Raw genomic sequence first — 94589 nt, forward strand, 5'->3', positions numbered from 1 at the left:
TGTTGCTCCTTATTTCTTGTGCGGCTACCGGTAGCCCTATTTCCGGAGGCGAAGGGGAACTTCCCATTCCTCAGATAGGTCCTGCCCTTTCTGAACCAGAGCAGATGGATATGAATCGTTCTGCCCTGGCATATGTTTCAGCCCTTCATATAGGCTGGAATCTGGGGAATAGCCTGGATGCTTATACCAATGGGGTTGCCTCCGAAACTGCCTGGGGGAATCCCCGGACTACACCTCAACTGTTTAAAGGGGTTGCTCAGGCAGGTTTTGATGTGGTTCGGATCCCCGTAACCTGGCTTGGTCACATTGGTTCTGCCAGTTCGGGGTATAAAATCGATGAGGCCTGGTTGCGCCGGGTAGCGGAAGTAGTGGGCTATGCCCGGGATGCGGGTTTAAAAGTGATTATTAATATTCATCACGATGGGGCCGATAGTCAGCACTGGCTCAGTATCCGAGAAGCTTCCGCTTCAGAGGCAAAGCGAATCCAAATCACTCGCCAACTTGTAGCAGTGTGGACCCAGATTGCCAGTTATTTTAAGAATCATGGGGACTACCTCCTCTTTGAGACGATGAATGAAATTCATGACGGTGGATGGGGGTGGGGGGATAATCGCAAAGACAATGGAAAACAGTATGCCATTTTGAACGAGTGGAACCAGGCGGTGGTAGAAGCAATTCGAAGTACCGGCGGAAATAATAGGTATCGGTATATTGTTATTCCCGGCTATGTTACTAACCCCGATTTAACCGTGGAACATCTGCGGTTACCCCGGGATCCAACGCCGGGAAAACTTATTGTGACGGTTCACTTTTATGATCCTGCGGATTTTGCTATCTTTGCTACCGTTTCCCAATGGGGAGCCGGAGCTCGTTCTCTTGGAAATACTTCGTGGGCCCAGGAAGCTCACGTGAAAAATACCTTTGCAAAACTTAAGGTTACCTTTATTGATTCGGGGGTTCCCGTATATCTTGGCGAATATGGGGCGGTTAGACAAAAGGAAACAGAAGCTTTTCGTTCATATTATATGGAATATGTTACGTTGGCTGCCCGAACGTATGGAATACTTCCTATTTACTGGGATAATGGGGCCACGGGGGTCGGGAAAGAGCAGTTTGGAATTATTGATCGACAAACAGGAAGTATTCAGCCCTATGCAAAAGATATGGTGCAACGGATAGTCAAAGCCAGTCGCTGGCATGGAGAGCCCTCTTATACCCTGGAACTCCTGGAAAAACAGGCCCCTACCCCGTAGGTAGAGAGGATAAGGGAACATGAAGAAACTACACTTTTCCCTTCCCGCCCGGGACTGGAACGAAGCCTTGCCTATCGGGAATGGCCGCCTCGGAGCCATGGTGTTTGGGGGTATCGCCCGGGATCGGATTCAGCTCAATGAAGAGTCCATCTGGTCTGGCTGTTGGCGGAATCGGAACAACCCATCTGCATTCGACAACCTTGAGTATCTGCGTCGCCTTGTAGAAAAAGGCCAATTCCATGACGCTGAAACGATAAGCCTCGAGGCCTTTTCCGGCATTCCTCCGAGCCAACGGGTGTATCAGACCGCGGGGGACCTGGTCATTGATTTTGGGCCTCCCCTGGCGGAGGGCCCCTATGCTATGTGGGGGGAACCCCAGCCCGCATCAGTACAGGCCTACCGCAGAGAACTGGATCTGGAAACCGCCACGGTCCGAACAATGGTCCGGCTAGGAGAACGTTTAAGCTGCCGGGGGGCGCCCCCTGGCAGCCAGGCCACCACCCGAACGACGGTCCGGCTGGGAGAAGGGGAATATGGCCGGGAGTATTTTGTTTCGGCCCCAGAGGATGTTCTGGTAATCCGCCTGTGGGCCAGTCAGGAAGGGGCCCTTTCGTTCCGGGCTTTTCTGGATCGGGGGGTCTTTGTCGATCGAATGGCTGCCGAAGGTTCTGATACCATTGCCCTGTATCATGGCGAAGAAATTGCCTTCGCCGTCAAAGTTCGGGCCTATGCGCCGGGGGCACGGGTGTATACCCGCGGAGCCTTTCTGGTGGTGGAAGGGGCCACGGAAGCCCTGCTCCTTGTGGATATTCGGACCTCTTTTCGTTCTCAGGATTATGGGGCCCTCTGTGATAGGTCCCTACGGCAGGGACTTGCCATGGGGTATTCCGTCCTGTATGCAAACCATGTGAAGGACTATCAATCCTACTGGAATCGGGCATCCCTTTCGCTCAACGGCAGTGAACACAGGGACCTCGCGATCCCTGCCGAATGGAAAAGTGGCGAGCCCCTTCCCCGTATCCAGTCTGGGCCAGCCGAAAATCCCTTGTCACATAAAGAAGCTGCGCGAGAGGAACCCCCTTCTGGGTCCCGGGTTGAGGACTCCCCAGAACAAGGATCCCCCCTGCATGCGGTAAAAGGGAAACCGCTGCACGCCGGGGCTTCTGGCGGAGATACAAGCCCTGCTATTGATCTGACCCACCTTGTCCTTACCCTCTGGGACTTTGGGCGCTACCTTCTCATTAGTTCCAGTCGCCCGGGGACACTTCCCGCAACGCTCCAGGGGCTGTGGAACCCCTTTATGGATCCTCCCTGGGGGTCAAAGTACACCATCAATATCAATACCGAAATGAATTACTGGCCCGCATGTATGGTGGGTCTTGCGGAGTGTGAAACACCTCTCTTTGATCTGTTGCATCGGGCCCATCCCCATGGGGCAGAGACAGCCCGTACCATGTACCGTTGCCGGGGAATTGTGGCCCATAGCTATATGGATCTATGGGGCGATACGGCGCCCCAGGATCATTGGCTCCCTGGCACAAGTTGGGTTCTGGGCTTTGCCTGGCTTGCAACCCATATCATCGAACACTATCGGTATACCCTGGACAGGGAATTCCTGGCCCGACATTTTTTCATTTTGAAGGATGCTTGCCTTTTTTTTGTGGATTACCTTGTGGAGGCGCCGGCGCCTTTTTTAAACCCTGGGGCCCCCGAGCCTGCCGATCGTACAAAACCTCCCCTCATTGTGCATCCTTCCCTTTCGCCGGAAAATCGTTTCCGCCATCCCCTCTCCGGGGAAGTGGGCTCCCTCTGTGCGGGTTGTACCATGGATAGCCAGATTCTCCGGCATCTTTTTGAAGGAACCCTGGAGGCTTTGGACCTGTTGGGAAGCGATGCCTCGAGAATGGCTCCCCTTTCAGAACGGGGGGAGCCCCCCGAAAACGGCGAACGGGAAGAAACCTCGATGGCCGGGCAAGATACAAAAACAAGGGGAGCGGAGGGCCTCTCCAGTTTTCGCCAAAGCCTGGAAGAGGTGCTTCAGCGACTTCCACCGACGATGCTCCATTCCAATGGAACCATTCGGGAATGGAACGAAGAATACGAAGAGGTTGAACCCGGCCATCGGCATATCTCTCACCTCTATGGGCTGTTCCCGGGCCATGAGATTCATCCCCTGAGGACGCCCGAACTGGCGGAGGGGGCCCGGAAAACCCTGGAGCGGCGCCTTTCCTATGGGGGTGGTCACACCAGTTGGAGCCGGGCCTGGATCATCAACTTTTATGCCTCCCTGTTTGATGGAGCGGCGGCCTACGAGCATCTGGTGGCCTTTATGGAGAAATCCCTGTACCCCAACCTTTTTTCTGCCCATCCACCTTTTCAGATCGATGGCAATTTTGGGGTTCTGGCAGGCATTACCCGCATGCTGATGCAGAGTGAACTCCGCCGGGATGGTTCGGTGGGCCTGTATCTGTTACCGGCCCTGCCTGCTGCCTGGCCGAATGGTTCCATCCGGGGCCTGCGCGCCCAGGGCGCCCTGGAAGTGGATCTTACCTGGCAGGAAGGAAGGGTGCAACACCTGGTGCTGTACCGTCGGCCAAAAGGATCGATCCCTTCAGAGGGATTCCCGGGGAGAAAAGATTCTCAGCCCCTCCAGGTTCATCTATACGAAGGTAACCAGTTCCGTACCACCCTATCCTTAGAAAAGGAACTGGTTGTGCGGTGGTAAAAAAAAAAAGGGCTGCCCCGAGGCTACGAGAAGGGGCGGCTTGCAGCAACCGTGGTTGTGTGGTGGTAAAAAAAGGGGCTGCCCCTTACGAGGCAGCCCTTGCTTACAAACTAAGGGGAGAAACTTTTATGGTTTTTTACTCCACATCTCCACTTTTTCTTTGATAAGCCGGGACACTACCTTGTTAGCCTCTTCGATACCCATGGCTTTAAGATCGCTTACGATTTTTGCCCAGGATTTATCAAAGTCTTCCGGCTTACCCATGATGATGCGAACCAGGGCATTCTTTATGTATTCATCTGCCTCGGCCACTTTGGCGTTGGTCTCTGGCGGTAAGGCATACTGCCAGACCTGCCCATGACGGGATATCCCCAGTTCTTCCGGTTTGGGGAAGAAATCAATCCACATCTTCTTGCCATAGGCCGCAAGGGTCTCTTTTTCAACGGGGAGGTAGTTCTTTATAATGGTCTCCGGGCTGGTACGGGTAATGTAGTTTCCGGTGGAGTCGATATATGCGGTCCCCCGCTGCGGGAAGGGATAGACCCAACGACCCACGCCGGTCTTCTTGGAGTAGTCCGGGTCCGTATCGGCCCACTTCTGTTCTTTTTCGGGAACCACCCGTTTGCCGTTCTGGATCACATAGTTCACATCCTTAAGTCCCCAGTTGACGAGAATCTGGGCTTCTTCGGAGCAGTACCAATCGAGGAATTCAAAGGCCCGTTCCGGGTCCTTACAGGACTTGGAAATAGCAATACCCCAGCCACCAGAGAATCCGTAATCCTTGAGCATCGGGGACTTATACTTCTTGTCTGCCACGATGGGAAGGTACGCATAGGTCCGCTCGGGCATCCCCTGTTGAATAAGGGATGTCCGGGCATCTCCATATCCCCAACGGGGATAGGCAATCCCTAAGACCCGACCGCTCGCGATCTTGGCCTTCCAGACATCCTCTTTCTGGGTAAAGGATTCGGGATCCAACAGACCTTCGTGATAGAGCTGGTTGAGCCACTTATAGTACCGGTACATTTCGGGGTGAAGGAACTTGTACTGGGCATCCAGGGTTTTCTGGTCCACGATCCACTGACCGTCATCGGGGAAGCCAATCACATAGTTACCCGGATTGGAAAGATCGATGTACCACTGCCAGGTGTCGATAAGCAGGGATAGGCCGATGGTCTTCTGCCCGTTGATGGTGGGGTACTTCTTCATGTAAGCCCGCAGGGCATTGGCATAATCGTCCAGGGTTTCGATCTTGGGATAGCCCAGTTCTTTTAGTACCGCATGTTGAATCTGCATACACCCATCGGTGTCCCAGATACCATTCTTCACGCCGTAGGTTCCCACCGTGTAAATGTGGGGATCCTTTACGGAGTTGCGGAGCCGCACAATCTGATCCCCGTAGAGTTCCTTGATGTACTTGCCCCGTTTAGCGATAAGATCGTCCAGGGGGATCACCGCACCGGCCTCGATCAAAAGGGTTAGGTCTCCCTTTGCGTAGATCAGGTCGGGGTACTGACCGCTGGCAATCATGAGGGGAATCGCCTGCTGGTCCCCCGCCACCGGTCGATCTACCTTCAGGGTAACGCCGGTAAGCTCGGTGATTTTCTTTGCCACCGGATCCGTAAAGGGCATGTCCTCGGTCGCATCCACCGTAAAGAAGGTAAAGGTAATGGGAGTCTTGGTCCCCGCCGTCGTTTTACTACTGGTGGCGGCTTTTTGGTCTTTCTGTCCCTCTGCAAAACCAGAGAGGGTCACTGCTGTGGCCAGAAGTACGAACAGCATTTTTCGTACCACGTTCATCGTTGCCTCCTTTCACTCAAAAATATATTCACCGGGGGTTATTCCTTAATGGCCCCCAGGGTGATTCCGGTGACAAAGTAGCGCTGGAGAAATGGGTACACCAAGACGATAGGCAGGGTTGCCACCATGGTGATGGCCATCTTGATGGCCTCGGGATTTTTTCGCGCCATTTTGATCGATTCGGAGTAGATATCTACCCGGCTTGAAGTCTGGGCACTATCTAACACTTTCATGAGTTCGTACTGCAGGGTGGTAAGGTTTTCGTTTCCCCGGGCGTAGAGGTACGTGTCGAACCAACTGTTCCATTGCCCCACGGCAATGAAAAGACCAATCGTTGCAAGAACGGGGGTACACAGGGGGAGGATGATCTTAAAGAAGATGGTGATATCATTGGCCCCATCGATCCGGGCCGATTCCTGCAGGGATGGCGGAATCGTATCGATGTAGGAACGGATCACAATCACATTAAAGGCGTTGATGAGGCCCGGGATGATATACACCCAAAAACTGTTGATAAGCCCCAGACTGCGGATTAAGAGATAGCCGGGAATGAGTCCACCACTCACATACATGGTGATGACCAGGAGGGTGGAGAAACTCTTTTTAAAGACAAAATCATCCCGGCTTAAGGGATAGGCAAACATGGCGCAGCTTAACACGCCGAGAAGGGCTCCAATAACCGTCCGGAGTACCGATACCTGAAAGGCCCGGGGAAGGCGGCTCCCCCCTTCAAAAAGCACCCGGTAATTATCCAGCGTAAACACCCGGGGAAAGATGGTAATTCCCCCCTTTACGGTATCGATGGGATCGTTCAATGACTTTGCGAGGATATTGAGAAAGGGATACAGGGTGATAACCACCACAAAGAACATAAAAACATTCAAAACCACATCAAAAAGGGAAAAATAGACCCTTCGATGGCTGATTAATCGTCGTTCTAGCATATCGATACCTTTTACTCCCTAAAAAATCTTCCGTTCCCCAAAGCGATGGGCCAGTTGATTCGCAATGACCAGCATCACAATGCTTACCCCGGATTTAAAAATTCCAATGGCCGTTCCATAGGAGTAACGGAATAGGCCAATCCCAAAATCCAGGGCATACTTATCCAGAACCAACGCCTTTGGGGCTACCACGGCATTCCCTAACAAGTATTGCCGCTCAAAACCGATGTTGATGATATTTCCGATGCTCAGGATGAGAAGGGTAATCACCGTATACCGGATCCCGGGGAGGGTGATGTACCAGATTCGCTGGAGGCGGTTGGCTCCGTCGACCAGGGCGGCCTCGTACAGTTGGGGATCGATGGCGCTCATGGCGGCCAGGTAAATGATGGCGTTCCACCCCGTTTCCTTCCACATATCCGCAAAAACCACGATCCACCAGAAGAGATCCGGCTGGGTCATAAAATCAAAGGGTTTTTTCAGGATCCCCCAATCCACAAGCCATTCGTTGATAGGCCCGCTTAAGGAAAGCATAGAGGTGATGATGCTGGCCACGATAACCCAGGAAACGAAGTGGGGTAGATAAGAAACGGTCTGCACGAATTTTTTGAATTTCAAGCTGGTAAGTTCGTTAAGAAGAAGGGCAAACCCGATAGAAGAGGTAAAACCAAACACCAGGAGCAGGACACTCATCCCCAGGGTGTTCCACAGGGCCTGATAAAACATGGGGGCCTTAAAAAGGGCTTCAAAATGTTTTAGCCCAACCCACTCTTGATTAAAGAAGCCCAGGTGGGGTTTGTAGTCCTGAAATGCAATGACCCAGCCTACCAGGGGAATGTAACAAAAGATGATAAGCCAGATCACAAAGGGCACCGACAGGGCAAGTAAGAAGCGCTGGTGCCAGAGTTTTTGGAGGAAAGCATTCCGCCGGGGCGCTGTTGAGGTTGCTGTCTTCATATAGAAGGTATTATAGAGGAAGAGAAGAGGGGGAAAAACCCAAATTTTTAAGCAAAAACATGAGAATTCTAGTACTTTGCCCGATACATGCGGGGGGTCATGTGTTCGTATTTTCGAAACTTGGTAAAGAAATAGTCCACGCTGGAGTAACCGACCATCTCCGAAATCTGGTATATCTTGAGGTCCGTTGTCTTAAGGAGTTTTTTGGCCGCCTCGATGCGGAGTCGGTCCAGGTAGGAATTAAAGGATTCACCGGTCTGTTCCTTAAAGCGCTTACCAAGGTAGGCACTGTTACAGTTAAAGATCTGACCCAGGGTTTCGAGTTTGAGGTCCTTATTGTAGTTGTTGCGTACATACTGGATAATTTTGAGGATGTTGTTTGCCGGAACTTCACTTACCAGAATATCCGCGAGGCCATTTACGTACGCATGCAGGGCATCGAGTACTTCGTCAAGGTAGCGGCTCCCAATAATCACGTTAATGACATCGGAAGCGGGGTTAAAAGAAAGTTCCTTCTCTGGATGGCGGGTAAATACGAGGCTCCGTAATTCCATGAGAAAGGTAATACAGAACTTTTTTACATCCATCTGGTGGAGAAGAGAAGTGTAGAGGGCATCCCGTAATCGAACGAAAAACTTATCGATCTTCGGGGTGTCGTAAATCTCCACAAAGGAAAGGAGTTCGCTTGCTGAAAAGGCGAGGGAATTAAAGTTGCCGGTCAGGGGTGGTGCCTTTTTCAGGGTAAGGCAGGGGATGTCCATTTCAAAAAAAAGCCGGCTGTAGAGGGCCTTTGCCTCTTTGTATGAAGTTTCTAGCCCTGCTAGGCCGTGGTGCCCCTCTCCCAGACTGGCAAAGGCGCCGATGTGGAGCCCCGAATCTTTTCGTTTTTCATGGTAATTCAGTCGTCGGTGAAATTGTTCCATGTAGCGAAGGATAACCTCTTGCCGTTCATCGAAAAATATCATCACCACCATATTGTCCTGAATGAGGGTTTCGTGTTTTAAAAAAGAGAAATAGTCTTGCAAAGCCTTTTCTAAAAAGCGGAGCCTGTCTCCGTAGCCACAGAGTTCTGCGGATATAAGGGCCACCTGGAAATCCCGGTCAAAAGAGGGATCGCTGCGGTACTGCTGATACCGTTCTGGTTCAAGATTGCCCGAAAGGATCTGACTGTACAGGTCCTTTTGGGCGAGTTGGGTGACCACGGCGAGCTGCTGAGAGATTTCCTTTTCTTTTGCAATAAGGACCGTGATATCCTTTATCCGTTCTGCTAATTCTTCTTCGTCTATGGGTTTTACCATGAAGCCTACGGCTCCTAAATTAACCGCATCCCGGGCAAACTCGAAATCCGCATACCCCGTTAAGATAAGAAAACGGGGACGGTTCGCCTCCGATGCGGTTGCCCTGAGAATATCGATGCCACTGAGACCGGGCATCTTGATATCCAGGAGTACCAGATCGGGTTTTAGGGTTCGAATAAGTTCAAGGGCGGTGATCCCGTTGGCCGCTTCTCCACAGATTTCCCATCCAAGGACCTGCCAATCGATAATCGTTTTTAATCCTGACCGAACCACCTCTTCATCATCGCAAATAAGCACTTGGTACATAGAGCCTTCTTCTCCTGGATGTTTTATGGTTCTTTAGTTGGAAGGGGAAGCACTATCGTCACAGTAGTGCCCTCTTCTTCTGTTGAATCGATGGTAATACCATAAGCGTCTCCGTAATACAGGTGAATGCGCTGTTGCACGTTTAAAAGACCTATGGAAGTACAGCGGCCCTCTTTGGGTTTTTGGAGTTGCTCCCGGATTTCCCAAAGACGTTCCTTGCTCATCCCTTTACCATTATCCTTGACCTGTATGGTAAGCAGGCCCTTTTCGCAACTGGTGGTAATGTAAATGAAGCCCCCTTCGATTTTTGATTCCAAGCCATGGGTGAAGGCATTTTCCACGATTGGCTGGAGTAAGAAGGGGAGGATAAGGATATGCTGGGCATCGCAGAGGGTTACGATGTCGTAATGTACCCTATTCCCAAAACGGATCCGCTGGATTTCAAGGTAGGAACTGACGAGTTCCAATTCAGATAAAAGAGTAACCGGTTTCTCTGAGAAGTCAAGACTGCGCCGCAGGATTTTTCCCAAAAGTTTTACCGTGTAGGCTACCTCCCTGTCCTGGTTTGCCAGGGCTTTCATTCGGATGGTTTCCAGAGTGTTGTACAGGAAATGGGGATTAATCTGGTTTACCAGCATCTTAAACTGGATTTCCCGTTGCTGCGAAAGGAGCTGCCCCTGTTCAATCTTTCGGACGTATACTTCCTGAATAAGTTCTTTTATATTTTGAATGGTAAGGAAAATGTCATTGTGAATTTCCGCAAGTTCGTCTTTCCCTCCAATTGAAGGAAGGATAGCAAAGTCCTTTTGGACCACCCGATTCAATTCTTCCCGAATAAGGGTAATACGGTGCCAGAAATATTTTGAAAAAAGCACAATGAAGGATATGGAAAATACGAGCCCCGCACTGAGGATGAGGAGGGAGAAGAGAATCATCGTTACCGTGGGGCGGAGAATGTCCTGCATGGGAATGGTATAGATGAGTTGAAAATCATTTACCGCCCCCCGTTTGGGAGAAAAGGTTTTCGTAATAACCGCATACTTGGTTTTGCCTATTTCCACCTTCAGTTTTCTTACTATTTCGTCTTTCCTGAAAAAATCCTTAGAGAGCCATTCGGGTGTTTTCCCGTACAGGGCGCTATCCTTGTTCCAGACGATCCGGTTGTCCATGGCAAGGTACAGAGAGAAGAAGTCTGCTTCAAACAGCCGATAGAGATAGTCCGGCGAAACCCCGATAGAAAGGACCCCAATACATTGGCCAGTCAGGGGTTTGCGGATAAGGCGAAAGAGAAAAATATACCTGTTTCGGGAAATAACATCCTCTTCCCATCCCCACATGATCCGGCCATTTAGGAGGGTAGCTCGGCGGTACCATTCTCGATTTCGGATGCTATCGGTGGTTTGGATAAAGTAGGAGTTATTAAGGAGGGCCTGGTTCTCCACAAAAAGACGGATGCAGGCCACTTCGGGATGGAGCCGTAAAAAATCATCCAGAAAGGAGAGTTGGGTGTATTCTTCAAAGACTTCGACTACCGAATGGTATTCCCTCAGGACTGCCTGGTGAATCCGATCGTTAGCGTAAAATCGATCCGAAAGATCGACGATCTTTTCGAGGGCCATGCTCAGACTTTTTTCGAGCCGTAGTACGTTTCCCTCCGCTTGCTGAAGATCCTTCTCCAGAAAATTGTTATACAAAAAGAGGGTAAGCATGGTCACAATAATGAACATGGGAAGAAGAAAACTAAATCCATACAATACGAGGAGTTTTTTATCGATAGTCAAATTATTGAGGAATTCTTCTGTAATAGTAGCGATTTTTTTAGAGGGTCCCATCGGTTATACTGCTTCCCACGCACCTATCGTTTCTTGCGATAGTATCACAGCATCATGAGGTTGACAATGGAAACCTATCCTTTTCGCGATCCCACCTTGCCGCTGGAAGAACGTCTTGCGGATCTTATGAAACGGCTCACGATAGAAGAAAAGCTTGCCCTTCTTCCTACCCAGCAGGCTGCCATCGAACGACTGGGTATCCCGGAGTATCACATCGGAGCGGAAGGGGCCCATGGTTTTGTAGATCGAGAAGGGGTTTCCACCACCTTCCCTCAAACCATTGGTCTTGCCTGTAGCTGGGATCGGAGGCTGTTTCGAGAAATCGGAAAGGTTATTGGAGAAGAAGCCCGAGCTTACTTTAAAAAAAGTGGGAAAGGAGGACTTTCCCTCTGGTTCCCCACCATAGATATGGAACGACATCCCCGTTGGGGGCGCACCGAGGAGGGCTACGGGGAAGACCCCTACTTAACCGGAGAACTGGCCGCTGAAATCATCCGGGGTGCCCAGGGGGAAGATCCTTTTTACCTTCAGGTATCCTGTGCGCCTAAGCATTTTTTTGCTAACAATAACGAAAAGAATCGGGGGAGCTGTTCCTGTTCGGTAGATCCCCGCAATATGTATGAGTACTATCTACCTGCCTTTGAGAAGGCCTTTCTCAAAGGGGACGCCTATTCCTTGATGACCGCCTATAACGAGGTGAACGGTATCCCCATGATGATCCATCCCCTGGTGCGAGACCTTGTAAAAAACACCTGGGGACTTGAAGGCAAAGGTCATGTAGTCACCGATGGGGCCGATGTACGCTGTACGGTTCTCCTCCATCATTATTTTGAAACCCACGCACAAACTATTGCGGCGGCCTTAAAAAACGGGGTGGATACTATGACCGATGATCCTGCTCTGGTAATTCCCGCTGCCCGGGAGGCTCTGCAACAGGGATTGATGAGCGAAGCTGAACTGGACCGGGCCGTGGCGGCAAGCCTGCGAGTACGATTCCGTTTCGGCCATTTTGATCCTCCCGGTATCTGTCCCTATGATCAACCTGTTGAAGAGGGCCCTGAAAGCCCTCGGAAAAGGGCTCTTGCCCGGCGGGCTGTGCAGGAATCGGTGGTATTGTTAAAGAACGGTGTACCAGTAGAGGGACCCCAAAGGCCTCTTTTGCCATTAGATCTTTCTTCACCTATCCCATCGGGGAAAGGGGCAAAAATAGCCCTTATCGGGCCCCTTATAGATCACGTATATAGCGATTGGTATAGCGGCAATCCTCCCTATCGGGTGTCGGTGATGGATGCCCTTCGTCCGCTCGTAGAAGATCAGTGGGGAAAAGAGGGGTTTATCTGCGAAAGAGCTTTAGACGAAGTATGCTTTACCACCATGGATGGCCGGCCCCTGGTGATAGATGGGGATGGGAACCTTCGGATTGGAAAGGTTCCCCCGGAGACTCCCGCCGCAGTTTTTGTCCGGGAAGATTGGGGCTGGGGAGCAAATACCCTCTATAGCCCTGAACGACAGCGCTACCTCGAAACAAAGGAGTCCTTTGACGTGTCACGTCAGCCAGCAGAAGGAGAGGACCTTTGGGGTGAAGGAAAAGGCTATGGAGATAGTCCCCTTAAAGTAACTGCTTCTACGACGTTAAATTGGTTTATTACCACCCTCTATAATCTGGTACCCGCACATATTGCTTCAAGGCGAGAAAGAAGTGGTATCGCAGAGCTCACAAAGGACGGCCCTTTTCAGCATGAAGCGATGCAGGAGCCAAAAGATGGGGGGACCGAACAGCAAAGGGCAAGGAAATTTGCTTTCTCCGAATGGAGAAAAACAGATACCATTGTGGGTTCCCCTTTCATCGAGAAAAACTGTGCCCTGTACCGGGAAGGTCCGGCGTTCCTCCGAACCTGGAATAGTAAGACCCTTCGTATTGATAAGGAAGGGAACTTTCACCTTGAACGGTTTTGTACCGAGCCTACGCCACTTATGATGCATCTTCTGCGGGATGGTATTGAAAAGGCGGTTGAAGCGGCAAAAGGGGCTGAAACGGTTATTCTCTGTCTGGGTAATAATCCAGTTATTAATGGAAAAGAAGAGGTCGATCGGCCCAGTTTGCGATTACCACCCTATCAGTCGGCCCTGCTTAAGGCGGTGCTGGCTGCAAATCCTCGGACGGTAGTGGTCCTAATGGCAAGTTATCCCTTTATGCTGGATGAGGAAGAGCGGGCAGCGCCGGCTATCGTGTATCTTGCCCATGGCTTACAGGAACTGGGAAATGGTCTTGTGGATGTGCTCGTGGGAAGGGTGAGCCCCGCGGGTCGGCTCCCCTTAACCTGGTACGAACGGGAAGAGGGGCTACCGGATATCATGGAATATGACATTATCCGTTCGGGCCTTACCTATCAGTATACTCGGCGACCTGTGCTCTTTCCCTTTGGTCATGGCCTTTCCTATAGTCGCTTTACCTATAAGGATCTTCGCTGTTCTTCCCCCCGTCTTGCCCCCGGCGCAGAGGTATCCATTCGTTGTACCGTGGTAAACGAGGGGCCTCTGCCGGCCGACGAGGTAGTTCAATTCTATGTAGCGTTTTATGGTTCGAAGGCCCCCCGTCCTTTGCGAAGCTTGAAGGGTTTTGAACGACTACACCTTAGGGTGGGCGAAGCTCGCCCGGTGGAATTTCGTTTGCGAGCCGAGGACCTGGCCATCTGGGATGTGCGGCAGGGTCGGTTCTGGGTGGAGCCGGGCCGGGCGAGCATCATGATCGGGGCCTCTTCCGAGGATATTCGTCTTTCCACGGAGATTGAAATACTGGGGGAAAGCCTGCCCCCCCGCTGCGCCGACTCTATTGAGGCCTGGAGCTACGACTCTTATCAGTGGTGTTATCTCCATGAAAAGCGGGGTGAACCTATACCGGCGGTGTTTGGAACGACTAAAAGACAAGAGAAACTCCATGGGGGGGCAGCGTATGGTGTTGTAAATGGGGAGCATCCTCAGAAGAGTAAGACCCCTTTCCAGGGACAGGGGCTGCGAGCCCCCGGGGAGGGAAAAAACGATAGGAACGGAAGTGCCCAGGATATTCTTGAATCGGTCCTCTGGGTTCTTTACCGGGAAATAGATTTTGAGGGGGGAAAAACCGTTATTGAGGTTACTGCCGCGGCAGGGCCCGGAACTACTCTCGAACTTTATCTTGATAGTCTGGAAGGGCCTCCCCATGCAGTCCTTCCCCTTCCGACGACTACAGATATCTGTGCGATCCCCGATGCCCCCCAGCGGCCTGATCTTGTGTGGGCTACCCTGGCTTTCCCTATTGCACCGATTGAAGGTATCCACGACCTGTACCTGGTATTTCGGGGGAATCTGGCCCTTCATCGGTTTAGGTTTGGCCCTACAGCTTCGGCGTCGGTTGCAACATAAGCGGGAAGACCTATTTTCTGTGCTCTTTGGGGTAGGAGTTTTCAGGAAGTGGTTCGTAATCCGAAAGGAGGGATCCCTAATTTCTCAAGGAAAAAACTTAAAAAAATGCGGTGGCCCCTTTTTCCCTCTCTTTTTACAATAAATGGTCACAGGGTAATCCGGGGCACGAAGGAAGAAGAATGTCCTGCCTTCCAGGTAGAGGTAGATTTTGTGGATGAAAAGAACCCTTCCTGCCCCGAATCCTCGACGTTTCTTAACCTTTACCAGAGAAGCACAAAGGAGGAGGTGTTTGCTATGAAAAAAAAATTTTCCCTAATAGAAAGGGCTGTCCTTTGTATAGGCATCATAGGGGTTCTTGTAGGTTGCGCTTCGAGTGGAAGTCCCGCCGGTGGATCAAGTTCGGCGGCGGGCCCAAAAATCTGGAAGAATGTTTCCATCGTGGGTGGCGGTTTTGTCACCGGTATTATCTACAACACTAAACAGAAGGGCCTTGTCTATGCCCGTACCGATATTGGGGGAGCTTACCGCTGGGATACCCAAAAAGAAGAGTGGATCCCCCTCACAGACTTTGCGGGAGTGGAAGACTGGGGGCGTCTTGGTATCGCCAGTCTTGCCACGGACCCGGTGGAACCCAATCGGCTTATTTTAGCCACAGGCATGTATACCAATGAGTGGGACCCCACCAATGGGGAAATGTTGATTTCGGAAGATTACGGGAATACCTTTAAGCGGGTTCCCCTCCCGTTTAAGCTGGGGGCCAATATGCCAGGCCGGGGCATTGGGGAACGGCTTGCCATCGATCCAAACAACAACAAAATTGTGTACTTTGGTTCATTCGGTAATGGCTTATGGCGGAGTTCCGATTATGGGTACACCTGGGAAGAGGTTACCTCCTTCCCTACCAGAGGAAATGTGTACGATAAGGACTTTGAGACCTACTGTGGCGGCTTCCGGCATTTTCATGGGATTGGCTGGGTAGTGTTTGACCCCGCATCAGGAAAACCCGGCGAAGGGTCAAAACACATCTATGTGGGAGTGATGGATACGGGTGCTACCATTTACGAATCTACCGATGGAGGAGTCAGCTGGCATCCCCTTGCGGGCCAGCCCTATGCGGAGGCCTACAAGCCGGGCGAAGCTCACGGTCATCTTTCTGAAAATTGTCCTTGCTACAAATACTATCCCATCAAGTGTACCTATTCTCCTGAGGGTGCCATGATTATCTCCTACAACGCCGGATTTGGCCCCTTTAGCTCGAGTTATCAGGGGGGGGCCATCTGGAAATATACCTTTGCCACTAAAACCTGGACCGATATATCCCTGCCTAAGCATGATCACGACCCGAATCGCCGGACCGACGATCGGGGTGTGGGAAGCGTCGCCGTGGATTGGCAAAATCCCCAGGTGCTGGTGGCCTCTACTCTGAACGAATGGTGGCCCGATGAAGTATTGTATCGGAGTACCGATGGAGGAAAAACCTGGAACCCCATCTGGAGGATGACAACCTATCCGAACCGGGAAAACTACTATGAGCTCGACTACCGCCTGAGCCCCTGGATCGATTGGGGTACAGAGAAGGCCCTCCCCGAACAAAACCCCAAACTCGGTTGGATGATCGTCGATATCGAAATCGATCCCTTTGACTCGAACAAGTTGCTCTATGTAACTGGGGCTACCATCTGGGGAAGTAAAAACCTTACCGATTGGGACAAGGGGAAAAAGGTAAAGATAGAAATCATGGCGAAGGGCATCGAAGAAACGGCGGTCCTTGACCTGATAAGTCCCCCAGAAGGGCCTCACCTGGTAAGTGGTATGGGCGATATTGGAGGGTTTGTACACTGGGACCTGGCTAAAGCCCCCAACATGATTGTGGATCCCTACATTAGCGCCGTGAACAGCCTAGATTATGCGGGGCAAAAACCCTGGTTTATGGTGCGCATGGGGGACGGAAAGATGGGAATTAGTGATGATTACGGTCTAACGTGGAAACCGGCCCACAATTATATCGAAGGGGCCGATACGGGCTGGACTGGTTCTGTGGCGGTAGCCGCCGATGCATCGGTAATTCTCTGGGCCCCCGGTGGTAAGGATGTGCCGGTCTCATGGTCCGCCGATCGGGGGAAGACGTGGGTCCCCGCAAAGGGTATCCCTTCTAATGCCCGCCTTGCAGCTGATCGGGTGAATCCTGCCCGTTTCTATGCCTATCATGAGGGGGTTTTTTATGCCAGTACTGATGGGGCAAAGAGTTTTTCCGTGGTAAATACCCAGGTGTTTGCCGCAGGAAAGCGGGATGCGGCGGGGAAACTTCCCAAAAACGAAAAAGGGGAAGAACTCATGTCGGCTTCGGATTTTACTGCCGTTCTTGGACTGGAAGGACACCTGTGGTTTGCCGCAGGAAACCTGGGTCTTTTCCATAGTGTTGATGGAGGTAAAAATTGGGAAAGAATTCCCAATGTGGAAGCTGCTTCGGTAGTAGGTCTGGGTAAAGCAGCCCCCCGGGCTTCCTATCAGGCCCTGTACATTAATGGAAAAATAAAGGGAAAGTGGGGAATATACCAGTCGGACGATAAGGGAAAGAACTGGACTCGAATTAACGATGATCAGCATCAGTTCGGAGTTGCTAACACGGCGATTACCGGGGACCCCCGAATTTATGGGCGGGTATATCTGGCCACCAATGGGCGAGGAATTGTGTATACCGAGGGGGCTTCTACAACCACGGGGGCCGAAACCCTGGCATGGGCGCAGGCAAAGATAGCCGAACGAACAAAGGCAGGGGGTGGTCCTGTTGAAGAACGGCCCGCCACCGATAATGATTGTAATAGCCTCGCAGAAACCCTGGGACCCGTTAAACTGGTTATTGATCGGGACGTATCGATCCCCAGTGAACCCCCTTTAACGGGGGCCACCGCCACTGTAGTAGAGTTCGATGGACAAAAGGCCCTTAAGGTGACGGCTAACTCTAAAGGGGAAGTTCGCTTTGCCTATGTGCTTGAAAAACCCATCACCCTGGAAAACCTGGTGTATCTATCCTGGAAGATTGGCGGTTTTTACGGGGGAGAGGGAAACTATAACTGTGCCCTTATCTATAATGAAGGGGATGCTAAGGGGCGGCTTGTTTCATTCTATCTGGGTAAGATAGATAAAAATAAGTTGGTGGCGGTAAAGAACAACATCCGGGCCCATGAACAGTGGACTAAGAATTTTAAGAAAACCCGGGAGTTGTACGCCATTCAGTTCTGGACCGATAACCCCGCCAAGGTGCTCTATATCACTGACCTTTCGTTAAAGCCTGCTGAGTAAATTAAGCAATTACCCCAGCGCCCCTTTCTCAAAAGAGAAAGGGGCCTTTTATTTTGTTCGAGGGATTTTCTGGGAAGCCGATCCATCCCTGCCTCTGGAAGAACGTCTTGCGGATCTTATGAAATGGCTCACGATAGAAGAAAAACTTGCCCTTCTTCCTACCCAGCAGGTCGCCATCGAACTCCTGGGCATCCCGGAGTATCACATCGGAGCGGAAGAGACCCATGGTTTTGGGGGTACTACCACGAGACCATCACTTTCAGGATAGGCCCGTAATGGTACAGGTACACCGAGGGGGAAGCGTCTACGTAGGCGCTGCTATCCACGGGGCCCCGGGGGGTGATGCAGGTGACGGTTTGCCCTCCAATCTGGAAGCCCAGACCGAGCCCCGCCCGGATCGGTCCGAGATTCCCTACCCATTGGCCTCCCACAATAAGGTTGTAATCCACCAGCATGGCGATCTGGGTGGCGCTCCAGAGCTGAGCTCCCCCATTGGCGGTCGAGACCCAGGTAGCGGCCTCATCGCTGATATACGAAAGCCCAAGCCCAAAGCGATCCTGGGTGGCAAGCCAGATAGCAAAACCCTCAAATCCCGCGAGGATACCCCGTTTAAAGAATACCTGCTGAAGGGTATCAAGCCCGAGGAGCAACGAATAGATATGGAAATCCATGTCGGGTTGATAGGTGGCACTCTGGGGGGCCCACCAGACCGAGTCCAGGGTTTCGTTATAGGTGAGGATGTTTAACTGGACCGGAAGCCGGTAGCTGGAATAGCCAAGGCCAAGATAATCGATTCCCTTATCAAAATAGTATAAGAGGTCCACATTGATAAGGGGATTATCAAAGGCATACTCGGGGGGCATCCCACTGACGGGATTCCCCGTCCAGACGGCGGTCCCCTTAAGGCGGGACTGCTGGTAGCGGAGGGTAAAGCCCTTAAAGCCAATGTATCCCATGAAGCGGTAGAGCTTTCCCACAAAGTTGCTGTCCACATCAATATTGATACCTAGACGGAGTCCCAGTTTCTTGATAAAGAGGTCCCCCTCGTAGGTGGTGGTGGCGGTGGTATCCATGCGGACATACATCTGGCTTGTCCGGGGCGTGGTGTACCCAAAAAACTCGTCCATCAGGGCATCCCAGTCTCCGGACCCCCAGGTATCCCAGGGAACGATGGAAAAACTACCGCTTGCGGAAAGAGCTTCCTGCACATTCCCCAGCGTAGGCAGGGCCCACTGACTCCACAGAAGTTCCGGGGAGCCCAGCCCCAGAAATGCCACGAACAACCCTATGGATAGAGGAAGGGATGCTTTCATTAGTGGTTCCTCCCTCTTTCAGTATACATCACTTTTAACGATTTTGTTTAAAACCATAAAATCTTTGTAAATTACGGGGGAATGCTAGGCCCCGGGGGTTTTGTGTGCTATTATCAAAAAAAGAAGGGTAAGAAGAAACAGGAAGATGCGACGGGCATGACAGGAGTGCCCGGGGAAAAGGCTTCTACTCTGTTCCTGAAGGGGCCCTTCGAAAAGTTATATAGAAGTAAGTAGACTGGTAGATGATGCAAAGGGTGGTGGTGGCATCAAAGGACGTGGTGTGGATAGAAGAATTGCGATAAGAGACGCCCTTCCGTTGCGAAGGGGCCTATTTTTTTTTGTGGCCCTCCTTTTAGGTGTGGCCTTTGGGGATGTGACCCTTCAGGCCCAGGAAACGGCAAAGGAAGGGAGCCCTTCCCCTGTACTTGAAACGGTGGCCTACGCCCTCCAGGGAGGCGGTGGGGTGTGGGCCTCCTGGCAAGAGGACTACGGGGTGCTTCCCCAGGCCCATTCCCAGTTCATGCTGGAGGTAAGTCGGGGAGAGCCCTGGCGAATAGCCCTGAGTATGGGCTTCCTCTTTGCCCAGCCTTCGGCGGTCTCCCCTTTCTGGTACCGTTACCGGGGGTTCTGGGCTACCCAGTTTGGCCTTGGCTACTCCTACAAAGGGAAAATTTTAGGAGAGTGGCCCCTTGCCCTCGGGGTGCGGGGAAGCCTTGCCCTGGCCCAGTATACCTATTCGGATTCCTACTTTTTCTTTCCCCTGGTGGAGGTACAAACGGAATTTCTTACCCTGCCCTTACATCTCCGATGGGAAGCGACCCTTTCGGGGACGCTGTCCTATCTCTTGCGGCGGGACATATACAATGTGGGAGGGGCCCTCATGGTAACCCTCCGCTGGTATCCCTGGAAAAAGGAACAGCCTTCCCTGATGGTGTCTTCCCCTGTTTCTTCTACCCAGGAGAGAGGGGCCTATGAATAACAGAATACTGGTAGACTGTTTCTCCTGGGGGAGACTGCTTTTCATAGTACGAATTATTATGGTTCTGGGTGGGGGCCTTACCCTTGGAGGATGTACTATCCCCGAGGCATCCCAGCGGGTGGCCCTGGTGTACGGCGTGGCCGATTATCCGCCACTTAATGATGCTAATCCTGATGATAACGACCTCAGCGCCCCTACCAACGACGCGGCCAATATGGCGGCCCTCTTTACCCGCCAGGGGTACACGGTTACCCAGCGAACCGATTCGAACGTAACAAAGGCCGCTATCCTCTCGGATATTAAGAATTTGCAGGGTTTTTCGGGGCTTGTGGTCTTGTATTTTTCGGGCCACGGTACGGCGACTAGTGAAGGCAAAGCGGCCATCGTGCCCTACGATGCCCTGCAGGTAAGTGGTCAATCCGTTACGTTGCAAGAACAAAACCTGATTACCGCCGCGGACCTCAAGGCTGCCTTTGACGGGGCGGGCATTACCCATCGGGTGCTCATCCTGGATAGCTGTTATTCTGGTGGCTTCGTGGACGCCGGGGCCACCACCGACGGGATACCCCCCGTGTACGGCTACCTGGATGACGGCACCAGCCGTTATGGCTTCTTCCTCGGGGCCCTGGGCGATGCCATTACCGCCTATGTTTCCTATGAAAGCTCGGACTCCACGGTGGTTCTTGCTGCGGCGGGCATGGGCGAGTATAGCTGGGAATCAGAAACCTCTGGAGGAAGCCCTACGGGGGTCTTTACGTATTATCTTCTTCGAGGGGCCTCCTATGGGGATGCCGATGGGGATAGCTACCTTACTACCACGGAACTCTATGCATATACGGCCTCCCGTATTGCGGCCGACTGGAATGCCTATTACCAGTCCTATCCTGCCGATAGTACCCAGTATGCGGATTTCCATCCCCATGTAAGCGGGAACGCCCGGGAGTATCTCCTCTTTAAAAAGGAGTAGGGGCCTCGCTCCCCTTGACCGGCCGCTCCCGGGCCCTTTACAGTAGGGCCATGAAGATCCTCCACACCGGTGACCTGCACCTGGGGCGGGTATTCCACGAACGGCCCCTTATCGAAGATCAATATCATATCCTGGAAGAACTCCTACGGATCCTGCAGGAGGATCGCTATGATGCCCTGCTGATTGCGGGGGATGTGTACGACCGGTCCATCCCTTCCGCCGAAGCGGTAACCCTGCTGGGCTTTTTCCTTGCCCGATGCCGGGAAGTAAGTCCCCCCACCCGGCTGTGCATCATCAGTGGGAACCATGATTCGGCCCAGCGCCTTGCCTATGGAAAGGAACTCTTCCAGGCCATGGGGATCCACATTGCTACCACCATGGAAGAAAGCCAGAAGCCCCTCATTGTGGAGGATGCGGCGGGAAGACGAACGGCCTTCTTCCTCCTTCCTTTTTTGTATCCCACCCTGGAATGGGCAGAAGAAGAGGTGGACCCGGACCATGGAACCCCGCCACCCCCTGATTCCCAGAGGGAGCTTTCCTTTTCAACTAGTTCCGAACCGATGCTTCTGCGGCGCCAAAAAGAGCGTATGCAGCGGATTGCACGCCGCCTGGAACAGCAGCGAAGCCAGTGCTCTAGAGAGGGGGTAGACCACAGCATCCTGGTGGCCCACCTTTTTGCCCGGGGAGGTGCGGAAAGTGATTCGGAACGCCTGCTTGTGGGAACGGCCGAACAGGTAGATCCGGCCCTTTTTGCCGGTTTTGATTACCTTGCCCTGGGGCATCTCCACCGAAACCAGCAGGTGTCCCCCAATGGCTGGTACAGCGGTAGTCCCCTGGCCTACAGTTTTGATGAGGCGGATCAAACAAAGGTGGTCCTTTCGGTGGAACTCGAGCCAGGCCGGTCCCCCCTGGTTACCCCCATCCCCCTGCATCCCCTCCGGCCGTTGCGACGGCTTTCGGGGCCCTTTGCATCTTTCTTACCCGGCGGCCCCCTCGAAAAAGAAGAGGGGGCCCTCCGTTCCTCGTATTTAGAAATTGAACTTACCGATGAGGCCCTTGTAGAAAATCCCCTGTCGATACTTCGCCAGCGATTTCCCTATCTTTTGTCGGTAAAACAAGACCGGGCCCTGACCCAGCTGAGTGTCCATCAGTTAGAAGTGCGCCGATCCCAGGGCCGGGGAGAAGGGAAAAACCTGGTGGAAGATTTTTCTCTGTTTCTGACGGAATTGTACCAGCAGGCTGATCCGGCGCGGCTAGAATTGTTTAACCGGCTGCTTCTTGAACTGGAACAACAGTACCAGGGAGGAGGTGCCCGGTGAAACCCCTTCAGCTCACGATGTTCAACATTGGCCCCTTTGTGGGGGAGCACCACATCGACTTTACTCGGCTGGCGGACATTTTCCTTATCTGCGGTAAGACCGGGGCAGGGAAAAGTACCATCTTCGATGCCCTCTGTTTTGCCCTCTATGGGGAGCTTGCCGGGAGCAGAACGGGCCTGTACAGTCGTATCAAGAGCGATTTTGCGGCCCTTACCGATGATTGCTGGGTCCGGCTCGATTTTTTCCTGGGCCCTGCCCGGTATCGGGTAGAACGCCATCCCCAGCAGGAACGGCCCAAAACAAGGGGCACCGGCACCACCACGGTGGATGAAACAGCCCTCCTCTTTCTCTGGGATGAAGGAACGGGATGGCAGTCCCTCAGTGGCAAGACCAGCGAAACCAACCGTATCATTCGGGAACTCCTGGGGCTTTCCCGGGAGGAGTTTTCTAAAATTGTCCTTCTCCCGCAGGGAGAATTTGCCCGCTTCCTCAGGTTGAATTCCACCGAACGGCAGCAGGTGCTTCAAAAGCTTTTTCCGGTGGAACAGGCGGTTCGGCTCCGGGAATGGGCCTCCCAGCGGGCCCGGGACCTTGCTTCCCGGCAAGAGGAAGCCCAGCGCCTTTTTCAGGATATCCTTTCCCGCTATGACCCAGAACAGGGAAAGGAACGGAAGGAACAGCTTCGTCAAAGGGTGGATCATCTGGCAGAAAAGAAGGGACTCCTCGTGGAACTCCGCAAACAGCTAGAAACCTACCTTTCCCTGGTGCAACGCTGGGAAACCATGGAAGGGCAGCGGAAAGAGGTGGGGGCGCAAAAAAAAGCCCTCGAGGTGCAGCGTCCTGCTATCCAGAGCCAGGAACACCTGCTTGCCCGAATTCAGGAAAGCCGGGCCCTCTTTCCTCTCTGGGAACAAGTCCAACAGGCCCGGCAGGATGTGGCAGAACGTACCCGAACGAAGGCGGAACGAGAAGCGGCCCTTGCCAGGTCCCGGGAGGAACTGGAACAACAGGAAGAAGAACGGCCCCGCTATGAAAAACTCCGGGAAGAACTGAACCAACTGCGGGAACAACGGGGATTACTCGAACAGGCGGTAAAGGAAGAAGAAACCCTCTGCCAGAATCGGAAACTGCTGCAAGAACTACAACAAAAGAAGAGTCTTCTCGAGGCACGTCTGGGGAAGCTTACGGAGGCACTCCAGAATGAAACCCACCGTTTGGAAGAACTGGAAGGCCTTGCCGCAGCTTTCCCTGAGTATCAGGAAAAAAACTCGACCCTCCAGGACCTGCTGCGCCTGTACCGGGAGCTTCTTCAAAGGCGGGAAAAAATAGATACGTGGGAGGAGCAAGAAGGGCTTCTTCGGCAACAGATAGAGGAAAAAAGGAGAGCCATCCAGGAAAAGGAGAAAACCCTTGCGGCACTTGATGCGGAGCTTCGCCAGACCGAAGGGGCCCTCCTCCGTCAGCGGCAGGAACAGGCGGCGCTCTACCTGGCGGCCACCCTGCAGCCCGGTAGTCCTTGCCCTGTCTGTGGTTCAACCCATCATCCTCATCCTGCCCGGGCCGAGGGGGAATTGACCGATGTGGCGCCCCTTCTTGAAGAACTCCGCCAGAGGCGAGAACAGGTGCAGCAAGTCCTAAAGGATGTTGGCGCTTCCTATGGGGCCGCAGAAAGAGAGGCGGCCCTTATCCGCGAACAAAGGGAAGAGGCCCTGCGGTATTACCCTTCCATTCGGGAAAATTTGATGGCCCTGGAAGGGTCTTTCCCGGAACTGAAGGGCCTTACATCTTCTGACCAGTTCCCCTCGGGGGAGGGTATTCAACGGGCCCTTGCTGGTGCGAGTAGCCTTGCCACTGAAATGGCAGGGCTTTCCCAGAAGGCCAATCGGGCCCGGCAGGAACGGGATGCCCTTTTTGGTCACTATGTCCAGCATCAACAGGAAATGGGAAACGTCCAGGCTGAGCTTGCCCGGCTGGAAGAGCAAATAAAAAACACGGAAACCCTCATTCGTGAACAGGAAGGCCGCCTTGTCCGTTTTACGGAAAAGTGGCAGACCGATTCGGTGGCAACTGCCTTGAGGCTGCTTACCCAACGTCTTTCTGAGGGGGATGCCGCTCTTGCCAGGTACGAGCAGCACCTTCAGGACCTGAAGAATCAAGGGGCTGCTATTCATAGCCAGTGTCAGGCGGCCACGGAACAACTAGAAGAGGCAGAACGTCGGGCTCAGGAACTTGCGGAACGATTTTCCCGGGCCCTGGCGGAAAGTGGCATTGCTACGGTGGCCGAACTGGAAGAACTTAAAAGGGCCCTGGAACAGGAAGAAACGCTCCAGGAAGGGATTAACCGCTTTTATCAGGAACAGCAGGCCCTTGAGGGGCGGCTCCATCAGATAGAACTTGAACAGACCCGCCTGCAGGAAGAACTCGGGGCCCTCAAGAAGAAGATGGTACCCCCGGCGCCGAATGAGGGGGGAACGCCGGTCCAGGCGGAAAGGGCCATTTCTCTTTCCGCGGAACCTGCGGAAATAATGCGGTTTTTCACAGAGGCGGAAATGCCCCTGGCGGAAGAGCTCCAGGATAGGCTTACAGGTCTGCAACAGGAAGAAACCGCCCTTACCCAACAGCGGGAGGACCTGTTACGGGAACTGGTTACGCTGGAAGAAGATGGTCGGCGGTATGAAGAAGCGAAAGGGCGGTACGAAAGCCTTCGGGAGGAATATGGTCGCCTTCGTACCCTGGCGGATGACCTTTCGGGGAATAACCCTAAACGGATTGCCTTTGATGCGTGGCTGCTCCAGCTGTACCTTGCGGAGGTTGCCAGCTATGCCAACGGGCGGCTCCGCAAAATGAGCGAGGGGCGTTATTCCCTTCTTCTGCAGGGGGAACGAAGCGGCGGAAGGGGCCGGGCGGGACTGGACCTGGAAGTGTTTGATGCCTACACCGGCAAGGCCCGTCCCTGTCATACCCTTTCAGGGGGGGAGAGCTTTATGGCTTCCATCAGTCTTGCCCTGGGGCTTGCCGACTCTATCCAGAATCGTTCGGGGGCTATTCGATTGGATGCCATTTTTATTGACGAAGGTTTTGGGAGCCTTGACGAAGCCTCCCTGGAGCTTGCCCTGGCCATCCTGGATGAGATTAGGGAGCACCGCATGGTGGGCCTTATTTCCCACGTCCCCGAAATGAAAAACCGCATCCCCAGCCGAATCGAGGTAGTAAAAAGCATTTCCGGCTCTTCTCTGCGGATAGTGTCCTGACTTCCTGACCCCTTCGTCAGAATGACCGCAGCCGTTCCAGGGAAGGGACCCGCTCCGCTGGGGCCGACAGCGTCCCCTCCGGAGGCGCTCGCTTCCCCATGACCCTTGCTCCGTCGGCGCGACCGACGCCTGTGGAGCAAGGGAACCCACACCATTGTGCCCGCCGGGGGTCGCGGGACTCCGGGAACTGCTTCGCCGTTCCAGGGAAGGGACCCGCTCCGCTGGGGCCGACAGCGTCCCCTTCGGAGATGTGCCCGCTTCCCCAGGACACCGGCACCCTCGGTGCACCTGCGCCAGTACCGGGTCTTTCCCTTGCCGTGATGGAGGGCGAGGGGTATACTGGTGCTATGAGGTCCGCCCTTTTTACTGACTTTTATGAACTCACCATGGCCCAGGGCTATTGGAAAGAGGGGATGAACCGCCCGGCGGTTTTTGATATGTTTTTCCGTCGCCACCCCTTCCAGGGGGGCTTTTCGGTCTTTGCGGGGTTAGAACCCTTTCTTTCGGCTCTGGCGGAACTTCGTTTTAGCCAGGAAGACCTGGCCTATCTTGAATCCCTTGGCCTGTTTGAAGCTTCTTTTCTTCAGTACCTGGAAAATTTTCGCTTTACCGGGTCGGTGTGGGCCATGGACGAAGGCTCCATCGTTTTCCCTAACGAACCCCTCATCCGTATCGAAGCTCCTCTTATCGAAGCCCAAATCATTGAGGGACTCCTCCTCAATACCATCAATTTTCAGAGCCTTATCGCCACTAAAACGGCCCGGGTGTGGCTCGCTGCCCGGGGAGGGGCTATCTTAGAATTCGGGCTTCGCCGTGCCCAGGGGGCCGATGGGGCCCTTTCGGCAAGCCGGGCCGCCTTTATCGGAGGTGCCCGGGCCACTTCCAATGTGCTCGCGGGCAAAAAGTATGGCATCCCCGTCATGGGGACCATGGCCCATTCCTGGGTCATGTCCTTTCTGGATGAGGAGGCCGCCTTTCGGGCCTATGCCTCCCTTTATCCGGAGAGAACCGTTTTTCTCATCGATACCTATGATACCTTGAAAAGCGGCCTTCCCCACGCGATTCGGGTAGGAAGGGACCTGGCCGCGCAGGGAAAGAAGTTTGGGGTTCGCCTTGATTCGGGGGATATCCACTACCTTTCCCGGGAGGTGCGTCGAGAGCTTGATGCGGCGGGACTTTCGAATGCCACCATCACCGTTTCTAACGAACTGGATGAGTATATCATCGAAACCCTTACCCGGGCGGGAGCCCCCATCGATAGCTGGGGTGTGGGTACAAACCTGGTAACCGGCGGCAATGAGGCGGCCTTTACGGGGGTGTACAAACTGGTGGCCCGGCAAAACGCCGATGGAACCTTTGAGCCGGTCATGAAATTTTCCGATAATCCCGAGAAAACCACGACGCCGGGCATAAAACAACTGTGGCGCCTCTACGATGGGGAAGGCCAGGCCGTGGCCGACGTGATGACCCTGGACCAACGCTGGCAGGGCCGGGACCCCGAAACACTTGAGGCTGGGAAGGACTATGCCTTTTACCATCCGGCGGGGGACTATCGACATTTCCATTACCACAATGAAGGAGCGGCAAAACCCTTGTTGCATCTTAAGATGAAAGAGGGCACCCTTCTGGAAGCTCCTCCTTCCCTGCAAGAACTTCAGCGGCGGGTGCAAGGGGGCCTTGAACAATTTGACGAAAGTTACAAACGGCTCCTTAATCCTCATATCTACAAAGTATCGATTACCCCTCTGCTTCGGGAATTAAAACTTTCTCTCATAAAATCATACCTGGGAGAGGATGTATGAGTTCAGTGTGGTCGGGACCTGCAGAACATAGGGGAGAAAAAGCCCCCCTGCGAACCTTCCTTGCCCTGGAACTCCCCTCTGATTTTATCGATGAGATGGAGCGTGGCCTTGCCCCCTTAAAGGCGGCCCATGAAGACTTCCGGTGGACCACCCGAACCAATCTCCACCTGACCCTTGCCTTCCTGGGAAGCACGCCGGTGACGGTGGTGGACCAGCTACGGGAGGTTTTACTGCCCCTCTTGCGTGATGTGGTGCCTATATTGATTGCTGCGGAGGGTCTCCACCTATTTCCGCCCCGGCGGCCCGCCTCCGTGTTAGCCCTCGGCCTCGGTGCCGGTGGAGCCGATATTAGCCGTTTAGCCACGGCTATCGAAGAAGCGCTCCTCCCCCTTGCTCAGACGGTACCGCTTCCCGATTTCAGGCCTTCCCATCGTCCCTTTGTGCCCCATATCACGGTGGCCCGCTCCGGTCGTTTCTATATTGTGCTGAGCCCCGAGGAACGACACCTCAGAATATCAGCCCAGGGTATCGTCACGCGCTGCACCTTCTTTTCCAGTGTATTGCAACGAGGTGGTCCCGTATACACCCCCCTCTGGTGGTGGGATTTTTTAGGGAAACAGTGACGCTCCTCGGTGGCACAATAGTCCTCTTCTCTGTACAAGGGGATTCTTTTCCGGCATACTGGGGGCGCTGTTTTATATAAGGTAAGGAGGAACGATGAAACGGTATGTGGTATGGGGAGCGGTGCTGCTCCTGGCAATGGTAGGTTGTACCAAACAGGAAACCAGTGGGGACCTTTCATTAAAGAAAATAAAAGAGAAAGGTACCCTTGTTCTTGGACTAGATGATGCCTTTCCCCCTATGGGCTATCGAAACGAGCAAAATGAGATTGTCGGGTATGATATCGACCTTGCCCGGGAGGTCGCCAAGCGGCTTGGGGTTCAACTGGTACTCCAACCTATCGACTGGAACGCCAAAGAACAGGAACTTAACACCGGGAAAATCGATTGTATCTGGAATGGTTTTACCATTACCGAAGAACGGGCAAAAAACATCCTGTTTACTAAGCCGTACTTAAAGAATGCCCAGGTGGTGGTGGTTAAGAAGGATGCACCCTATCAGAAGCTAGAAGATTTAACAGGAAAGACCCTGGGCCTCCAGGCCGGGTCTTCCGCGGCGGAAGCATTGAATGCCAGTGGGGACTTTAAAAAAAGTTTGAAACAGGTTGTTGAATTTAAAGATAACCTGACGGCCCTGATGGACCTTGAAATTGGTGGGGTCGATGGGGTGTTGATGGACCGAATTGTGGCAAACGATAATATTCAGCGGTCGGGCAAGGCTTTTCGCATCATTCTTCCCGGTCTTGCAGAAGAAGAATTCGGCATAGGGTTCCGCAAGCAAGATGTAGCCCTGCGAGATGCGGTAGAACAGGCCTTGCTTGCCATGGCAAAGGATGGAAAGCTAGCCGAGATTACCACGGCCTGGTTTGGGGAAGATATTTCGATCCTGGGAAGATAACCCCTTATAAACTGTTTACTTGTTTTCAAATAAGTACTGGGCCCCCTGAAAGGGGGGCCTTGTATCGTGGAGTGAGGTGATTGTGGTTCCCCTACTCAAAACAATGCTCGAAGGCACAGGGATTTCCCTGGCTATTTTTTCTCTTACCCTCCTCTTTTCTATACCCCTTGCTCTGCCGGTGGCCCTTGCTCGCCGTTCTCATACTTTTCTTATTCGAGGTCCGGTAAGTTTCTATGTGCTTATCATGCGAGGGACACCGCTTATATTGCAACTTCTCTTTGTCTATTTTGCGCCCTATTATCTCTTTCGTCTTTCTTATGATCGCTTTATTGCGGTGATTATCGCCTTTTCCATAAATTATGCGGCCTATTTTGCAGAAATTTATCGGGGTGGCATTGATGCCATTCCCCGGGGGCAATGGGAAGCCGCCCGCAGTCTTGGTTTAACGTCGAGCCAGACCTTTTTCAAGGTGATTTTGCCTCAGGTGGTACGTCGTATTCTTCCTGCGATGGGAAATGAAGTTATTACCCTTGTAAAAGACACCGCCCTGGCTCAAACTATTGGGGTAGCCGAATTGTTTCGGGTTGCCCAGAATGCCTCTGCCCGTCAGTTTTCCACGGTTCCTATTTTTATTGCCGGGCTTTTTTATTTTGGGATGAACTGGATTGTCACGGTACTTTTTGAATGGGCTGAAAAGAAATTGGGATACTACAAAATGTGACCCAGAGAAGGGTGAAAAAAGGTAGGAAGGGGCCAGGAAGTTAAGAGGGGGATCTCACTCTTGCGATATTTTTTTCTGTTCCCCATAGCAACAAAGGGGCTGGCATTGTATAGTACTCTAGTAGGGTTAAAGTCATGGCTGACATCATTATTCGGCTGGATGTGATTGTTTTCTCCCTTTTCCTTATGCTTTTTATTTTATTTTCTATGTTCAGAACATTAGGTGCCCGAAATCTCAGGGAAAAACTGTATCTCCTTCTTGTTGTGGCGGTGGCCTGGATGCTTCTTCTGGAAATTCCTTACATTCTTGTAAATGGTAAACCCCACTGGGCCTGGCTCAATATGGTGGATAACACGGTGTATCACATGACCCAGAGTATTCCCCTGGTTCTCTATGTGCTCTTAATGGATTTTTTTGTGTTTCAAGACAAGAAACGTCTGAAAATGCTTCTCGGCTACTGGAGTCCCTTTCTCGTTGTGGTTATGGCCCTTCCGATCATCAATCTTTTTGTTCCCCTCTTTTTCGTTATTGATGAACAGGGCTTCTATCAACGACGGTTGCTGCTTCCTCTCATGTTTGGGCTGAACTATGTGCCCCTGGGGGCGGTGTTTTATTTGCTCTGGGTGCACCGGCATCGTATCGAGCGGCAGTTTTTGTTCGTCCTGTTCCTGGTACCGGTACCGGCCCTCCTGGCCAGCGTGTTTCAGTTTCTGGTGCCGGGCCTTACCCTGACCTGGCCTTTCGTGAGTCTGGGAGTCCTGGGGCTTGGCCTTTCGTTGCAACATAAACGGCTTACGGAGGATTATCTTACGGGGGCCTACAACCGGCAATATCTGGATGAGTACCTTCATGGGAAGGTGCAAAATTGTAAACCCGGGAAAACCTTTTCGGCCTTTCTTATCGATGTGGATAATTTTAAAAAGATAAACGATGAATTTGGTCACAAAATAGGTGATGAGGCCCTTATAGAAAGTGTCCGTATTTTTCGGTCCGCGGTGCGTCAGACCGATATTATTGCCCGCTACGGGGGAGATGAATTTGTTATCGTGTTTGATATATCCGACCCGGTCAGTTTACAGAATCTGGCTGCCCGGATACAGCTTGCGGCGGATCGTTTTAACGCGAGTTCCGGCCATTTTTATAACCTTACGTTTAGTATAGGGATGGGGGTCTTCGATCCCCTGGTGGATAAAAATCTCGATACCTTTATAAAGCGGATCGATCTTGATATGTATACCGTAAAACGACGGAAAAAGACCAGCATGTATATGTTTTAGCCCCTTTGTGATGATACAATGCCTCTTTGACCTTTTTCATTTCCCTCGCTATAATCCCCCTTCTAGGAGTAAACAATGGAAGTACGTGTACGCTATGCCCCTTCTCCTACGGGGCTCCAGCATATTGGAGGGGTGCGGACAGCCCTCTTTAATTACCTTTTTGCCCGTTCACAGGGGGGGAAATTCATCCTTCGTCTGGAAGATACGGACCGCACCCGCTTTGATGAGGCCTTTGTTCAAAATCTCTATGATACCTTTGCCTGGCTTGGGATCCACTGGGATGAAGGTCCCGATGTGGGCGGACCCTTTGGCCCCTATGTGCAATCGGAGCGCTTTGCCCTGTATAAAGAATACGCCGAAGAATTAGTGACCCTGGGCAAGGCCTATTACTGTTTTTGTTCGGAAGAACGGCTTGAGCGAATTCGTAAGGAACGGGAAGAATCCCATTCCAGCGAAAGCGGCTACGATCGGCACTGTCGGTCCCTGGATCCGGCAGAGGCCCAGCGCCGTGCCCGGGCCGGGGAACCCCATGTGATCCGTCTTAAGATTCCCCTGGGAGAGGTTACCCGCTTCCATGACCACCTCTTAGGCGATATCGAGTGGAAAAACGATGATGTAAATCCTGATCCGGTACTCCTCAAATCCGATGGCTTTCCTACCTACCATCTGGCGAATGTGGTAGATGATCACCTCATGGGAATAACCCATGTTTTGCGAGCCCAAGAGTGGATTCCCTCCACCCCCCTCCATGTCATCATGTATCGGGCCTTTGGCTGGGAACATCCTGAATACTGCCATTTACCCATGGTGATGGGCCAGGACGGGAAAAAACTCAGTAAGCGTCATGGGGCTACCAGCATCGACGAATTCCGTCGCCAGGGGTATCTGCCTGAGGCGCTCATCAATTATGTGGCCCTCCTTGGGGCAAGCTATGAAGAAGGAAAGGATCTGTACACCCTGGAGGAACTGGCCCGTTCCTTTAGTCTGGATAAATTGAACAAGGCCCCTGCCACCTTCGACTATAAAAAACTGGAATGGTACAACGGTCAGTATATTCGGATGAAAGGCGATGAAGACCTGGCCCGGGAAAGCCTTCCCTTCGCAAAAGAGAGCGGCCTTTTTGGCAGTCCTGGGAAGGACCCCACCGAGGCCCAATGGCAGCGATACGTGGCCGCTATGCCCCTGGTAAAAGAACGGGCTAATTACCTTCCCGAAATACCCCAGAAATTGGGGTACCTCTTTGCGGAGCCGCCCCTTCCGGCAAAGGAGGAATTTGTTCCTAAAAAAGGGGACCTGGCTACCGCGGTGGTCATGCTGGAACGGCTTCGTTCCCTCTTACCCCAGATGGTGAGCCAGAGCGAGGCCGAATCGGAAGAAATGGTAAAAACCTACTGCGAAAAAGAACAGATCAAAATGGGCGATTTGATGATGCCCCTCCGGGTTGCCATTACGGGAAGCCGGGTAAGCCCGCCCCTCTTTGGGTCCATGCGTCTCCTGGGATTGGAGGTCTGTACCCAACGATTAGAACGCTCCCTTTCGTATCTAAAAGCATAGGATTATGGGGAACTCAAAAGAGGGAGCGGAGAGCCGGAGAACGGTAAGGGCTCAGACGAAAGGATGGCCCAAAAAGGGCCTTATCACGCCTGGGGAAAAGAAAAATGGAAATCCCCAGGGTTTATTTCTGCGATGTTCTCTGTTGCCCCTTGCCGGTGGACCTGTAATCCGACTAAGTGGTGAAGCAAAAGCCCTTGTGCAGCGGTTCCCTATGGTGCTTCTTATGCTGGTAGGTCTGTGTCAGCCCTTGAGGGGGCAGGGCCTTTCGGCGACTCTGGAAGGGGAACTGAGAAAAACCGGGGCCCTTACCCGTTTTATCATGATGCCCCAGGGGCTGAGTCTACTGCCCCCCTTCCCGGATGCCCCGAGCATCGCCCAGGACCACGAAAGACTGAGGGCCCACGCCCGCCAGGAGGCCCTCTTTTACTATCCCCCCGGGACAATGCCTCCTTCTATCACGCCTTCCCAGGCGCTTCTGTTGATGGACCAGGCAGGCAGTCTTTCAAATCTCTCTTACCGGGATGCGAAAAAGGGGATAATCCGCCTCTTCAAAAAAGTGTCGGAGCAACCCTTCCCCGAGAGGTCCAGTTCCTTTGAACGAAAATTCCAGGTGGAAGATGTGGATTTTGGAACGATTCTTTTTCATGCCTCCCTTCGCTTTATGAGCCAGGACGGAATCCACCTTCGGATGGAAAACCTCTCGCCCCTCCGTTTTTTGTGGTTCCCCGCGGTCCCAGAAAGGCAGGCCCTCATCGATTTATTTTATTTGCCCTCTGAAACGGGGGTCTACATTTATACGGTGTGGAGTGTCCGGGCAATCCTTTTTCTGCCCATCGAACACCTTGTGGCGCCACCCCTGTATTATCGGGCGATGGCGCTCAAAGGATGGTTTCAGAAACACATGGAGACTGTAGAACGATGAAGATTCGAGTCATAGAGCTTCCCCTGGATTTTGGGGCAAGTCGTCGGGGCAGTGACATGGGGCCCTCGGCGATTCGCCTCGCCGGTTTACGGCAGGCCATTCAAGAGCTCGGTCATACCTGCGAAGAGGCCTTCCCCGGTATTTCGGTTCCTGCCCAGGAGTTCCTGGAAGTAGGGGATCCCCAGCTTAAATACCTGGCACCCATAGCGGAGGCCTGTGAAGAGCTGGCCCGCCGGGTAGAACAGGCGGTTCTGGAAGGGTATTTCCCCCTTGTACTTGGAGGCGATCATTCGATCGCGATTGGAACCCTGGCGGGGCTGGGAGCGGCGTATCAAAAGCAGGGGCTTCGCTGGGGTACCCTGTGGGTGGATGCCCACGGAGACTTTAACACCCCCGAGACAAGTCCTTCGGGGAACATCCATGGGATGTCCCTGGCCATCGCCTGTGGCTATGGACACCCCGATCTGGTGCATCTTCACGGGGCCTTTCGTAAACTTGATCCGGCTCATGTGGCCCTTGTGGGAGTGCGGGACCTTGATCCGGGCGAAAAACTCAACATGAAAAAGGCGGGGCTTTCTGTGTTCACCATGACCGATGTGGATCGCCTGGGAATGGCCGAAACGGTACGCCGTTTGGTTTCCTTCTTTCGGGAACGGGTGGATCGGCTCCATGTGAGTGTGGACATGGATGTGATGGATCCCATGGTGGCTCCGGGGGTGGGGATTCCCCTGGCGGGGGGCTTTACCTACCGGGAGGTATTGCTCCTGGCGGAGGAACTGGCCGCTTCTGGGCTTCTTGCTTCTGCGGAGTTGGTGGAAGTAAATCCGGTGCTGGATGTCCGAAACCAGACGGCCCATATGGCGGTGGAGATTGCCCGGCGGCTCTTGGGGGGCAGGGTGTATGAATGAAAAAGGCCCTGTTCTCCCGGTTTTGTTACATTAACAAAAGAGCCTTTCCCTGTTGCAATTATCCAAAAAAATTATAATACTGGGGATATCATCGTATGTGGAGGATGTTATGAAGCGAAGTTTCTTAATAGCTCTGGCGGTGCTCATCCTTATGGTAAGCCCTGTCGCACTCTTTGCGGCGGGACCCGGTGGTATGACCGGTCTGGGGGTCTACGGCAGTTTTGGGTCCACCGGCGGTATTTCCAGTGGAGGCGTAGGGCTTTCCCTGAAATTTTCGAGTTTCCCCGTCATAGGTTTAAAGTATGATTTTACCGCAAGCCGCTTTAATACTTCGATCGATTATTACGTGATTGATGCGGAAGGTTTAGGATCCAATTTTAGTTATTTCCTTGGGGTCGGGGGCTATTTTGGCATTGCCGGTGGAAATCAAGCGCAGTTTGATTTTGGACTCCGGATGCCCCTGGGTCTTCAGTTCTGGCCGATTAAAAAGTTTGAAATTTTCCTTTCTCCCCTCTTAGCAGTTCCCCTTTATCCTACGCCGAATGTGGGATTTGGGGTTGAACTGGGTGCCCGTATTCGATTCTAACGTTACCTTTTGTAAGGCATACAAGCTGCAGAAAGGGGGCATCATGGGCTGGCGGAACCTGGAACGGACCTGTTTGCTGGATTGTGGTTTTTTTTCAGTTTTTCAGGTCCTCCGCCAGCGGGAAAATCAGCCGCCAGCCCCCTTTTATCTGCTCGATGCCCCCGATTGGGCAGGGGTTATCCCCGTGGTGACCACCGAAAGGGGGCGGAGCCTGGTGATGGTCCGACAGTTTCGCCATGGTCTGGCAAAACGGTGTATCGAATTCCCGGGGGGTATTATCAGCCCCGGCGAAGATCCGGTAAAGGCCATAACCCGGGAACTCCTGGAAGAAACAGGATACATGCCTGAACTGGTAGTTCCTATTGGGAGTTTATCCCCTAATCCTGCCTTTATGACCAATTCTTTTCATGCCTTTATTGCAGAGGATTGTAAAAAAGTTGCCGAACCACGTCTCGATGAACACGAGGACATTGAAGTAGTCCTGGTTCCCGAAGAAGAGGCTATCAACCTTGTCGGTGGAGAAGATATGGGGCACGCCCTTATGGTGGCGGCCCTTTTTTTGTATTACCGCTATATGGGAAAATGTATGTAATAGAATCCCTAAAAAACTCCATATGGGATTTTTAGGTTTTAATCTCGGGCAAGAACGTTCTAAATTTACCCTCAGAGTATATGTGATGTGGCTAACTAAGGTGTGGCAGCATATTACAAGTATGGGGGTAAGGTATGCGGGCCTCTTATCTAAAAAAGATGATTCTGGGGTATGCCATTTTAATGATGGTTTCCGCTACGGTAGGATCGGATGATTTTGTTGTTTCTGTGACACCCCTTCTTTCAATTCCTGTGGGTCCCTCTATTGAAGGTGAAAATTTACAACTCTTTTCTGTAGGGGGAGGGGTGGGGATAAAGGGAGATTTCATCCCTTCCTTTGCTCCTTTCTTGTATGGGAGACTTTCAGGAGAAATGTGGCTTAGCCCTTTGAATAAGGCAGATAGTAGCCTGACTTTTATTTTTGGAGGGGGCAACGGTGGCCTTTATTATAACATCCTTCCATGGCTTGCAGTAAAAATGGGAGGCGGTGGGGGAATGTACCTTGCCCTTTCTGATTTTGGGATGGTACGGAATCCCTACGCAGAAGGAGGTCTAGAACTTGATTTTCGTTTAGGCCCTGCCCTTACCCTGCGGTTGGGAGGAACGTACAAATATTTGTTTACCCCCACTGTTCCTTTGTACGAAGGTTTTACTGCGCAGGTGGGGATCTCCTATGATTTAAAGGGTTCTAAAAAAGGAAGGGACCTCCAGATAGATCATACCTTAAAACCTGTTTTTCCTCTTTTTTATTCCCATTACGATAAAAACCCTATAGGAGAAATCATCCTCATAAACAAGGAAACGCTTCCCTTGGAAAAAGTAAAAGTCTCCTTTTATGTAAAACAGTACATGGATACCCCTCGTTCGTGTTCAGAGATAAAGATGCTACCGGCGGGAGGAAAGGAAAGGCTACCACTCTTTGCACTCTTTAACGATTCTATTTTTAAGGTTACGGAAGGTACAAAGGTCGCAGGGGAAATCATAGTGGAATACCTGTATATAGGTAGTGAAAGAAAAATAGCTCTTCCTGTGACGGTGCAAATCTATAATCGCAATGCGCTTACCTGGGATGATGACCGAAAGGTGGCTGCGTTTATTACCGCTAAAGATCCCGTGGTGCAACGTTTTGCCAAGAATGTGATTGCCAGTACTCAGAAAGAAGTTTTTCCTATTATCTCTGAAAATTTTAGAAATGCTTTTGCCCTTTTTCAGGCCCTATCGGCCCATAATATGAGTTATTCGGTGGATCCCCAAACACCGTATCATGCCTATTCGAATACCGAAGAAAAAATAGATTACTTGCAATTTCCTGTTCAAACGTTAGCCTATCGGGCAGGCGATTGTGATGATCTCTCGGTATTGTATGCATCGCTTCTTGAATCAGTAGGAATTCCCACCGCCCTTATTACCATTCCAGGTCATATATATGTGGCTTTTGATTGTGGCCTGTCTCCGGAAAAGGCAGAAAAACTTTTTGATATTCAAAATGACGTACTCATTCGTGATAATACGGTATGGATTCCTGTAGAAATCACTCTCATAAAGGAAGGTTTTGTACGTTCCTGGCGCATAGGGCTACAAGAGTGGGCGGAAGCAAAACAAGCGGGTACTGAGGGGTTCTATCTCGTACGGGATGCATGGAAAATATATGAACCGATAGGCTTCTTAGAAGGAAGCACGGCTATTCCCTTCCCTTCCTCCGAGGAGGTTGTAGAAAAATGTAAAAAGGAAGTTTTAAGGTTTTTCGAGATGTACGTAAAAGAAAGGGTCCTTGTTATCCAGAAAGAAGGGGAGCGGTCAAAGCTGCAAGCAGAACAAATTGCTAATCGCAAGGGAATTGTGTATGCCCAATTTGGGTTCCTGGATAAAGCGATAGAACAATTTAAATTAGCATCTCAAAAGGGAAACTATCCGCCGGCTCTGACGAATTTAGGAAATGTTATGTATTTAAAAGGGGATATGGAAGGGGCTTTACAGCAATACCAGGCGGCTCTCAGGGTAATGCCCGATTCTGTTCCTGCCTTGCTGGGGGCTGCTCGGTGTTTTTACAGTTTAGGGGCCCTTTCTCAGACAAATGAAATTATTTCAAAAATAAAAAAAATAAATCCCAATCTATCGCTTTCTGTTGAGTTAGCGGATGCGACGGTACCTAAGATTCGTGCTTCGGAATCTTTTAATGCTATGGAGGGGCAACTATGGGACGAATAAAATATTGGTCCTTGGTGGTTGGTTTGGAAGTATGGGGCGCGCTCATTCTGTTAGGATCCTGTATGGACAGCGCGGTGGATATTGTAAAGGCCGCCACGATAGAGGTGATGAAAGCCCATGATCGGTATCTCAAAGTTTTAAAGATATCTCCTGATGCGAATGAGCAAGGGGTAAATCCGGGATGTCGTATTCGAGTTGTTTTTGATAGACCCCTTGATATGGAATCGGTATCATCTTCTACGGTGGAAGTAACTAAAGGAAATTATGAAGCGGTTATCTGGAGTGGGACCTTCGATGTAAAGACCAATACCCTTGATATTAAGCCCCAGAGTCTTCTGACTGAAGCGTCCTCCTATTATGTAACCCTGAGGGGAATAAAAGGGACCGATGGAAGTTCCTTGCTCAGTGAAATATCCTGGTCTTTTACAACCGGGGTGGGCCCTTCGGGTCAAGTCAAGGTAAAAAGCAGTAACCTAGAGAGCACAGATGGCTTTACGAACACTACGGGAGTGCAGATTACTATTAGTAGCCCAAACAGCCTGGCTCAGGAATTTACGGTAGCGGGGACGGCGGATGCTCTGAGTAATCCTGAAACTAATGCCGCTTCCTGGACATGGAAACAAATAACTGAAACATGGAATTTTACCTTAGCAGGACAGGAAGAAGGGCGCCAGTATGTGTATGTGATCCTGCGACGCCCTGAACCGCTTCAGTATAGTGCAATACTTATTGGAGATATTGTATATGATAAGACAGCGCCTTCAGCGCCCACGGTAAGTGGGATCACGCCGACCAATAATAAGAAGCCTACCTGGACATGGTCGAGCGGTGGGGGAGGGGGCAGTGGAGTATATCGATATCAATTGGACTCCACCAGCGGGAGTTGGACTCAAACAACAGCGCTCTCCTTTAGTCCTAGTACTGATTTGACAGATGGTAGTCATATTCTGTATGTACAAGAACGGGATGCGGCGGGAAACTGGTCGAACAGTGGATCAAAGACCGTAGTGGTGGACACAGTACCGCCCGCAGCGCCCACGGTAAGTGGGACTAGTCCGACCACGAACCGTCGGCCTACCTGGACATGGTCGAGCGGTGGCGGAGGAAATGGCCAGTTCCGGTATTATTTATATGCTCCCCTGACCCCCGAGGGATATTCTGCCTGGAGCAGCGGCACCTCTTATACTCCCTCTACGGATTTAGCGGATGGCACATATACTGTGGGGGTGCAAGAAAAGGATGAGGCGGGGAATTTGTCTTCTATGACTCTTAAGAGTATCAGCGTAAATGGGGTCCCCAATCCGCCAGTATTTACTGGCCCGGACACGGTAACCCTTTCCCAAACCCCCACCTGGTCCTGGCAATCCGGGGGATTCGGAATCGGGGTGTTCCGATACTATTGGAATGGAAGCTGGTCGGCGGATACCACTGCCACCTCGTATACCCCTTCTACTCTGGCGGATGGCACCTATACCTTAGAGGTTAAAGAAAAGGATGCAAACGGGGACTGGTCCAGTACGAGCAGTCGGACGGTTGTGGTGACTTCCGTCATTCCCTATGATGGGCAAACGTACGTGAGTACGTTTAATTTAACCCTTAAATGGCGAGGGATTGCAGTTGGATACACCTATACCATTCAAATATACGATAACAGTAGTAGTAGTTGGATTAGTTTGGGAAGTACCACCAATACGTATTATCCGGTAGACTTTACTTCGAATACTTTGTATTGCTGGAGAGTCAAAGCTACAAAAGTGGGAACCGTCACTTATATTCCAAGTGAGACGGGAGCTAAATTCTGGACTGGTAAATGAAAAAGTTTGCTCGAAAGGAGGCCGGAATGGGAATAAAAAAACTCTTCTTCCTGGTAGGGTTTATGGGTTTCTTCCCCGTGCTCATGTTCCTCACGGCGCAACAAGGGGTGGAGATCGTATGGGTCGAAGGAAAGGTTGAAGAACAGCAACAAGGAAACAAATGGACCTTTATAGAAGAAGGCACCACCGTACTTCCTACGGCGATTCTGAGGCTTTCCAGGGATACCCTGGTGGAACTTCGGTATGGACCTCTTCATATGAGGTTACGAAAACCCGGTGTATATAATCTGGCGGAGATTATTAGTTCCACTCGGGAAGCTCAGAAAAATTCTACGGGCCCTGGGATGATGGTGGAAAAGATTGCTCGACTTGTAGGAAAAGATACGACTTCTCCCGTTATTACTACCACCGCAGGCGCCAGAGGAGCAAGCGCGCAAGATAGTTCTCTCCTTGAAACAATGTGTTGGGATGAAGGAGAAAGAACAGAGGGTATAAAGGAAAAAGAAGATCCTTTCTTGTATATCCTTTCCCTTTATGCAGAAGGGGATTATCCTGCCGTAGTCAAAGGCGCCCAAGCAATAAAACAAAGGGGAACGGTTTCCCCGGAAGAGGTGTTTCGTGCTACCTATTGGGAAGCGGTGGCGTTGTATGCCCAGGATCTCCTTTTGCCGGCCTTGCGGGTATTAGAAAATACGCCGTTTTATTCAAATGTGCCTGAATACGGCCCCGCTGTCTTTTTAAAGGCCCGCTTGTATATGGATATGACTGACTGGTCTCAAGCTTTAGGGTGTTTGCAGCAGTATGAGGGGGTAAATATATCTGTGAGGGATCGACAGGCCGCCTTGTTTTTACAGGCCCTTTGCTATGAAGGATTGGCGAAAAAAGGGGAGGCTAAAAAGGTATTGGAAATAGCCCAGGCCCTCGATCCAAACAGTGATGTGGGGCAGGAGATATCTGCTTATCTAAAGAGGATGTAAAGATCTTCGTTGAGGGGTGGGGCGCCATTCTCAGACGCCCCACAGGCGTTATATCCTTCCCAGGCTTTGTTCAATATCGCCAATAATATCCTCTATCGATTCAAGGCCGATGGAAAGCCGAACCAGATCGGGACTGAGGCCCCCTTCCCGTTGCTGCTCTTCGGTAAGCTGGGAGTGGCTCGTGGACGCGGGATGTAGGGCAAGACTCTTCGCATCCCCCACGTTTGCCAGGTGAGAAAAGAGGCGCAACCCATCGATGAAACGCTCCGCTGCCGCTTTCCCTCCCCTGGGACCGAAGACCACCATTCCCCCAAAACCCCGTTTCAGGTACCGCTGGGCTATGGGATAGGTGGGGTCAGTGGGAAGTCCCGGATAGCGTACCCAGGCTACCTTAGGATGCTTGGCCAGGAACTGGGCTACCTGTAAAGCGTTTTCGCTGTGCCGGCTCATGCGCAGGTGGAGCGTCTCTAAACCCTGGAGAAAGATCCAGGCATTGTCCGGTGAAAGACAGGCCCCCAGATTGCGCAGGGGAACGGTACGGAATCGGAGGGCAAAGGCAATCCGGGCGAGTTCTGGGGGTAAATCCAGGGCCCAGCGCAGGCCATGATAGTTTCGATCTGGCTGGGTAAAAAGGCTAAACCGGGGGTCGGACCAGTCAAAATTGCCCGCATCGGTCATGATGCCTCCAATGGCGGTCCCATGCCCTCCCATCCACTTGGTAAGGGAATTAATGACAATATTTGCCCCATGTTCGATGGTTCTAAGAAGGTAGGGGGTGGTGAAGGTCCCGTCGACGATGAGGGGCAGGTGATGTTTTTTTGCGATGGCCGCCACCGCTTCGATGTCGATCACATCGAGGACAGGGTTCCCGATGGTTTCGATATAAAACGCCCGGGTTTTTTCGGTGACCAGTCGATCGAAGCTTTCGGGGTCCCGGTGGTCCGCAAAACGTACGGTAATCCCCAGGTCCGGCAGAATCGCATCGAACATGGTATAGGTGCCGCCGTACAGGTTGGGGGCAGAGATGATTTCGTCCCCCGCCTTTGCTAAGGTTATAATCGCATAAAAGATGGCGCTGGTCCCTGAAGAAACCGCCACCGATGCGGCTCCCCCTTCAAGAATACTGACCCGCTGTTCCAACACCTCGTTGGTAGGGTTGCCCAGGCGGCTGTAAATATTCCCAAATTCCTTGAGTGCAAAGAGTCGGGCCGCGTGGTCCGCACTTTTAAACACATAACTACTGGTTCGATACACCGGTACCGCCCGGGAAAGGGTGGTGGGATCCGGTTCCTGGCCACCGTGTAAAGTGGCGGTTTCAAAATGTTCGTATTTGTTCATCCTATGCCTCCGTAAAACATACCCCAATGACCCCAATTCTCCTTACGTTGGGGTTCAGGGCCTTTTTCTTTCCCCCAGGAATATTCTATATAAAATGATTTTCTGGGGGCCAGGTCGGCAGAAAGGGTGAAAGGTTTTCCCGTCGCCTTCTCTTCCGGTATCTGCCGTCTTCCTGAAAGAAGGCCAACGGGTGATATGGATGCTCTATGCCCCTAGCGGGGCATCGGACTTGCGGAGGCAAGGCTCGTTTCTACTGGTATATGACCCCGTTCTGCGGGGGTGAGTTCCGCTAAATCGTAGGGGGTTTCCTGATACACGCAATAGTTAAGCCAGTTGGCGTACAAAAGGTGTGCGTGGGCCCGCCAGTTCATAATGGGGGTACGGCCTGGATCGTCGTCAGGGAAATAGTGGCGGGGAATTCTTATGGGGAGCCCCCGTTCCCGGTCCCGGTCGTATTCTGCTTTCAGGGTGAGTCGGTCATATTCGGGGTGGCCGGTAACAAAAATCATCCGGCGGTCCCGGGAACTTATCAGATAGAGTCCCGATTCTTCAGAGGTTGCAAGTATTTTAAGCAGGGGATGTTGTGCCACATCCTCTTCCCGAATTTCGGTATGCCGTGACTGGGGCGCATAGAATTCTTCATCAAAGCCCCGCACTAGTGGTTCGAGGGGTTTCAAAAGGCGATGTTTAAAGATCCCAAAAACCTTTTCGGACACCGGATACTTGGGTATTCCAAAATGATGGTACAACCCTGCCTGGGCTCCCCAGCAGATATGCAGAGTAGACCACACGTTGGTAACGCTCCAGTCCATGATACGGACTAATTCTTCCCAGTAATCGACCTCCTCAAAGGGAAGGGTTTCTACGGGAGCCCCGGTAATCACAAGACCATCGAACCGCTCCCCAAGGATCTCATCGGTGGTTTCGTAAAAAGTCTCCAGGTGTTCCTGGGGAGTGTTTTTTGAATCATGGCTTGCCATCCGAATAAAGCGAACATCCACCTGGAGCGCCGTATTCCCCAGCAGGCGTAACAGTTGGGTTTCGGTAACAATCTTTGTGGGCATGAGGTTAAGCACCGCAATACGCAGAGGTCGGATATCCTGGTGAATCGCCCGCTCATAGGTCATGACAAAGATATTTTCTGTCTCTAAGACCGAACGAGCAGGAAGGTTGTCAGGAATACGTACGGGCATAGGGTGCCTCCTCTTCCCGAAATTCTAGCTTTGAGGAGAATATTACTAAATACGTCAGAAATGTCAAGACTAGTAAAAATGTTTTTAGTAAGCTAGCCAAAAAAGTTTTGAGTATTTTCTTAAGGACGCAAAAAAAGTACTATATTTATACTATGAATGATCGGCCCTATTCGGTAGGGAAAAGGATGCTTCTTTTTACGGGATTCTTTTCCTGTATTCTCATTCTTGCCTTGACCCTGCATTTTTACTATGGTATGTATCCCTATCTTCAGGAAAGTTCAAAAAGCTTTTTACAGGAGAAGAATCGTAGCCTAAATAATTTTATAGAGGCCTATTTTAATGAGATGATTCATACCCTGCAGATGTTAGCTTCTTATCCAGAGTTGTTGTCTTCTTCCCAGGGAGCCAAAGAGCATCAGCAATTAGTGGTGCAATACCTTTCAGCGGTTAAAAAGTTTAATACCCACGTATACCGGGTGTACAGTATATATCGAGATGGGACAATCCTAGCCCCTGATCCGATGCCGAAAAACAATGGGAGCATCCAGAGTTTTTCCTGGTATTTAGAAAGGCTTCCTCAATTACAACAGGAGGATCTCTTTATTGGATTCTTGCAGCAAGACCCCTCTTCTGGGGATGCCCTTTTGTCATTGCTCCATCGCCTTATACATCCTGAATATGGTTTTGTGGGACTTCTTGTTATTGATAGCCGGGTAGAGAATATTGTAGATCAACTAAAATTTCGATCCAGTTTTTATACTTCTTCGTATAGTTTTATTTTGGATAAAAACCTGATATGTCTTGCCCATCCTCGGCAGGAACTCATAGGGGTGCATTTTCTGGATACGGTAAAGCTGCGTAGTGCCTTTGGCAAGTCTCTTTTTTTTAATTATGATTTTGAAGGAATACGAAAGATTGCCTACGCTTCATATCTAGAGAATAGCGGATGGTATCTGGTTACTACCGTTAATGAAGAGGAATTATTTTCTCCCATAATAAAAATTATGTTAGTGTATGTTTTAGAGATAATTGTGTTAGTTCTTATCTTTAGTGTTATTTTTTATTATTTCTGGAACCATGAAATTCTTGAGCCCCTTCGGAGTCTCCGTGAATATGTATATACGGTAATTCATAATGATTCGCTAGTAGAATCAGGGATAACGCTTTCATTGCCAAACCATGAAATAGGGCAAATTGCCCAATACATTGGCAAGTTAACAAGTCAATCGTTGTATCAGAAAAATCAAGAGCTCTTAGAAAAGAATAAGCTTCTAGAATCATTAGCAATCCATGATTTTTTAACGGGTCTCTTTAACAGAAGAAAAATCGAAGAGCTTTTAAAAACAGAGTATGAACGATGTGTCCGCTACAACACTTCCCTGAGCCTTATCCTGTATGATATTGATTTCTTTAAGAACGTAAACGATAGCTATGGGCATCAAGAGGGTGATAGGGTTTTGAAGGAACTTACCTTACTTATTTCTCATAATATCCGTAAAACCGATATGCATGGTCGGTGGGGAGGAGAAGAATTCCTGGTGATCCTGCCTGAAACTCCCATCTCTGTTGTTCAGGAAGTAGCAGAAAAATTACGGAAAGTTGTAGAATCCCACGATTTTGAGCTTCCCCAGCACATAACGATAAGTGCGGGGGTAACCGTTGTACAAACCGATGAAACTCTAGATAAGGTGCTCCAGCGGCTTGACTCGGCGTTATATATGGCTAAGAAGACAGGAAGAAATAGGGTGCACGCGGAATGGCCGGAAAACGGCTACGTTTAAGGGTATCGGTGGTACAAAAAGTTTTTCCACTCATCATACAAAACAGGAAGAGATTTCCCTGTTTCTTCTTCAATTTTACCACTTCTAAGAATCCGTAGTACCGCGCAAATATTTTTACGAAAATTGAAGGGGTGTTTTTCATATCTTATGCTTCGTATCCTTTATATCTTTTTGTCTTTACATAAAAGAAGGGCTATGCGATCTCCATAGTTAAAGGTTTTAGCGGCCCAATCGAAAAAAGCCTTTTTGAGAGGAGAAATACTTCCCCGGGTATGACCACTACCAAAGCGGGTCGTGTGCAGAATACGGATATTCTGTCGTTTTAAGAAATGACGCAACCCCTGGTAGGTGGGAATGTTCAGGTGTTCATCGGCCATGAAAAAACGCCACCCCTCACCCTGGCGTTCGGAGATCCATCCTGCAACGGGTACTTCGAGAACAACAAGGCCCTCCTCTTTTAATACCCGTCGAAGGTGAAAAAAACAGGATTCCATATCGGAGAGGTGCTCAAGAATGTGGAAAAGAAAGAGATTATCTACCGAATCGGAGGGAAGTTGCTCAAGGCCACCCTTGTAGATACGATATCTCCCCGGAGGAATTTGTTCCAGTAAGGGCGTTGATATATCCAGGCCGATGATATCCCGTCCCCCCTTTTCGTAAAGATAGTGGAGAAACATCCCGTTGGCGCAACCCAGCTCGGCGTTCGTATGATTTTTTATTCTCTCCAGGGGAAAACGAAGCTCCTGGAGGGTCATATCCCGTTCTTTTTGGAGGACCGCATATCCCTGGGGATCTAAGTAGCCCGCATTAAGAATTTCTTTAATTTCGGGGTACTGTTGATAATAGGCATCAAGAACATCCTGAGTGGGATAGGGAACCTGTCGGTAGGAACCACAGGCGCTGCATCGATAATAATATATGATTTCACCGGTAAGAAGGGACTTTTTTGTATGCCGTTCTCTCAGAGCGGGCTCCAGGCAGAAGGGGCAGCGCATGTTCATACAAGCAGTGTAAAAAATGAGGAACCCCTTTGGCAAGAGCGGGGCGCGGTTTTCCTTTCAGAATTCGCCGATAAAAGTCCGGTACTCTTCGGGGGATAGGAGGCCGGAAAATTGTTCTGGCTTCTCCCCTTGCAGTTGGAATATCCAGCCCTTTCCGTAACAATCGTGACCTATCCATTCGGGATGTTTCTCCAGGGCCTTATTAACGGCGATCACCGTTCCTGCAAGGGGCATGATAAGATCCTGCGCGGCCTTTGCCGATTCGATTACTCCCCACACCGCTCCTGCTTCGTAATGATGGGCTACCCGGGGAAGTTCGATATACACGATATCCCCGAGGGATCGCAGGGCATGATGGGTAAGCCCCACCACAAAGAGGCTCCCTTCTTTTCGGACCCAGAGGTGTTCCTTGCTGTACCGGGCGCTGGTATCGATATGCATGTGCGGTTCCCTTATCCTCTTCTCTATTCCCTTTCGTGGTCCTCAGCAGGCTTACTATACCGGGGGGTAGAGAAAAAGGCAAGGTTTTACTGTTGAGCTTTTCCGCCCTGGGACCAGAAAAGCTACAACCCAGAGTGAATGGTTGCAAGTAGTTGACAGAAAGAGTTCTGTTTCGTATGGTAATACATAGATTTTCAGGGTCGGGTGAGCCCTGCGATGCAGGGTAATTCCCTACCGGCGGTGATAGCCCGCGACTTGGCCATGGCCAACTGAATCGGTGAAATTCCGATGCCGACGGTATAGTCCGGATGGAAGAAAATCTACCAAATTCTTCAAGCGGCCGTAGAAGAATTTGGTCAGCGATTTTCGATGAAAAGCACCCTGGATATCATCCGGGGTTTTTTTTTGCCCCGGTAATATCCGAGGAAGGAGGATCGATTATGAAGATCCTGAGGGTACCCGAAAAGAGGGGTAGCAAGTTTTTGTTTGTAGGGATTGGTTTTATTCTGTCCGCCGCATTGGCCGTGGCAGGGGGTGTACGCGATAGCCAGGGTTCCGGTGCGAATACAGGAGGAACTCCTAAAAAAGCCTCCATTGCCGTCTTTGTGCCCGGAGTTACCGCCGGAAGCCCCGTTTATGAGATGCTGGTAAAAGGGGTGGAACGGGCAATACAGGAGAATCCGGGGGTGGCCCTTAAAATCCTGGAGGCCGGGTATAACCAGGCCGAATGGGAAACAAAGCTCACAAGCCTTGCCGCCACGGGTCAATATGACCTTATCGTATCGTCTAACCCGGCCCTTCCTGCGCTGTGTGCTCAGGTGGCTAAAAAGTTTCCCCGCCAGAAATTCTTATTACTTGATGGGGAACTCGCGGGTAATCCCCAGATCTATACCCTCCGGTATAACCAGCGAGAACAGGGATATATGGCAGGGTACCTGGCGGCTTTGTATGTTCAGGATCTGGCCCGGCGATCCGGTAATGCCGGAAAAACCGTGAGTAAGCGGCTTGGGCTTCTGGCAGGCCAGGAGTACCCCGCCATGAATGAGATTATCCTGCCCGGTTTTCGGTCAGGGGCCCAGGCGGTGGATCCCGCCTTCGAAGTGGATTTCCGGGTGCTGGGGAACTGGTATGATGCTTCCAAAGCGGGAGAACTGGCCCGCAGCATGATCCGGGGCGGGGCTCAGGTTATTCTCCCCATCGCAGGAGGGGGAAATCAGGGGGTGCTGCAGGCCGCGGAAGAAGCCGCCATTAAGGTCCTCTGGTTTGATGTTAACGGTTATGCCCTAAAGCCTGGCGTGGTGATCGGGAGCTCTATCCTTCGGCAAGACCGGGCGGCCTACGAAAAGGTGACCCTGTATTTGCAGGACAAGCTTCCCTTTGGGAAGGCGGATCTGGTGGGAGTAAGGGAGGGCTATGTGGACTTTGTAGACGATGACCCACTCTATCTCCAGGCAGTGCCTGCGGCGGTCCGCGAATCGATGGGGAACCTCCTTGCCCGCCTGCGAAAGGGAGAACTCATTATTCCGGAACGGGAAAAATAGCTTGTGAAACGGAAAGTTCCGGGGGGCTTCTCCTCTACTCATATCTTGAGGAGAGGAAAAGGGGCCCCTCCCATAAGGGGGTACGGTGATAGAACTAGACCGGGTTTACAAATATTTTCCCAGCAACGGGGTCTTTGCCGTTCAGGATGTGTCGGTGCTCTTTCGCCCCGGGGAAATTCATGCCATGGTGGGAGAAAATGGGGCGGGGAAATCCACGTTGATGCATATCCTGGCGGGGGCCCTGGCTCCCAGTGCGGGGGAAATTCGGCTCGATGGCAAACCCCGGCGTTTCTTCTCGCCGGCGGATGCCCTTGAAGCGGGCATTGGGATGGTGGTGCAACATCCGGTTCTGGTCCCGGAAATTTCTATCTGGGAATACTGTGTCCTCGGGGCTGAGCCTGGCTTCCCCTTATTTCTTGACCGAAAAAAAGGAGCCCAGCAGGTCCAGACTCTTTCGGATCGATGGGGTTTTGGACTGAATGTGCACTGGAACACCGATGGTCTTACGGTCAGTCAGCGCCAGAAAACGGCCCTTCTGGCGTTGCTCTGGCATAGGACGCGGTATCTTATTCTCGATGAACCTACGGCGGTGTTGTCTGCGCAGGAAACAGAGCACCTCTTTGAACTTCTTAGAAAGCTCCGGGATGAAGGAATAGGAATTATTTTTATTTCCCATAAGATTCAAGAGGTGCTCCATCTGGCAGATCGCATAAGCATTCTGCGAAAGGGCCGGCTGGTGGGAACCTATGCGGTTGGTGAGTATGCAGAGAATACCTTGTTTCATCTCATCATGGAAGCAATGTCAGGAAAGGAAGCAAGAAAGGACCTAGCCGCAGCGGCGCGTGAAACAGATTATCCTTCCCTGCAATCTTTACCGGTACAAAATGAGTCCACCGAGGCAATCCTGGAGGTAGCCCATGTGGAAGTCCATGAGGAAGGCTACGCTTCTCTCTGGGACCTTTCGTTTTCCGCCGGCGGTGGAGAAATTCTGGGTATTACGGGGGTTCGGGAAGGAGGTCTTGAAACCCTGGAGCAGGTTCTGGCGGGCTTTATTAGGCCCCGCAGGGGTACAATCCGTTTTGGGGAAGAGGACCTTTTGAATCCCGGCGGCCCCTTACGGGTAAGGGCCCTGGGGGGCGTATATGTGGCCAGTGAACGCTGGGGAGTTGCCATGGCGCCCCAGCTTAGCCTCTGGGAGAGCCTCGTGATCCATGCCCATCGCCGGTATATTCGACCCTTCCTGAGACCGTTGCAAATTCTGGATTTCAAGGCCCTCGAGGAATGGGTACAGCGTATTATGGAGCAGGCCGGGGTAACGGGTTCGCCGTATCAGGGGACCCATTCCTTTTCCGGAGGTCAATTACAGCGCCTCTTGATATATCGAGAGTTGCAGGAACCCTGTCGATGGGCTCTCTTATCGGAACCCTTCCGGGGCCTGGATTTTGAGAATCAGGAGATAATTATTGAACAGTTGCAGAGCCTCGCTCGTCGAGGAATTCTTTTGATTGTGATGAGTACGGACGTGGACCTTCTATTCCGGGTATGCACCCGTATCCTTGTGGTAAGTCACGGCCGTATACGGCTTGATCGGCCATTACCTACCACCGAACCAACCGATTATTCCCCCGCCAATGAGCGGTTGTATCAAGACATCATCTATGCTATGAACGGATGAGAGGCCTATCATGATTCCTTGTAAAATAGGTAACCAGCTTTTAGCAGTCCCCGTATCCATGAGAGGCTAATTATGCTGTTTCGTAAGGGTATCCCCAGAAAAAGTGTTATGTCTGTGAGGGGACTCCTCCTGTCCTGGGGCGGGCTTTTGCTCATCACCCTGGTGGTGATAAGCCTTGCAAGTCCCGACGCTTTTTCCACTGTAAAGGCCTTCTTTATCACTCCCTGGAGTTCTCCCTGGTTCGTGGGGAACCTTCTGGATCTGTTTAGTCTTTACCTGCTTACCTCCTTGGGAATCACGATGGCCTTTGTAGGGGGCACCTTTAACCTTGGCGGAGAAGCCCAGATGTACTGGGGAGGTATAACGGCCTCCCTGGTCTTGCTCCGGCTTCCGGAGGGAAGCTCCCCCTTTCTTTCTCTGTTGTTAGCCTCCCTGGTAGCCGCCGGGACCGGCGCCCTTCTGGGGAGTGTAAGTGGCGTACTTAAGCGTTTCTATGGGGCCGATGAACTTATTACCACCTTTTTGCTGTCCCTCGCGGTGGCCCCCATAGGGGATTACCTCTTATCGGGGCCCCTGCGGGATCCGGCGGGCAATCTGCTGGCCACCCCCCGTTTTGCGCCAGAGCGACGACTTCCGCTGTTGTTGCCCCCTTCCACTTTAAATGGGTCTCTCCTTATCGCCTGTTGTATGCTGGGCATCATCCTTTTCTTTTTGTATCGAACAGGCTGGGGGTACCGCTACCGCATTGGTGGGGCAAGTCCTGCCTTTAGTCGCTACGGAGGCAACAACCCCCTGGCCCTGATAATCCCTTCCCTGACTGTTTCGGGGGCCCTCCATGGGCTCGCTGGTTTTGGTGCGGTGGCAGGAACCGCGGGCCTCTGTCATCAGGGGTTCTCCGGCGGCATAGGATGGACCGCTATTACGGTTGCCCTGGTGGCTCGTACCATCCCTCTTGCGCTTGTTCCATCGGCGCTTCTCTTTGCCTGGCTTAAAACGGGTTCAGAAATTGCTCAACTTCAGGGATCTCTTGATATGGATGCGGCTACCCTTATTCAGGCTCTGGTGCTTCTTCTGGTGACGGTTCAAATACGAGGGGACCTGGCGGAAAGATTGGAAAAATTTCTGAAGGGCTTTCCCTTCGATCGATGGAAGCGTTCCCCCGGAGGTACTACAAAATGATGCAACTCCTTTTAGAACTGGGAATTGCCAGTACCCCTCTGTTTCTAGCTGCCCTGGGGGCCCTGGTAACTGATTGTAGCGGTACCCTGGGAATCTTCCTTGAAGGAAGTGTTACGATGGGGGCCTATCTTTCATATGTGCTGGGGGTGTACAGTGGTTCTTCCTGGGGGGCGATAATAATACCGGCCCTTGCGGGGGGGCTTGTCGGGGGGGCTCTGGGATGGTTTGTTACGGTTACCGGGGCAAATCCCTTTGTGGCTGCCCTGGCAATGAATATGCTGATAGGGGCCTATGTTTCTCATAGTGAGGCCCTTTTGTTTGGAAGCCGCGGGGTCTTACAGGATTCTCGGTTCTCAGTCCTTGCTCTGGTGAGGGACAAGACGCTGTATACCAGCCTAAGTATGGGGTTTGCCCTGCTTACGGCCCTTGTCTTGTGGTATGCCCTCTATAGGACTCCCTGGGGCTTACGGCTCCGGTGCAGCGGCAGAAGCCTTGAAGCGGCGAGGCTCAAGGGTATACGGCCAGAAGGATATCGGATTTCTGCCTGGGCCATAGGGTCTGCCCTGGCGGCGGCTGCCGGAAGCCTTATCACCCTCCGATTAGGGGCCTTTGTACCCGGTAGTACTACCGGGAGGGGCTGGATTGCCCTGGTGCTCATCTTCCTGGGGTTTAAGAAGATTGGAGGAGTTCTGGTAGGAACCTTTCTTTTTTCTCTTCTTGAGCGTATAGGGTTTGCCTCTCAAGCCCGCCTGCATATACCCGCCACAATTCTTCTGGGACTTCCTTTCTTTTTGGCTCTTATGTTATATACTGTAAGCCAGGTAATCCAGAGGAAACAGTGGCGCCACCATGACCGTTCAACATGATATCGATCTTTTTTTTGAAGTCTCTATCGGCTACCTTTCCATTATTACGCGGGAGGGCCATTTCCTTAAGGTCAGTCGCTCCTGGAGTGTTTCTCTGGGGTGGCCGGAACATGAACTCATTGGTCGGCCTATTCAGGATTTTATTCATCCCGAAGACCGAGAACGGGGGCTCCGTTCCTGGAATCTTTTAATCAGTGGTATTCCCCTTAAGGACATCCACCTCCGTTTTAGGCGGGCCGATGGGGCCTGGCTCTGGCTTTCGGTTTCGGCGGTGTTGGTGCCCGACAGTGATGCCATCATCCTTTCTGCCTTTGATATTACCCAGCAACGGGAAATAGAAGAGCATCTCCGGCAGGCCCGCCAGGAGGCGGAACGGGCCAACAAAGCAAAAAGTCAGTTTATCGCCACCATGAGCCATGAGCTACGAACTCCCTTGAATGCGGTGTTGGGGTATGCCCAGCTTCTGGGAACCTATGTATCCAGTGAAGAGGGTAAGCGGTATCTCCAATCGATTGAAAGTTCCGGTAAGGCCCTGCTGGCCCTTATTAACGATATCCTTGATTTGAGCAGGGCCGAGTCGGGACGAATAGAACTGCTTCCCATCCCCTTTGAAATTCGGGGCCTGGTGGAAGAACTGGAGCACATCTTTCGCCTGCAGGCGGAAGAGAAAAATCTCCTGGTGGAGTTTCAAGTTACCCCGGAGGTGCCCCGCACGGTTCTCCTTGATCAGGCTCGTCTTAGGCAAATCCTGGTCAACCTTATCGGGAACGCCCTTAAATTTACCGACGAAGGGTCAGTGCGCCTTCTTTTAGATGCCGTGGCGGAAGAGGGGGCCGAAATGCCTGAACAAAAAAGCTATAAGTCGACCCTCGTTATTAAAGTAATTGATACTGGAATCGGTGTCTCTGAGGAGGCCCGTTCGAAAATATTTGATCCCTTTACCCAACAGGATCCTTCAATTTATAGAAAATATGGGGGGACAGGGCTGGGGCTTGCCATCGTTAAACGTCTGCTGGATCTCATGGGTGGTACCATTTATTGTGAATCGAACGAACCCCGGGGAAGTCGGTTTATTGTTCGGATTCCCCGGGTTTCTTCGGCAGGAAGAGGAGAAGGCCTGCTTATATCCTTTGGGAAAGGTCCTCAGGAGCGAGTTGCGGTCCCCTCAGAACTCCCCTTACCCCAGCCGGTATCGGTTCAAAGGGGTAAGAAAAAGTCTGAATCGCTCCAAGGGAGGAGAAAGTCCTCCCTTGCCCAGCGCTTGTCTGAAAAGGAGAAAGAAACAGAAAATCTCATTGTCCTGGTTACCGATGATGCTGCCTGGGCCCGGTCCATTGAGCAGAAGTTAGAAAAGCTCAAGGCCCGATATTTAGGGGTTCCCTTTGCTTCAATCCACTTTTATCCTATTCAATCGGTACAGGGAATTATAGTGGATTTTCGAGATATGGGATGTTATTCGGGAGACCTCCATCGCCTTTTTAGAAAATGGGTAGAAGGGTATCGGCTTCCCTGTGTGGTCGTCACGATCCCGGCTTATCAGGAACGGTTTATTCACGCCCTCCAGGATGGAAAAATCGATCTGGTTCTGGAACCGGTCCAGGGGGAAGAACTTCTCTTTCGGTTTAAAAATCAGATGGAGCTTAAAATGAACCGTCTCCGTTTAACGGCGGTCCATCGTAGCCTGGCCGAAACCACCGCCCGATTGATGCGGCTTTCTTCGACGGTGGATCTGCTTTCGTCGGTGGATACCCTTACGGGCCTGTGTAATCGGCATTCCCTCTGGGAAAAACTGCTCCTCTCTTTACAAGACGCATCCCAACGGCAGGAACCGGTGGCGGTGTTCTTGTCCGATCTGGAGCATCTTAAAAATATCAACGACCGCCTGGGACAACGGGCAGGAGATCTTGTCCTCAGTGAATGTGGCCGACGACTTTCCGCCCTTCTTCCGCCTCCCGCAATAGTAGGGCGCTGGAGTGGCGAAGAATTCATGGTGATTCTTCCAGGGAAGACTCAAGAGTCTGCCCGGGCTCTTATTCAGGAAGTGGCCCATAAGATCCAGGACCCTCCTGTGTACTTTGATCATGTTCCTTTAGAATTTCATCTTGTGTTTGGTGGGGCGGTGACGATCCCCCAGATGAATGGAAATGAGCAAAGCCCGCAAACCTGGGAAACCCTGGCATCCTTCCTTGTTCGTACCGCCGATGACGCGGTGTTCCGGTCGAAAAATCGCGGCGGTACCACTATCGAATGTATTGAGACAGGCATAAGAGGAGCGTATAGTTAAGGTATGCATGTAGACGATCCAGAAGTAGGAAAAAATATCCGGGAATTAAGCGAAGCCCTTGCTAGGGCAGATGACGGGGCCCTCATCGAAGCTTTTTTGCAGAGCCTGTTAACCCCCGCAGAATTGGCGGATATTGCGGCCCGCTGGGCCCTGGTAAAAGAATTGGACCGTAAAACACCTCAACGAGAAATAGCCCGCAAATTAGGACTATCCCTCTGTAAAATTACCCGCGGGTCCCGGGAGCTTAAAAAGCCAAATAGCCCCTTTCGGGCGATGTTCAACCTTATACAGTCCCCACCTGAAAGGAATGCCGTGCCAGGGCCCGCCGCCCCCGTTCAATCCATACCACGCAAAATGCCAGGAGAAGACGGGGAACCATCACCCAGATAAGGGGAACCCCGAGGGCAACAAAGAGCAGGGTATCCTCCAGAAGGGAATGGCTTATTCCTACATGGTGATTGAAGAGGTCCCCCTCTGAGAGGCTTAGTTTGCCCCGATCTACCTGTTCGATTAAGAGGGCCGAACCATAGGTAAGGCCAATGGCGTTTGCCACGATCCACACAAAACCCGTGTTGGGAGAAAGCCCGAACAATTGCATGAGGGGAGCAAGCAAGCGCCCCAATGCTTCGAGCCAGTGAAAGGCTTCCATGATTTTTTGGAGAACCATCAGAAGAAAAACGATAATCGACATCTTGATGATGAGGCGAAGGTTCTGAAAAAACCAGCCCTTAAGAAGGAGGGGAAGCTGGGACCACGAAAAAGGCCCCTGCGGACTTCCTGTTTCTGCAAAAGGATGAATCTTTGCCATATCAACGGGGAGGATCCAGTGTAGAATCCAGGCAGCAAAAAGGGCCACGCCGATTCTGAGTAGCACCATTTTGGTAATAGAGGAACCCGTTTTTTTCATCACCATGGTTTCTACAATGATGCTGTGGGCAATAAGACACATGACGGCCAGTAAGGTTACTTCCCGTAGGTTTAGATGTAACGTCCCCATGACCGCAATGGCAGAGTAGATGTTCAAGAGAATGGAACTTACGAACACCAGCCCACTTTCTCCGGGCAGTCCCAGGAATTGCATGAGGGGATTGAAAAAAACCGCAATGACCGACAGAATACCGGTTATGTCCAGAATAAAAACCCCAAAAGAAACAGGTACCGTGATGCTTATTAAGAAACGGATAGTACTCAGACTTGGTTTTAGGGCGGCCCTGATGACCCCCGTAATACGGGGGAGTAGTTTTTGGGATATGTTTTTTTGTTCCATGGGCCCTATTTAGACCCCATTGGGGAACTCTTGTCAAGTGAAACAGGGGAACGAATATGAAAGAAGTACACTATTTCCCTATTGATCGCTATGGATACGATTTTATTCCACCCGAATTCGTCCCTGCAGGAAAAGATGAGTACTGGCTCAGGAATAAACAGGTTCAGGCAGAAAATAAACATTGGCGGGGCCTTGAAGCTTCGGAAATAGAAATTCTTGTAAAGAACAATAACTATTGCTCCAATTGGGATAACCTTCTGGTTTCCGATCCCTTTGATGCACGCCTTATCAGGGATTCTCAGTTTTATGGACTCGTTCGTTTGGGTAAGCTGGAACGGCTTCTTATCCAGCATCATGATTTTCGAATCCCTACGGGGATTCGCAATAGTACGATTATTTCCTGCGATATTGGGGATAACTGCGCTATCCAGGATGTCAGGTACCTTTCTCATTACATTATCGGAGACACGGTGATCCTTTCCCGGATCGATGAGATGCAGTGTACCAACCATGCTAAGTTTGGGAATGGGATCCTGACGGACGGAGAAGAGGAATCGGTTCGGATCTGGATCGATGTGATGAACGAAGCCGGGGGGCGCTCCATCCTTCCCTTTGAGGACCTTATCCCCGCCGATGCCTATCTGTGGGCGAGCTACCGGGACGATGCAAGACTGGTCCAGCGTCTTGCAGAAATTACCCAGGCCCAGTATGGGGCCCCCCGGGGGCGGTATGGAATGGTGGGGCCGGCCACGGTTATTAAAAGTTGTAGAATAATCAAGGACGTGTACATTGGTTCCTGCGCCTATATTAAGGGAGCCAATAAACTGAAGAACCTTTCCATCCTTTCCAGCGAGGCAGAGCCCAGCCAGATAGGTGAGGGCGTGGAATTGGTGAACGGTATTGTGGGCTATGGCTGTCGGGTCTTTTATGGGTGCAAGGCGGTCCGTTTCGTGATGGGTCGAAACTCGGCATTGAAATATGGGGCCCGGCTTATCCACTCCGTCCTTGGCGACAATTCTACCGTGTCGTGCTGTGAAATTCTTAATAACCTTATTTTCCCCTTCCATGAGCAGCATCACAATAATTCCTTTTTAATTGCAAGCCTTGTGCAGGGACAATCAAACATTGCGGCGGGGGCCACCATTGGTTCAAACCATAATAGCCGTGCCAACGATGGGGAACTCCGGGCCGGGCGGGGGTTCTGGCCGGGCCTCTGTGTAAGCCTGAAACACCCCAGTCGATTTGCGTCGTTTATCATTATCGCAAAGGGCTCCTATCCCTATGAACTCCATATCCCCTTACCCTTTAGTCTGGTAAACAATAATGTTTTCCGGGATGAGCTTGAGGTAATGCCCGCCTATTACTGGATGTACAACCTCTATGCCCTGGAGCGAAACAGTTGGAAATTTCGGATGCGGGATAAGCGGGTAACCCCGGTGCAACGGATTGAGACTGAGTACCTCGCCCCTGACACGGCCTCTGAAATTCTGAACGCCATGGAGTTATTAGAGCTCTGGGTAGGCCGGGCCTACCGTGCAGCCCAGGGGAAAGACAGTCCCCGTCCTGAAAGGGGAGGGACCGCAAAAGGAGGTTCCCTGTCCACGGACGAAGAACTCCGTGCCCTGGGCCGGCGTCTTTTGCTCGAGGAACCGGCCGTGGTGGATAGTCTCGACGTGTTGGGAGAAGGGCTTGAGCGGAGCAGTCGGCCCTGTCGTATTCTCAAGGTTCGGCAGGCCTATGAAGCCTACCGGGACATGCTCCGGTATTATTGTATAAAAACCCTCGTCCTGTCGGAACCGCCTGCGGTGAAAGAAGCCGCCCGCAGGATCTTCGAGACAAAAAACCTCACTTTGAACAGTGAAAGTGGAGAGACAACGGGGAACAACTTCTTCCTGGTGGCCGCCTTATCGAAGGTTGCCTCAACAGGTGGAGGTGCCTCGGCGGAGCTGTCTTCCCCTGCTGCCTGGGAGAACTTCGGAGGACAGCTGGTACCCGCCTCGCGGGTCGATGCCTTGCGGCAGGCGATTCGCGAAGGCCGGATCTGTTCCTGGGATGAAATCCATGCCACCTACGAAGAATGGTTCCGTCGGTATCCGGAGGATCGTCTATCCCATGCTCAGCAACTGGTATGCATCCTTTTTGAACGAGGTCTTATGGCTTCGTGGATGCAGGAAAGTACCCTTCAGCCAGCGCCGCTTGTGGAGGAACTAAAAAAGGTATACGCCCTTTCCCAGTGGATGGAAAACGAGGTGCGCCACAGCAGGGAAAAGGATTATACCGATCCCTTCCGGGCGATTACCTACCGGAACAAAGAGGAGATGGAGGCGGTGCTGGGGCGACTTGAGGATAATCCTTTTATTGGAGTTTTCCAGGAAGAATGCCGAAAATTTAGAGAAATCTTACAACGATTCATAGAAAAATGGAGTTCTTCCATATGAAAAGTTTGAGCGATTACACCAGTAGTACCGCTGCAACGGAACTGTATGCCTTTCTTGCGGAGCTTGTGGTCAATGAAGAGGTAACCAGTTTTTCCCAACTCATGGAACTGGTGGAAAAACTCCCCCGGGATAACCGTTTTATGGCGGTAATCCCCCGCATTTTTAAGCTTATTCAAAAACTCCAGTGGGGCTTCTTTCGGGATATCGATCCTGAACAGTATCCCAAGATATGGAAAGAGGTGGTGGTTCCCCATCCCGAATTTAAGCAGTGCGGGGACTTAAAACGGAACCTGACTATTTCTGATATCTATGTGGGGATTCTGGATCTCCATGGGTATACACGGTTTTGTGAAAAAAATAAGAATAACCTTTCCATGTTGCAGATGCTGGACGACCTGATTCAGGTAGATCTTTTGAATATTGCCAAAAAGTATAATGTGGTGTTCCAGCGACGCCAGGGGGACGAAATGGTACTGGTGGGGGCTTCCGCGGCGGATGTCCTGGCGGTTACCCTCCTGGTGATTCAAGCCTTTTCTAAGCAGCGAACCATCCATTTTAAGGGTGATGATGCATTGCGGACCGGTAACAGTGTGATCCTGGAAGAAATGCATGTTTCTGCGGGCATTGCGGGGGGTAAGAAATTTACCCCCTTTATTATCACCAAGGATGGGGATCTTTCCGGCGGCGTTATCAATACGGCGGCCCGGCTTCAGGGTCGGGCAAATGAGCTATCCAGTACCCGTTCCTGTATTATTGTGAGTAGAACCGTCTACAGCAGTTTTGTCTCCGAGATGAAAGTTTCCCCCCATCCCTTCTTTTCTAAGGTCGAGGTAAAATTCTTTGACTCCGGCTGGATCAGTTTTAAAGGTATTTCGGTGGCGGTCCACGAGGTGCTGTTTACGAGTCAGGATATGAACCGCCTGCTGTACGAAGAGCAATTCCAGAGCCTGTATAAAGCCATCGACAACGGGGCATGGAAAGATGGGATTTTTATCTCCCTTATGCATCTTTTAATGAAGATCTTTAAGGTTATCCCCAAATTTCGAATTACCGTAAGCCTCCATGGGAAAAACGAGGTGTTAGAAAATGAGGATTGTATCAAACTTGCCCAGGATACGGCGAACCTGTTTCGGATAACCCAGAACTACGGAGCCGCCATTGCTTCCCTGGGGCGCCTTGTGGAATGCATCGAGGCGATCCCTAACTTTGACCGTCTCTGTCTCGAGTATAGCCGCTGTATTTATGCAGCCTACAAAGATGTTCAAGAAGAATTCGAAAAACGGGTGGAAGAAAAAATAGAAGAAAAAATTCCCCAGGTCTTGCCTGCAAAATATAAGGCCGCCTATGAGGAAGGAAAACGGGGCGCAGAGATTTATCAGAAATTAAAGGACCGGGTATTTCAAACCCTCACGCCTCTTGAACTATCTCTTCTCTGGTCCTCCGTGGTTGACGGGACCTTGAAAAACAAGGAAATATCGATTCATTCGGGAAAGAAATAACCCCGGGGGGACCTTTACTGTTTTTTCCTTTCTCGAATTTTCGAAAACCGGTAGAGGGTTCCATTCCTTATGCAATGCTATCTTTTGCTATGTTGAGGATTTTCGTCTCTGCCCCCAGGGCAAGACCCTGGTCTCGCTGCATTGGATTCACAATAAGGATGCTGTCGGATCGATCAAGAGAAAAGAACGGTTTTTCCGCAGGATAGCCTTCCCCTCGTTTTGCGGAAAACGCTACCCGTCCCGAAGGGCCGCAGAGGATAAAGCGGGTTCGGCCTGCCTTGTTAAGCATGGGTTCTGAAACAACGCGGAAGGGTCCCAGCAATGTGGGATCCTTCGTCGTAGTGGGCAAGGGGGGGGCTCCCGGATCAGGGATTTGCGTCGCTTCCTTTCCTGTCGCTCCCTTTTTTATAGCAGTCACCGTATCGGGAAAAAGGTCCTTTCCATCGTCCAATAATAGTTCCTTTTTTTGAAACACAAAGGCCGTGGTTTTAATCAGGTCTTTATTCAGGCCGAGCCGCTGGGCAAGGAGACGGGTAGTGGAGGGGAGAAAACTGCGGAAATGGCTATGGCAGGTCTGGTTGGAACCCGTGAGGGCTGGGCAGGAAGCGGTATAGAAACAGGGGGCCCAAATCTCCAGGGTATCGATGGTAAGGAGCCGGTCTCGCAGAGCAAGGGCTTCCCGGCTACTGGTCATGGTGGCCGGTTCTAGGATGATAAGAAGCCCCCCCCCTCTTAAAAGGGAGAGTACCCCCATAAGAAAGGCGAAGCGACGGTCAATGCGATCTTCCCTATCGGGCCACAGTTCATTGAGGACATGCCCAAGGAAAACGACGTCATACTGTCCCTGAGGAAGAGGGTCCTCTCCTGCTTTCCAGAGGGGAACCCCCTGGTAGGTGTATCCTGCCTGCTGGGCGAGAAAAGCCCCTATCTCTACCGCTTCTGAACTCCGGTCACAGGCGGTAATATGGATAGGGGTGTCACTGCCCCGGCTCCGAAGCCAATCGGCCACGGCAATGCTCCCCGGTGCGGGGCCAGCACCCACATCAAGGATACGGATCGGCTCGGAGGGTACGGTTTTCAGTATGTTCCCGGAGGTAGCTTCGTTTTCCCAGGCCTTTCTGGCTTCTACCATATTGAGCATTCCCTCTACCTGGGCTCGAGAGATAAACCAGTAGAATAAAAGGTAACTTCCCAGTAGGGCCCTTTCCTGCATATATGAGCGACCCACCAGATCTCGGTTTCCCGTGAGACCTCGCTGGAGAGTGAGTAGGTCCTTTTGCACCGCTTCAATTTCTATGGGTGTAAGGGGCCCCTGCCACTGGCGAGAGCGGAGCGTGTTTTGCAGAGAACCTAACCAATCGGCCATATCGTTGTGTGACCGATGCTCCCCTGAGGTGTAGCGGACACGATGGGGCTCCCTCAAGGCTCGCCAGATGGCCCGGCAGAGCCCTTCCCAGCGGCCGGTGGCCCTCTGAAACAAAGGGACATTAGTCTGTTGGGTGTTTTTCCCCATGCAGTGGTCTCCGTTACCCATGGATTTGTGTATGCGGTCGGTCATAGCCAGGGCGGGGCGTTTTTCTCTTTTATTACCCTTTGTGGGGGAATCTTTGGGGTAACCTTTTTACTGAATGGGTTTAGCCGTATATCCCGCATCGGCAATGGTCGAAATGATTTCTTCCGCCGGCGCTTCCGATTCCACTTCTACCCGTTTGCCCGCCACATCGATGGACCATGCCTGAGCCTTGCCCCATTCTTTTAATGATGCTTCGATATGCATCTTGCAGTGATTGCAACTCATATCGGGAACAGAAAAGACATATTTCATAGGATCACTCCTTCTACATACAATATTGTACTGGGCCGAGGGCCCGCTCTTCCCTCTTCTATTTTTTTGCCCACAGTTGCACCAGTTCTATCAGGGTGCGGGTTGCCACGACCATGTCCGAAAGGCTTACCCATTCGGTCCGGCTGTGAAAGTTGTGTCCCCCGGTGTAAATGTTGGGGGTCGGTATGCCCATTTCGGTAAGCCGGGACCCATCGGTTCCACCTCGGATGGGCTTTAAGTAGGGTTCTACGCCGGCCTTTCGGGCTGCTTCCATAAGCAGGGCCAGGACTTCGGGCCGTTCATCAATCTTTTGTTTCATGTTTCGATACTGGAATTGGGGACGAACCTCCACCCGTCCGCCGGGGAATTGGGCTTCCACGGTCTTTGCAAAGCTTTCGAGGGCCCCAAGCCGCCGTTCCATTTCCTTTTCATCAAAGTCTCGAAGGTAAATCTCCAGAGAAGCCTCTTCCAGGTCTCCCTTTATTTCGATGGGGCAATAATACCCGTAGTAGCCATCGGTGGCTTCGGGGCTTTCTGAGCGGGGTAACAGGGTGGCGTAGGTAGCCGCCATGAGGGTGGCATTGGCAAGTTTCCCTCGGGCCTGCCCTATGTGAATCGCCTTGCCGTGAAAGTACACGTCCGCCTTGTAGGCGGTAAAACATTCGGCCTCTATTTCTCCCGCCGGTCCTCCATCGAGGGTGTAAAAGGCAGTGGCCCTCATGTGTTCCCGGGGGAACTCGGGGAGCCCCTTGCCGGTTTCTTCGTCGGGGGAAAACACTATTTCGAGGGGCCCATGGGGCACTTCCGGATGGTTTTTAAGGTACCGGAGAAGGGTCATGATTTCGGCGATTCCTGCCTTGTCATCGGCCCCTAAAAGGGTGGTCCCATCGGTATGGATGATGGTATCCCCGATGCGCTCTGCCAGGGCTTCATCGCTGGTAGGATCCAGAACCACCCCGTCCTGAAGGGTAATTCGCTCGCCCTGATAGTTTTCACAGACGATAGGGTGTACGTCCTTACCGGACACATCGCTTGCCGTGTCCATATGGGCAAGGAACCCAATGGTGGGGGCTCCTTCGTAGCCTTTGCTCGCCGGTAAGCGGCTAATCACATAGCAGTGATCCGTCAGCGTTACTTCGGGAATACCGAGTTCCTGAAGTTCCTTTACCAGCAGTCGGGCCAGATCCCATTGGCCGGGGGTAGAAGGAGTTTCGGCAATATGGCGATCACTGGTGGTCCATATCTGGGCATAGCGAATAAAAGAAGAACGCAGGGATTCTACCAGTTCTGAATCTCCAAGGCGCTCCTTAAAAGTTTTGGGATTCTTCGTTGTTTTCATACATATATAATGCTGAATATTTTGGTCAGGGTAAAGAGGGAGGGGGCTAACTCCCTCTTTTGCCTCCTCCTCAACCTAGGGATTAAAGCGGAACCAGCCGAAGTCAAAGGATGAGCCGGGCAAAAACACGAAGGAAAGGTTTAGCTTTTTCCCCCGAAAACTTGACGGCAGTTCTGCAAGGGGGAAGGTCTCTTCCCCATAGTCTTGGGTATGGGTAAATTCTACCAGTTGAACCGCTGTTTCTAAACCATCGCTGAACCGCAGATGAATGCTGTTTTTATCGGTCCGGGAACGGCCATAGATGGTGATGGACCGGGGAAGGGTTTCCTCAAAAAGAAGCTCCGTAAAGGTGATGGTAACGTTGTTGCCTATTTCTTCGATGCCCTGTTCGGCAAGGCGGAAACTATCTCCGTAGAGTTCGTCGTAGTCCAGAGCGCGTATAGTGGTAAAGGTGCGGTTCTGTTTTTCAAACACGAAGCCCTTGATGTGCATCTTCGCGGTGGTAACAAAATACAGGGATTGGAGTCCCCGAAGGCGTCGCTTTAACCGGTAGGTTTCTTCCTGATACACATTCCAGATGCTCTTTTTCTGGTATACCAGGTCCCCCAATAGGGTGCTCCCCGGTTTTTGTGGGTGTCCATCCCATACTTCAAGATGATAGGCTTCGTCATTCAACGTAAAGATTGGCAACATAATGGTATCTGAACCGTGGGAACCAAAATCAAGGTCCCTGTAGCCGACGATGGTCATGCTGTCCCGGGCGGTGGCAATCCCCTGTTCGTTACCCGGCCCCAGGTCTCCGTTTGAATCATCATAGAGGCCCGCCGAAATGAACTGGTACGGGTCCTTGTGGAGGTTCCCGAATCCCCGGGCGGTAAATTCCAGTTGGGAGATAAGGCGCACCGTGTTAGTCCCGTTGGTGCTCATACATCGAACCCGGAACTCCCCATCTCCCCGGGGACGGACTATGGCCCGGTTCCCCTGGGGGTCTATCTTGGCCAGGGGGGTCTCGATACCGCTTGCGGTAACCACCGACCAGGAAAGGTCCTGGTAACTCGTGTTTGCCGGGTACAGGCGGGCTTCCAGGGTAGCCTCTGGACTCTCAGGTGTGAGATTCTGGTTCCCGTCCAAGAGCAGTAGTTCAATTTTCCTGAGGGGAATTTCCTCTTCATTTCCCGTATGAATGGGCCGGGGGCTGTTCCGTGCTATGACGTTGTAATGACAAAGGTCTTGCTTTTCTGAGGGAACGGCGGTAAGGGTAATAGTGGCCGCCTCTAATCCAGGACTATGCACCCTAATGGTAAGGGGGCCTACTTCCTTGGTGGCTCCCACTAGGGCCATAAGTTTGCCATTAAAAAGACGGCGACTGGTGCCTTTGTAGGAGTCGTAATCGGTGCTGTCCCCATTATCAAGTCCGATGAGTCGACCCGCACCGGTCACTTCCACCATTACCCGGTTGCTGGCATTTTCTACAGGGTTGCCTGCGGCATCTTCCATGCTGATGGTGACAAACAGGAGGTCTCTGCCGTCTGCTTCAAGATACGGTTTAGAAGGAGAAAGGATTATTCGGGCGGGATCCCCAAAGGAACGACGGACGGCCCTTGCGATACATCGACCTGTTTCATCATATGCCAGGGCTACCAGTTCTCCCGGTTCGTAGGGGATTTTCCATGTGGCTACCTGATCCGTTCCCTGGTGGTGGTCTATATCCTTAGTTCCGATACATCGGCCGTTACAATACAGGGCAATCCGGGGCGCATTGGAACAGACCCGGACATCGATGAGTTGTCCCGGATTCCAGTCCCAGTAGGGGAATATGTGGATCATCGGTGCCCTTTTGTAATCGGTCCATGCGGCTTGATAAATATAGTAGGAATCTTTAGGAAAGGCGGCCGTGTCAATCTGCCCAAAGTAGGAATTCTTAGTGTGATAGGGAGTGGGTTCGCCGATATAATCAAAGCCGCTCCAGATAAACATCCCCAGGGAAAAGGGCGTATCCCGGTCAGCGGCGATACAGGCTTCGTGGGAACGGGCTCCCCAACTGGTGGGGCTATTCCCCAGGGCAGAACACTGCTGGTCTACCTCAGCGAGGATGGTGCATTCATAGGGGAAGTGATACACCCCCCTGCTTTGAACCACCGAGGCGGTTTCACTGCCATAGATTACCCAGTGGGGGTACCTGCGGTGGTGTTCCTGGTAGTATTTTTCCGCATAGTTATACCCCGCGTAGGTAAGAATATCCGCACACTTTTGGGCATTTTCCCAGGGCATAAAATTAGAACCAATGGTAACCGGCGCATTCCCTTTGGGATCGTGACGGCGAACCTCCTGTAACAAGAGCCAGGTGAGTTCCTGTCCCCGTTGGTCTGCGTGGGTATCGTAAATTTCATTACCGATACTCCACATCAAAAGACTCGGATGGTTCCGATCCCGGCGAATCCAGCTTGCCACGTCTTTTGCGTACCACTGAGGGAAAAACCGGGCGTAGTCGTAGGAAGTTTTGGGGCGTTCCCACATGTCAAAGGCTTCTGAAAGGATAAAAAAGCCCATTTCATCGGCCAGGTCCATCAGGGCCGGGGCACACATGTTGTGGGCAGTCCGGATGGCGTTTACCCCCATCTTTTTAAGGAGGCCCAGGCGATACCGCATAGCTTCTTTATTAAAGGCTGCCCCCAGAGCGCCCAGGTCATGGTGTTCGCAGGTACCATGGAGTTTTAAGGGAACCCCGTTTACAAAAAGCCCTTTTTCGGGGTCAAAGTTCAAAGTTCGGAAACCGATGGAATTTCGCTGTACTTCGATACACTGGCCGGTACTATCTAATAGGCGCGTTTCCAGGGTATACAGGTGGGGAGTATCGGGGCTCCAGAGAAGGGGATTCTGGACCCGGAATTGTTGGGTATCCCGATTCATCAGGGGCAGGAGGGGCCGTTTGCTGGTAGCAATACACTTTCCCTGATACGAGAGTCGATGTTCCAGTTCCAGGTTTGACTGAGGGGACCCTTCTCTTTCTGCAAAGATGGCGGTTTCTTCCTGTTTTGTTTTTGTTGCTTCCCAGGCAGGATTCCCCTGCACCAGTTCGGTTTCAATTTCTACAAGCCATTCTCCCTGAATCTGGCGTACCGTCACATATATCCCATGGGTGGGAATATAGGCCTGTCCTCGAGTCATGAGGTATACATCCCGGTATATCCCTGCGCCAGAATACCAGCGGCTATTGGGACTTTGATGCACTACCTTAAGGATTACCTCATTGGTTCCTTTTTTAAGGAAGGGAGTAATCTCGTGTTCAAAGGAGGAATACCCGTATTTCCACTGACCTGCCTCAAGGCCATTCACGTAGAGGGTGCTATCCATGTAAACCCCTTCAAAATAAAGGGCCACATGGCTGTTTTCATCGCGATCTAAGGAAAAACGTTTCCGATACCAGCCAATACTGTCTTCGTAAAGTTTTGTGCTATCCTCGATAAGCCAATCGTGGGGAATTTCTACAGGAGAAAAGGGAAGCCCTTCCCAGGAGGTACCCCCCAGGGGCGTTTTTGCAAATTCCCAGCCATCGTTCCAAAGGTATTTCTGATTCATACAAGCTCCTATGAAAAATATGGGTGAATATCTTTTTATCCCGCGGGTCCCGAAAAGGCAGCGGTCATGTCAGTCTTATGTTCTGGAAGCAGGCCACTCCTTATAGCGGATCTTCCCTTCCTGGGCTTCTTCGTACCGGGCCATCATGAAAAGTAAGTCCGAAAGACGGTTCACATACCGCAGGGTTGGGCCGTCCACTGCTTCGGTATGAGACAGGGCAACGATGCGCCGTTCTGCCCGTCGGCAGATGCTGCGGCATATGTCGAGCCGGGCAGAGGCAGGGGTGGCCCCGGGAATCACAAAGCCTTTAAGGGGAATTTCTGCTTCTAATTGGTGAACCAAACTGGTAAGGCGTTCCACATCCTCATCCGTCACGGGGTATATATAGGCTCCTGGCGTGGAGGTTGCCAAAGAGCCGGCCACCCTGAAGAGGTCCTCCTGTATGGTCTCGATAAGACCCTGTATGCGAAGGGTGTGCACCATATGGCGGGCATCTCCCAGAAAGGAATTGAGTTCGTCTATGGTACCGTAACTTTCTACACGAAGGGAATCTTTGGGTACCCGTTCACCCGACCACAGGCTTGTGGTCCCGTTATCGCCGGTTTTGGTGGATATGCTCATGTCGACACCTCGTTAGGGTATTATGAGAACTTCCTGCTCCCTGTACAAGATGTAAAATTACAAGAAAAACCTGTAAAAATTGGTTGACAGGATAAAAGATATGCTAATATACTAGTATCCATGGATGGAACACAACGGACAATTAAATTGAGAAGGCGGGAGCAGTACTGGCGACGGTATTGGTCCCTGTATGCGATGCTGTCGTTGCCATTGGTATATTTTTTCATCTTTCGGTATATACCAATGACCTATATCCAGATTGCCTTTAAAAACTACAGCATCGTGAGGAGTCCCTGGGAGATGCCCTGGGCGGGAAACTATGGGTTTGAATATTTTATTAAGGCCTTTGCAAACCGGGACTTTCTCAATGCCCTGCGGAATACCCTGATGCTCAACTTGCTCGACCTGGTGATGGGCTTCCCCGCTCCTATTATTCTGGCCCTTATTCTGAACGAGCTTCCCTATAAACGGTTTAAGCGGGTAACGCAAACGATTGCGTATATGCCCCACTTCCTCTCCTGGGTTATCATTGCAGGAATGGCCCTTCAGTTGCTTGCTCCCACAAGCGGTCTTATCAATATTTGGTTGCAAAAGATGGGGATTCAGCCTATTCCGTTCCTGAACCAGCCGGGTCACTGGGTGGGAACCTACGTGGTATTGGGAATCTGGCAAAGTGTGGGATGGAATACGATTATATATCTTGCGGCTATTACGAGTATCAATCCGGAACTCTATGAAGCGGCCGCCATCGATGGGGCGGGCCGTCTCCGGCGAATCTGGCATGTAACGTTGCCGGGTATTCGTTCCACTATTATTGTGCTCCTCATTCTTTCGTTAGGAAGGATCCTGGGAAGTGATTTTGATCGGCCCTTTGCCCTCCGGAATCCCCTGGTAAAAGATGTGTCCGATGTAATTTCTATCTTTGTATATAACTATGGGGTACGGGGGCTCCAGTTCTCCCTAACTACGGCGGTAGGATTGTTCCAATCGGTGGTAAGTGTAAGTTTCTTGCTTCTGGCGGATAAGCTCGCCAAAAAGTTTGGCGAACGGGGCATTGTGTAATGGGGGAGTGCCATGGTTAAGTCGAGAGAATCAAAATATTTAGATTACATACTGGTAGCGATTTGTTTAGGGGTTATCGTTGTTTGTATCCTTCCCATGATAAATCTTCTAGCCCGCTCTTTGAGTTCGGCGGAATATCTTATCCGGAATGAGGTAACCCTCTGGCCAAAGGGATTTAATATTGAAGCCTATAAACTGGTGTTGGGAGATAGCAAGTACACCTGGGCCATGGTGTGGACGGCGATTATTACGGTGGCGGGGACCTTCCTTTCGTTGTTCATGACCACCATATGCGCCTACCCCTTAACCTATGATAAGCTGAAGGGGAGGAAATTCTTTAGCACCTATATTCTTTTTACCATGTATTTTAGCGCGGGGACCATTCCGATGTATCTTCTTCTTAAGGATCTGCGCCTCTTAAATCATCCTCTGGTATTGATTGTTCCCTACTGTTTAAGCGTCTTTAACATGATCCTTATGCGGAACTATCTGTATACCATTCCTGATAGTTTAAGAGAATCCGCAGAAATCGATGGGGCAAGCCCTACCAAGATTCTTACCAGTGTGTACCTTCCCCTTTCTACTCCGGTTATTGCGACCCTGGCCCTGTTTTATGCGGTAGGCCGCTGGAACGGGTTTTCCGATGCCCTCATGTTCATGAATAAGCGGGAATACTGGCCGATTCAATTGTTACTGTACAACCTGATTAATGCGGTATCCAGTATCGAAACCTATTCCCAGGAAGGATTTACCCAGCCCGGTCTTAGTGAAACCCTGAAGGCGGCGGCAATTATGATTGCCACGATTCCCATATTGCTCGTGTATCCCTGGTTGCAGCGTTACTTTATCCAGGGAGTTACCCTTGGGGCTATTAAAGAATAATGAGGGTACCCCTAACCTGTGTGTACGGCCCATGCAAAAATTGCGGGTCTTAAGAGGCTCCTTCTCGGGGGGAGAAGGGGAGCGCTTTTTAAGAAGGATCCTAGCCACTCCGTAAGGGGTGGTTATCATAAACAAGGAGGATAAAGCTATGAAGAAGGCTTTATTGGTATTATTGAGTCTCCTCGTGGCGGTTACCCTGGTGGTCGCTGAAGGCCAGGCAGATAAGGGGGCTACTGCAGGTAGTAAAATCCCCGATGACCCCGGCTTTGTGAATGGCCGTTTTACTACCACGCGGACTATTACGGTGGAAGTCTATGATCGAGGTACCGGGGTAGCGCCGGAGAATAACTTCTTTGCCCGGTTTATTCAGGAAGGGGTGCTTCGGGATCATAACATTAAGGTGATCTTTAAGCCCGTACCGCGGTGGACCGAGGTCCAGGTGCTGAACAACCTGCTTGCGGCGGGGGAAGCGCCAGATATTTGTGTTACCTACGACTATCCTACCATTCAGACCTATGCCAACATGGGTGGTGTAATGGACCTTAATCCCTATCTGGAAAAGTATAAACCATATCTCAAAGATCTGTGGGATCTTCTGGGCGATGCAAACATCTACTTTGATCAGGATCCGGTAACCAAGCAATTGTGGGCCATTGAAGCGATCCGCAAGCCCAATACCCGCACCACTACCTTTATTCGGGAAGACTGGCTTAAGAAGCTCAATCTGCCTGAACCCAAAACCCTCGCCGAATTCGAAAAGACCCTGCGGGCCTTCCGGGACAATGCGGAAAAACTTCTGGGGAAAGACAAGGATAAGATGATCCCCTTCTTCCTGACGGTAGATGTGGGGTGGTATATTTCGGCTCTGGCGGACTCTTTCGTTCCCGAAAAAACCACCGATGAAACCCTCTATATTTATGGGTTTGATGATCGCCGCCTCCTGTGGCCTCGCTATAAGGAAGCCGTACGGGTAGTGAACAAGTGGTACAACGAAGGTCTTATCTGGAAAGACTTTGCCCTTTATCCCGTAGGTGATCCTACTGGGGATAACCTGATTAAAGCAGGATATGTAGGCGCCTTTATCCAGAACTGGGATCTTCCTTACCGGGATGGGGAAAAGGGAATCCATGGGAGTCTCCAGAAGCTTGTTGGCCCTGAAGCGGCTTACATTGCGATTGATACCTTCAAGAATGATGCAGGGAAGTATCGCAAGTATCTCGGTCCTGCGGTAGACCGGAAGGTCTTCTTTACCGCTAAGAACAAGGAACCCTTAGCTTCTTTGATTTATTTGAACTGGATTAGTAAATTGGAAAACCGGAAATTCCTAGCTATTGGAGAAAAGGGCGTACACCATGAGGTGCTCCCAGATGGAACAGTAAAACTCTTACCTAACCCAGAGGGGGATAAGAAAGTCAACTCCCTCTATAATATCGACTATACGATCACGCTCAACGGATTTGATTTGGGTGATCCCACTTTAACGGCTAAATCGATGGCCCTTGGGTACGGTGGGGTGGATCCCAAATATATCGAGCGGGCCTACAAAACCCAGATTACAGATGTACGGCTGCTTCCCGTATTCCGGGTTGGCGAAATCAAGTCCGAACAGGGTATGGGACCCGCATTGGCTGAAAAGCGGAATAACCTCCTTGTGCAGTCGGTAGTAGCTAAGGTCAGTGATTTTGATAAGGTCTTTGATGCGGGTATGAAAGATTACCTGAGCTCGGGTGGTCAGGCCATTATCGATGAGCGGAGGGCGAAGCTGGAAGAAATGAAGAAAGCCGCGGCTACAAAGAAGTAACTCGCTGGAATATCAAAACGTGAAACATAAAAATTAAGACGCGTTTTTTAAGAGACCGCTCTTGTGGGGGCGGTCCCTTTTTGTTTTTTTTGTATGAGATATGAGAATAGAAAGTTTTTCTTTTTGAATTTGATAGAAAAAGAGCGAACGTTTTTATTCATTGAGCGTACAGTTTTCCATAGAATGGAACTTTCTATCTTGACAATTTTCAAGGTGTACTAATATACTAGTATCCATGAATATTACCTTCCGTTGGTTTGGCAAAGAATACGATTCGGTAACCCTGGATAAGATTCGACAGCTTCCGCATGTAACCGGCATTATTAGTACCCTCTATGGGAAACCCGCCGGGGAAGAGTGGCATAGGGATGAAATTCGGGCCCTTAAAGAAACCATAGAACGTTCGGGCCTTTCCCTTTTAGGGATAGAAAGTGTCAATGTTCATGAATCTATAAAGGCCGGTTTCCGGGATCGGGACAGGTATATTGAAAACTACCAAAAGACCCTGGTTGCCCTTGGAGAAGAGGGAATACGCCTGGTGGTGTATAACTTTATGCCCGTCTTCGATTGGGTGCGGGCGACCCTGGCAAAACCCCGTCCCGACGGAACGGCGGTGCTTTCCTACGACGATGAGCTTGTAAAAGAACTGGGGCCGGAGAAGTTGTTTGATTGGCTTTCGAAACAGGCGAACGGTTTTATTCTGCCTGGCTGGGAACCGGAACGGCTTGCACGGGTGCGGGAACTCCTGACGTATTATCATGATTGTTCAGAGGAGACCCTTTTTAATAACCTGGTGTACTTTTTAAAAGCGATTACCCCTGTGTGTGAGCGATACGATATAAAACTCGCGGTTCATCCCGATGATCCTCCATGGGGACTTTTTGGGATACCCCGGATTGTCACAAATCTGGCTAACCTGAAGCGGATCCTCGCGGCAGTTCCGAGTCCTTCGAATGGAGTGACGGTGTGTACCGGTTCCCTCGGCGCCAATCCGGCTAACAATGTAATCCAGATTATTCAAGAACTAAAAGACCGGATTCACTTTGTACATGTCCGTAATCTTAAATTTATTGGTCCAGGAAAATTTGACGAGACTTCCCATCTCTCTTGCGATGGGGACCTGGATATGTATCGGATCATGAAAACCCTCTATGACAGCGGTTACGACGGCTGTATGCGACCGGACCATGGCAGGGCTATCTGGGGAGAAATTTCTATGCCGGGGTATGGGCTATACGACCAGGCCCTGGGATCGGCCTACATGTATGGCCTGTGGGAAGCCCTTTCAAAGGAATATCCCCGGAAAAAATGAAAGCCCGCGGAGGATAGCGGTAATAGAATTTTGTTTGCTAAGGTTTATACCTATTCTGTAGGTGAACAGGTGAACAAACCTGGTGGAAGAAGGTTGTGGTAAAATGGGGATCTTTAAGTTAACTGTGTTGGTCCCTACAGGACGTGGAGGAATGAAAGATGAATACCTATTCTCGGTGCTGGCTTGATTATGAAAATCCCTATCTTAAAAAGGGTAGCTATACGATTTTCCGGGAACAAATTCAGAAAGACATAGCCTTTTATGCTATCGATCCTTCGTTGGAAAACACAGAAACAGGCCGGGTGCTGACCAAAGAGGTGGGAAACTTTTTTTCCCGCTTTTTTGAGTATTCCCTTACCAAGGTCCCGAAATCTGGCAATCGGACCCTCTCTCTTGGCCTTTTTTCGTGGCCCGAGGTCCAGAAGCTTTTGGAGGGAGTTCCTCTTCCAAAGTATCCTGAAGCTTTTATGATTAGATATGTCTCCCCGGAGAAGGGCTTGGTCGTTGGGGCTAAGGACCCCAAAGGCCTCGTGTATGGGGTGTTTCGCCTCTTTTCGCTCCTGCAACAGGGGATCTCGTATACTACCCTTACCCTTATCGAAGAACCCCGAAATCCCCTGCGAATACTTAACCACTGGGATAACCTGGATGGTTCTGTAGAACGGGGATATGCGGGGCGTTCTATTTTCTTTGAAAATAACAAGATCACCGATGATACGGATCGATTAACCGACTATGCCCGCCTTCTTGCATCGATAGGAATAAACGGGGTGGTCATCAACAATGTGAATGTAAAAGAGCGGGCGCCCTTTCTGCTCACCGGAGAATACCTGCCGGATCTGGTCCGTTTGGCTCAACTGTTCCGCCCCTATGGGGTGCGGTTGTATCTAAGCGTTAATTTCATGAGCCCCGTCATTGTGGGAGGTCTCGATACGGCGGACCCTCTGGAAGAACGGGTGCAACGATGGTGGCAAGAACGGGCAGCGGTCCTTTATAAAGCTATCCCCGATTTTGGGGGTTTTCTGGTTAAGGCCGACTCGGAGTATAACCCGGGGCCCCACACCTATGGTCGTTCCCAGTCAGAGGGGGCCAATATGCTTGCCCGGGCCCTGCGTCCCCATGGGGGGCTGCTTATTTGGCGGGCCTTTGTGTATAAGCTTCAGGATTGGCGGGATAGAACCATTGATCGGGCCCGGGCGGCCTACGATATTTTTCATCCCCTGGATGGGGATTTTGATGATAATGTAATCCTCCAGATTAAGAATGGTCCCCTGGATTTTCAGGTTCGAGAGCCCGTGGCGCCCCTGTTTGGGACTATGGAAAAAACGAACCAGATCCTCGAACTGCAGATTACCCAGGAATACACGGGGCACCAGATCGATCTCTGTTACCTGGCTCCCCAATGGCAGGAGATACTTTCCTTCGATCCCCATATTGAAGGAAAGCCCGCAACGGTGGCTTCTATTGTCAGTGGTTCTACCTGGGGCCGGCCCCATGGAGGAATGGCGGCGGTGGCAAACATTGGGCGAGATGCTAATTGGACAGGCCACTGGCTTGCCCAGGCCAATTGGTATGCCTTTGGGCGCCTTGCCTGGGATCCTACCCTTTCTGCTCAAACCATTGCCCAGGAGTGGGTACGGCGCACCCTGAGTAATGATGAATCCATGGTGAATCGGGTGGTTGCGATACTCCAGAAATCCTGGCCGGTCTATGAAAAATATACCACCCCCTATGGACTGGGGTGGATGGTAACTCCGGGGACCCATTATGGCCCGAGTCCCGAGGGCTATGAATATTCGATCTGGGGAACCTACCATCGGGCTACCCACACAGAAATTGGGGTTGATAGGACAAGTACCGGTACGGGGTACACAACCCAGTATCGCCCCTACTGGCGGGATAGATATGATAAGCGGGAGACCTGTCCAGAGGAACTTATTTTGTTCTTCCATAGGCTTCCCTATACCTATGTGATGAAAAACGGCAAGACCCTCATTCAAAACTACTACGATGCCCACTTTGAAGGTTATGAGGAAATGCGGGCCCTTCAGGAAGAGTGGAACCGTTTAGAAGGCTCTGTTGATCCGGTTGTCTTTACCGAAGTACAGCAACGTTTTGTGCAGCAGGAGGAAAATGCCCGGCAATGGCGGGATGTGATTAACAGCTTTTTCTACCGAAAAAGTGGCATCCCCGATGAAAAGGGGCGGCCCATTTATTAACAATGACAGAAAGGGTGCGCGACGGAAGGTAATTCGATTCAGCGGGGCCTTTTTAGGTTCCTATCAGAAAAATGTCCGATAGCAAAAAGAAAAATAAAAAACTATGCTAAAAAGGCGCTCCTAAAAATTATCCCCTGAGGGGAAAAAGCCCAAAGAGTGCCCTTCCGCTTTGCGGAAGAAGAGAAGGAGTTATTCCATGACAAAACAGACAGAAGGCTCTCAGAACCATCAAGAACGGATACAGGCGTTGATCCGTGAGATGAGTCTCGAAGAAAAGATGGGGCTCATGATCCACCGAGCGCGGGGGATTCCCCGCCTGGGAATCCCCGATTACAACTGGTGGAACGAGGCTCTCCACGGGGTGGCAAACAACGGGGAGTCCACGGTTTTTCCCCAGGCTATAGCCCTGGGGGCCACCTTTGATCCCGACCTGGTGCATCGGGTGGCCACGGCGATTTCCCTGGAAGCCCGGGCAAAGTTCAACGCCGTGGGAAAACATCAGGCAGATAGATACCATCGGGGACTTACCTTTTGGGCCCCCAACATCAACATCTTTCGGGATCCCCGCTGGGGACGGGGGCAGGAGACCTATGGGGAGGACCCCTACCTGACAAGCCAGTTAGGAACCTCCTTTGTACGGGGTATCCAGGGGGATGATCCCTATTACCTCAGGGCCGCAGCCTGTGCCAAGCACTATGCGGTCCACTCCGGCCCTGAAGGGTTACGGCATACCTTTGACGCCCGGGTAAGCCCAAAGGATCTGGAAGAAACCTACCTCCCCGCCTTTAAAGCCCTGGTCCAAGCAGGGGTGGAAAGCGTCATGGGGGCCTATAACCGGGTGAATGGGGAACCCGCCTGTGGGAGTCCCTTCCTTTTGCAGAAAAAGCTCCGGGGGGAATGGGGATTTACCGGCCACGTCGTATCCGATTGCTGGGCGATTTGTGATTTCCATAAGAACCACAGGGTAACCGCCGATGTGCTTGAATCGATCGCCCTGGCTCTTAAAACCGGCTGTGACCTAAACTGTGGCGATGCCTATCGATCCCTGGCGGAGGCCCTGGAAAAGGGGTATATCAGCGAGGAGGATATTGATCGGGCGGTTGGCCGGCTTCTTACTACCCTTGATAAATTGGGCCTTATCCATGACGATGGACCCTATCAGAAGATTAGCCTTTCCCAGATCGATTGGAATGTCCATGGGAAGCTGGCGTTAGAGGCGGCAGAAAAATCCCTGGTCCTGCTAAAAAATAATGGGATTCTCCCCTTAAAGAAGGAAAACCTCTCATATATCTATGTTACCGGTCCTAATGCCACCAATATCGATGCCCTCCTGGGTAACTATGCGGGGGTTTCCTCAAAGCTCAAGACTGTACTGGAAGGTATTGTGGAAGCGGCGGGCCCTGAAATTACGGTTTGCTACAAGAAGGGGTGTCCCCTGGCGGAAAAACGGATTAACCCCAATGACTGGGCCAGCGGGGTCACCAAGTACGCCGATGTCACCATTGCGGTGATGGGGCGGGATATCAGTGTAGAGGGGGAAGAGGGGGATGCCATCCTTTCGCCCACCTATGGCGATTTTGAAGACCTTAATCTTAGCGAAGAGCAACTCAATTACTTACGGCGCCTGAAAGAAGGGGGAAAACCCCTGGTGGTGGTTCTCCTGGGGGGGGCTCCTATTTGTTCTCCGGAGCTTCACGAACTGGCCGATGCGATTCTTATGGCCTGGTATCCCGGACAGGCGGGGGGCGATGCGGTAGCCCGGGTCCTCTTTGGAAAAACAAACCCTTCTGGCAAGCTTCCCGTAACTTTCCCGCGCTCGGTACATCAGCTTCCCCCCTTTGAAGATTATTCCATGCGGGGCAGAACCTATCGATACATGGAAGAAAGTCCCCTGTATCCCTTTGGCTTTGGGTTAAGTTATACCAGGATGGGTATACAAAAGCTGCAGGCCGCGTGGTCCGGCGATGGCCGAAAAGAACTGGATCTTGCTGTTTCTGTCAAGAATGAAGGGCCCCTGGCGGGGGAGGAGGTGCTCCAGGTGTACTATCACTGGAGTGATGCCCCCTTCCCGGTTCCCCGCTGGTCCCTGGTGGCTTTTAAGCGGTGTACCCTTGCTCAGGGTGAACAAAAAGAGGTGCGGTACCAGATTCCCTTTGAACAGCTTGCCTGTATTGACCCTGAAGGCCATAGGGTGTTGCCAAAGGGAACTATCGAAATTTATGTAGGTTTTGCTTCCCCGGGGAATCGGGCCCAGGAACTCGGAGCCCCTGAAGGGAGGCTCATTCACATACAATGCCCGTAGGAGCCCCTGAAGGGCGGTGCTAAGGGCCAATGTCCCTGAAAACCCAGAGGTGGTCTCAAGGGGAGGGGGACTGCGTTTTTGTCTGCGGTTCCTGTCCGCCGGGAGATGTTGTACACACCAGAGGAGATAGCAGGGAAAGGGAGGAAGTAAGATGAAACTGAGCATCATTGGAGCGGGTAGTGTGCGCTATGCGCTTAAGTTGATTGGAGACCTGGCAAAAACGCCGGAACTCGCCTCGAAAAAGCCTGAGATCTGTCTCATGGACATAAACGAGGCGCGACTTGAGGCGGCCTTTGTTCTGGCCCGGCGCTACTGTGACGAACTGGATGCACCGATCACTATCACTAGGACCCTTTCCTTGGAAGAAGCGGTGGAAGGGGCGTCCTATGTGATAAATACGGTTCTCGCCTATCCCACCACGAAAGAGCATGATGGTTTTACTTCCTGGGAAAAATTAGTGGCGGTGGGGGAAAAACACGGCTACTATCGGGGGGTGGATGCCCAGGAATTCAACATGGTATCCACCTACACCTATGCCCTGTGTAGTTATTACGATCTCAAGGTAGCCCTATCGGTGGCTCGAGCCATGGAGCAAAAAAGCCCCCGGGGCGTTATCCTTCAGACGGGGAACCCCGTTTTTGAGATTACCCAACTGTTGCGCCGCTCTTCGCCGGTGGAAACCATTGGTTTCTGCCATGGTCATGGAGGGGTCCAGGAGGTTTGCCGGGCCCTGGGGCTCCCCTTTGAGGAAGTGGACTGGCAGGTCGCGGGGGTGAATCACGGGATCTGGCTTAATCGTTTCATGTATCAGGGGAAGAATGCCTACCCTCTGCTGGACCGATGGATCCAGGAAAAGCTCCCTTCCTGGCGATCTACCGGTCCCTGGGATATTCAGATGAGTCCCGCCGTGATGGACATGTATCAGTTTTATGGGCTCCTTCCTATCGGGGATACCTGTCGTAATGGAAGCTGGAAGTATAACTATAATCTTAAAACAAAAAAGAAGTGGTTTGGATCTTTTGGAAGCATCGATAATGAGATTGAGCGACCAAAACTTCATCGAGGGCTCCGGGCCGCAAAAGAGCGGTTGCTTCGGATTGCCCAGGAGGTTCGTTCTGATTCCTCTATACGGGTCACGGAACGGTGGCCCGATATCTTCCCCAGGGAAGCCTTAAGTGGCGAGCAGCAAATCCTCTTTATTCTGGGGCGAGAAACGGAAAAAGCCCAGCGGCTTGTCCTCAATCTTCCTAACGAAGGAACCATTCAGGGAATTCCCGATGATGTGGTGGTGGAAATACCGGTGATGGTCGAAAGGTCCGGAATCCACCGCGAACCGATTGAACCGGCCCTTCCTCGTCGTATCATTACCATGTACCTTATGCCCCGCATTCTGCGAATGGAATGGGCCCTGGAAGCCTTTACCACCGGCGATCGACGGGTGCTGGAGGAAATCCTTATTCGAGATCCCCGGACCCGTTCCTATGAACAGGTGCAGAAGGTCTGGGATGCAATCTTTGCGCTTCCCTTCCACGAAGAACTACGGCAACATTTTCACGTTTCCAAAAAATAGGTTTCTCTTTGAAGGGGCGACCTCTGGGTGCCCCTCGCAGAAGAGGGGTGTTGTCTGGCCTCTGGCTGGTGGCCCCCCTCGCAGAAGGGGGAGCCGCCGGAGAATACCCCTTTCCCACATATTCACGCCATAAAAAAGTGAGCTACCTTCTGGTCCTCTGGCCGGCGGTGCCCTTCCGCAGGGAAGGAAGGGTAACGGGTGCGCCCTGCGCCCCATCGATACTCGGCGACACAAAGCCGGACCTATATCGTTCCATCCATCAACATAGGGCACCTTCCTTAAAAAAAGACCCGGCATGTGCCGGGCTCTTTTTTATACCCCCGAATAGGCCATGAACCCCCCATCCACAGGAATCACCGCACCGGTTACAAAACCAGAAGCCCCCTCGTCGCAGAGCCAGAGGGCTGCCCCGATGAGGTCTTCCGGCTTACCAAGGCGTCCCATTGGGGTATGGGTAATGATCTTGCCGGTTCGGGTTGTGGGGCTGCCATCGGGATTCCACAGGAGGTGTTTGTTTTGTTCGGTGGAGAAAAATCCGGGGGCAATGGCGTTTACCCGGATTCCCGCGGGGGCAAAATGAACGGCGAGCCATTGCGTCAGGTTATTGATAGCCGCCTTGGCGGCGCAGTAGGCGAGGCCTTTGGTCATTGGGGCAAAGGCCCCCATGGAGGAAATATTGATAATAGAACAGCCGGCCCTTCCGATCATGTCCCGGGCGAAGACCTGGGTAGGAATAAAGGTACCCATGAAATTAAGCTTGTACACCGCCTCAATCCCTTCGGGATCGAGGGAGAAAAAACTCCCCGCTGCGGCACTGCCATCCTTTTCTAGGTCGCCGGCTTCCCAGGTTTCTCGGGCCGTACTTCCCCGGGGGTCGTTCCCACCCGCCCCATTTATAAGGATATCGCAGGGCCCAAAGGCGTCTATCACTTTTTTTCGGGCCTCTTCACAGTGGGCTTTGGAAAGGACATCACAGGCGATAGGCAGGGCTTGCCCTCCCTGTGCCCGTATCCGATTGGCCACGGCCTCGGCCTTTTCAAAGGTACGGTTTAACAGAGCCACTTGAGCCCCTTCCCGGGCAAGGCCCTCTGCAATGGCGCCGCAGAGGACTCCACCCCCGCCGGTAATCACGATAACCTTGCTAGTAAGTCGTTTCATAGGTACTCCTCGCTGTGTTATGTACTATGTGGGTTTATAGCTCCTGTTTGGGTGCTTGGATGGGGCCGTTCTTTTTCATTGATTTGAAAATCCTTACAAAGCCCCTTCTTGCAGGTGTATCCTTTCTCCTCCTTATCCAGCGCTTATAAAGCTTGACACCAGAGGGTCGGTGGTAAGGGGTTTTGTCTTAAAATAATCGGGAAAGGCCTGCATCAACTCTTTTTCCTGAATCACTATCCGGGTAAAGTGATCGTGTACAAGGGAATAGAGCCGGGAAGAATCCTTTTCTTTGATGGTGCTGTAAATCTGGCGATGCTGTTCAAGAACGGAAGCCCGGATATCCTTATACCACATGGTCATGATACGTACCCGTCGGTAGTGGCCTGAGTTTTTCTGTATCAGGTCCCAGCACATCTGTTTGTTCATGGCGTGGAAAATGCTGCGATGGAATTCATCGTCCCATTCAAGAAAGGTAAGGGCATCCGCATCCTGCAGGGCCGCTTCCTGGTGGAGCAGGGCCTTTTCAAGGTCCGGCAACATGAATTGGAGGGGAGATTCAAGGCACAGTTCGATAACCTTTTCTTCCAGGGTGGAGCGGATGAACTTTTCTTCTTCTACCCGATCGAGATCTATCTTGGAAACACTGGTCCCCACCTGGGGTACCACGTCGATAAGGCCTTCCCGTTCAAGCCTGATCAGGGCTTCTCGAACGGGGGTCCGGCTTACGTGGAGTTTCTCGGTGATCTCCCGGACGTTTAATAGTTCTCCCGGTCGTAAGTGAAGGTTTACAATGTTTTTTCGGAGGGTGTAGTATACATTCTCACTGATAGTAAGTCCGTTTGTTTTAGCAGCCCCTTTTATATCCATACAAAGCCCCCATATCTTAAGAGCGATACAGACCTCAACTCTGCCGGATGCACCGGTTCTTGTATTATACCTTATACTGATATATTAGGGCTAGCTGGTATTCTAATATATATCTATGGGGCTCCTAAAAAACACGGGTGCAGAGAATCCAGAGAATAAAGTCTGAGAGATAAAGTCCCAACCAACTTCTTAGGAGGGGAAGGTCTTTCTTTTGTTTTCCCGATTTTTTTGTGGCGGCATTTTCCTATGGAAATGTTCCCCGTTGTGTAATCTTATCCTCTGGCATATACTTTATTACCATGCGAAATAAACTGACCGGTGAGCTCGCCGTATGTGGTTTAAATGCGGTACGGGCCTTGGCAGAGGTACACCCGGAACGGATACATCGTTTTTTCTTTCGGGAAGATCGGGCCCAGCTTTTTGGCAAAACCTGTAAATACCTAGCTTCTCATCATCGACCCTATAAGATCTGTGATGATGAAGAACTGGAACGGCTTTGCAAAAGTCCCCGGCATCAAGGGATTGTGGCCATGATTCGGGAACCGGAAATTCCTGAGCTTTCTTCTGAGGAAGTCCGTCGGTGGGTAAGGGAAGGAGGTATAGGCATCCTCCTCGATGATGTAGGAAATGATAATAATCTTGGCGCTATCATTCGTTCGGCCGCCTTTTTTGGTCTCCGATCGGTGATTCTCTCCCGCCATGATAAGGAAGCTCGACTTACCACCAGTGCCTATCGGGTTGCCGAAGGGGGTATGGAATACGTATCGCTCTGGAAGGTTGCTTCCCTGGCCCGTTGCATTAACCAGTATGGGAAAGAAATTCTCTTTGTAGGAGCGGATCATCGCTCGCCGATTCAGATCCGAGAGGGAATGAAGGTGTTACAGGATCGCTACCCCGACCGATTTTGTGAAAAAGGCCATCTACCGGCTATTGCTATTGTAGTAGGAAATGAAGAGCGAGGGCTTTCTCAGGAAGTACGGTCATCCTGTGCGCTTCTGGTACGGATCCCCGGAACAGGGGCTATCGAAAGCCTGAATGTGGCCCAGGCGGCGACTATTTGCATGCATGAGTTGGTCTCCTATGGTATGTGAACCTATCCTTGCTTTTTTCCTTGGTCCCCGGGAACTGGGGCCCCCCTCTCCTCATCGTATTCGGGATGAAAATTTTGTGGCCCTCCTGCTCATTGTGTTGCCCCTCATGGTACTCTCTGCTCTTCTGGAGGGGCTATTTCATCCCAATGCATTTGTCGTTATTAATACTGCCCTTTCTCTGGATACGATTCTTACCCTCTGGCTGATAAGAAAGAGAAAAGGCGGAGCGCCGGTAATTTTCCTGTTTGGGGCGCTTCTTTTTATGAGTGGCTATTACCTTTTCCTTTTTTTTACCGATCCCATGGTGGCGGTCCAGTTAGTTCCCTTTTCAGCCCTTGTCTATATGGGGATTATTTTGTTAGATGGGGTATATTCTCCCTGGAACCTGACTGCTCCCATAATCTATGGATTGATTCTTCTGTTTGATAGCCTTGCCTGGTTCTTCTATCCCCGGCGGAATGAGATTTTTTTCGTTAACCTCTGGCTTGCTATCGGGATACTTCATACTCTTGGTTTTTTTATCAATCTGTTTATCCGTTCGTATTATCGTCGGCTTGAACAACTGGCCCTGGCTCGAAAACGGATGAATCAACGGCTCGAAGAACTCCTCAAAGAGGTGCGAGAATCGGGGATACAACGGCTTGCGAGTTTTTCCCACGACATTCGTTCTCCCCTGACAAGTATCATGGCGGTGCAGGCCATGTTGGCTGCGACGGACCTTACGGAAGAACAGAAGCGCTATGTAGATATTTTGGGGCGTTCCAATAAATTGTTGCTGGATCTGGTAGAATCGGTATTAGACCCTGAGACTCCCCGTAATGGATTAAGGAGCACTTCTTTGCATGATACGGTAGAAGAACTCCTGGCCCCGCAGCGTAGTCTTATGGCCCTTCGAAATATCCAGCTTGTTAATCGGGTACCCAAAAAGGTTCGGTTCCCTCGCCTGGAACGGAACGACCTTGTAAGAATTCTTTCCAACCTGATCGATAACGGTCTAAAATACACACAGGCGGGAGAGCTTTGTGTTGGAGCGGAGGAATACAAGGCTAAAGATGGTGAGAGAATCCGTTTGTGGGTGGAAGATTCGGGGCCGGGTTTTTTACCAGAAATTATTCAGGCCATTATGGAGGATAGGACCCTTCCAGATAGTCGTTTTAGTACCTCCCATGCTTTAGGATTACGGGATGTACGAGCCCTTGTTGCTCAGTACAAAGGAACGATGCGCATAGAAAATCGTCCAGAGGGAGGAGCCCGGATTCTTCTAGAGATACCGCTCTAAAACAATAAAGAAGGGCCCCGGGGATCTCTCCTGAGATCGGGGGCCCTTCTTTTCTCAGCCTAGATGAGGCTTATCACTGCTTACCAGCCGCGGCCGCCCCGCTTACCTTGCATTCCGAAACCACTACCCATCATGCCCCGTGCAAAAGGACGATTGGAAAGGTCATAGTCTTTGTTTCCCACCGTGAGTTTGGTAACCATAAAGTGATAGTATTCGGGGGCGGCGGGGAACTGGACAGCATATCCTTCGAGTTTTACCGAGGCCCCTTCTTTAAGGCCATCGATGAACCCCACCAGTTGATTGATTCCCCGGACGTAGTAGGTTTTACCGCCGCTCTGAACGGCGATCATCCCGTTTACGAGGGCAAGCTTACCCTCTATCTTGGTAATTTGCAGATTCTGGGTTGCTACGGCAGCGCCGGGACCTACGGGGCCAGGACCAAAGGCCTGGGCGGAAAGGGCTCCTGCGGTGAGGAGGCCAATCATAAGAATACCAACTATGCGTTTCATGGTATTACTCCTTCTCATAAGGTGCTTTCTTTAGAAAGCGGTCCGATCAACGATCGGCTTCATCTATGTATATGCAGAAAGCGTGCCAATCATTGGTAGAAGAACTGGATAAAAATAAAAAATAAATAACGGCACCGTTGTTTTTATATTTATTTGTATTGATATGAATTGCATTTTTCATGAAGAGGGGCGTCGTAAGGAAGTACCACCCCTCTTTTTTTCTTTCAGAACGGCACTCTTGTATGGTTTTAAAAAAGAGAAAATCTTACTCTTTTATCCCAGCGGAACGGGAAAAAAATTCCCATTCTGTTCGGTGGAAAAGACCATCCTTTCTCAGCGGGGAATCCTTATTTTGAGTGAAGGGCTCTCATTTTTTGTTGTAAATAATAGACCCCCTCGTTTTTAATGGGGGGCCCAGAAACCTTTTGACCGTTTTTCTTTTTTAGGATCCTATTGTAGGTTGCCAGCTATTTTTTTACCCCCAACGCCTGGGAGAGGGTTTCACTGTTCACCATCAAAATAGGTTGATGGGTGGCTTCCAGGGTATCCCGCCACAGGCTCCCTTCTGGATCCACATGACGGCGCTTGGAGATAGCCATTTGCATGGGAAGGTGGACAAATTCGTTGTTGACAAGGCCAATTAAAACCTTTGTTTTCCCAGCCATGGCTGCGTGCACCGCTGCATTCCCGAGCCGTTCACAATAAATAGAGTCGATAGGCTCCGCCGGCGAAGCCCGAATGATATAACTGGGATCGATGTACTTCAGATTAATTTCAATTCCCTTTTTATCAAAATATTCCTGGATCTTATCCCGCAGGTAGACTCCGACATCCACGAATTTTAGGTTCCCCGAGGCGTCGGTTTTTGTCTCTTTTAAAAGCTGATCCTGAAGTGCCCCCTCGGCGACGACGATTACCGCATGGTTTCGGCGTTCAAGCCGTTTTTCAAGATGGGCAAAGAACCCATTGGGCCCTTCAAGGTCAAAGGGAACTTCCGGTATCAATACGAAGTTTACTTCATGACTGGCCAACGCCGTGTGGGCCGCAATAAAGCCCGATTCCCGGCCCATCACTTTGACAAGGCCAATCCCGTTGATCTGGGAATGAGCCTCCATATGGGCCGCCGTAACCGCTTCCACCGCCTTTTTCACGGCCGTATCAAACCCAAAGGATTTATCAATATACGAAAAATCATTGTCTACGGTTTTGGGAATTCCTACGACGGCGATTTTTAACCCCCGACGGGTTATTTCGTTGGCGATATCCAGGGCCCCCCGTTGGGTACCATCGCCACCGATGGTAAAGAGGATATTGATGTTAAGCCGTTCCAGAGAATCTACAATATCGCTTACCTGTTTGCCCCCGCCCCGGGCAGTCCCCAGGATGGTCCCCCCGATTTTATGAATGTCATCCACAATATCAGGGTCCAGGGGCTTTACGTCAAAATTGTATTCCGGTAATAAGCCCTTATAGCCATAGCGGATCCCCGAGATACGATGGACCCCATATCGATACCAGAGACTTCGGACAATAGCCCGAATAACGTCATTGAGCCCCGGACAAAGGCCCCCGCAGGTGGCGATTGCGGCATGGACATGTTTGGGAGAAAAATAGATCTTCTCTCGGGGGCCGGCTTTTTCAAACACCTGTTTTCGGTCAATCGGTGGCTGTTCTCCTAATCGGGCTTCGGGAGAAAGCAGCACATATTCATTATCAGACACATAGTTGGCAATAAAGTCCCCCGCGACCTTTGAAAGATTGATGGGGGACTCTATGGTTCGTTTGCCTAGTTCTTCGATGGTAAAATCGTAGGTATCACTCATGGCTGGCTCCTTTAGGAAGATTCCCTAGGGTAGAAAAGATGCCCCCTGCCGGCGCACCTTTTCTTTTCTCTACTATAATTGAAAAGACCTTCTTGTTTCAATTTGAAAAGAGAGAAATAGGACGGGCCTACAGAATTTTCTTGGTAAAAAAGGGTCTTCCTCCGGAATTCTTTACCCCGAGGGAAAGGCCCCTTGTTCTTTCTTGCTATTATGAGTATTTTGGTAGTGTACCAATATGGTGGTTATTGCTCCTGTCCTTTGACAGGATGAGATGAGGAGTAGTGTTGATGTTAGAAGAAAAGGTTAAGGCCGCTCTGGAAGATGTGCGTCCCTCCTTACAGGCCGAGGGTGGTGATGTGCAACTGGTTTCGGTAACCGACGATGGGGTAGTTTCCCTTAAGTTAACCGGTGCCTGTGGATCATGCCCCTATTCCCAGATGACCCTTCGGATGGGAATCGAAAAATACCTGAAAAAGGTGGTACCGGAAGTTACCTCGGTAGTGGGTGTATAAGGTTCTTCTTTTTTCCCTTTGAAGCACCAGGAAAAAACAAGCGACAACCGTATTTTTCTTCCCGTTTCTAAAGAAGATCTTGCCCAGCGAGGGTGGGATACCTGTGACTTTATCTTTGTTTCAGGCGATGCCTACGTAGATCATCCTTCGTTTGCGGCGGCGTTGATTGGCCGGGTCCTTGAAGCCGCCGGCTTTCGGGTAGGGGTTATTCCCCAGCCCCGCTGGGAAGACCCTGCCTCATATCTTGTCCTGGGGCTCCCCCGTCTGGCCTTCCTGGTGGGGGCAGGAAACCTGGATTCCATGGTAGCCCACTACACGGCAAATAAAAAGCCCCGCAGCCAGGATGTCTATTCGCCAGGGGGAAAGGTGGGGTTTCGGCCTGACCGGGCAACCCTGGTATACGTGGAAGGTCTTCGTCGTGCCTGCAAACTGGTAGGAGAACAGCGGCCCATCATTATCGGCGGTATCGAGGCAAGCCTGCGTCGCTTTGCCCACTACGACTACTGGTCCGATAAGGTGCGTCGCTCTATCCTCCTGGACTCTAAGGCGGACCTCCTGGTGTATGGTATGGGAGAGCGGCCTATTCTGGAAATAGCCCGGCGCCTTGCCCAGGGAGAACCCATTGAAACTATCCGGGATGTGCGGAGTACCTGTGTCTGGGGGTCCGGAGTTCCCCAGGTGGATCCTCAGAAGGTGATAGAGCTCCCTTCCTTTGAAGAAATACGGGAGCCCACGGCGGAGGCAAAACGGCGTTTTGCCGAACACTTTATGCTCCAGAAGCGGAACCAGGACCCTCTGTCGGGTAAAATTTTGATAGAAAAAAGTGATACCCGTTATGTTCTGCAGAATCCGCCGGCCCTTCCTCTGGATACGGCCGAACTGGATCGAATATACGAACTTCCCTTTACCCGCGAGGCCCACCCGATGTATGCCTCCATGGGCGGGGTCCCCGCCTTACAGGAAGTGGCCTTTTCGCTTGTTTCAAGCCGGGGCTGTTTTGGGGGCTGTTCATTCTGCGCTATTACCTTTCATCAGGGACGGATAATACAACATCGAAGTAAGGACAGCCTCCTTCGAGAAGCCCGGGGCTTGGTGCAGCATCCTGAATTTAAGGGGTACATCCATGATGTAGGGGGGCCGACGGCAAACTTTTTTAGTCTTCCCTGTGAGGTACAGAAAAGAGGGGGTGTTTGTACCCATCGAGATTGCTTATACCCAGCCCCCTGTCCTAATCTCCGGGCCACTCACCGGGAGTACCGGGAAGTTCTGCAAGCCCTGCGTAGCCTTCCGGGGATTAAAAAGGTGTTTGTCCGTTCAGGACTTCGTTTTGATTATCTTTTGCTGGATACCACCGAAGGTTCTGCTTTTCTCAAAGAGCTCTGTGCCCACCATGTATCGGGCCAGCTTAAGGTGGCGCCGGAGCATATTACCCCCCGGGTTCTTGATGCGATGGGAAAAACAGGCAGCCAGGTATACGAAGAATTTCGAAAGCTTTTTGCCAGGGCTAATCAGGAACTGGGAAAAAAACAGTACCTGATCCCCTATTTTATTGCGAGCCATCCTGGTTCGACCCTGGAAGATGCCCTGGAATTAGCCCTGTACCTTAAGAAGACCGGTTTTGTGCCCGACCAGGTTCAGGATTTTTATCCCACCCCTGGTTCTCTTGCAACGGTGATGTATTATACGGGACTGGACCCCCGAACCATGAAGGCCATCCCTGTTCCCCGGGGCGAACGGGAACGGCGGCTCCAACGGGCCCTCTTACAGTTTAACAAAAAAGAAAATCATCCCCTGGTCAGGGATGCCCTGAGACAACTGGGGAAGCTTTACCTCAGCCGTACCCTCGGGCTTAGAGAGTCCAGAGAGTAGGGGCTTTGCTGGCTGAGGTTCTTTTACCGGATGTTTTATTCGGATGGGTCTGCGGGCTTTTCTGTTATTAAAAACCAGCGCCGGACGTTGCCCCGGCCCATAGAGTCAATTCGGCCCTGTTTCTTAAGGCGCTGGAGGATCCGCTTCAAAGAGGTTTCATCCACATCAGTCAGGACTTCCTGAAGGGTAGTAAAACTGACCCCTGAAACGGCAGACCCTACAGGGCTGGAATTGGTAGTAGCCGTTACGGCTTCATTGTCCCGGAGGGCTGTAAGAATTCGCTGTTCCAGGCGGAGTTCGGCGACGTAAGGAACCACCGGTTCAGCAGTAAGCTCTGTTTCCTGGCTCGCCCGTTCCTCAAGGGATTTGCGGTATACCGCTCGGAAAAAGCCATAGGTCCAGAGGTTTGCTTCTTTTCTGGTGCGAGCAAAAATGATGGGGAGATGGGGATGCATGGCCTGGAGCTCCGATAAGACCCGGTAGCAATGGGCAGGTTTATAGGAATGTTCTAATCGCTCCGGGTTAAGAAAATCACCATAATCAGCCTCGATGACGAGAGCCGCATGGGGGAGGGTTTCTAATTCCCGCAGGACCTGGTGAAGCATGGCAATACGGGAAAAATCGGTAAGCAGATTTTGGAAGGTTTTTCGTTCTACCACCGCAAGGATTGTATCTTCATGGATGAGCGCATAATCTCCTGCGGGGAGCTTTCGTTTTTCAATCTGGGCCTTGGGAAATTTCCAGGGATACTTTTCTGCCGTATCAACAACGACCGTAAAGGATGTCTTAACAGGACGAAGGGATAGCCGCGAACGGGACCGATGTTCTCGTTGAGCCGTCTGGGTTTTAAAAAAGATCTGTTCATAACTACCGGGACGATTTTTATAGGCCTTTTGTAAAATAAGGAATTCACAGCGTTTTTTAAGAGGCCGGTCCAGGGTGATGCGGAGACTCTTTCCAAAACGATCAAAGGAGATAACCGGTATACGCTCTACCGTTTCGAATAGATCCCGTTCATCCGGTGGTGTCCCATCCCGAATGCAGAAAACATTCCCCTTTTGGCCTGGCCAGGCATCCTGGGCCCGTACTGCAAAAAGGGTTCTGCCCTCCTGTTCAATGGCGATCCGTATGGGAAAACGGGGATTTCCTGTTTTCTGAACAATCCACACAAGGCCCATACGGCTATTGTTACGGAGATGAGGTGGTTTGACAAGGGTCTATTCTTTAAAATAGTGTTCTTTAAAATAGGTTGCCCGATACCGTAAAAAAAAGAGACGGTGGAAACTTCCACCGTCCCTGGTCCAGTATTGGCTTGCCCGGCCACAAATCCGGGAGTCTGCTGGCCACAGGACGGGCCTGCACCCATCCTGATTTGCATAAACTATCGTAATGTGTTGTACATTTGTCAATCCCTTTATATTGAACTTGTTTGATTAGCTGAGAAGGTATCGTTCAGAAAGGTTTGTAGAAAAGGTTGCCATCCGTTATGTGTAATAGGGGTGAGGCCGGAATCTATTTGTTGCTCAATGGAGGAACCGGATTTAGTCGGTATATTCTTCAAAATACAGGTACTGAGTTTCGTCTGGTATTGTTTCGTCCAAAGGAGTATCAAATTTCAGTAATTTGTAGTAATGCTTTTCCAGGGCCTTGTCGGTAAAGTTTTCCCGGAGTATTTCCAGAATTACCTCACACTCTGCATCGGCGCAGACAAGTATTTTGCTTGAATAAAATAGTTCTCCAAATTCTTTGTACGAAGCAATCATGTGTTTCCATGCGTCTTTTAAATACTGATCTTCTTCCCCGTTGTGTAACTGGAATACGCGAAGGATACCTTGCCAGGTTATATGTTCAAATTGTTCAATCCGACAAAGTACAAAAGGAGGAGTGACAATAAAGTAATCCTCCGTAGAGAAGACGATGTTTTTCCACTCCCAACTGCCATGAGCTTTCTGAAAACTAAAATCCCAGGCTTCATAACCCGCAAAGTCTGGTAGTGTACTCAGTTCCCAATGAGGACCGATACTTCCTTTTTTACTGTCCCGTTTATTATAGACAGGGAAGCCTGTCTTATCAGAAATAGATGTGATAAGGCTTTCTTTTGTTATGATACCATATTGATTGTCTAAAATAACGCAAGGTTCTATTCCCATATAAACCTAAGAAAGTACTAGCGGGAACCTCGATAATGGTGGTGTTAGCAAAGGCTCCCCAAACGAACAAACCCGGGCTGTTTGTTTGCCTCTGCTTAACTTTTCAGCCAGAATAGCCTTCTTGTCAAGGGCTCTCGTAGGGACCTGGGGAGTCAGACGTAATTATTTCTTAGTCCAGCTAATAGAGCCATATTCTTTTTCCTCTGTAATAAAATTAGGGGTTTCTCCAACAGAATCTCTGAATACTTTAAAATCTTCAAGGGCAATTTTAGCTATACCCCTTTCTCCTACGGTTACTATAAACACCTCATATTTTGTTTTTGCTTTATTAGTACTATAAAACATCAACCCATCGGTCTTTGTCATACACTTTCTCATAAAACATTTCTACTTTAAGTTTTTTCCTATTGATAGTCAATTTTTCCGGACTCAATGAAAGGGCTCGACTTAGATCAATCGTAGGTGCAGGATCAGGTTCGTATTCAAACTGATTAAAGCCAAATCCCTCTGCATATATTCCTACACAGACTAAAAAATTTACGATCAATATACTAATCCATTTATTCATAGAATTCCTTCTGGATATTGTGTTACATATATGAGTAAAGAAATGTTTTTCTGCTCGAAAGGCCCCCACAGCGGAACCACATGCAAACCCTATCCGCTTGTGCGGACTGTGACGGTTTCAATCCACGCCCCCCGAGAGGGGAGCGACACCTCCGGTGCCCCGCCCCAAACATCATCGCTGTGTTTCAATCCACGCCCCCCGAGAGGGGAGCGACAGGTGGATTCTGAGCCTGGCTTTGAAGCTAAGGCGTTTCAATCCACGCCCCCCGAGAGGGGAGCGACACCTCCTAACGCTTAGATTTGAGCACGTTCATCAGTTTCAATCCACGCCCCCCGCGAGGGGAGCGACGGTAGGTCTTTTTCGCTGCCTCGATACTTCGTTAAGTTTCAATCCACGCCCCCCGCGAGGGGAGCGACATAAAGCTTATGGAGCAGGAGTATGGATATAAAGTTTCAATCCACGCCCCCCGCGAGGGGAGCGACTCTAGGCATATTTGCCGTTGCCGGCATGTAAGTAGTTTCAATCCACGCCCCCCGCGAGGGGAGCGACAGCCTGCACGTCAGCATTAGCCTTCTTTATAGACATCGTTTCAATCCACGCCCCCCGCGAGGGGAGCGACTAGGTCTCTTATACGAGATCTCCCGGACGAGGATGTTTCAATCCACGCCCCCCGCGAGGGGAGCGACACCTAACAATATCGTATGATAATGAGGACGACCAGTTTCAATCCACGCCCCCCGCGAGGGGAGCGACGATGCGATTGCTGGGGCCTCGCTTGCTTAATACTCGTTTCAATCCACGCCCCCCGCGAGGGGAGCGACGTACAGGAGGTCCATGACAGGGGTTTTCAGTTCGGGTTTCAATCCACGCCCCCCGCGAGGGGAGCGACGGCAATGACTGGGGATGTATCGGAGGATACTCCCGTTTCAATCCACGCCCCCCGCGAGGGGAGCGACGATGCGATTGCTGGGGCCTCGCTTGCTTAATACTCGTTTCAATCCACGCCCCCCGCGAGGGGAGCGACTTCGACTCGCAAGTTTAGGCTATGTAAGCCTAGATGTTTCAATCCACGCCCCCCGCGAGGGGAGCGACAGGGCGCCCCGGAAATTTGGAGTTGCTGTATAGGTTTCAATCCACGCCCCCCGCGAGGGGAGCGACACTGGGTTTTAGAAAATACGGTACAAGAGACCGTAGTTTCAATCCACGCCCCCCGCGAGGGGAGCGACTGTAGCAGGTACTTTGTACCACTCCTAGAGTGATAGTTTCAATCCACGCCCCCCGCGAGGGGAGCGACATGTTCTCGAAAAAATTGTTCGACGATTATAGACTGTTTCAATCCACGCCCCCCGCGAGGGGAGCGACACATTCAATTTTTGCTATATAGCAAAAACTGTATGTTTCAATCCACGCCCCCCGCGAGGGGAGCGACCGTCCAGCGCATACGTGATATCAATGGTAATTGGGGTTTCAATCCACGCCCCCCGCGAGGGGAGCGACATGAAGGGCTTTGTGTGGCGATTATCGATTGCAATGTTTCAATCCACGCCCCCCGCGAGGGGAGCGACTCGACGACATCGGGCAAGCGTACATATTCAGCCTGTTTCAATCCACGCCCCCCGCGAGGGGAGCGACAGGAGCTACAACGGTAACGTACGGGCCTTGGAAGAGTTTCAATCCACGCCCCCCGCGAGGGGAGCGACATAATATTATTATCTTGTCAATACATTTTACAAAGTTTCAATCCACGCCCCCCGCGAGGGGAGCGACTAGTCATAATTCCCTCCTTATCCGGTATACCGGACAGTTTCAATCCACGCCCCCCGCGAGGGGAGCGACCCGGTTCCATTTAACCGGCAGGCAATCAGCATGGATGTTTCAATCCACGCCCCCCGCGAGGGGAGCGACAATAGTATTGTGGCTATATTTTTGGTGTTAATAGTTTCAATCCACGCCCCCCGCGAGGGGAGCGACGTCCTCTCATAATTATCTCTCCTCAATTATCTATGTTTCAATCCACGCCCCCCGCGAGGGGAGCGACATTCCCTCCTTATCCGGTATACCGGATAATCCTGTTTCAATCCACGCCCCCCGCGAGGGGAGCGACTATATTAAGTAGATAAGGGGTACTTCATTGCGATGTTTCAATCCACGCCCCCCGCGAGGGGAGCGACAGGATTATCCGGTACTTAGTACCGGATACAGGGGGTTTCAATCCACGCCCCCCGCGAGGGGAGCGACCGGGCTGGTATGGTAATGGCGGTTCTCAGGATAAGTTTCAATCCACGCCCCCCGCGAGGGGAGCGACGCTGGGAATATGGCAAACGAGATAGACCGACTTATGTTTCAATCCACGCCCCCCGCGAGGGGAGCGACTTGGGCGGAGGCCCTAGAAAAATATTATGGAGGGCAGTTTCAATCCACGCCCCCCGCGAGGGGAGCGACAACCGGTCCGATGTATAGGCGGTAAGCCCTTACAGTTTCAATCCACGCCCCCCGCGAGGGGAGCGACATGGAGCCATTCGAGGAATTTAAAAAAGTTATACGGGTTTCAATCCACGCCCCCCGCGAGGGGAGCGACGTGGACGAAGTATCCGTAATACAGACTCAGAGGAGTTTCAATCCACGCCCCCCGCGAGGGGAGCGACGGTACAAAATCGAACGGTCCTACTTACTTTTGGAGTTTCAATCCACGCCCCCCGCGAGGGGAGCGACTACAAGATTGTAATGGCGTGTTATTATAATGATGTGTTTCAATCCACGCCCCCCGCGAGGGGAGCGACATGAAATCAAAATTATAAATTCGCTCCCAGACAAGGTTTCAATCCACGCCCCCCGCGAGGGGAGCGACATTTTTTCTTCCATCCAGTATTTACCGGTATGCTGGTTTCAATCCACGCCCCCCGCGAGGGGAGCGACCCAAACTGACACTCTTTTTTATGTGATTTCTTTTTGTTTCAATCCACGCCCCCCGCGAGGGGAGCGACCTTCTGCCTCTATATATACACATTTTTTCTCATCAGTTTCAATCCACGCCCCCCGCGAGGGGAGCGACCGCAAAATACAGTGTATTTTATACACTTATACTACTATATGTGCAACTATATCTCATGTATATCTGTTTATTTTTCCATTATCTCCAATTTTTAATGTAAAAAATAATCTTTATTTGTGCGAAACTGCTGGCCTTTCTCTGTTCACTCCTGGTTCGCAAATATTCCTTCCCTATAGTTTCAAAGAACAATAAAGTTAAAGAGGATTAGAATAGAAGAGGTCCTTCTATATCAAAATTATGGTTAACACCTATATGTTCAACTTTATATTTCCAGTTTTCTCCCATATAATAATAACGAATACTGTCAGTTTGTTTATTGATGATTTTCTCAAGTTGGTATTGTATCTTCCGGAGGATAATCCCATCAATTACGCATTCAAAAACGGAATGTTGTACCCGTTGTCCGTAATTTTGACATACCTTTGCAACTTGTCGTAATCTTTTTTTACCTTCTGGGGTTTCTGTGTTTACATCGTAAGTAATTAAAACCATCATAAATTATTCCTCTCTCTAATTCCATAGAAAGGGAGGATATCCATCTATATCTCCCCGAATATATTTTGACAATAACATTGCCTGCGCATAAGGAAGAAGTCCATAAGGAATTTCTTCATTTAAGTAGGGATGCCTTAGAATCTCTTTCTTCTTATCTTGCCAGCTTTTAATAACTATTGATCGTGTATCATCGTCCATTATAATGCCTCCACTTTCTTTCTTAATAAAGCCTTTACTATCTATTTGTTTCCTATTTATTAGTGAGAGAACAAGTCTATCTACAAGAACAGGACGAAGTTCTTCCATGAGATCTAATGCTAGAGATGCTCTTCCAGGTCTATCTTGATGATAAAAACCTACATAAGGATCAAGTCCCACCGTTTCTAAAGCGGATCCTGCTTCGTGAGCTAGGAGAGTATATAAAAATGATAAAAGCGCATTTACGTTATCCATAGGTGGTCGTCGTGATCGTTCGTTAAAAACAAATGTTTCTTTTTGTTGAAGTATAAGCTCATTAAAAACACCAAAATACGTTTTTGCAGCGCTACCTTCAAATGCAAGAAGTTCTGATAAAGAAGTGCAATCAGGTATCATTCTAATAATGTTTTTTAAAAAAATAGAAGCATTCCCTAATTTCTTTGTGTTTACTACTAATTCATGATCACGTAGAGCTCTTTCTATAACTTTTCTACAATTTGCAATCTTTCCAATTAAAAACGATTTAGCTATAGGTACACAGTCTTTCTCAGATTCTGAGATGAAATATTGTTTTTTTCTTTGTAACACGTTTCCATGGACAGGACCGATTATGCGGGCCTGAAATCTTCCATGGGGTGTTAAAAAACAAAGGCCTATATTTCTATCAACACAAGCTTTCATTAAAGCAGGGCTTACACCAAGGTAATTAAAACATACAATGTTTTCTATGTTATGTAGCGGAACCTTTGTAGAAACCCCCTCTTCTTTTTTTATGACTATTGTTTCTCCTTCAAGAGAAACAAACACGTCAGGACTGGTGATGTAAATTGTGTTAAGAAGTTTCTTCATTATAAGTTCTCCAAATAATTTTGGATATAAAAATAAACAGATTCTTTTTTGTTCATGATTTCTGGTTGGCAAATCTCATGTAAAGAACAAGAACGACAAGATTTTGACGGTTTTACTTTTGGTATGTATTTGCGTGAAAAATATTCATGCATTTCTTGAGAAATTTGATAGACTAAATCCCTTAACTTAGTGGAAAAAATGACAGTTTCTCGATGACGTGTAAGTCCGTAATAAATATACCCTGTAGATATTTCTGTCGAAAGCATGTTTTCAAGGCAAATCGCTTGTGCACAGAGCTGGATTTCATCAACAGGTTCATGCTTGGGTTTTCCTCGCTTATACTCTACAGGATAAGGCTGATAATTATTTTGTTTTTGAGGTAAATATACACCTTTTGAATCTTTTACAAATTCAATAAGATCACAAATTCCGATAAGACCTAGTTGGTACGATACGATAGGTACAGAGCGGCTGATAAAAACGTCTCCTCGGCTTTCTAAAACATAAGGATCATCTACTTTTTCATGCAATAGACGCCCTTCATAAGTTAAAATATTTTCATGCCATTGATTTTCTATGTGAATAAGGGCCCACTGTCTTCTGCAAAGTATCCGCTGCCATGAGCGC

General features: G+C 51.0%; 70 protein-coding genes, 1 CRISPR repeat array and 1 riboswitch (1 of these 72 only partly in view). Of the genes, 43 read left to right on the forward strand and 27 right to left on the reverse strand.

Going from position 1 to position 94589, the window contains the following annotated elements:
• Nucleotides 1–1253 carry the 3' portion of a glycoside hydrolase family 5 protein gene (locus C5O22_RS03065; RefSeq protein WP_132779731.1) on the forward strand. The gene continues 52 nt to the left of window position 1, outside the view, so only the last 1253 of its 1305 coding nucleotides appear in the window; its start codon lies off the left edge, out of view; its stop codon occupies nucleotides 1251–1253.
• 19 nt (nucleotides 1254–1272) lie between these two features.
• Nucleotides 1273–3978: a glycoside hydrolase family 95 protein gene (locus C5O22_RS03070; RefSeq protein ID WP_132779732.1), complete on the forward strand. Its 2706-nt coding sequence runs from the start codon at nucleotides 1273–1275 to the stop codon at nucleotides 3976–3978.
• A gap of 126 nt (nucleotides 3979–4104) precedes the next feature.
• Here the strand turns inward: C5O22_RS03070 and C5O22_RS03075 are convergent, their stop codons facing one another.
• The 5 genes from C5O22_RS03075 to C5O22_RS03095 form a co-directional block, all read right to left on the reverse strand.
• The gene (locus C5O22_RS03075; protein WP_132779733.1) at nucleotides 4105–5778 is read right to left on the reverse strand and encodes an ABC transporter substrate-binding protein; all 1674 of its coding nucleotides are present in this window, start codon (nucleotides 5776–5778) and stop codon (nucleotides 4105–4107) included.
• Between the two features lie 38 nt (nucleotides 5779–5816).
• Nucleotides 5817–6722, reverse strand: coding sequence for a carbohydrate ABC transporter permease (locus C5O22_RS03080; protein ID WP_132779734.1), 906 nt, complete (start codon nucleotides 6720–6722; stop codon nucleotides 5817–5819).
• A gap of 18 nt (nucleotides 6723–6740) precedes the next feature.
• Complete coding sequence (locus tag C5O22_RS03085; protein WP_132779735.1) at nucleotides 6741–7679, reverse strand: ABC transporter permease; 939 nt, start codon at nucleotides 7677–7679, stop codon at nucleotides 6741–6743.
• A 68-nt stretch (nucleotides 7680–7747) separates the two neighbouring features.
• Nucleotides 7748–9283 (reverse strand): response regulator, encoded by a 1536-nt coding sequence (locus C5O22_RS03090; RefSeq protein ID WP_132779736.1) that lies wholly within the window; start codon nucleotides 9281–9283, stop codon nucleotides 7748–7750.
• 23 nt (nucleotides 9284–9306) lie between these two features.
• Nucleotides 9307–11115, reverse strand: a complete 1809-nt coding sequence (locus C5O22_RS03095) for a cache domain-containing sensor histidine kinase (RefSeq protein WP_132779737.1) — start codon at nucleotides 11113–11115, stop codon at nucleotides 9307–9309.
• Between the two features lie 66 nt (nucleotides 11116–11181).
• Here C5O22_RS03095 and C5O22_RS03100 point away from each other — a divergent pair, with 66 nt between their 5' ends.
• From C5O22_RS03100 to C5O22_RS13455, 3 genes are all read left to right on the forward strand, one after another.
• Nucleotides 11182–14517 carry a glycoside hydrolase family 3 protein gene (locus tag C5O22_RS03100; protein ID WP_165910380.1) on the forward strand — a complete coding sequence of 1112 codons (3336 nt, stop codon included), beginning with the start codon at nucleotides 11182–11184 and terminating at the stop codon, nucleotides 14515–14517.
• A gap of 294 nt (nucleotides 14518–14811) precedes the next feature.
• Nucleotides 14812–17820, forward strand: a complete 3009-nt coding sequence (locus tag C5O22_RS03105; RefSeq protein WP_165910381.1) for a xyloglucanase — start codon at nucleotides 14812–14814, stop codon at nucleotides 17818–17820.
• A 118-nt stretch (nucleotides 17821–17938) separates the two neighbouring features.
• Nucleotides 17939–18088, forward strand: a complete 150-nt coding sequence (locus tag C5O22_RS13455) for a hypothetical protein (protein ID WP_165910382.1) — start codon at nucleotides 17939–17941, stop codon at nucleotides 18086–18088.
• Here C5O22_RS13455 and C5O22_RS03110 read toward each other — a convergent pair.
• Nucleotides 18060–19133, reverse strand: coding sequence for a hypothetical protein (locus tag C5O22_RS03110; protein WP_132779740.1), 1074 nt, complete (start codon nucleotides 19131–19133; stop codon nucleotides 18060–18062). The two genes, C5O22_RS13455 and C5O22_RS03110, sit on opposite strands and share 29 nt — an antisense overlap.
• A gap of 280 nt (nucleotides 19134–19413) precedes the next feature.
• Here C5O22_RS03110 and C5O22_RS03115 point away from each other — a divergent pair, with 280 nt between their 5' ends.
• The 17 genes from C5O22_RS03115 (at nucleotide 19414) to C5O22_RS03195 (ending at nucleotide 40527) form a co-directional block, all read left to right on the forward strand.
• Nucleotides 19414–20112: a hypothetical protein gene (locus C5O22_RS03115; protein ID WP_132779741.1), complete on the forward strand. Its 699-nt coding sequence runs from the start codon at nucleotides 19414–19416 to the stop codon at nucleotides 20110–20112.
• On the forward strand, nucleotides 20105–21079 hold the full coding sequence (locus C5O22_RS03120; RefSeq protein ID WP_132779742.1) for a caspase family protein: 975 nt from the start codon (nucleotides 20105–20107) through the stop codon (nucleotides 21077–21079). Before C5O22_RS03115 ends, C5O22_RS03120 begins: the two co-directional genes overlap by 8 nt.
• A 50-nt stretch (nucleotides 21080–21129) precedes the next feature.
• Nucleotides 21130–22398 carry an exonuclease SbcCD subunit D gene (locus tag C5O22_RS03125; RefSeq protein WP_132779743.1) on the forward strand — a complete coding sequence of 423 codons (1269 nt, stop codon included), beginning with the start codon at nucleotides 21130–21132 and terminating at the stop codon, nucleotides 22396–22398.
• On the forward strand, nucleotides 22395–25649 hold the full coding sequence (locus tag C5O22_RS03130; RefSeq protein ID WP_132779744.1) for an AAA family ATPase: 3255 nt from the start codon (nucleotides 22395–22397) through the stop codon (nucleotides 25647–25649). The genes C5O22_RS03125 and C5O22_RS03130 overlap by 4 nt, the downstream gene beginning before the upstream one ends.
• A gap of 347 nt (nucleotides 25650–25996) precedes the next feature.
• On the forward strand, nucleotides 25997–27451 hold the full coding sequence (locus C5O22_RS03135; protein ID WP_132779745.1) for a nicotinate phosphoribosyltransferase: 1455 nt from the start codon (nucleotides 25997–25999) through the stop codon (nucleotides 27449–27451).
• Nucleotides 27448–28074: an RNA 2',3'-cyclic phosphodiesterase gene (gene thpR, locus C5O22_RS03140; RefSeq protein WP_132779746.1), complete on the forward strand. Its 627-nt coding sequence runs from the start codon at nucleotides 27448–27450 to the stop codon at nucleotides 28072–28074. Before C5O22_RS03135 ends, thpR begins: the two co-directional genes overlap by 4 nt.
• 94 nt (nucleotides 28075–28168) lie before the next feature.
• Nucleotides 28169–28969: an amino acid ABC transporter substrate-binding protein gene (locus C5O22_RS03145; RefSeq protein WP_132779747.1), complete on the forward strand. Its 801-nt coding sequence runs from the start codon at nucleotides 28169–28171 to the stop codon at nucleotides 28967–28969.
• 103 nt (nucleotides 28970–29072) lie between these two features.
• Nucleotides 29073–29690: an amino acid ABC transporter permease gene (locus tag C5O22_RS03150; protein ID WP_132779799.1), complete on the forward strand. Its 618-nt coding sequence runs from the start codon at nucleotides 29073–29075 to the stop codon at nucleotides 29688–29690.
• Nucleotides 29691–29824: 134 nt separating this feature from the next.
• Nucleotides 29825–30967, forward strand: coding sequence for a GGDEF domain-containing protein (locus tag C5O22_RS03155; RefSeq protein WP_132779748.1), 1143 nt, complete (start codon nucleotides 29825–29827; stop codon nucleotides 30965–30967).
• A gap of 75 nt (nucleotides 30968–31042) precedes the next feature.
• A complete protein-coding gene (gene gltX, locus C5O22_RS03160; protein WP_132779749.1) occupies nucleotides 31043–32521 on the forward strand; it encodes a glutamate--tRNA ligase in 1479 nt (492 codons plus the stop codon).
• A gap of 4 nt (nucleotides 32522–32525) precedes the next feature.
• Complete coding sequence (locus tag C5O22_RS03165) at nucleotides 32526–33443, forward strand: DUF6675 family protein (protein WP_132779750.1); 918 nt, start codon at nucleotides 32526–32528, stop codon at nucleotides 33441–33443.
• Nucleotides 33440–34351 (forward strand): arginase, encoded by a 912-nt coding sequence (gene rocF / locus C5O22_RS03170; protein WP_132779751.1) that lies wholly within the window; start codon nucleotides 33440–33442, stop codon nucleotides 34349–34351. The genes C5O22_RS03165 and rocF overlap by 4 nt, the downstream gene beginning before the upstream one ends.
• A 109-nt stretch (nucleotides 34352–34460) precedes the next feature.
• Nucleotides 34461–34937 (forward strand): hypothetical protein, encoded by a 477-nt coding sequence (locus C5O22_RS03175; protein ID WP_132779752.1) that lies wholly within the window; start codon nucleotides 34461–34463, stop codon nucleotides 34935–34937.
• 43 nt (nucleotides 34938–34980) lie between these two features.
• Entirely contained in the window at nucleotides 34981–35529 is a 549-nt protein-coding gene (locus tag C5O22_RS03180) for an NUDIX hydrolase (protein WP_207895336.1), read from the forward strand.
• 134 nt (nucleotides 35530–35663) lie between these two features.
• Nucleotides 35664–37736, forward strand: a complete 2073-nt coding sequence (locus C5O22_RS03185; protein WP_132779754.1) for a tetratricopeptide repeat protein — start codon at nucleotides 35664–35666, stop codon at nucleotides 37734–37736.
• Nucleotides 37724–39550 (forward strand): Ig-like domain-containing protein, encoded by a 1827-nt coding sequence (locus tag C5O22_RS03190; RefSeq protein WP_132779755.1) that lies wholly within the window; start codon nucleotides 37724–37726, stop codon nucleotides 39548–39550. The genes C5O22_RS03185 and C5O22_RS03190 overlap by 13 nt, the downstream gene beginning before the upstream one ends.
• Nucleotides 39551–39576: 26 nt before the next feature.
• Nucleotides 39577–40527: a tetratricopeptide repeat protein gene (locus tag C5O22_RS03195; RefSeq protein ID WP_132779756.1), complete on the forward strand. Its 951-nt coding sequence runs from the start codon at nucleotides 39577–39579 to the stop codon at nucleotides 40525–40527.
• 48 nt (nucleotides 40528–40575) lie between these two features.
• Here C5O22_RS03195 and C5O22_RS03200 read toward each other — a convergent pair whose 3' ends face one another.
• Both C5O22_RS03200 and metA read right to left on the reverse strand, forming a co-directional pair.
• A complete protein-coding gene (locus C5O22_RS03200) occupies nucleotides 40576–41865 on the reverse strand; it encodes an O-acetylhomoserine aminocarboxypropyltransferase/cysteine synthase family protein (RefSeq protein ID WP_132779757.1) in 1290 nt (429 codons plus the stop codon).
• A 212-nt stretch (nucleotides 41866–42077) separates the two neighbouring features.
• Nucleotides 42078–43058 carry a homoserine O-acetyltransferase MetA gene (gene metA / locus C5O22_RS03205; protein ID WP_132779758.1) on the reverse strand — a complete coding sequence of 327 codons (981 nt, stop codon included), beginning with the start codon at nucleotides 43056–43058 and terminating at the stop codon, nucleotides 42078–42080.
• A 152-nt stretch (nucleotides 43059–43210) separates the two neighbouring features.
• Here metA and C5O22_RS03210 point away from each other — a divergent pair, with 152 nt between their 5' ends.
• Complete coding sequence (locus C5O22_RS03210) at nucleotides 43211–44839, forward strand: sensor domain-containing diguanylate cyclase (RefSeq protein WP_132779759.1); 1629 nt, start codon at nucleotides 43211–43213, stop codon at nucleotides 44837–44839.
• Nucleotides 44840–45000: 161 nt separating this feature from the next.
• On the opposite strand, the gene C5O22_RS03215 is transcribed toward C5O22_RS03210, so the two are convergent.
• Both C5O22_RS03215 and C5O22_RS03220 read right to left on the reverse strand, forming a co-directional pair.
• Nucleotides 45001–45840, reverse strand: coding sequence for a class I SAM-dependent methyltransferase (locus tag C5O22_RS03215; protein WP_132779760.1), 840 nt, complete (start codon nucleotides 45838–45840; stop codon nucleotides 45001–45003).
• A gap of 57 nt (nucleotides 45841–45897) precedes the next feature.
• A complete protein-coding gene (locus tag C5O22_RS03220) occupies nucleotides 45898–46281 on the reverse strand; it encodes a glycine cleavage system protein H (protein WP_132779761.1) in 384 nt (127 codons plus the stop codon).
• A 186-nt stretch (nucleotides 46282–46467) separates the two neighbouring features.
• Nucleotides 46468–46605, forward strand: a riboswitch (FMN riboswitch).
• 116 nt (nucleotides 46606–46721) lie between these two features.
• Here C5O22_RS03220 and C5O22_RS03225 point away from each other — a divergent pair.
• The 6 genes from C5O22_RS03225 (at nucleotide 46722) to C5O22_RS03250 (ending at nucleotide 54216) form a co-directional block, all read left to right on the forward strand.
• Nucleotides 46722–47822: a BMP family ABC transporter substrate-binding protein gene (locus C5O22_RS03225; RefSeq protein WP_132779762.1), complete on the forward strand. Its 1101-nt coding sequence runs from the start codon at nucleotides 46722–46724 to the stop codon at nucleotides 47820–47822.
• 85 nt (nucleotides 47823–47907) lie between these two features.
• Complete coding sequence (locus C5O22_RS03230) at nucleotides 47908–49497, forward strand: ATP-binding cassette domain-containing protein (RefSeq protein ID WP_132779763.1); 1590 nt, start codon at nucleotides 47908–47910, stop codon at nucleotides 49495–49497.
• Between the two features lie 108 nt (nucleotides 49498–49605).
• Nucleotides 49606–50676, forward strand: coding sequence for an ABC transporter permease (locus tag C5O22_RS03235; RefSeq protein WP_165910383.1), 1071 nt, complete (start codon nucleotides 49606–49608; stop codon nucleotides 50674–50676).
• The gene (locus C5O22_RS03240; RefSeq protein ID WP_165910384.1) at nucleotides 50673–51542 is read left to right on the forward strand and encodes an ABC transporter permease subunit; all 870 of its coding nucleotides are present in this window, start codon (nucleotides 50673–50675) and stop codon (nucleotides 51540–51542) included. The genes C5O22_RS03235 and C5O22_RS03240 overlap by 4 nt, the downstream gene beginning before the upstream one ends.
• The gene (locus tag C5O22_RS03245; protein ID WP_132779766.1) at nucleotides 51526–53826 is read left to right on the forward strand and encodes a diguanylate cyclase domain-containing protein; all 2301 of its coding nucleotides are present in this window, start codon (nucleotides 51526–51528) and stop codon (nucleotides 53824–53826) included. The genes C5O22_RS03240 and C5O22_RS03245 overlap by 17 nt, the downstream gene beginning before the upstream one ends.
• Nucleotides 53827–53829: 3 nt before the next feature.
• Nucleotides 53830–54216, forward strand: coding sequence for a Trp family transcriptional regulator (locus C5O22_RS03250; protein ID WP_132779767.1), 387 nt, complete (start codon nucleotides 53830–53832; stop codon nucleotides 54214–54216).
• Here the strand turns inward: C5O22_RS03250 and C5O22_RS03255 are convergent.
• Nucleotides 54110–55093 carry a nucleoside recognition domain-containing protein gene (locus tag C5O22_RS03255; protein WP_132779768.1) on the reverse strand — a complete coding sequence of 328 codons (984 nt, stop codon included), beginning with the start codon at nucleotides 55091–55093 and terminating at the stop codon, nucleotides 54110–54112. The two genes, C5O22_RS03250 and C5O22_RS03255, sit on opposite strands and share 107 nt — an antisense overlap.
• Nucleotides 55094–55149: 56 nt before the next feature.
• Between C5O22_RS03255 and C5O22_RS03260 the strand changes: the two genes are divergently transcribed.
• The gene (locus tag C5O22_RS03260; RefSeq protein WP_132779769.1) at nucleotides 55150–57531 is read left to right on the forward strand and encodes a DUF4954 family protein; all 2382 of its coding nucleotides are present in this window, start codon (nucleotides 55150–55152) and stop codon (nucleotides 57529–57531) included.
• Nucleotides 57528–59030, forward strand: coding sequence for a nucleotidyl cyclase domain-containing protein (locus tag C5O22_RS03265; protein WP_132779770.1), 1503 nt, complete (start codon nucleotides 57528–57530; stop codon nucleotides 59028–59030). The genes C5O22_RS03260 and C5O22_RS03265 overlap by 4 nt, the downstream gene beginning before the upstream one ends.
• 67 nt (nucleotides 59031–59097) lie before the next feature.
• Here C5O22_RS03265 and C5O22_RS03270 read toward each other — a convergent pair whose 3' ends face one another.
• The 5 genes from C5O22_RS03270 to C5O22_RS03290 form a co-directional block, all read right to left on the reverse strand.
• The gene (locus C5O22_RS03270) at nucleotides 59098–60564 is read right to left on the reverse strand and encodes a small ribosomal subunit Rsm22 family protein (protein WP_207895337.1); all 1467 of its coding nucleotides are present in this window, start codon (nucleotides 60562–60564) and stop codon (nucleotides 59098–59100) included.
• Between the two features lie 87 nt (nucleotides 60565–60651).
• Nucleotides 60652–60855, reverse strand: coding sequence for a heavy-metal-associated domain-containing protein (locus C5O22_RS03275; RefSeq protein ID WP_132779772.1), 204 nt, complete (start codon nucleotides 60853–60855; stop codon nucleotides 60652–60654).
• A 58-nt stretch (nucleotides 60856–60913) separates the two neighbouring features.
• Nucleotides 60914–62194, reverse strand: coding sequence for a peptidase T (gene pepT, locus C5O22_RS03280; RefSeq protein ID WP_132779773.1), 1281 nt, complete (start codon nucleotides 62192–62194; stop codon nucleotides 60914–60916).
• A 75-nt stretch (nucleotides 62195–62269) separates the two neighbouring features.
• Nucleotides 62270–65773, reverse strand: coding sequence for a glycoside hydrolase family 2 TIM barrel-domain containing protein (locus C5O22_RS03285; protein ID WP_132779774.1), 3504 nt, complete (start codon nucleotides 65771–65773; stop codon nucleotides 62270–62272).
• Nucleotides 65774–65848: 75 nt separating this feature from the next.
• Entirely contained in the window at nucleotides 65849–66394 is a 546-nt protein-coding gene (locus C5O22_RS03290; protein ID WP_132779775.1) for a cob(I)yrinic acid a,c-diamide adenosyltransferase, read from the reverse strand.
• Between the two features lie 120 nt (nucleotides 66395–66514).
• Here C5O22_RS03290 and C5O22_RS03295 point away from each other — a divergent pair, with 120 nt between their 5' ends.
• From C5O22_RS03295 to C5O22_RS03325, 7 genes are all read left to right on the forward strand, one after another.
• On the forward strand, nucleotides 66515–67456 hold the full coding sequence (locus C5O22_RS03295; RefSeq protein WP_132779776.1) for an ABC transporter permease: 942 nt from the start codon (nucleotides 66515–66517) through the stop codon (nucleotides 67454–67456).
• A 12-nt stretch (nucleotides 67457–67468) separates the two neighbouring features.
• Nucleotides 67469–68338, forward strand: a complete 870-nt coding sequence (locus C5O22_RS03300; RefSeq protein ID WP_132779777.1) for a carbohydrate ABC transporter permease — start codon at nucleotides 67469–67471, stop codon at nucleotides 68336–68338.
• Nucleotides 68339–68486: 148 nt separating this feature from the next.
• Complete coding sequence (locus tag C5O22_RS03305) at nucleotides 68487–70139, forward strand: extracellular solute-binding protein (protein ID WP_132779778.1); 1653 nt, start codon at nucleotides 68487–68489, stop codon at nucleotides 70137–70139.
• A gap of 235 nt (nucleotides 70140–70374) precedes the next feature.
• Entirely contained in the window at nucleotides 70375–71451 is a 1077-nt protein-coding gene (gene uxuA, locus C5O22_RS03310; RefSeq protein ID WP_132779779.1) for a mannonate dehydratase, read from the forward strand.
• 158 nt (nucleotides 71452–71609) lie between these two features.
• On the forward strand, nucleotides 71610–73670 hold the full coding sequence (locus C5O22_RS03315; RefSeq protein ID WP_132779780.1) for an alpha-glucuronidase: 2061 nt from the start codon (nucleotides 71610–71612) through the stop codon (nucleotides 73668–73670).
• A 196-nt stretch (nucleotides 73671–73866) separates the two neighbouring features.
• The gene (locus C5O22_RS03320; RefSeq protein ID WP_132779781.1) at nucleotides 73867–75972 is read left to right on the forward strand and encodes a glycoside hydrolase family 3 N-terminal domain-containing protein; all 2106 of its coding nucleotides are present in this window, start codon (nucleotides 73867–73869) and stop codon (nucleotides 75970–75972) included.
• Between the two features lie 151 nt (nucleotides 75973–76123).
• Nucleotides 76124–77542 (forward strand): family 4 glycosyl hydrolase, encoded by a 1419-nt coding sequence (locus tag C5O22_RS03325; RefSeq protein ID WP_132779782.1) that lies wholly within the window; start codon nucleotides 76124–76126, stop codon nucleotides 77540–77542.
• A 312-nt stretch (nucleotides 77543–77854) separates the two neighbouring features.
• Here C5O22_RS03325 and C5O22_RS03330 read toward each other — a convergent pair whose 3' ends face one another.
• Both C5O22_RS03330 and C5O22_RS03335 read right to left on the reverse strand, forming a co-directional pair.
• Nucleotides 77855–78700, reverse strand: coding sequence for an SDR family oxidoreductase (locus C5O22_RS03330; protein ID WP_132779783.1), 846 nt, complete (start codon nucleotides 78698–78700; stop codon nucleotides 77855–77857).
• A 132-nt stretch (nucleotides 78701–78832) separates the two neighbouring features.
• On the reverse strand, nucleotides 78833–79567 hold the full coding sequence (locus C5O22_RS03335) for a GntR family transcriptional regulator (protein WP_132779784.1): 735 nt from the start codon (nucleotides 79565–79567) through the stop codon (nucleotides 78833–78835).
• 299 nt (nucleotides 79568–79866) lie between these two features.
• Between C5O22_RS03335 and C5O22_RS03340 the strand changes: the two genes are divergently transcribed.
• Together C5O22_RS03340 and C5O22_RS03345 are read left to right on the forward strand one after the other, a co-directional pair.
• Complete coding sequence (locus C5O22_RS03340; RefSeq protein WP_132779785.1) at nucleotides 79867–80658, forward strand: TrmH family RNA methyltransferase; 792 nt, start codon at nucleotides 79867–79869, stop codon at nucleotides 80656–80658.
• A complete protein-coding gene (locus tag C5O22_RS03345; protein WP_165910386.1) occupies nucleotides 80648–81937 on the forward strand; it encodes a sensor histidine kinase in 1290 nt (429 codons plus the stop codon). Before C5O22_RS03340 ends, C5O22_RS03345 begins: the two co-directional genes overlap by 11 nt.
• A gap of 80 nt (nucleotides 81938–82017) precedes the next feature.
• Here the strand turns inward: C5O22_RS03345 and C5O22_RS03350 are convergent, their stop codons facing one another.
• Nucleotides 82018–82446 carry a hypothetical protein gene (locus tag C5O22_RS03350; RefSeq protein WP_132779787.1) on the reverse strand — a complete coding sequence of 143 codons (429 nt, stop codon included), beginning with the start codon at nucleotides 82444–82446 and terminating at the stop codon, nucleotides 82018–82020.
• Nucleotides 82447–82609: 163 nt separating this feature from the next.
• On the opposite strand from C5O22_RS03350, the gene C5O22_RS03355 reads away from it, so the two are divergent.
• Nucleotides 82610–82852, forward strand: a complete 243-nt coding sequence (locus C5O22_RS03355; protein ID WP_132779788.1) for a hypothetical protein — start codon at nucleotides 82610–82612, stop codon at nucleotides 82850–82852.
• A gap of 61 nt (nucleotides 82853–82913) precedes the next feature.
• Here C5O22_RS03355 and C5O22_RS03360 read toward each other — a convergent pair whose 3' ends face one another.
• On the reverse strand, nucleotides 82914–84269 hold the full coding sequence (locus tag C5O22_RS03360; protein WP_132779789.1) for an ATP-dependent 6-phosphofructokinase: 1356 nt from the start codon (nucleotides 84267–84269) through the stop codon (nucleotides 82914–82916).
• Between the two features lie 287 nt (nucleotides 84270–84556).
• Here C5O22_RS03360 and C5O22_RS03365 point away from each other — a divergent pair, with 287 nt between their 5' ends.
• On the forward strand, nucleotides 84557–84781 hold the full coding sequence (locus C5O22_RS03365) for a NifU family protein (RefSeq protein WP_132779790.1): 225 nt from the start codon (nucleotides 84557–84559) through the stop codon (nucleotides 84779–84781).
• Nucleotides 84782–84799: 18 nt separating this feature from the next.
• Entirely contained in the window at nucleotides 84800–86650 is a 1851-nt protein-coding gene (locus C5O22_RS03370) for a YgiQ family radical SAM protein (RefSeq protein ID WP_243692856.1), read from the forward strand.
• A 35-nt stretch (nucleotides 86651–86685) separates the two neighbouring features.
• On the opposite strand, the gene C5O22_RS03375 is transcribed toward C5O22_RS03370, so the two are convergent.
• The 7 genes from C5O22_RS03375 to cas4 all read right to left on the reverse strand — a co-directional run.
• Nucleotides 86686–87828 carry an ERCC4 domain-containing protein gene (locus tag C5O22_RS03375; protein WP_132779791.1) on the reverse strand — a complete coding sequence of 381 codons (1143 nt, stop codon included), beginning with the start codon at nucleotides 87826–87828 and terminating at the stop codon, nucleotides 86686–86688.
• 363 nt (nucleotides 87829–88191) lie between these two features.
• Entirely contained in the window at nucleotides 88192–88800 is a 609-nt protein-coding gene (locus C5O22_RS03380) for a hypothetical protein (RefSeq protein ID WP_132779792.1), read from the reverse strand.
• A gap of 162 nt (nucleotides 88801–88962) precedes the next feature.
• Nucleotides 88963–89166, reverse strand: coding sequence for a hypothetical protein (locus C5O22_RS03385; RefSeq protein ID WP_132779793.1), 204 nt, complete (start codon nucleotides 89164–89166; stop codon nucleotides 88963–88965).
• Nucleotides 89135–89368, reverse strand: a complete 234-nt coding sequence (locus C5O22_RS03390) for a hypothetical protein (protein ID WP_132779794.1) — start codon at nucleotides 89366–89368, stop codon at nucleotides 89135–89137. Before C5O22_RS03390 ends, C5O22_RS03385 begins: the two co-directional genes overlap by 32 nt.
• Nucleotides 89369–89482: 114 nt before the next feature.
• A CRISPR array of direct repeats spans nucleotides 89483–92420; the repeat unit is 33 nt; unit sequence GTTTCAATCCACGCCCCCCGCGAGGGGAGCGAC.
• Nucleotides 92421–92624: 204 nt separating this feature from the next.
• Nucleotides 92625–92915 (reverse strand): CRISPR-associated endonuclease Cas2, encoded by a 291-nt coding sequence (gene cas2, locus C5O22_RS03395; protein WP_132779795.1) that lies wholly within the window; start codon nucleotides 92913–92915, stop codon nucleotides 92625–92627.
• A 15-nt stretch (nucleotides 92916–92930) separates the two neighbouring features.
• Complete coding sequence (gene cas1c / locus C5O22_RS03400; RefSeq protein WP_132779796.1) at nucleotides 92931–93962, reverse strand: type I-C CRISPR-associated endonuclease Cas1c; 1032 nt, start codon at nucleotides 93960–93962, stop codon at nucleotides 92931–92933.
• Nucleotides 93962–94589: CRISPR-associated protein Cas4 (gene cas4 / locus C5O22_RS03405; RefSeq protein WP_347812556.1), on the reverse strand; the 628-nt coding region annotated here is incomplete at its 5' end. The genes cas1c and cas4, both read right to left, overlap by 1 nt.

This window comes from Treponema sp. J25, assembly GCF_004343725.1.
In the GTDB taxonomy this organism is placed as follows: Bacteria; Spirochaetota; Spirochaetia; order Treponematales; family Breznakiellaceae; genus J25.

Bases quoted from the DNA above. Each gene is read 5' to 3' on its own strand.
- C5O22_RS03085 (WP_132779735.1), bottom strand. From the start codon at position 7,679: ATGAAGACAGCAACCTCAACAGCGCCCCGGCGGAATGCTTTCCTCCAA.
- C5O22_RS13455 (WP_165910382.1), top strand. From the start codon at position 17,939: ATGAAATGGCTCACGATAGAAGAAAAACTTGCCCTTCTTCCTACCCAG.
- C5O22_RS03225 (WP_132779762.1), top strand. From the start codon at position 46,722: ATGAAGATCCTGAGGGTACCCGAAAAGAGGGGTAGCAAGTTTTTGTTT.
- C5O22_RS03200 (WP_132779757.1), bottom strand. From the start codon at position 41,865: ATGAACAAATACGAACATTTTGAAACCGCCACTTTACACGGTGGCCAG.
- C5O22_RS03300 (WP_132779777.1), top strand. From the start codon at position 67,469: ATGGTTAAGTCGAGAGAATCAAAATATTTAGATTACATACTGGTAGCG.
- uxuA (WP_132779779.1), top strand. From the start codon at position 70,375: ATGAATATTACCTTCCGTTGGTTTGGCAAAGAATACGATTCGGTAACC.
- C5O22_RS03390 (WP_132779794.1), bottom strand. From the start codon at position 89,368: ATGAATAAATGGATTAGTATATTGATCGTAAATTTTTTAGTCTGTGTA.
- metA (WP_132779758.1), bottom strand. From the start codon at position 43,058: ATGCCCGTACGTATTCCTGACAACCTTCCTGCTCGTTCGGTCTTAGAG.
- C5O22_RS03245 (WP_132779766.1), top strand. From the start codon at position 51,526: ATGACCGTTCAACATGATATCGATCTTTTTTTTGAAGTCTCTATCGGC.
- C5O22_RS03325 (WP_132779782.1), top strand. From the start codon at position 76,124: ATGAAACTGAGCATCATTGGAGCGGGTAGTGTGCGCTATGCGCTTAAG.
- C5O22_RS03275 (WP_132779772.1), bottom strand. From the start codon at position 60,855: ATGAAATATGTCTTTTCTGTTCCCGATATGAGTTGCAATCACTGCAAG.
- C5O22_RS03180 (WP_207895336.1), top strand. From the start codon at position 34,981: ATGGGCTGGCGGAACCTGGAACGGACCTGTTTGCTGGATTGTGGTTTT.
- C5O22_RS03295 (WP_132779776.1), top strand. From the start codon at position 66,515: ATGGATGGAACACAACGGACAATTAAATTGAGAAGGCGGGAGCAGTAC.
- C5O22_RS03335 (WP_132779784.1), bottom strand. From the start codon at position 79,567: ATGGATATAAAAGGGGCTGCTAAAACAAACGGACTTACTATCAGTGAG.
- C5O22_RS03250 (WP_132779767.1), top strand. From the start codon at position 53,830: ATGCATGTAGACGATCCAGAAGTAGGAAAAAATATCCGGGAATTAAGC.
- C5O22_RS03365 (WP_132779790.1), top strand. From the start codon at position 84,557: ATGTTAGAAGAAAAGGTTAAGGCCGCTCTGGAAGATGTGCGTCCCTCC.
- C5O22_RS03330 (WP_132779783.1), bottom strand. From the start codon at position 78,700: ATGAAACGACTTACTAGCAAGGTTATCGTGATTACCGGCGGGGGTGGA.
- C5O22_RS03080 (WP_132779734.1), bottom strand. From the start codon at position 6,722: ATGCTAGAACGACGATTAATCAGCCATCGAAGGGTCTATTTTTCCCTT.
- C5O22_RS03070 (WP_132779732.1), top strand. From the start codon at position 1,273: ATGAAGAAACTACACTTTTCCCTTCCCGCCCGGGACTGGAACGAAGCC.
- C5O22_RS03345 (WP_165910386.1), top strand. From the start codon at position 80,648: ATGGTATGTGAACCTATCCTTGCTTTTTTCCTTGGTCCCCGGGAACTG.
- C5O22_RS03235 (WP_165910383.1), top strand. From the start codon at position 49,606: ATGTCTGTGAGGGGACTCCTCCTGTCCTGGGGCGGGCTTTTGCTCATC.
- C5O22_RS03385 (WP_132779793.1), bottom strand. From the start codon at position 89,166: ATGACAAAGACCGATGGGTTGATGTTTTATAGTACTAATAAAGCAAAA.
- C5O22_RS03375 (WP_132779791.1), bottom strand. From the start codon at position 87,828: ATGGGCCTTGTGTGGATTGTTCAGAAAACAGGAAATCCCCGTTTTCCC.
- C5O22_RS03355 (WP_132779788.1), top strand. From the start codon at position 82,610: ATGAATTGCATTTTTCATGAAGAGGGGCGTCGTAAGGAAGTACCACCC.
- C5O22_RS03155 (WP_132779748.1), top strand. From the start codon at position 29,825: ATGGCTGACATCATTATTCGGCTGGATGTGATTGTTTTCTCCCTTTTC.
- C5O22_RS03360 (WP_132779789.1), bottom strand. From the start codon at position 84,269: ATGAGTGATACCTACGATTTTACCATCGAAGAACTAGGCAAACGAACC.
- C5O22_RS03125 (WP_132779743.1), top strand. From the start codon at position 21,130: ATGAAGATCCTCCACACCGGTGACCTGCACCTGGGGCGGGTATTCCAC.
- thpR (WP_132779746.1), top strand. From the start codon at position 27,448: ATGAGTTCAGTGTGGTCGGGACCTGCAGAACATAGGGGAGAAAAAGCC.
- C5O22_RS03380 (WP_132779792.1), bottom strand. From the start codon at position 88,800: ATGGGAATAGAACCTTGCGTTATTTTAGACAATCAATATGGTATCATA.
- C5O22_RS03350 (WP_132779787.1), bottom strand. From the start codon at position 82,446: ATGAAACGCATAGTTGGTATTCTTATGATTGGCCTCCTCACCGCAGGA.
- C5O22_RS03195 (WP_132779756.1), top strand. From the start codon at position 39,577: ATGGGAATAAAAAAACTCTTCTTCCTGGTAGGGTTTATGGGTTTCTTC.
- C5O22_RS03270 (WP_207895337.1), bottom strand. From the start codon at position 60,564: ATGGGTAACGGAGACCACTGCATGGGGAAAAACACCCAACAGACTAAT.
- C5O22_RS03190 (WP_132779755.1), top strand. From the start codon at position 37,724: ATGGGACGAATAAAATATTGGTCCTTGGTGGTTGGTTTGGAAGTATGG.
- C5O22_RS03220 (WP_132779761.1), bottom strand. From the start codon at position 46,281: ATGCATATCGATACCAGCGCCCGGTACAGCAAGGAACACCTCTGGGTC.
- C5O22_RS03095 (WP_132779737.1), bottom strand. From the start codon at position 11,115: ATGGGACCCTCTAAAAAAATCGCTACTATTACAGAAGAATTCCTCAAT.
- C5O22_RS03135 (WP_132779745.1), top strand. From the start codon at position 25,997: ATGAGGTCCGCCCTTTTTACTGACTTTTATGAACTCACCATGGCCCAG.
- C5O22_RS03150 (WP_132779799.1), top strand. From the start codon at position 29,073: ATGCTCGAAGGCACAGGGATTTCCCTGGCTATTTTTTCTCTTACCCTC.
- C5O22_RS03255 (WP_132779768.1), bottom strand. From the start codon at position 55,093: ATGGAACAAAAAAACATATCCCAAAAACTACTCCCCCGTATTACGGGG.
- C5O22_RS03110 (WP_132779740.1), bottom strand. From the start codon at position 19,133: ATGAAAGCATCCCTTCCTCTATCCATAGGGTTGTTCGTGGCATTTCTG.
- C5O22_RS03240 (WP_165910384.1), top strand. From the start codon at position 50,673: ATGATGCAACTCCTTTTAGAACTGGGAATTGCCAGTACCCCTCTGTTT.
- C5O22_RS03260 (WP_132779769.1), top strand. From the start codon at position 55,150: ATGAAAGAAGTACACTATTTCCCTATTGATCGCTATGGATACGATTTT.
- C5O22_RS03100 (WP_165910380.1), top strand. From the start codon at position 11,182: ATGGAAACCTATCCTTTTCGCGATCCCACCTTGCCGCTGGAAGAACGT.
- C5O22_RS03120 (WP_132779742.1), top strand. From the start codon at position 20,105: ATGAATAACAGAATACTGGTAGACTGTTTCTCCTGGGGGAGACTGCTT.
- C5O22_RS03145 (WP_132779747.1), top strand. From the start codon at position 28,169: ATGAAACGGTATGTGGTATGGGGAGCGGTGCTGCTCCTGGCAATGGTA.
- C5O22_RS03165 (WP_132779750.1), top strand. From the start codon at position 32,526: ATGGGGAACTCAAAAGAGGGAGCGGAGAGCCGGAGAACGGTAAGGGCT.
- C5O22_RS03305 (WP_132779778.1), top strand. From the start codon at position 68,487: ATGAAGAAGGCTTTATTGGTATTATTGAGTCTCCTCGTGGCGGTTACC.
- C5O22_RS03175 (WP_132779752.1), top strand. From the start codon at position 34,461: ATGAAGCGAAGTTTCTTAATAGCTCTGGCGGTGCTCATCCTTATGGTA.
- C5O22_RS03215 (WP_132779760.1), bottom strand. From the start codon at position 45,840: ATGAACATGCGCTGCCCCTTCTGCCTGGAGCCCGCTCTGAGAGAACGG.
- cas1c (WP_132779796.1), bottom strand. From the start codon at position 93,962: ATGAAGAAACTTCTTAACACAATTTACATCACCAGTCCTGACGTGTTT.
- C5O22_RS03265 (WP_132779770.1), top strand. From the start codon at position 57,528: ATGAAAAGTTTGAGCGATTACACCAGTAGTACCGCTGCAACGGAACTG.
- gltX (WP_132779749.1), top strand. From the start codon at position 31,043: ATGGAAGTACGTGTACGCTATGCCCCTTCTCCTACGGGGCTCCAGCAT.
- C5O22_RS03210 (WP_132779759.1), top strand. From the start codon at position 43,211: ATGAATGATCGGCCCTATTCGGTAGGGAAAAGGATGCTTCTTTTTACG.
- C5O22_RS03340 (WP_132779785.1), top strand. From the start codon at position 79,867: ATGCGAAATAAACTGACCGGTGAGCTCGCCGTATGTGGTTTAAATGCG.
- C5O22_RS03320 (WP_132779781.1), top strand. From the start codon at position 73,867: ATGACAAAACAGACAGAAGGCTCTCAGAACCATCAAGAACGGATACAG.
- C5O22_RS03075 (WP_132779733.1), bottom strand. From the start codon at position 5,778: ATGAACGTGGTACGAAAAATGCTGTTCGTACTTCTGGCCACAGCAGTG.
- C5O22_RS03285 (WP_132779774.1), bottom strand. From the start codon at position 65,773: ATGAATCAGAAATACCTTTGGAACGATGGCTGGGAATTTGCAAAAACG.
- rocF (WP_132779751.1), top strand. From the start codon at position 33,440: ATGAAGATTCGAGTCATAGAGCTTCCCCTGGATTTTGGGGCAAGTCGT.
- C5O22_RS03105 (WP_165910381.1), top strand. From the start codon at position 14,812: ATGAAAAAAAAATTTTCCCTAATAGAAAGGGCTGTCCTTTGTATAGGC.
- pepT (WP_132779773.1), bottom strand. From the start codon at position 62,194: ATGAAAACAACGAAGAATCCCAAAACTTTTAAGGAGCGCCTTGGAGAT.
- C5O22_RS03290 (WP_132779775.1), bottom strand. From the start codon at position 66,394: ATGAGCATATCCACCAAAACCGGCGATAACGGGACCACAAGCCTGTGG.
- C5O22_RS03090 (WP_132779736.1), bottom strand. From the start codon at position 9,283: ATGTACCAAGTGCTTATTTGCGATGATGAAGAGGTGGTTCGGTCAGGA.
- cas2 (WP_132779795.1), bottom strand. From the start codon at position 92,915: ATGATGGTTTTAATTACTTACGATGTAAACACAGAAACCCCAGAAGGT.
- C5O22_RS03185 (WP_132779754.1), top strand. From the start codon at position 35,664: ATGCGGGCCTCTTATCTAAAAAAGATGATTCTGGGGTATGCCATTTTA.
- C5O22_RS03315 (WP_132779780.1), top strand. From the start codon at position 71,610: ATGAATACCTATTCTCGGTGCTGGCTTGATTATGAAAATCCCTATCTT.